The 113910-nt window shown below is 67.0% G+C and carries 105 protein-coding genes, 1 tRNA gene and 2 pseudogenes (2 of these 108 running past the window's edge); 53 read left to right on the top strand and 55 right to left on the bottom strand.

What is annotated here, in order from left to right:
- Window positions 1-22 (top strand) — tRNA-Val (locus ACQP2D_RS14455) (it extends 53 nt beyond the left edge of the window).
- A gap of 304 nt (window positions 23-326) precedes the next feature.
- Here ACQP2D_RS14455 and ACQP2D_RS14450 read toward each other — a convergent pair.
- Both ACQP2D_RS14450 and ACQP2D_RS14445 read right to left on the bottom strand, forming a co-directional pair.
- Window positions 327-2135 (bottom strand): serine/threonine-protein kinase PknD, encoded by a 1809-nt coding sequence (locus ACQP2D_RS14450; RefSeq protein ID WP_433684210.1) that lies wholly within the window; start codon window positions 2133-2135, stop codon window positions 327-329.
- 581 nt (window positions 2136-2716) lie between these two features.
- Complete coding sequence (locus ACQP2D_RS14445; protein WP_433684209.1) at window positions 2717-3718, bottom strand: MASE1 domain-containing protein; 1002 nt, start codon at window positions 3716-3718, stop codon at window positions 2717-2719.
- Between the two features lie 294 nt (window positions 3719-4012).
- On the opposite strand from ACQP2D_RS14445, the gene ACQP2D_RS14440 reads away from it, so the two are divergent.
- On the top strand, window positions 4013-5230 hold the full coding sequence (locus ACQP2D_RS14440) for a sigma factor-like helix-turn-helix DNA-binding protein (RefSeq protein ID WP_433684208.1): 1218 nt from the start codon (window positions 4013-4015) through the stop codon (window positions 5228-5230).
- Window positions 5231-5266: 36 nt separating this feature from the next.
- On the opposite strand, the gene ACQP2D_RS14435 is transcribed toward ACQP2D_RS14440, so the two are convergent.
- A complete protein-coding gene (locus ACQP2D_RS14435; protein WP_433684207.1) occupies window positions 5267-6250 on the bottom strand; it encodes a hypothetical protein in 984 nt (327 codons plus the stop codon).
- Between the two features lie 495 nt (window positions 6251-6745).
- On the opposite strand from ACQP2D_RS14435, the gene ACQP2D_RS14430 reads away from it, so the two are divergent.
- Window positions 6746-7918 (top strand): hypothetical protein, encoded by a 1173-nt coding sequence (locus ACQP2D_RS14430; RefSeq protein WP_433684206.1) that lies wholly within the window; start codon window positions 6746-6748, stop codon window positions 7916-7918.
- A 196-nt stretch (window positions 7919-8114) separates the two neighbouring features.
- On the opposite strand, the gene ACQP2D_RS14425 is transcribed toward ACQP2D_RS14430, so the two are convergent.
- The 4 genes from ACQP2D_RS14425 to ACQP2D_RS14410 form a co-directional block, all read right to left on the bottom strand.
- Window positions 8115-9023 carry a LysR family transcriptional regulator gene (locus tag ACQP2D_RS14425; protein ID WP_433684205.1) on the bottom strand — a complete coding sequence of 303 codons (909 nt, stop codon included), beginning with the start codon at window positions 9021-9023 and terminating at the stop codon, window positions 8115-8117.
- Window positions 9024-9652: 629 nt separating this feature from the next.
- Window positions 9653-11185 carry a flavin-containing monooxygenase gene (locus tag ACQP2D_RS14420; protein ID WP_433684203.1) on the bottom strand — a complete coding sequence of 511 codons (1533 nt, stop codon included), beginning with the start codon at window positions 11183-11185 and terminating at the stop codon, window positions 9653-9655.
- Window positions 11186-11245: 60 nt separating this feature from the next.
- On the bottom strand, window positions 11246-12583 hold the full coding sequence (locus ACQP2D_RS14415; RefSeq protein ID WP_433685654.1) for a cytochrome P450: 1338 nt from the start codon (window positions 12581-12583) through the stop codon (window positions 11246-11248).
- 72 nt (window positions 12584-12655) lie between these two features.
- Complete coding sequence (locus ACQP2D_RS14410) at window positions 12656-13876, bottom strand: cytochrome P450 family protein (RefSeq protein ID WP_433684202.1); 1221 nt, start codon at window positions 13874-13876, stop codon at window positions 12656-12658.
- A 211-nt stretch (window positions 13877-14087) separates the two neighbouring features.
- Between ACQP2D_RS14410 and ACQP2D_RS14405 the strand changes: the two genes are divergently transcribed.
- Together ACQP2D_RS14405 and ACQP2D_RS14400 are read left to right on the top strand one after the other, a co-directional pair.
- Complete coding sequence (locus ACQP2D_RS14405) at window positions 14088-15314, top strand: MFS transporter (protein WP_433684201.1); 1227 nt, start codon at window positions 14088-14090, stop codon at window positions 15312-15314.
- Window positions 15311-15850, top strand: coding sequence for a GNAT family N-acetyltransferase (locus ACQP2D_RS14400; RefSeq protein WP_433684200.1), 540 nt, complete (start codon window positions 15311-15313; stop codon window positions 15848-15850). Before ACQP2D_RS14405 ends, ACQP2D_RS14400 begins: the two co-directional genes overlap by 4 nt.
- A 6-nt stretch (window positions 15851-15856) precedes the next feature.
- Here the strand turns inward: ACQP2D_RS14400 and ACQP2D_RS14395 are convergent, their stop codons facing one another.
- Window positions 15857-16609, bottom strand: a complete 753-nt coding sequence (locus tag ACQP2D_RS14395) for an alpha/beta fold hydrolase (RefSeq protein WP_433684198.1) — start codon at window positions 16607-16609, stop codon at window positions 15857-15859.
- A gap of 116 nt (window positions 16610-16725) precedes the next feature.
- On the opposite strand from ACQP2D_RS14395, the gene ACQP2D_RS14390 reads away from it, so the two are divergent.
- The 3 genes from ACQP2D_RS14390 (at window position 16726) to ACQP2D_RS14380 (ending at window position 18982) form a co-directional block, all read left to right on the top strand.
- Window positions 16726-17613 carry an ABC transporter ATP-binding protein gene (locus tag ACQP2D_RS14390; protein WP_433684197.1) on the top strand — a complete coding sequence of 296 codons (888 nt, stop codon included), beginning with the start codon at window positions 16726-16728 and terminating at the stop codon, window positions 17611-17613.
- Between the two features lie 38 nt (window positions 17614-17651).
- On the top strand, window positions 17652-18416 hold the full coding sequence (locus ACQP2D_RS14385; RefSeq protein ID WP_433684195.1) for an ABC transporter permease subunit: 765 nt from the start codon (window positions 17652-17654) through the stop codon (window positions 18414-18416).
- A gap of 74 nt (window positions 18417-18490) precedes the next feature.
- Window positions 18491-18982 (top strand): GbsR/MarR family transcriptional regulator, encoded by a 492-nt coding sequence (locus tag ACQP2D_RS14380; protein ID WP_433684194.1) that lies wholly within the window; start codon window positions 18491-18493, stop codon window positions 18980-18982.
- 51 nt (window positions 18983-19033) lie between these two features.
- Here ACQP2D_RS14380 and ACQP2D_RS14375 read toward each other — a convergent pair whose 3' ends face one another.
- Window positions 19034-19828: a tyrosine-protein phosphatase gene (locus ACQP2D_RS14375; RefSeq protein WP_433684193.1), complete on the bottom strand. Its 795-nt coding sequence runs from the start codon at window positions 19826-19828 to the stop codon at window positions 19034-19036.
- A gap of 57 nt (window positions 19829-19885) precedes the next feature.
- Entirely contained in the window at window positions 19886-20902 is a 1017-nt protein-coding gene (gene zapE / locus ACQP2D_RS14370) for a cell division protein ZapE (protein WP_433684192.1), read from the bottom strand.
- A 35-nt stretch (window positions 20903-20937) separates the two neighbouring features.
- Between zapE and ACQP2D_RS14365 the strand changes: the two genes are divergently transcribed.
- From ACQP2D_RS14365 to msrB, 4 genes are all read left to right on the top strand, one after another.
- A complete protein-coding gene (locus ACQP2D_RS14365) occupies window positions 20938-21699 on the top strand; it encodes a pyrimidine reductase family protein (RefSeq protein WP_433684191.1) in 762 nt (253 codons plus the stop codon).
- A 124-nt stretch (window positions 21700-21823) separates the two neighbouring features.
- A complete protein-coding gene (locus ACQP2D_RS14360) occupies window positions 21824-23380 on the top strand; it encodes an alpha/beta hydrolase (RefSeq protein ID WP_433684190.1) in 1557 nt (518 codons plus the stop codon).
- Window positions 23381-23517: 137 nt separating this feature from the next.
- Complete coding sequence (locus tag ACQP2D_RS14355; RefSeq protein WP_433684189.1) at window positions 23518-24885, top strand: glycosyltransferase family 87 protein; 1368 nt, start codon at window positions 23518-23520, stop codon at window positions 24883-24885.
- 67 nt (window positions 24886-24952) lie between these two features.
- The gene (gene msrB / locus ACQP2D_RS14350; protein WP_433684188.1) at window positions 24953-25396 is read left to right on the top strand and encodes a peptide-methionine (R)-S-oxide reductase MsrB; all 444 of its coding nucleotides are present in this window, start codon (window positions 24953-24955) and stop codon (window positions 25394-25396) included.
- 113 nt (window positions 25397-25509) lie between these two features.
- Here msrB and hemQ read toward each other — a convergent pair whose 3' ends face one another.
- The 7 genes from hemQ to ACQP2D_RS14315 form a co-directional block, all read right to left on the bottom strand.
- Window positions 25510-26205: a hydrogen peroxide-dependent heme synthase gene (hemQ, locus tag ACQP2D_RS14345; RefSeq protein ID WP_433684187.1), complete on the bottom strand. Its 696-nt coding sequence runs from the start codon at window positions 26203-26205 to the stop codon at window positions 25510-25512.
- Window positions 26206-26358: 153 nt separating this feature from the next.
- Window positions 26359-27594 carry a globin domain-containing protein gene (locus ACQP2D_RS14340; protein ID WP_433684186.1) on the bottom strand — a complete coding sequence of 412 codons (1236 nt, stop codon included), beginning with the start codon at window positions 27592-27594 and terminating at the stop codon, window positions 26359-26361.
- Window positions 27591-28061, bottom strand: coding sequence for an RrF2 family transcriptional regulator (locus tag ACQP2D_RS14335; protein WP_433684185.1), 471 nt, complete (start codon window positions 28059-28061; stop codon window positions 27591-27593). Before ACQP2D_RS14335 ends, ACQP2D_RS14340 begins: the two co-directional genes overlap by 4 nt.
- Before the next feature lie 348 nt (window positions 28062-28409).
- On the bottom strand, window positions 28410-29771 hold the full coding sequence (locus ACQP2D_RS14330; RefSeq protein ID WP_433684184.1) for a protoporphyrinogen oxidase: 1362 nt from the start codon (window positions 29769-29771) through the stop codon (window positions 28410-28412).
- Window positions 29772-29867: 96 nt separating this feature from the next.
- Window positions 29868-31403 carry an acyl-CoA synthetase gene (locus ACQP2D_RS14325; RefSeq protein WP_433684183.1) on the bottom strand — a complete coding sequence of 512 codons (1536 nt, stop codon included), beginning with the start codon at window positions 31401-31403 and terminating at the stop codon, window positions 29868-29870.
- Window positions 31404-31484: 81 nt separating this feature from the next.
- Window positions 31485-32612: a DUF5938 domain-containing protein gene (locus tag ACQP2D_RS14320; protein WP_433684182.1), complete on the bottom strand. Its 1128-nt coding sequence runs from the start codon at window positions 32610-32612 to the stop codon at window positions 31485-31487.
- A 31-nt stretch (window positions 32613-32643) separates the two neighbouring features.
- A complete protein-coding gene (locus ACQP2D_RS14315) occupies window positions 32644-33447 on the bottom strand; it encodes an SDR family NAD(P)-dependent oxidoreductase (RefSeq protein WP_433684181.1) in 804 nt (267 codons plus the stop codon).
- 232 nt (window positions 33448-33679) lie between these two features.
- Here ACQP2D_RS14315 and ACQP2D_RS14310 point away from each other — a divergent pair, with 232 nt between their 5' ends.
- Complete coding sequence (locus ACQP2D_RS14310; protein ID WP_433684180.1) at window positions 33680-34321, top strand: TetR/AcrR family transcriptional regulator; 642 nt, start codon at window positions 33680-33682, stop codon at window positions 34319-34321.
- 30 nt (window positions 34322-34351) lie between these two features.
- Here the strand turns inward: ACQP2D_RS14310 and ACQP2D_RS14305 are convergent, their stop codons facing one another.
- Both ACQP2D_RS14305 and hemE read right to left on the bottom strand, forming a co-directional pair.
- Window positions 34352-34957 (bottom strand): uridine kinase family protein, encoded by a 606-nt coding sequence (locus ACQP2D_RS14305; RefSeq protein WP_433684179.1) that lies wholly within the window; start codon window positions 34955-34957, stop codon window positions 34352-34354.
- 11 nt (window positions 34958-34968) lie between these two features.
- The gene (hemE, locus tag ACQP2D_RS14300) at window positions 34969-36024 is read right to left on the bottom strand and encodes a uroporphyrinogen decarboxylase (RefSeq protein WP_433684178.1); all 1056 of its coding nucleotides are present in this window, start codon (window positions 36022-36024) and stop codon (window positions 34969-34971) included.
- A gap of 227 nt (window positions 36025-36251) precedes the next feature.
- On the opposite strand from hemE, the gene ACQP2D_RS14295 reads away from it, so the two are divergent.
- Window positions 36252-36803 carry a DUF3000 domain-containing protein gene (locus tag ACQP2D_RS14295; RefSeq protein WP_433685653.1) on the top strand — a complete coding sequence of 184 codons (552 nt, stop codon included), beginning with the start codon at window positions 36252-36254 and terminating at the stop codon, window positions 36801-36803.
- A gap of 22 nt (window positions 36804-36825) precedes the next feature.
- The gene (locus ACQP2D_RS14290; RefSeq protein ID WP_433684177.1) at window positions 36826-38097 is read left to right on the top strand and encodes an HRDC domain-containing protein; all 1272 of its coding nucleotides are present in this window, start codon (window positions 36826-36828) and stop codon (window positions 38095-38097) included.
- A 363-nt stretch (window positions 38098-38460) separates the two neighbouring features.
- On the opposite strand, the gene ACQP2D_RS14285 is transcribed toward ACQP2D_RS14290, so the two are convergent.
- The gene (locus ACQP2D_RS14285) at window positions 38461-38877 is read right to left on the bottom strand and encodes an SRPBCC family protein (RefSeq protein WP_433684176.1); all 417 of its coding nucleotides are present in this window, start codon (window positions 38875-38877) and stop codon (window positions 38461-38463) included.
- A 111-nt stretch (window positions 38878-38988) separates the two neighbouring features.
- Here ACQP2D_RS14285 and ACQP2D_RS14280 point away from each other — a divergent pair, with 111 nt between their 5' ends.
- Complete coding sequence (locus tag ACQP2D_RS14280; protein ID WP_433684175.1) at window positions 38989-39558, top strand: CGNR zinc finger domain-containing protein; 570 nt, start codon at window positions 38989-38991, stop codon at window positions 39556-39558.
- Window positions 39559-39579: 21 nt separating this feature from the next.
- On the opposite strand, the gene dxs is transcribed toward ACQP2D_RS14280, so the two are convergent.
- A complete protein-coding gene (gene dxs, locus ACQP2D_RS14275) occupies window positions 39580-41478 on the bottom strand; it encodes a 1-deoxy-D-xylulose-5-phosphate synthase (protein WP_433684174.1) in 1899 nt (632 codons plus the stop codon).
- Window positions 41479-41699: 221 nt separating this feature from the next.
- On the opposite strand from dxs, the gene glsA reads away from it, so the two are divergent.
- From glsA to ACQP2D_RS14260, 3 genes are all read left to right on the top strand, one after another.
- On the top strand, window positions 41700-43547 hold the full coding sequence (gene glsA / locus ACQP2D_RS14270) for a glutaminase A (protein ID WP_433685652.1): 1848 nt from the start codon (window positions 41700-41702) through the stop codon (window positions 43545-43547).
- Between the two features lie 140 nt (window positions 43548-43687).
- On the top strand, window positions 43688-44380 hold the full coding sequence (locus ACQP2D_RS14265; protein WP_433684173.1) for an SIMPL domain-containing protein: 693 nt from the start codon (window positions 43688-43690) through the stop codon (window positions 44378-44380).
- A gap of 63 nt (window positions 44381-44443) precedes the next feature.
- Window positions 44444-45247 (top strand): enoyl-CoA hydratase, encoded by an 804-nt coding sequence (locus tag ACQP2D_RS14260; protein ID WP_433684172.1) that lies wholly within the window; start codon window positions 44444-44446, stop codon window positions 45245-45247.
- On the opposite strand, the gene ACQP2D_RS14255 is transcribed toward ACQP2D_RS14260, so the two are convergent.
- From ACQP2D_RS14255 to ACQP2D_RS14245, 3 genes are read right to left on the bottom strand one after another with little or no spacing between them, the layout of a single operon-like run.
- The gene (locus ACQP2D_RS14255; protein WP_433684171.1) at window positions 45235-45546 is read right to left on the bottom strand and encodes a DUF1330 domain-containing protein; all 312 of its coding nucleotides are present in this window, start codon (window positions 45544-45546) and stop codon (window positions 45235-45237) included. The two genes, ACQP2D_RS14260 and ACQP2D_RS14255, sit on opposite strands and share 13 nt — an antisense overlap.
- A gap of 55 nt (window positions 45547-45601) precedes the next feature.
- Complete coding sequence (locus ACQP2D_RS14250) at window positions 45602-47215, bottom strand: class I SAM-dependent RNA methyltransferase (RefSeq protein ID WP_433684170.1); 1614 nt, start codon at window positions 47213-47215, stop codon at window positions 45602-45604.
- A complete protein-coding gene (locus ACQP2D_RS14245; protein WP_433684169.1) occupies window positions 47212-49200 on the bottom strand; it encodes an APC family permease in 1989 nt (662 codons plus the stop codon). The genes ACQP2D_RS14250 and ACQP2D_RS14245 overlap by 4 nt, the downstream gene beginning before the upstream one ends.
- Window positions 49201-49443: 243 nt before the next feature.
- Here ACQP2D_RS14245 and ACQP2D_RS14240 point away from each other — a divergent pair, with 243 nt between their 5' ends.
- Together ACQP2D_RS14240 and ACQP2D_RS14235 are read left to right on the top strand one after the other, a co-directional pair.
- Window positions 49444-50109, top strand: a complete 666-nt coding sequence (locus ACQP2D_RS14240; RefSeq protein ID WP_433684168.1) for a potassium channel family protein — start codon at window positions 49444-49446, stop codon at window positions 50107-50109.
- A 2-nt stretch (window positions 50110-50111) separates the two neighbouring features.
- Window positions 50112-50783, top strand: coding sequence for a potassium channel family protein (locus ACQP2D_RS14235; RefSeq protein ID WP_433684167.1), 672 nt, complete (start codon window positions 50112-50114; stop codon window positions 50781-50783).
- 41 nt (window positions 50784-50824) lie between these two features.
- Here ACQP2D_RS14235 and shbA read toward each other — a convergent pair whose 3' ends face one another.
- The 3 genes from shbA to ACQP2D_RS14220 all read right to left on the bottom strand — a co-directional run bounded on the left by shbA (window position 50825) and on the right by ACQP2D_RS14220 (window position 52737).
- A complete protein-coding gene (shbA, locus tag ACQP2D_RS14230; RefSeq protein ID WP_433684166.1) occupies window positions 50825-51460 on the bottom strand; it encodes an RNA polymerase sigma factor ShbA in 636 nt (211 codons plus the stop codon).
- A 146-nt stretch (window positions 51461-51606) separates the two neighbouring features.
- Entirely contained in the window at window positions 51607-52356 is a 750-nt protein-coding gene (locus ACQP2D_RS14225; RefSeq protein WP_433684165.1) for a DUF3159 domain-containing protein, read from the bottom strand.
- 3 nt (window positions 52357-52359) lie between these two features.
- Window positions 52360-52737 (bottom strand): OB-fold nucleic acid binding domain-containing protein, encoded by a 378-nt coding sequence (locus ACQP2D_RS14220; RefSeq protein WP_354950534.1) that lies wholly within the window; start codon window positions 52735-52737, stop codon window positions 52360-52362.
- Between the two features lie 130 nt (window positions 52738-52867).
- Between ACQP2D_RS14220 and ACQP2D_RS14215 the strand changes: the two genes are divergently transcribed.
- Entirely contained in the window at window positions 52868-53587 is a 720-nt protein-coding gene (locus ACQP2D_RS14215) for an alpha/beta hydrolase (protein WP_433684164.1), read from the top strand.
- A gap of 80 nt (window positions 53588-53667) precedes the next feature.
- Here the strand turns inward: ACQP2D_RS14215 and ACQP2D_RS14210 are convergent, their stop codons facing one another.
- The gene (locus ACQP2D_RS14210) at window positions 53668-54657 is read right to left on the bottom strand and encodes a DUF3710 domain-containing protein (RefSeq protein WP_433685651.1); all 990 of its coding nucleotides are present in this window, start codon (window positions 54655-54657) and stop codon (window positions 53668-53670) included.
- A gap of 5 nt (window positions 54658-54662) precedes the next feature.
- A complete protein-coding gene (gene dut / locus ACQP2D_RS14205; protein WP_433684163.1) occupies window positions 54663-55160 on the bottom strand; it encodes a dUTP diphosphatase in 498 nt (165 codons plus the stop codon).
- Between the two features lie 79 nt (window positions 55161-55239).
- Here dut and ACQP2D_RS14200 point away from each other — a divergent pair, with 79 nt between their 5' ends.
- Complete coding sequence (locus tag ACQP2D_RS14200) at window positions 55240-55719, top strand: DUF3093 domain-containing protein (protein WP_433684162.1); 480 nt, start codon at window positions 55240-55242, stop codon at window positions 55717-55719.
- A gap of 68 nt (window positions 55720-55787) precedes the next feature.
- Here ACQP2D_RS14200 and ACQP2D_RS14195 read toward each other — a convergent pair whose 3' ends face one another.
- Window positions 55788-56090, bottom strand: a complete 303-nt coding sequence (locus ACQP2D_RS14195; RefSeq protein WP_354950527.1) for a DUF4193 domain-containing protein — start codon at window positions 56088-56090, stop codon at window positions 55788-55790.
- Between the two features lie 419 nt (window positions 56091-56509).
- Here ACQP2D_RS14195 and cei point away from each other — a divergent pair, with 419 nt between their 5' ends.
- Window positions 56510-57190, top strand: a complete 681-nt coding sequence (cei, locus tag ACQP2D_RS14190; protein WP_433684160.1) for an envelope integrity protein Cei — start codon at window positions 56510-56512, stop codon at window positions 57188-57190.
- A gap of 75 nt (window positions 57191-57265) precedes the next feature.
- Here the strand turns inward: cei and ACQP2D_RS14185 are convergent, their stop codons facing one another.
- Window positions 57266-58171 (bottom strand): inositol monophosphatase family protein, encoded by a 906-nt coding sequence (locus ACQP2D_RS14185; RefSeq protein ID WP_433684159.1) that lies wholly within the window; start codon window positions 58169-58171, stop codon window positions 57266-57268.
- Window positions 58172-58348: 177 nt separating this feature from the next.
- Here ACQP2D_RS14185 and ppgK point away from each other — a divergent pair, with 177 nt between their 5' ends.
- The 3 genes from ppgK to ACQP2D_RS14170 all read left to right on the top strand — a co-directional run bounded on the left by ppgK (window position 58349) and on the right by ACQP2D_RS14170 (window position 62475).
- The gene (gene ppgK, locus ACQP2D_RS14180) at window positions 58349-59107 is read left to right on the top strand and encodes a polyphosphate--glucose phosphotransferase (protein ID WP_433684158.1); all 759 of its coding nucleotides are present in this window, start codon (window positions 58349-58351) and stop codon (window positions 59105-59107) included.
- Window positions 59108-59336: 229 nt separating this feature from the next.
- On the top strand, window positions 59337-60707 hold the full coding sequence (locus ACQP2D_RS14175; protein ID WP_433684157.1) for an RNA polymerase sigma factor: 1371 nt from the start codon (window positions 59337-59339) through the stop codon (window positions 60705-60707).
- 907 nt (window positions 60708-61614) lie between these two features.
- The gene (locus ACQP2D_RS14170; RefSeq protein WP_433684156.1) at window positions 61615-62475 is read left to right on the top strand and encodes an MHYT domain-containing protein; all 861 of its coding nucleotides are present in this window, start codon (window positions 61615-61617) and stop codon (window positions 62473-62475) included.
- A gap of 21 nt (window positions 62476-62496) precedes the next feature.
- On the opposite strand, the gene ACQP2D_RS14165 is transcribed toward ACQP2D_RS14170, so the two are convergent.
- Window positions 62497-62844 (bottom strand): MHYT domain-containing protein, encoded by a 348-nt coding sequence (locus ACQP2D_RS14165; protein WP_433684155.1) that lies wholly within the window; start codon window positions 62842-62844, stop codon window positions 62497-62499.
- A gap of 224 nt (window positions 62845-63068) precedes the next feature.
- Between ACQP2D_RS14165 and ACQP2D_RS14160 the strand changes: the two genes are divergently transcribed.
- Window positions 63069-64013 (top strand): rhomboid-like protein, encoded by a 945-nt coding sequence (locus ACQP2D_RS14160; RefSeq protein ID WP_433684154.1) that lies wholly within the window; start codon window positions 63069-63071, stop codon window positions 64011-64013.
- Here ACQP2D_RS14160 and ACQP2D_RS14155 read toward each other — a convergent pair.
- Together ACQP2D_RS14155 and ACQP2D_RS14150 are read right to left on the bottom strand one after the other, a co-directional pair.
- Entirely contained in the window at window positions 63915-65099 is a 1185-nt protein-coding gene (locus tag ACQP2D_RS14155) for a cation:proton antiporter (RefSeq protein ID WP_433684153.1), read from the bottom strand. The genes ACQP2D_RS14160 and ACQP2D_RS14155 overlap by 99 nt on opposite strands.
- Window positions 65100-65103: 4 nt before the next feature.
- On the bottom strand, window positions 65104-65586 hold the full coding sequence (locus tag ACQP2D_RS14150) for a cation:proton antiporter regulatory subunit (RefSeq protein WP_433684152.1): 483 nt from the start codon (window positions 65584-65586) through the stop codon (window positions 65104-65106).
- A gap of 199 nt (window positions 65587-65785) precedes the next feature.
- On the opposite strand from ACQP2D_RS14150, the gene ACQP2D_RS14145 reads away from it, so the two are divergent.
- Both ACQP2D_RS14145 and ACQP2D_RS14140 read left to right on the top strand, forming a co-directional pair.
- Window positions 65786-67003 (top strand): sensor histidine kinase, encoded by a 1218-nt coding sequence (locus tag ACQP2D_RS14145; protein WP_433684151.1) that lies wholly within the window; start codon window positions 65786-65788, stop codon window positions 67001-67003.
- The gene (locus ACQP2D_RS14140; RefSeq protein WP_433684150.1) at window positions 67000-67701 is read left to right on the top strand and encodes a response regulator; all 702 of its coding nucleotides are present in this window, start codon (window positions 67000-67002) and stop codon (window positions 67699-67701) included. The genes ACQP2D_RS14145 and ACQP2D_RS14140 overlap by 4 nt, the downstream gene beginning before the upstream one ends.
- A gap of 1 nt (window position 67702) precedes the next feature.
- Here the strand turns inward: ACQP2D_RS14140 and ACQP2D_RS14135 are convergent, their stop codons facing one another.
- Window positions 67703-68077 (bottom strand): DUF952 domain-containing protein, encoded by a 375-nt coding sequence (locus tag ACQP2D_RS14135; RefSeq protein ID WP_433684148.1) that lies wholly within the window; start codon window positions 68075-68077, stop codon window positions 67703-67705.
- Window positions 68078-68349: 272 nt separating this feature from the next.
- Between ACQP2D_RS14135 and ACQP2D_RS14130 the strand changes: the two genes are divergently transcribed.
- Window positions 68350-68544, top strand: a complete 195-nt coding sequence (locus tag ACQP2D_RS14130) for a DUF7455 domain-containing protein (protein ID WP_029903635.1) — start codon at window positions 68350-68352, stop codon at window positions 68542-68544.
- A 111-nt stretch (window positions 68545-68655) separates the two neighbouring features.
- Here ACQP2D_RS14130 and ACQP2D_RS14125 read toward each other — a convergent pair whose 3' ends face one another.
- Window positions 68656-69372: a TetR/AcrR family transcriptional regulator C-terminal domain-containing protein gene (locus ACQP2D_RS14125; RefSeq protein ID WP_433685650.1), complete on the bottom strand. Its 717-nt coding sequence runs from the start codon at window positions 69370-69372 to the stop codon at window positions 68656-68658.
- 149 nt (window positions 69373-69521) lie between these two features.
- Here ACQP2D_RS14125 and ACQP2D_RS14120 point away from each other — a divergent pair, with 149 nt between their 5' ends.
- Together ACQP2D_RS14120 and ACQP2D_RS14115 are read left to right on the top strand one after the other, a co-directional pair.
- Entirely contained in the window at window positions 69522-71402 is a 1881-nt protein-coding gene (locus ACQP2D_RS14120) for a DEAD/DEAH box helicase (RefSeq protein WP_433684147.1), read from the top strand.
- Window positions 71402-71971 (top strand): SWIM zinc finger family protein, encoded by a 570-nt coding sequence (locus tag ACQP2D_RS14115; RefSeq protein WP_433684146.1) that lies wholly within the window; start codon window positions 71402-71404, stop codon window positions 71969-71971. Before ACQP2D_RS14120 ends, ACQP2D_RS14115 begins: the two co-directional genes overlap by 1 nt.
- A 61-nt stretch (window positions 71972-72032) precedes the next feature.
- Here ACQP2D_RS14115 and ACQP2D_RS14110 read toward each other — a convergent pair whose 3' ends face one another.
- Window positions 72033-72602, bottom strand: a complete 570-nt coding sequence (locus ACQP2D_RS14110) for a class I SAM-dependent methyltransferase (RefSeq protein WP_433684145.1) — start codon at window positions 72600-72602, stop codon at window positions 72033-72035.
- A gap of 55 nt (window positions 72603-72657) precedes the next feature.
- On the opposite strand from ACQP2D_RS14110, the gene ACQP2D_RS14105 reads away from it, so the two are divergent.
- Complete coding sequence (locus tag ACQP2D_RS14105; protein WP_433684144.1) at window positions 72658-73473, top strand: AraC family transcriptional regulator; 816 nt, start codon at window positions 72658-72660, stop codon at window positions 73471-73473.
- 42 nt (window positions 73474-73515) lie between these two features.
- Here the strand turns inward: ACQP2D_RS14105 and ACQP2D_RS14100 are convergent, their stop codons facing one another.
- Complete coding sequence (locus tag ACQP2D_RS14100) at window positions 73516-74256, bottom strand: SDR family NAD(P)-dependent oxidoreductase (protein WP_433684143.1); 741 nt, start codon at window positions 74254-74256, stop codon at window positions 73516-73518.
- Window positions 74257-74362: 106 nt separating this feature from the next.
- Between ACQP2D_RS14100 and ACQP2D_RS14095 the strand changes: the two genes are divergently transcribed.
- Window positions 74363-74971 carry a TetR/AcrR family transcriptional regulator gene (locus ACQP2D_RS14095; protein ID WP_433684142.1) on the top strand — a complete coding sequence of 203 codons (609 nt, stop codon included), beginning with the start codon at window positions 74363-74365 and terminating at the stop codon, window positions 74969-74971.
- Between the two features lie 6 nt (window positions 74972-74977).
- Here the strand turns inward: ACQP2D_RS14095 and ACQP2D_RS14090 are convergent, their stop codons facing one another.
- Entirely contained in the window at window positions 74978-76636 is a 1659-nt protein-coding gene (locus ACQP2D_RS14090) for a DEAD/DEAH box helicase (protein ID WP_433685649.1), read from the bottom strand.
- A 379-nt stretch (window positions 76637-77015) separates the two neighbouring features.
- On the opposite strand from ACQP2D_RS14090, the gene ACQP2D_RS14085 reads away from it, so the two are divergent.
- Window positions 77016-78155: a YihY/virulence factor BrkB family protein gene (locus ACQP2D_RS14085; RefSeq protein ID WP_433685648.1), complete on the top strand. Its 1140-nt coding sequence runs from the start codon at window positions 77016-77018 to the stop codon at window positions 78153-78155.
- On the opposite strand, the gene ACQP2D_RS14080 is transcribed toward ACQP2D_RS14085, so the two are convergent.
- Window positions 78131-78373 carry a DUF3039 domain-containing protein gene (locus ACQP2D_RS14080; RefSeq protein WP_433684141.1) on the bottom strand — a complete coding sequence of 81 codons (243 nt, stop codon included), beginning with the start codon at window positions 78371-78373 and terminating at the stop codon, window positions 78131-78133. The two genes, ACQP2D_RS14085 and ACQP2D_RS14080, sit on opposite strands and share 25 nt — an antisense overlap.
- Window positions 78374-78545: 172 nt before the next feature.
- Here ACQP2D_RS14080 and ACQP2D_RS14075 point away from each other — a divergent pair, with 172 nt between their 5' ends.
- A complete protein-coding gene (locus ACQP2D_RS14075; RefSeq protein WP_433685647.1) occupies window positions 78546-78899 on the top strand; it encodes a DUF3099 domain-containing protein in 354 nt (117 codons plus the stop codon).
- Between the two features lie 95 nt (window positions 78900-78994).
- Here ACQP2D_RS14075 and ACQP2D_RS14070 read toward each other — a convergent pair whose 3' ends face one another.
- A complete protein-coding gene (locus tag ACQP2D_RS14070) occupies window positions 78995-80329 on the bottom strand; it encodes an MFS transporter (protein ID WP_433684140.1) in 1335 nt (444 codons plus the stop codon).
- Window positions 80330-80558: 229 nt separating this feature from the next.
- On the opposite strand from ACQP2D_RS14070, the gene ACQP2D_RS14065 reads away from it, so the two are divergent.
- From ACQP2D_RS14065 to ACQP2D_RS14050, 4 genes are all read left to right on the top strand, one after another.
- Entirely contained in the window at window positions 80559-81299 is a 741-nt protein-coding gene (locus ACQP2D_RS14065) for a VOC family protein (protein WP_433684138.1), read from the top strand.
- A 1122-nt stretch (window positions 81300-82421) separates the two neighbouring features.
- The gene (locus ACQP2D_RS14060; RefSeq protein WP_433684137.1) at window positions 82422-83939 is read left to right on the top strand and encodes a DUF7059 domain-containing protein; all 1518 of its coding nucleotides are present in this window, start codon (window positions 82422-82424) and stop codon (window positions 83937-83939) included.
- Between the two features lie 194 nt (window positions 83940-84133).
- Window positions 84134-85102, top strand: a complete 969-nt coding sequence (locus ACQP2D_RS14055; RefSeq protein WP_397028468.1) for a sigma-70 family RNA polymerase sigma factor — start codon at window positions 84134-84136, stop codon at window positions 85100-85102.
- Window positions 85103-85354: 252 nt separating this feature from the next.
- Window positions 85355-86371: a LacI family DNA-binding transcriptional regulator gene (locus ACQP2D_RS14050; protein ID WP_433684135.1), complete on the top strand. Its 1017-nt coding sequence runs from the start codon at window positions 85355-85357 to the stop codon at window positions 86369-86371.
- Window positions 86372-86857: 486 nt separating this feature from the next.
- Here ACQP2D_RS14050 and ACQP2D_RS14045 read toward each other — a convergent pair whose 3' ends face one another.
- Window positions 86858-89641, bottom strand: a complete 2784-nt coding sequence (locus tag ACQP2D_RS14045; protein ID WP_433684134.1) for a GNAT family N-acetyltransferase — start codon at window positions 89639-89641, stop codon at window positions 86858-86860.
- Window positions 89634-90788, bottom strand: a complete 1155-nt coding sequence (locus ACQP2D_RS14040) for an acetoin utilization protein AcuC (protein ID WP_433685646.1) — start codon at window positions 90786-90788, stop codon at window positions 89634-89636. Before ACQP2D_RS14040 ends, ACQP2D_RS14045 begins: the two co-directional genes overlap by 8 nt.
- 321 nt (window positions 90789-91109) lie before the next feature.
- On the opposite strand from ACQP2D_RS14040, the gene ACQP2D_RS14035 reads away from it, so the two are divergent.
- Complete coding sequence (locus ACQP2D_RS14035; RefSeq protein ID WP_354952268.1) at window positions 91110-91796, top strand: metal-dependent transcriptional regulator; 687 nt, start codon at window positions 91110-91112, stop codon at window positions 91794-91796.
- 3 nt (window positions 91797-91799) lie between these two features.
- A complete protein-coding gene (gene galE / locus ACQP2D_RS14030) occupies window positions 91800-92780 on the top strand; it encodes a UDP-glucose 4-epimerase GalE (protein ID WP_433684133.1) in 981 nt (326 codons plus the stop codon).
- Window positions 92781-92846: 66 nt separating this feature from the next.
- Here galE and ACQP2D_RS14025 read toward each other — a convergent pair whose 3' ends face one another.
- Both ACQP2D_RS14025 and ACQP2D_RS14020 read right to left on the bottom strand, forming a co-directional pair.
- On the bottom strand, window positions 92847-94193 hold the full coding sequence (locus tag ACQP2D_RS14025) for a DUF4192 domain-containing protein (RefSeq protein ID WP_433684132.1): 1347 nt from the start codon (window positions 94191-94193) through the stop codon (window positions 92847-92849).
- Window positions 94194-94387: 194 nt separating this feature from the next.
- Window positions 94388-95053, bottom strand: coding sequence for a sensor domain-containing protein (locus tag ACQP2D_RS14020; protein ID WP_433685645.1), 666 nt, complete (start codon window positions 95051-95053; stop codon window positions 94388-94390).
- Window positions 95054-95394: 341 nt separating this feature from the next.
- Here ACQP2D_RS14020 and ACQP2D_RS14015 point away from each other — a divergent pair, with 341 nt between their 5' ends.
- From ACQP2D_RS14015 to speD, 4 genes are all read left to right on the top strand, one after another.
- On the top strand, window positions 95395-96339 hold the full coding sequence (locus ACQP2D_RS14015) for a PAC2 family protein (protein ID WP_354952261.1): 945 nt from the start codon (window positions 95395-95397) through the stop codon (window positions 96337-96339).
- A gap of 49 nt (window positions 96340-96388) precedes the next feature.
- Window positions 96389-98887 carry a DEAD/DEAH box helicase gene (locus tag ACQP2D_RS14010; RefSeq protein ID WP_433684131.1) on the top strand — a complete coding sequence of 833 codons (2499 nt, stop codon included), beginning with the start codon at window positions 96389-96391 and terminating at the stop codon, window positions 98885-98887.
- A gap of 126 nt (window positions 98888-99013) precedes the next feature.
- Window positions 99014-100114 carry a type III PLP-dependent enzyme gene (locus ACQP2D_RS14005; RefSeq protein WP_433685644.1) on the top strand — a complete coding sequence of 367 codons (1101 nt, stop codon included), beginning with the start codon at window positions 99014-99016 and terminating at the stop codon, window positions 100112-100114.
- Window positions 100115-100122: 8 nt separating this feature from the next.
- Entirely contained in the window at window positions 100123-101325 is a 1203-nt protein-coding gene (gene speD, locus ACQP2D_RS14000) for an adenosylmethionine decarboxylase (RefSeq protein ID WP_433684130.1), read from the top strand.
- A 205-nt stretch (window positions 101326-101530) separates the two neighbouring features.
- Here speD and ACQP2D_RS13995 read toward each other — a convergent pair whose 3' ends face one another.
- The gene (locus ACQP2D_RS13995) at window positions 101531-102718 is read right to left on the bottom strand and encodes a cytochrome P450 (RefSeq protein WP_433684129.1); all 1188 of its coding nucleotides are present in this window, start codon (window positions 102716-102718) and stop codon (window positions 101531-101533) included.
- A 166-nt stretch (window positions 102719-102884) separates the two neighbouring features.
- Between ACQP2D_RS13995 and ACQP2D_RS13990 the strand changes: the two genes are divergently transcribed.
- Window positions 102885-103955 carry an ADP-ribosylglycohydrolase family protein gene (locus tag ACQP2D_RS13990; protein ID WP_433684128.1) on the top strand — a complete coding sequence of 357 codons (1071 nt, stop codon included), beginning with the start codon at window positions 102885-102887 and terminating at the stop codon, window positions 103953-103955.
- 89 nt (window positions 103956-104044) lie between these two features.
- Here ACQP2D_RS13990 and ACQP2D_RS13985 read toward each other — a convergent pair whose 3' ends face one another.
- The 4 genes from ACQP2D_RS13985 to ACQP2D_RS13970 form a co-directional block, all read right to left on the bottom strand.
- A complete protein-coding gene (locus ACQP2D_RS13985) occupies window positions 104045-104245 on the bottom strand; it encodes a tautomerase family protein (protein ID WP_433684127.1) in 201 nt (66 codons plus the stop codon).
- Window positions 104245-104982, bottom strand: coding sequence for an SDR family NAD(P)-dependent oxidoreductase (locus ACQP2D_RS13980; protein ID WP_433684126.1), 738 nt, complete (start codon window positions 104980-104982; stop codon window positions 104245-104247). The genes ACQP2D_RS13985 and ACQP2D_RS13980 overlap by 1 nt, the downstream gene beginning before the upstream one ends.
- An 87-nt stretch (window positions 104983-105069) precedes the next feature.
- Window positions 105070-105660, bottom strand: a complete 591-nt coding sequence (locus ACQP2D_RS13975; protein WP_433684125.1) for a TetR family transcriptional regulator C-terminal domain-containing protein — start codon at window positions 105658-105660, stop codon at window positions 105070-105072.
- A 45-nt stretch (window positions 105661-105705) separates the two neighbouring features.
- A complete protein-coding gene (locus ACQP2D_RS13970) occupies window positions 105706-106185 on the bottom strand; it encodes a gamma-glutamylcyclotransferase family protein (RefSeq protein ID WP_433684124.1) in 480 nt (159 codons plus the stop codon).
- 103 nt (window positions 106186-106288) lie between these two features.
- On the opposite strand from ACQP2D_RS13970, the gene ACQP2D_RS13965 reads away from it, so the two are divergent.
- Window positions 106289-107206 (top strand): hypothetical protein, encoded by a 918-nt coding sequence (locus ACQP2D_RS13965; protein ID WP_433684123.1) that lies wholly within the window; start codon window positions 106289-106291, stop codon window positions 107204-107206.
- A 4-nt stretch (window positions 107207-107210) separates the two neighbouring features.
- On the opposite strand, the pseudogene ACQP2D_RS13960 reads toward ACQP2D_RS13965, so the two are convergent.
- The 4 genes and pseudogenes from ACQP2D_RS13960 to ACQP2D_RS13945 form a co-directional block, all read right to left on the bottom strand.
- Window positions 107211-108770, bottom strand: a pseudogene (locus ACQP2D_RS13960) (acyl-CoA synthetase).
- A 230-nt stretch (window positions 108771-109000) separates the two neighbouring features.
- A complete protein-coding gene (locus ACQP2D_RS13955; protein ID WP_433684122.1) occupies window positions 109001-109645 on the bottom strand; it encodes an SMI1/KNR4 family protein in 645 nt (214 codons plus the stop codon).
- Between the two features lie 88 nt (window positions 109646-109733).
- Window positions 109734-109866: pseudogene (locus ACQP2D_RS13950) on the bottom strand (IS256 family transposase); the annotation flags it as partial.
- Between the two features lie 135 nt (window positions 109867-110001).
- On the bottom strand, window positions 110002-110853 hold the full coding sequence (locus ACQP2D_RS13945; protein ID WP_433684121.1) for an NAD(P)H-binding protein: 852 nt from the start codon (window positions 110851-110853) through the stop codon (window positions 110002-110004).
- A gap of 95 nt (window positions 110854-110948) precedes the next feature.
- Here ACQP2D_RS13945 and ACQP2D_RS13940 point away from each other — a divergent pair, with 95 nt between their 5' ends.
- The gene (locus ACQP2D_RS13940; RefSeq protein ID WP_433684120.1) at window positions 110949-111383 is read left to right on the top strand and encodes a MarR family winged helix-turn-helix transcriptional regulator; all 435 of its coding nucleotides are present in this window, start codon (window positions 110949-110951) and stop codon (window positions 111381-111383) included.
- A 145-nt stretch (window positions 111384-111528) separates the two neighbouring features.
- On the opposite strand, the gene ACQP2D_RS13935 is transcribed toward ACQP2D_RS13940, so the two are convergent.
- Window positions 111529-112443 (bottom strand): hydrogen peroxide-inducible genes activator, encoded by a 915-nt coding sequence (locus ACQP2D_RS13935; protein ID WP_433684119.1) that lies wholly within the window; start codon window positions 112441-112443, stop codon window positions 111529-111531.
- A 114-nt stretch (window positions 112444-112557) separates the two neighbouring features.
- Between ACQP2D_RS13935 and ACQP2D_RS13930 the strand changes: the two genes are divergently transcribed.
- The 3 genes from ACQP2D_RS13930 to ACQP2D_RS13920 form a co-directional block, all read left to right on the top strand.
- On the top strand, window positions 112558-113145 hold the full coding sequence (locus ACQP2D_RS13930) for a peroxiredoxin (RefSeq protein WP_354952218.1): 588 nt from the start codon (window positions 112558-112560) through the stop codon (window positions 113143-113145).
- A 50-nt stretch (window positions 113146-113195) separates the two neighbouring features.
- Window positions 113196-113735: a carboxymuconolactone decarboxylase family protein gene (locus ACQP2D_RS13925; protein ID WP_433684118.1), complete on the top strand. Its 540-nt coding sequence runs from the start codon at window positions 113196-113198 to the stop codon at window positions 113733-113735.
- 132 nt (window positions 113736-113867) lie between these two features.
- A protein-coding gene (locus ACQP2D_RS13920) for a hypothetical protein (protein WP_433684117.1) crosses the window boundary here: on the top strand, window positions 113868-113910 show its beginning. It continues 1157 nt past the right edge of the window; only the first 43 of its 1200 coding nucleotides appear in the window; the start codon lies at window positions 113868-113870; its stop codon lies off the right edge, out of view.

Raw genomic sequence — 113910 nt, 5'->3', positions numbered from 1 at the left:
TCAATCCCAGTATCGCGCACCACCGTCTCCGCAGGTCAGCCCCGGTTTTCACCGGGGCTGATTTTGTTGTGCCCACCGCGTGCCCAACCACCTATTCACGCGGTCTCACAACATCCGGCATTACACATCAGTGGGTTCGAACCCCTCTGCGCCCACCGAAGAAGTACGAGCTGGACACGAAGTCCTTGGATCTCCCGGCCCCGATCTACTGAGACATCTTCTGCCACAACGACGAATCGGATGACCGATGACTTGTCGAGTACCCGGTCGGTAGGGCGCCTGCATACAGGACCTCCGGAACCCCCGAATTACGAGGAACCGGGGGTTCAGCCGATCGGGAGTTTCACCACCGGATTGGCGCCCAGGTCGGTGACGTATACGTTGTTCGCCGTGTCGACCGCCACACCCTGGGGATTCTTCAGGCCGGTGAACGGCAGCGGGGTCGGCGTCGACGCGCCGGCCGCCAACATCACCACCCATTTGTTACCCCAGTCGACGACGTATACGTCTCCCGCCGGGTCGACCGCCAAACCCTGGGGATCTTTGAGCCCGGTGAACGGGAGCGGGGTCGGCGCCGACGCGCCCGCCGCCAACCTCGTCACATGCTCGGTACCCAATTCGGTGACGTATACATTGCCCGCCATGTCGACCGCCACACCATCGGGACCTTGGAGCCCCGGCAACGGCAGCGTCGTCGGCGCCGACGCGCCCGCCGCCAATTTCAGCACCCGATCATTACCTCGGTCGGCGACGTATATGTCTCCCGCCCTGTCGACCGCCACACCATGGGGATCCTTCAGGCCGGTGAACGGCAGCGGGGTCGGCGCCGACGCGCCCGCCGCCAATTTCAGCACCCGATCGTTACTCGTGTCGCTGACATATACGTTGCCCGCAGTGTCGACCGCCACATCCTGGGGATTCTTCAGGCCGGTGAACGGCAGCGGGGTCGGCGCCGACGCGCCCGCCGCCAATTTCAGCACCCGATCGCTAGCCATGTCGGTGACATATACGTTGCCCGCAGTGTCGATCGCCACACCGGTGGGCAGGCTGACGCCGGTGAACGGCAGCGGAGTCTGTGACGAGTGGGCCCCGGCGATAGGCGTGGGCGAGTTGCCACCGCCGCCTGATTCCCGTTGGACACCAATGACGACAGCTACGGCGGCCACCACCGTCACCGCGACCGCGGCGGCGAGCAGCCCGGCGGTCTTGGGCGACAATCTGATTCGCCGCCCGAGGCGCGCGGCCACGCCCCCGGTGGTGCTGACCGCGGAATCGCCCATCGCGGCGCAGGCCGCCGCGGCCAGCTCGCGCACGGTCTGGTAACGATCGCCGGGATCTTTGGCCATTCCCTTGGCGATGACCGCATCGAACGCGGTCGGTACATCGGGTGTGGTCGTGCTGGGACGCGGCGGCGGGGTGTGCAGGTGATGGGCCATCACACCCTGCATCCCCAGGGTGCTCGCAAACGGTGGCCGGCCGGTCAGGCACTCGTGCAGCACGCACGTCAACGCGTACACGTCCACTCGGGCATCGGCCTTGACCTCCGAGCCGATCTCCTCCGGCGCCATGTAGGCGACGGTGCCGATGGTCTCGCCGGTCGTCGTCAGCGTACGGTCGTCGGCGGCGTGGGCGATCCCGAAGTCGATCAGGTAGGCGAACTCATCGGCCCCGAGCAGAATGTTGGTGGGTTTGACATCGCGATGAACCAGCCCGACGTCGTGGGCCGCCTGCAGCGCGCCGGCCACCTGCGCGATGATCGTCACTGCCCGCTGCGGCGACAAGGCTCCTTCTCGCGTGATCACCTTGCGCAGGTCGGTGCCCTCGATCAAGCGCATATTCAGATAGAGCCGACCGTCGATGTCGCCGAAGTCGTGGATGGGGATCACATGCGGCTCGGTCAACTGCGCCACCGCCCGGCACTCCCGGCGGAACCGCTCGCGCAGCTGCTCGTCATCGGCGAAGCGCTCGGGCAACACCTTGAGCGCCACCACCCGGTTGGTCAGCGAATCATGTGCCCGCCACACCTGGCCCATGCCGCCCTGGCCCAGCAGCGTCAACAACCGATAGCGTCCGAACGCCTCGGCTGGCCCTGACCCCTGGGCGGTGTCCCCGCCGCGCACTGGTATGTCATCCATTGTGCCGTCCGTGACCACTTGGCTGGCTAACGGCCGTACTCGCTTACATTCCAAACCGCGCCCGCGAGCAGATAGCCCCACACTAGTCGATTCAGCCGGGCCGGACAGTTGAGAGCCGGTGCTATCGTCGGCGCGCGAACTTCCAGCCATGCTCGTGCCGGCAAGCACGCCGCACTGCCCCGCCACCGGTGCGAGTGCGCGGATCGTGCCCAGAAATCCGCGAACAAACCTGTCGCAAGTTCGGCGTACCTCTGAGCCATACGACCAACTTCGTGAAGCCGGCCGTCCAGCACCACTCGGAAGCCGGGGCATGTTGCATAAAAGCTCGGTCCGACAGCGAACCGATTGCGATGCCCGGGTGCTCGAACCACTGCATTTCCATGCCCACGTCGAGGTCTACGATCGCGCCAGACCCGACAGATCTTCCAATCTCTCGACCTGAAAGGGTCACGGACAGAACAAGTGTTGCTCGACCCGAACCGTCGGATCTTGGAGATAAAGGAAGCGGGCGCTGATGCCAGAGAGCGAGGTCCGGGACCAGGCGATCGCCGAGGCGATGGGTACCGGGATCGCCACCGTTGTCATCCCGGCGTGGTGTCCGATGGCGGATGTTCGGACTCGACGCGGCGGACCATATCGACGACGCCGGACCAGGGGCCGCCCTGGCTGATGGTGAGCACTGTTTCGGCGAGTTCGACGCAGGTGTCGTCGACGGCTTTGCGGGCGCGGTCGCGTTCGGCGGTGATGGTCGCGAACAGCAGGGCGGTGAGGGCGACCGAGCCGTTGAATGCCTGCAAGGTGATCATTTGCGCGGTGAGGTCGAGTCCGGCGAATGCGGGCCGGTCGCGCGCGACGGCGAAGATGGCGACGATCGATGCGATGAGCGCGCACGGCAGGGCTCCGGCCAGGTGGAAGCGCATGGCGGCCCAGATCAGGAACGGAAAGACCAAGAAGAGCAGATTCGCCGACACCGCCGTGGCCGCTACCGCGACGAGGAATGTCCCGACCGCAAGGACGGCCGCCTCTAGCACTCGCAACGGCGCGAGCGTCTTCGGTATGCGTGTGCGAGCGGCGACGAGGATGAGCGGCGCGATCAGCAGGACGCCCATCGCATCACCGGTCCACCACACCGACCAGGTCCCCCAGAAATTGGGCGCCGCACCGGCCACGACCAGCGTTACGCTGCCGACCGTAGCGCTGATCAGCATTGCGGCGAGGGCGCCGAGGAACACCAGTTCCAGTGCGTCGCGAACGGTGTCGAGATCGCTGCGGAACCGCACCCGTTTGAGCAATAGGTAGGCGACCACCGGGGCGACGGTGTTCCCAGCGGCGATCATCACGACGGCGGGCAGATTCGGCCCGATCAGGGCATTGACCGCCAATGCACCGATCGTGATTCCCAGCCAGGCACGCAGTCCCAGCAGGAACAGACACGCCAGCGCGACCCCGGTCGGCGGCCACAGCGGCGTGACCTGGTCGCCGACCAGCGCCATCCGCAAACCCACTTCGGCAGCCACGAAGTAGGCGACCGCCGCGACAATGATCCACAGCGCTCCGACAGCGTTACTGCGGAAACGGCCCACCGCGTCAGCTTAGAACCGATTTCCCGCGGACGATCCGCGAATATCGGCCACGGCGCGTTATGGCGACAGGCGGACGCGGACCAGCCCGGGCAACCCTGGGACTTGCTGTCGCGAACGGTCAGGACTTGCGGACTGCGCACCTGGACGGCGCTGCGGATTCCATCCGTGACGATCTCGATTCGCGGGTGTCGACATCTCGACGCCAATTCGGCACTCGACCAGCGGATGAGCCGGGTTGTCGGTGGGCGGCACTAGGCTTTGGCGCACATGTCGAGTCGGGGTCAGGGGTGCAGGGTGACGGCTAGCGAGAGCACTGGGCCGGATCGGGCCGGTGACGAGGCGGATCTCGAACTGCTCGACGATATCGCGGGGGATGTCTCGTTCGGGCTCGAGGAGATCAATGAACTGCTCGGAGAATTGATCGAGATGCGGGGAGATCGGAAGCGGCGGGATGCGGAGATCGTGGGGTTCCGGCTGGGGGTGAGTGGGGAGCCGCCGGAGACATTGGCGCGGATCGGGGCGCGCTACGACCTGTCACGGGATCGGATCCGGCAGTTGCACACCCGGGCGGTGGCGCAGATCCTGCGGGAAGCGCAGTTGAGTGGGCATCGGGCGGCAGGGGTGTTCGCGGACCGGTATCCGGTCGGGACGCGCGATCAGCAGTTGGTGCGGGCATTGCTGGTGGAGACGTATGCGACCGATACCGATCTGGCGGCCAATGAGTTGTCCTATCTGAAGCTGCGGTTGGCGGGGCATGCGGGTGCGGATGCGAAGCGGATCGCCGGATTCGTCATGCAGCGGATCATGGCGTGGCAGAAGAAGACGAATCGGCGATTGGCGAAGCTGCACAATGCGGAGCCATTGGCGACCGGCGAGCTGAATTCCTGGCTGACCCAGGTCGATTGGCCGGGCTCCGCAAACGGCCCCGCTCCCCTGCCGATCGAATCGGCGCGCACCGTCGACGGGGATGACGAGGGACGCGGGCGGTTCTACCTGAGCAAGGTCGGGCGCGATATCGGGTTCGACTCCGCGCTGGAGGCTCGGCTGCTGCGGACGGTGAACGCGAGCGATCTGGTCGAGACATTCCAGGAGCAGCCGAGTGCGGTCAGCTATGAAATCGACGGCGCGCAACGGATCTTTCACCCCAGCATCGCGGCTCGGCTGGCCGATGGCCGGGTGATCCTGATCGATGTCGAGCCGCTGGGACACATCGGCTTCCATATCAATCGGATCAAGTCCGCGGCGGGCCGCGCGCACGCGCATGCCAACGGGTGGGGTTGGCTCGGCTGGACCGGCAGCCGGACCGGAATCCCAGATCTCCTGCGGCGCAAGGTGGATGCACAGTCCGAAAGCCGACTGTGGGAGCTCGTCGAGCGCGGACCGGTCCATTGGCCCGCATTGCAGCAACTGCGCGGAGAGGTCGAATTCGAACTGCTCGACCTCATCGCACTGGTATTGCGCAACGAATGGCGTTGGGACCGTGCGCCGTTCCGTTTGACCGGTCGTCACTGACACTCCGCCACGGGCGGCGCGTCGACCTGCCCCGCCTCAGCGCACGAACATCGCCCCGGCCACGAACGTGACGATCAGCATCATCGCGCAGTAGGTGATCAGCTGCCAGTGACCGATCGTCTTCTCCAAGCTGGAGATATTGGCGCGCAGCGAGGTATCGATGCGGTGATGGTCGTCGAGCTTGCGCTTGACCTCGGCCAGCGAATCCGCGTGTTCCTGTGCGGACTCCTCGGCGCGTTCCAGGCGGGTGGCGAGCTTCATGATCTGCTTCTGCTTGTCCCGCACGGATTTTCGGGACAACGCCAGGGTGGTGCGTTGGTTGACCAGCTCCTGGCGCTGCCGGGCGATGACGCTGGCCTGCGTCCTGGTGTGGCGTTCCCAGTCGGTCACGGTGGCCCATCCTCCTGTCATCACATCGCGGTAGCCCCACGCGATCTCGCCGCGCACCCAGCCGTACAGGAAGTCGCGCAGCTCATAAGGTTCGCGGCGCGGCACGACGACCGCGCTGTTCGAGGCATCCAACATCCCCGATTCGGTCCGGTAGTCGCAGGCGGGTGGCGCGAAATCCGCGATGCCGAGCGCGGGCAGATGCGTGACCCAGTAACCGGACGGGCACAGCCACAGCACGCCCTCGCAGCCGGAGGAGCGCAGCCGGGCCGTGTGGTGCTGGGCCGATTCCCGATCCAGCGGCCCGGTGCGGACCTCGATGGCGAACTGCCGTTCACCGCTGCGCCACAGCACGTCCACCGGGATATCGCCAACCCGGCGGTCCACCTCGGCGGCATCCGCGCCGTACGCGGAGAGTCTGCCGCAGAGCCAATATTTCAGCCGCTGGATATCCCATTGCGCGGCGGCACATTCCGGACATGTGCAGCCGTATCCCGCACTCCCCGCCGATCTGCCGATCGCGGGTGTGCCATCGTCGGTCCGGGTGTCCGTGACGCGACTGTCCGCCAATCCCAATTCGGCGAGCATCGCCCGACGCCCGCACGCCCGCTCGACGCGCTGCTTCGTTCTCACGCGACCACACCCCTGCCCAAAACCACCGCAGATCAGGCGACCTACGCCATAGATCAAGAGTGCGCCAGCTTTGGCGCGCCCGCTAGCCCCTATACCCCGCGCTCGGGTGCGCCACAACCCAGGAACCGCCCGCGACCAGCCGATGTGCGCTGTCTCACAAGCGATTTCGGTGCGACACATGAGAGCATTGCCACAGTTATTTCGATTGATTGATAGTTGCGGCCATTCCTGGGCGCGGTGGGACACTCCGCGAAAACGGACCGACGCCCGCCGAACGGAGAGACGAAAGCCGCTGCGCAATCGGACGAATGCCGCACCGGGCGGGCACCGCCGGTACTCGAACCACGTACCTACCGATCGACGGATAGAATCGGCCCGCCACGAGCTGAGTTCGGGGCGATACCTGCGGCGTGAGCGATGGGGCCGGGAGGCGGTAGCTTGCGTTGACCACGGAGGACCCGGGAGCGCCGCAATAGACGGGGAAGAAGGTATGGGATGGACCACGACGAGCAGAGCGGCGAATCGATCGGCGCTATGTTGTCGAGTCTCGCGATGACACTACGTGAGGTGAGCAATAAGCTCGACGCGGTCGCCGCCCACGTGGACGACGACCGCAACCTGGCCGGACGCCTGGCCAAGTTGGAGGCATGGGCGTTCCGTACGGGGGAGGATGTTTCCAAGATCGGGTCGCGATTGGAGCAGGTCGAGACCGGTGCCGACGAATCGGGCGAACCCGCACCGGGCAGCCGCCCCGAGCCGGTGCCCGCGAACCGTGAACGGCGCGAACCGATTCCGTCGCGCCGGGACCGCCTCGGACATGTCAATGGGCGCGCCGACCACCACGAAACCGTCACCGCTCGAAACCAGACCACAACCGGATCCGACGCGGTGACCGGGCGCAACGAACGCCTGGACGCCGCGACCACACATATCGAACGCCTCGACACCACAACCGGAGGCAGTCCGCGCCTGAGCGCCACGACCACGAACAACGACGCCGCGACCGGAAGCAACGAGCGCCTGGACGCCGTGACCGGCCGCAACGAACGCCTCGCCGCGCCGCACGAAACCGCGTCCCGCCCCGCACGGACCGAATTCACCGCGCCGATAGCCCGCAACGAACGCCTCGAACCCTTCGGTCCCGCAACACCGAGCGAGCCGCTCTCCCTCCCCGCGCGGACCCCACAGCCCGTGCCGCCCGCCGTCCCTCCGACCTACCGCAGCGAACCCCTTTCCACACCCGCCAACCGCACCGAATGGCTCGATTCGGCCACACCGGCCGATCTCACCGAACCGGCCGCACCCAGCTACACCAACCGCCTCGAGCCTTCGACCGCCAGCGACCGGCTGGACTACGGCTCGATCGGCTCGAGTAACGGCCGCCTCGAACCGCTAACCTCCCCACCCCGCAATGGCTACGAATCCCCCACTCCCCGCCTCGATTCCGGCATGACCGCCCCCCGCGCCGAGGACAGCGGCGCACTCACCCCGGGCGCCCACCACGCCAGCACCGGCGAGGACACCTCGCACGTCGACAAACTGCAAGCGATGCTCGACGAACTCAAGCGCAACCCGAACGGCCCGTTCGGCCGCCCCGAACCGAGCACCACCTCCGGCAACGAACTCCCCGGCGTGGATCCGAATTTCGCCGTCCGCACCGAGGGCTGAGCGCCGCCGCATCTGTCCCGCACATCGGCGCGCAGCCGACCGCACCGCTCGCCGCGACAGCATGCCCTCGAGAGCGCATACCGGTCTGTGCGGTTCCGGCCCACTTCCTCGCCGTCACTGCCACACCTCACGGCACGTGCTCTACGCCGGTATGACGGGCTATGCGGCGGGAAAGGCGCAGTGGGTGTGCCCCGCCCTAGATAGACGGCTGTAGCGCGGTGAGAGTGGTCCGGATCAACTCGCGCAGCCAACGATGACCGTTGTCGGCGGTATTGCGCGGATGCCATGCCATTGCGATCGCGACTTCGGGCAGTGGGAGGGGAATTTCGAAGGCGGATAGGCCCAATGCGGTACGGGTCGTCGCGGTGAGGGCCGCGGGGACGGGGCAGATGAGGTCGCCGGAGCGGACCGCCAGTAGTGCGGCGGTCAGGCTGGGGACGGTGGCCACTACGCGGCGGGTGCGGCCGTGCAGGGCCAGGCGGTCATCGATCGGGCCGCGGGCGCGGCCGCGGCGCGAGATGCCGAGGTGGGGGGCCGCGGCGAAACGCGCCACCGTGACGCGGTCGGTGATCAAGGGATGGTCCGGTGCGGCTACGCCGATCACACGGTCGCGCAGTACGCGTTGGACGGTGATCTCCGGATCGGTGTGCTCGATGACGCCGACCTCGATATCGACACGGCCGTCGCGGAGTGCGGCGGTGCCTTCCGAACTGTCCGAGAGCAAGTGCAGCGTCACACCGGGCGCCTGTGCGCGGACGGCGGCGAGCAGCGGCGCTGTCAACTCATCGAGCACCATGTCGTCGGCCTGCACGGCGAAACCGCGCTTCAGCGTAATCGGGTCGAGCGCACCGCGCGGGGTGAGCAGCGTCCGGCTCTGTTCGACCAGAACACTCACCTCATAACGCAATTCGAGCGCGCGCGGCGTGGGCACCAGGGTGCGGCCCGAGCGCACCAGCAGCGGATCGCCGAGCACGCGACGCAGCCGGCCCAGTGTCCGGCTCATCGCGGGCGCCGACGTGCGCAGCCGCTCGGCAGCCTGCGTGACGCTATTGGTCTCCAGCAGCGCATCCAGAGCAACCAGCAGATTCATATCGACCGCGTCCACTCCTGGATTATCCAGAATGAAATGACCGATAGCCAACATTGCGTTGGCGATAATCCGTCGCGGCTCCCGCCATTGACCAAGACTGCCCGATCCTCGAACTCTCCCTCGGTAGGACGACACGTCCAGGTCCACACTCGCGGTACTCAATGAGAGCGGTCACACTCTGAACCGGGTCAGCCTCGAAACGCACACTCGCACTGAGCAAATCGACGGACGGTCACGAACTGAGGTTCGGCCCCACGCCCCAGCCGCTGTCCGTCGGCCATACCGTCACCGGTTCGCGCACGAGACCATGAGCCACGAGACCACCATCGTCGCCCATGCGGTCATAGGCGTCAGCGGTATCGCACCTGAACACGCACCGCCCCACTGCGATCCGACACCGCGACCGGACTGCCGCACATCACCGTCGGGGAAGATCCAGACGGTTCCGGCGCATTCCTGGCAATCGACCTTGGCAGCCGGGCGGAAGAATCTCGGCCGCCACCGCACTACACAGCGGGCGGCCGCCGCTCACAACGGAAAGGGTCGTCCATGACGGAACCCTCACGATTCGTGAGCACCCCCCGCCGTCAGGATGATCGATGCCGAAATGCATGCAGCGCGACCGGTCCTACACCTTCACAACCTCACGGTGTGTGCTGCTCCGCGGAAACCTGTGGTGCCGGATTCGGCGCCGAAATCACCACCGGCCCCTTCGATCGATCCGCGAGCCCGCGATATGAGGACGGCCGGATCGTGCGGAACCATTGCGCCGCGCGGGTTCTGCGCGGCAGGCGGAACTTCAAGTCGGCGAGCATCTCGTCGAGGTTGTGAATGGAGAACGGGGTAATGGCGGTGCCGTGCGCATGGTGGCCGCCGGTGCGTTCGGCCATCCAGCGCAGCCGCTCATCGACCTGCCCGGCCATCTCCTCCTGGGTCGGCAGCGCCAGACGCTCTTGCAGCAGAGCGGCGGTCCAATGCGCGCCGACCTCGGCGCTCAGCGCGCTGACAACCGAGGAGTTGTAGCCGACGAAGCTCAGATTGGGGACACCGATGGGCAGGATCTGCCGGTACAGCCGGAAATTGCCGTCGTCGTCGGTGAGCTGACGCTGCACATACGGGGTCAGGAACGGCACCCGCTGATGGAATCCGGTGGCGCAGATGACGATGTCGGCCTGCAGAGTCGTGCCATTGGACAGTCGCACGGCCGGGCCCTGCTGGTCGGCGAACATCTCGGTGATGGTGCTGTCACGGTGCACCGTGATCAGCCCCATCCCGACCCTCTCGAAGAAATCCTCGGTGACCAGGCTGATCGTGCTCTGGGCAATTTCCTCGAAGCGCCCATCGGGTACCAGACCGAGTTCGCGCAGATGCGACTTCTTGGTCGCGAGTTCCTGGACCACATCGAAGTTGCTGTCGCGGAAGGTGTACCCGGGGCCGTGCAGGAACCGCTCGATCCTGTTGAGCTGCTGATAGCGGAAGTGCGCCTCCCCGAACCGAGTCAGCATCATGCGCTCGAAGGTCAGCCCACGGGCCAGCTTGCGCGGCATCTTCCACATCAGCCTGCGGGCGACCACATTCGTCGAGGCTGCGACATGGCTGATGGCCTCGGCGATATCGCAGGCCGACTTGCCATAGCCGACCACCACCACCGATTTGCCGCGCGCCCACTCGACATCGAGGAACTCCGAGGCGTGGCCGATCTGCCCGCCCGCCTGCCGGAACCGGTCGACTCCGGCGAAGTCGGGCACCGCGGGCTCATTGAACACACCGTTGGCGATGACCAGATGATCGCAGGAAGTGCGGTGGACGCCGACGTGGTCGCGGATCTCGAGCAGCCAGCCGCTGTCCACCGGATCGGCGGCGACCACTTCGGTGCCCAGGCGCAGGCTCTCACCGAAGCCGTGATGACGCACATACCCGTCGAGGTATTCCTGCATCTGCTGCCCGTCGGGCACGCGCGGATAGTCCTCGGGCATCGGGAAGTCCGAGAAGTGATAGGTGTGTTTGCTGTTCTGTGCGCGCAGGCCGGGATACCGGCGCGTCGCACTCCACACTCCACCGACGTCCGGCGTCCGGTCGAATACCTCGACCGGAAAACCCTCCTGGCGCAACACCTTCGCGCAGGCGAGGCCTGCGATGCCCGCACCTACGATCGCGATGCGGTTCCCGCTCGTCATGGGACGGAGATTACGTCGCTCGCGCGAATGCGGCAAAGCCTCGGTGCGATTTCACGAACCTTAACGGGGGGTGACTAGAATCCTGGCCTTGCCTCGCGGGACGGTGGTGATATTGCGCACCCGCCCACGTTCGGGTTTCGCCCCCGCTGGCGCGTCCAGGCGGTACCGGGACAGGATCTCGCGCAGCACGGTGGTGCCCTCCATCAGCGAGAATCCCGCGCCCAGGCAGCGGCGCACCCCGCCGCCGAAGGGCAGCCAGGTATTCGGTTCGACCTCGCCGTCGAGGAAGCGTGACGGACGGAAGGTCCAGGTGTCGGGATAGTTCTGCGGGCTGCGGTGCGCCAAGAGGATCGAGCAGCTGACCACGGTGCCCGCGGGCAGGTCCCAGCCGCCGATGGTCATATCCCTGGTGAGTTTGCGGACCGCGCCCGGTATGACCGTGCGCATCCGCATCGCCTCCTTCACGACCGCCTCGAGCGCCTTGTCGTCCTCGGCGCGGACCGCTTGGTGGGCCTCGCGCTGTACCTCCGGGTTGACGGAGAGCTCGTACAGTGCCCAGGACAGCGCCGCCGCGGTGGTCTCGTGACCGGCGAGCAGCAGGGTGATGAGTTGGTCGCGCAGTTCGGCGTCGGTCAGCGGTGGTTCGTCGTCGGAATCTCCGCCCGCCTGCAGCAGCCTCGATAGGACATCGGTGCGTTCGGCGAGGTCGGACGCGGTGCGCCGGGCCGCGATCTCGGCGTAGAGCAGGTCATCGATGGCGGCCATATTGTCGTGGAAGGACTTCCACGGCGGGTACTTCTGCAGCGTGGGCTTCATCAGCCCGATGTACTGCAGCGGGCCGATGGTGACGATGCGGCCCAGACGCGGTGCGAGCGAGGCGCGCGTGCGCTCGTCGGTGACTCCGAAGACCACGCGCATGATCACCTCGAGGGTGAGCGCGTTCATCCGGTCCAGGGTGATCACCGTCGAACCGGGCCGCCAGCGGTCGACCTCCGCGGCCGCGATTTCCGCGACCAGATCTCGATAGCCGCGCAGTGCCGCGCCATTGAATGCGGGCATGAGCAACCGGCGCGCCCTGGCGTGTTCGGCCTCATCGGTCATCAGCACCGAATGTTGACCCATGATCGGGCCGAGGATCTGGTTGCCTTCGCCCGCATGGAGATCGCGCGGGTCGCCCGCGAAGATCTCCTTGATGTGCTCCGGACGGGTGAATACGACGAGATTGTCCGCGAACGGCGGTACGTGCACCGAGAACACGTCACCGTAGCGCCGCCGCAGCGGCGGCAGCATCTGCGCGCGGTTGCGGATGTAGAGCAAACCCTGCAGCAGCGCCGGGATCGGTGGGCCGGGTGGATAGGCCACAGTCTTCGTCTCCTCCGCATCCGGCGCCGGACGCATCATTGCGCCCGGTTCTATGCAATGTTCCATAGTTTCCGGGCGCGACGGAAGACCCTGGGGCACAGCGCCTGATCAACGCAGGGCGGGCGCACCCGCCAATTCGACGGGAAGATCGTACAGACCGCGGATGAGCATGCTCTCCCGCCAGCGCAATTCCCCGCCGTCGGCGGCCAGTCGCAGGTCCGGACACCGCTCGACCAACCGCGTGATGGCGATGCGTGCCTCCAGCCGGGCCAGACCAGCGCCGAGGCAGTAGTGGATGCCGTGACCGAAGGCCAGATGGCCGGAGGCGGGGCGCCGCGGATCGAAGTCGGCGGCGGCGTCGAAGTGCCGTTCGTCGTGGTTGGCCGACCCCAGTGCGACGAGTACCAGTTCGTCGGCGGGAATTTCGGTATCGCCCAGGGTGATCGGGGCGGTGGTGTAGCGCAGGGTCGCGACGTTCACCGGGCCGTCGTAGCGCAACATCTCCTCGATCAACGCGGGCACGTCCTCCGGATTGCCGTGCAGCGCTCGGTAGCGCGCCGGATCCGATAGGAGGGTGAGCACGGTATTGCCGATCAGATTCACCGTGGTCTCATGGCCTGCGACCAGGATGAGGAACACCATCGAGGTCAGTTCGTCGTCGGTGAGGCGATCACCATCGGCTTTGGCGGCGATCAGGTCCGAGACGAGGTCCTCGCCCAAACCCTCGGCGCGGCGGCGTGCGATCAACCGCTCGAAGTAATCGGCGATGGCCGCGGTCGCGTGCCGCATCTCCTCGTGTGTGGCGGTCGATGGTTCGACGATGATGCGCGACCATTCCCGGAACTCCGCGCGATCGGCCACCGGAACGCCGAGCAGTTCACAGATGACGGTGATGGGCAGCGGAAACGCATACTCCGACAACAGATCCACGCGACCGCCGTCCGCCGCCATCCGGTCGAGCAGTTCGTCGGCGATCGCGAGTACGCGCGGTGCGAGCGCTTCGATCCGAGCCGGTGCGAATGCGGGCGTGACCAGTCGGCGCAGCCGCGCGTGTCCGGGCGGATCGGTATTCAGCAGGTGGTAGCTGAGGCGGGTATTCACCGCACCGGCGTCACCGGCGGGTAGGCCCCTGGCCCTGCGACTGGCCTCGGTGTGCGGGTCCTTGCGGATGGCCGGATGGCGCAATACCTCGCGCGCGGCATCCAGGTCCACCACCAGCCAGGCGCGAACGCCGGTGTTCAACTGGATGGCGTGTACGGGGCCTTCGGCGCGAAGCTCCGCATAGAAGGCATACGGTGTACGAAAGAAGTCCTGCGGCAGCTGTCTCATTCGATCGACCTTTTCCGGTTCGCGAGTTGTCTTGCGCCCCTTCGATAGTGGCACGCGATACCGACCTCGACCACCCGCGCGCCATCGGCAGCGGCCGTATCCGGCCAAAGGGATGACCGTCGTCGGTCCGTCGCGCGCGCCGCGTCCGACCAAAGGATGACCGTGGCCACTTCGCTCGGCACGACGGCGGCCGGGCCGATACTCTCCGCGAATGGGACCGATTTCTCCTGTTCTGCGCGGTGCCCGGATCGCGAATTCGTTCGCATTCGGGTTGCAGGGCTTCTTCTTCGCCGTCGTACTCACCGAACTGCCCCAGCAGAAGGATCGCTTCGGACTCTCCGACGGTCTGATCGCCGGTTCGGTGGTCCTGGTGTCGATCCTGGCCGGCGTGGGCAGCGTGGCGGCCGAGCAGGTGGCCACGCGCTGGTCGAGCCGGGTCACAGTGCGGATCGGACTGCTCGGGATCACGGTCACCGGATGCGCGATCGCGATGGCGCCGAATACGCCTGTCCTGCTGAGCACGCTCGGGCTCTACGGGATCGCGGTCGGCATTGTCGACGCGAGCACGAATATGCAGGGCGTATTCATCCAGCACGGGTACGGGACATTCATTCTGTCCTCGTTCTACGCGGTGTGGAGCGCCGGATCGATCATCGGCGCGCTGTTCGTCTCCACCTGCGAGGCCCTGGATGTCACGCTCCGCGAATCGCTGCTGACGGCGGCGGGGCTGGTTCTCGTGGTCGGATCGGTGATCGGTCCGCGCCTGCTCGGCACGCAGGAGGCCGAGGCCGGTCCCGCCGAGATGGCCGAGAGCGAATCCGGAGCATCCGGAATGGTTCCGCTGCGCAAGTACCTCGCCTTCGGCATCGCGGCCTCACTCGTGTTCGCGATCGACCTCGCCGTCAGCAACTGGTCGGCGTTGTATCTGAAGGAAGATCTGCTGGCCAGTTCGTCCACCGCGGCGCTGGCGCTGGCCGTCTATCAGTGCGCGTCACTGACCGCGCGACTCTCCGGGGATCTCTGGGTGCGGCGGCTCGGCGGACGCCGCGTGGTGCGCGTCGCTGGCACGATCGGCGTGCTCGGGCTGGCCGTCGCGGTCGCCGCGCCAGGACCTGCGGTCGCGATCGCGGGGTTCCTGGTCGGCGGCTTCGGTACCGGCGTTGTCGCGCCACTGTGCTTCAGCGAGGCCGGACAGCTGACCAGCGGACGCCAGCTCGACGCCCTCATCGCGCGCCTGAACCTGTTCAACTATGCGGGCACACTCGTCGGGGGCGGGCTGGTCGGCGCCATTGCCGCCGGGTTCGGACACCGGATCGGATTCGTGATCCCTGTCCTGTTCATGGCAATCGTTATCGGACTCGCACGGGTATTCCATTCCCGTTCCGAACCGGATGAACTTTCCGCGTCGAGCGAAGGCCATGCTGTACTGGACACATGAGCAACATCCCAGTCACCGTCGACCGGGCCGGATTATGGGACGCCGAGGCGCTCAGCGACGTTGCGGCCGCGACCTTTCCGCTCGCCTGCCCGCCACACGCCACCCCGGACGATATCGAGATCTTCATCAGCGAGGTGCTCTCCGGTGAACGCTTCGGCGAGTATCTGACCGACCCCACCCGCGTCGTGCTGAAGGCGGTCACGAACGGCGATATCGTCGGCTACGCGATGTTGCACTACGGCGATCCGGCCGATCCCGAGGTCGCCGAGGCGGTCGACCTGCGGCCGGTCGTGGAGATCAGCAAAATGTACGTGCTGCCGGGCCATCACGGGGCGGGGGTGTCGAAGGCACTGATGAATGCCGCGCTCGAGCGAGGGCGCGAAGACGGTGTGGCCGGGGTGTGGCTCGGCGTGAACCAGGAAAACGTGCGCGCCCAGCGGTTCTACCGCAAGCACGGGTTCGAGCCGGTCGGCACCAAGACCTTCCCGGTCGGCAGCCAGTTGCATCACGACTTCGTCATGCGGCTGGTTTTCTGAGCCGCATCAGTGCACGAATTCGACCAGGGCCGCATGGAAGGCCGGATCGACCACGGCCATCAGATGATCACCGGGGACCACCCGCAACGTGCCGTCGGGTAGCGCCGCCGCGAGCCGCTCCGGCTCGGCCGCGAACGGGTCCTTATCCCCCGCCAGCACCAAGCTCGGCATCGTGATGTCGGCCAGTGATTCGATCGGCTCCTCGTCCAGGCCGGTCGTGACCGCCTCGATGGCTTCACGATCGGCGCGCACCGCGTCGGCGAGAATCCGGAACATCATCGCGATCGGCGGCGCGCCAGCGCCATCACCACGCATGGCGGTGCGCAGGTCGTCGATATTTATGACGCGCCGGTCGACGCCGCCGCAGTCCAGCACCCCGGAGCCGATGCCGCCGACCGCGAGTTTCGCCACCCGCGGATCCGTGCCCGCCACCAGCAGCGAGATGATCGCGCCCATCGAATAGCCGACCTGCACAACGCGATCGAAGCCGAGTTCGTCGTAGAGCGCGCTGACATCGCGCGCCATCCCGGCCCACGTGTATCGGGCCGCGTCGTGTGGCTTGTCGGAACGGCCGTGCCCACGTGCGTCCAGCGAGACCACGGTGCGCCCGGAGGCCTGCAGCGCGCCGACCACCCCGGTGCCCATCCAGTTGGCATTCGTATCGGCGACCACCCCGTGCTGCAAAACCACCGGAGTGCCTTCGCCCTCCCACACGCGGTAGTTGAGCTCCAGTCCGTCCCAGGTCTTGAACTTCGTCATGTCCGGATCGTAGTGGTGCCGATCCGTGGGTTGACAGTTCTACTTGTTCAGCATTTACTGAACTTATCAGTCTTTACGAAACATGCAGGACTTGCGAACCTCTCGAAGGGAGCACCATGACCACCGCCGCGATCCGCACCGAGGGCCTGACCAAGCACTACGGCAAGCATGTCGCACTCACCGGCCTGAACCTGGAGGTCGGCCAGGGCGAGGTGTTCGGGTTTCTCGGCCCCAACGGTGCAGGCAAGTCCACCACCATCCGCATCCTGCTGGATCTGATCCGGCCCACCGCGGGCCGCGTGGCGGTGTTCGGTATCGAGCCACGGGTCGGCGGTGCGCAACTGCGCAAGCGCATCGGCTACCTGCCGGGCGAACTCGAGATCGAGGGCCGCAATACCGCGCGCGAATTGCTCGGATTCCTGGCCGATCTGCGCGGCACCGTCACCCCGAAGCGGATCACCGAACTCGCCGAACTGCTCGATCTCGACCTGTCCAAGAAGGTCGGTGCGATGTCCAAGGGCAATAAGCAAAAGGTCGGCATCATCGCCGCCTTCATGCACCATCCGGACCTGCTGATCCTCGACGAACCCACCTCCGGCCTGGATCCGCTACTGCAGCAACGCTTTCTGGATCTGGTCGCCGAGGCCAAGCGGAACGGGCAGACGGTGTTCATGTCCTCGCACATTCTCAGCGAGGTACAGCAGAGCGCGGATCGCGCGGTCATCATGCGCGCGGGCCAGCTGCTCGGCACCGAGAATGTCGAGGATCTGCGTCGGCGTTCGCCGCGCTCGGTCGAATTGGTATTCGGCGAGAACGTTTTCGCCGACGACTTCGCCAAGCTGCCCGGCGTGCGCGACCTGACCGTCGAGGGAACTACCGTGCGCTGCACCACCGAGGGCGAGGTAGACGGTCTGTTCAAGATGGCCGCGAAGTACCCGCTGGTCAGCGTGCTGTCCACCGAACCGGATCTCGAGCAGATCTTCTTCAGCCGCTACGGCCGCTGATCGGCACCTGAATCGTTTATCGCACAGGAGAATTCGTCATGACTCGTTCGGTCTTCACTCAGACGTTGCGGGAGCAGCGGCGCGGCCTGATCGGCTGGTCGATCGGCTTCGCCATCGTCCCGATGATGTATCTGCCCTCCTACCGATCGCTGAAGGAGCAGGGCTCGCTCGATATCGAGCAGAACAGGATGTACGAAGCCATGGGCATCAGCGATTTCGCCAGCGCCAGTGGGTATCTGAACGCGACGGTGTACTCGTTGATGGGGCTGCTGCTGATGCTCATCTTCGCGGTCACCTTCGCCAGCCGTTCGGTGGCGCAGGAGGAGAACGGGATGCTGGATCTCCTTCTCGCACAGCCGATCAACCGCGTGAACCTGCTACTGCAGCGGTTCGCCGCGCTGGCCGTGCAGACCGCGATCGCCACCACCGTGCTCACCGTGAGCGTCGTCGCGGGAGCCGATAGGGGCGGGCTGGACGTACCCACCGGCAATATCCTGGCCGCCAGTGCGGGGCTCGGCTTGCTGGCACTGGTCATCGGCACGATCACGCTGCTGGCCGGCGCGGCGACCGGAAAGCGTTCGGTGACACTGGGTTCGGCGTCGCTGGTCGCGGTGGCGGGCTACCTGGCCAATAATCTCGGCGGTGACTTCGTTCGCAAGCTGTCGCCCTTCTACTGGGCCAATGGCGGCATGCCGCTGGTGACCGGCTGGAACGGCCTCCACTTGGCGGTGCTGGTCATTGCGGCCGTCGTCGCCCTGGCGCTGGCGCTGAGCGCCTTCGATCGCCGCGATCTGGCGGTCTGACCGACCCGAACGGGGCGGACCGACACGGTCCGCCCGTTTACCGCTATCCACGTTGTGGAAGGGATACTTCTCCGATGGGCACCACCGACAACGAGCAGACCACCGCGCCGACCGCGCAACAGCTGGCATTCGTGGAGGATTTCGCGCTCGTACTCGAGCGGATGGGCCTGGTCCGGATGACGGGTCGGGCCGCGGGGTGGTTGCTGGTCAGCGATCCGCCGGAACAGACCTTCGGCCAGATCGCCGAGGCACTGCAGGCGTCCAAGGGTTCCATCTCCTCCGCATTGAAGACGCTGGTCACCATGCGCTGGGTGGACAAGATCTCCAAACCGGGCGACCGCAAGGACTACTACTCGATCCGGCCGGGGATTCTGCCGGAGCTGACCCGCCAGCAGAGCGGGATGTACACCGATCTCACCAATATGACCGCACGCGGGCTCGCACTCTTCGACGACCCGAATGGTGAAGACGCCGCACGGGTTCGGGATATGCACGAGTTCTTCGTGTGGATGGGCAAGGAGCTGCCCGCATTGATCGATCGGTGGTACGCGGACCATCCGTCCTGAGCCGTCGCAGCCGACCGGCCGCGCCCGAAATCGGCTGTGCGACAGCCCGAATCAGGCGAGCAGCTTCGCCTGCAATGCGGCGACCTCAGCGGCCGAGAGTTCCAGTCCGTCGCGGACGTAGTTGTCGAAGCTCCCGTAGGTCCGGTTCGCCTGGTCGAAGGCGGCATCCAGCCACGCGGCCGAGACACCGTTGAGCGGATCGTTCGGGCTGGCGTTGCGGTACTGGTTGGACAACAGGTAGTCCTGCGTCACGGTGTCGCGGTCGACGCCGAGGATCGTCAGCAGGACCGCGGCGGTCCAGCCGGTGCGGTCCTTGCCGGCGGTGCAGTGGAACAGGACGGCACCGTCGGTGTCGATGATGTCGCGCAGCACTGCGGCGAAGGCCTGATTCGCCCCGGGCGCGGTGATGAATGCCCGATACAGGTCGTCGCCGCCGGTGAGCGTGGTGATCAGGGTCTGCGGCGGGGCCTGGCCGATGACATCGGCCCAGTTGGCCACCGCACCCGTGGGGAGGCGGTCCGCCCCGATGGTGCGCTCGTAGACGGTGCGCAGGTCGTCGACGACCCGTACCTGACGCTCGCTCAATACGGCTAGATCGGCCGGAGTCGCGTTATTGAGCTGGCCGGTGCGGTAGACCAGCCCCGTACGCACCCAGCGGCCGTCGGTGGTGCGGTAGCCGCCCGCGTCGCGGCCGTTCTGTACGCCCTGCAGATTCAGCGAACGGTCGAAGGTGACCGCGTCGGCGGCACCTACCGGATCGGCCGGTGCGACGCCTGCCACCGGCCCGAAGGCCACGGTGAGACCGGCGGCCAGTGCCACCGGGACGCGAAGGGTACGACGGACCATGACGGTGCTCCGATCATCGGATGTAGGACTACTCCCCCGAACCCCCGAGGCCAGCGACTACGCCGCGACCTCGAAACGCGACAGCGCCAGCAGACGGGAAATCGCACGCAGGTACTTCTTGCGATACCCACCGTCGAGCATCTCCTTGGAGAAGATCTCGTCCAGCTTCGCACCGGAAACGGTCACCGGAACGCTCGCGTCGTAGAGCCGGTCGGCCAGCACGACGATCCGCAGCGCGACGGCCTGATCGGTCACCGGATGCACATTCGAGATGTACACCGACGACACCCCGGAGATCAGCGCACCGTACTTGGACGGGTGCAGCGTACTCAGGTGCTTCAGCAGCGCGTCGAACTCGTCGAGCGTGGCCCCCGCTGTGGCAGCGGCCCGCTCGGTGAGCAGTTCGGGCGAGGTGGGTTCGGGCGCGGGCGGCAGATCGCGGTGCCGGTAGTCCGGACCATCGACGCGCACGGCCTCGAAGATCGAGCCGAGCTTCTTGATCTCGCGCAGGAAGTCCTGGGCGGCGAAGCGGCCCTCGCCCAGTTGGCCGGGCAGGGTGTTGGAGGTGGCGGCGATCGAGACGCCGCGCGCGGACAGCTCGGTCAGCAGCCGCGAGACCAGCATGGTGTCGCCCGGATCGTCGAGTTCGAATTCGTCGATGCACAGCACGCTGTTCGCCGCGAGCCGGTCGAGGGCATTGTTGAAGCCAAGTGCGCCAACGAGATTGGTGAGTTCACCGAACGTGCCGAAGGACTTCGGCGCGGGGGCGCTGTGGAAGATGGAGGCGAGCAGGTGGGTCTTGCCGACGCCGAAACCGCCGTCTAGGTAGAGCCCGGCACCGCTGATCTGTTTCTTCTTGCCGAACAGACTCTTCTTATTGGCCGCCTGGTGGATCTTGGCGACCTGCCCGGCGAACTCCTCGGCCTTGCGGACCGCGGCCGCCTGGCTCGGCTCCTTCGGGTCCGGAATGTAGGAGGCGAAACTGACCTCGTCGAACATGGGCGGTGGCACCATCTGGGCGACCAACTGGTCCGCCGGAACCTCCGGATGGCGATCGACAAGGCGTTCTTGCATGGACGAAGCCTAATGACGTGGTGTGATCTTCTTTCATGCAGCGTATCCACAATGCGATCCAGCTCACAGGACTGAGCCGCGACGACCTAGCGGACCTGTATGCCTACCCCACCGATCCCCAGGTTCCTTGGGTCCGGGTCAATTTCGTTGCCAGCATCGACGGATCCGCCACCAGCGGCGATCTCTCCGAGGGACTCGGCACCCCCGCCGACAAGACCGTCTTCACGATCCTGCGCGAACTGGCCGATGTGATCGTGGTCGGCGCCGGTACCGCGCGTGCGGAGAACTACGGTGGCGCGCGGATCGATCCGCAACTGCGGCGCGCCCACTACGACCGCGGTATCGGCGGCCATCGGGACGGCGCACCGCCACCGATCGCGGTGGTCACCGCGAGCGCCGCGCTGGAGCCGAGCGCGCGGCTGTTCACCGATACCGCCGTACCACCATTGATCATCACGACCCGCGCCGCGCCAGCGGATCGCAAACAACAACTCGCCGATGCCGGCGCGCGGGTCATCGAGGTCGGCGGCGTCGCGATCACCCCGCAGGGACTGCTCGGCGCACTGGCCGACCTCGGACTGCGGCGTGTGCTGTGCGAGGGCGGACCGCATCTGTTCGGTGAGCTGCTGGAGGCGGACGCGGTCGACGAACTGTGCCTCACCACCGCGCCGGTGCTCGTGGGCGGTACGGCCCGACGAATATCGCTGTCCGCGCACGAGTTCCGCATGCCCATGGTGCGCAGGCACATCCTCCTCGACGACGACGGCACGATGCTGACTCGTTGGACCCGCCGATGATTTCGGTGGCAGCCGAACGCACCGCCCACGCGACACCTGCTCATGGGCAGTCGTGCCGGCCGCGCTGCACCGCATCTACGCCTGCTTTGTGAAACAACCGCACGAACCTGGCAGGCTGTAGCGCATGCACTGGACTCGGGCCGTCGTGCTGGCCGCGACACTCTCGATCATGATCGCCGGATGCGGTGCGGGCCCTTCCGATCGCCCCGGCGTTGCCGTCGAGCGTGCGCCCCAGGGTGGTGCTGGCCCGCACCCGACCACGGCTATCGCGCCGCCACCGGAGGCCGGGGTCCCCAAGACCGATCTGACCTGGCGCGATTGCACCACGCCGACGCTCGATCTACTCGGTCTCGGCCCCGCGCCGTCCGGTCTGGTGCTGGACTGCGCCGAATACACCACACCGATCGACTCGACCGGCGGTGTGCTCGGCAACTTCCGCACCGGCGCCATGCGGGCCCGGCTGCCGCAGACCCCGACCGATGTCGCGCCGCTGGTCATCACCTCCGGTGCGGACCGGTCCTCCACTGCAACGCTGGCCGGGCTCGTGGTCGGCGCGGGTAACGGGCTGCTGGCCAGTCGCCCGATCGTCGCGGTGGACCGGCGTGGTCTCGGCACCTCGCAGCCGATCGACTGCATGCCGATCGATGCGCGACGCGGCCTGGCCGATAACGGGCAATTCGGGCCCGGTGCAAGCGATCTTGTGGACGCGGTGACCGGATTCAGCCAGGACGCCACCATCGCCTGTCGCGACTTCCTGCAGCCCTATGAGGGCACCTTCGACGCACCGCACGCCGCCGACGACATCGAACAGCTGCGCAGGCAGTGGCAGGTGGACCGGATCGACCTGCTCGGCTCCGGCAACGGCGCGAAGGTCGCGCTCAGCTACGCGCGCAAGTTCGGCGACCATCTGGCGCGCCTGGTCCTCGATTCGCCGGAGGCCGTCGGGACCGACGCGGTCACCCGCACCGAACAGCACGTCCAGGGCGCGGAGGCGGCGGTAACGGCATTCGCCCAGCGCTGCACCGGAATCGGCTGCTCACTCGGCCCCGATCCGCGCGCCGCGATCATCGATCTCGTGCGCAAGGCGGGCAGCGGCGGACTCGGTGATATCTCGGCGAACGCGCTGCTGACCGGGCTGTCCGGATTCCTCGCCGGTCCGCGCGACCAATCCGCGCGGATCGCCGAACTGGCCGATGCGCTCTCGGCGGCCGGGCGCGGCGATCGCGGACCGCTCGGGACGCTGATCCAGCGCGAATCCGCCGCCACCGCGGCCGACGGCCAGTTCGTCAACCGCTGCACCGATAACCAGCTGCCGCCGAGCCCGACCAAGGCCAAGGAGCTCGCGGACACCTGGGGCGCGAAATATCCGGTGTTCGGCAGATCGGCCGCGATCGGCATGATGGCCTGTGTCGCCTGGCCGGTCAGTGCCGCGCCGCCGCTGCCGGAGAAGCTGGACCTGCCCGTCCTCATCCTCGGCGGGGTCGCGGATCCGCTGGTCGGCGACGGCGGCCAGGCCTCGGTCACCGGTGCGCTCGGCGCCGCTGGCGCACGGAAGGCCGCGATCACCTGGCAGGGTTGGGGACATCCGGTTTTCGCCCATTCCGGTTGTGCGCAACGGGCTCTCGTCGATTACCTGAAGGAGGCCAAGCTCCCCGCCGACGGCACCGCGTGCCCGGCATGAGCGAGCCGGGCATCGGCACAGCCCACTAGGGAAAATGACGAAGCCGAGGGATAGGGGCATGGTCATGATCCCCTAACGTCGGCGCGCCAGGTAGGTCCAGGCAACCGTCGCGAGCGGATCCGGTGTACCGTGCCCCAGTGTTACTTCGACAGCTCGAGCCTCGCACCGCTCGCACCACCGCCGAGGTGATCAAGTTCGCACTCTGGCCGCTCGCGGTCATGACTGTGCTCAACCGGGTCTTCATCAAGGCCGTCAACGGGTTCATCACCGATGACTTCAAACCGGTCTACAACGCCTCGCTGGCGTTCCTCAATCACCGGCCGGTCTACACCGCGAACTACGATCTGGTGGATCCGCACTATCTGTATCCACCGAGCGGCACCCTGCTGATCGCGCCGCTGGCGCTGATCGACCCGGAGAAATCGCGCTGGTGCTTCATCCTGTTGAACGCCGCCGCCATCATCCTGGCCTGGTATCTGCTGCTCAAGCTGTTCAAGTTCACCCTCTCCTCGATGGCGGCGCCGATCCTGCTGCTGGCCATGTTCAGCTCCGAAACCGTCATCAACACACTGGTTTTCACCAATGTGAACGGATGCGTGCTGCTGGCCGAGGTGGTCTTCATCATGCTGCTGCTCACGCGGCGGGATCTGTGGGCCGGTGCGATATTGGGCTTGAGCATCGCGGTGAAACCGACGCTGGCGCCGCTGGTGTTGATCGCGGCGGCCCGTGGGCAGTGGAAGGTCTTCTACACCGCCATCGGTGTGCCGCTGGCGCTGACCGCGATCGCTTGGCCGCTGTCGGCCGATCCGGACAAATTCTTCACCAGGACCGCGCGCTACCTGTCCGATCCGCGCGACTACTTCAACAGCGCGATCGTCGGCAATGCCGCGTACTACGGGTTGCCGCTGTGGCTGACCTGGGGCATCCGCATTCTGATGGGCGTACTGGTGCTCATCTCGCTGTGGCTGCTGTACCGCTACTACCGCGACGATGAGCTGTTCTTCGTGGCCACCGCCTCCGGCGTGCTGATGACCGCGGAGTTCCTGCTCAACTCGCTCGGGCAGATGTACTACTCGATGATGCTGTTCCCGCTGCTGATGTCGGTGGTGCTGCGCAATTCGGTCATGCGGAACTGGCCCGCGTGGCTGGCGGTATTCGGATTCATGTCCTACGACAAGTGGCTCTCCGACCGCTGGCAGGGGCTGGGGCGCAACGTGGAATACCTGCGGATCACCTTCGGCTGGGGCCTGCTGCTGATCGTCATCGCCTGCGTGCTGGGCGACCGGTACCTGGCGGCGCGGCGCGAAGGTCGGCTGCAGTTCGGGATCGATCCGGAGTGGATGCGATCGCCGGAGTCACCGGATGCGGTCGTAGCGGCGCCGCACCGGGTGGCGGCGGATTCGGCTGCGCACGTGGATACCGCGGACGACGACCCGATCGTGAACGGCCGGGAGACCGAGGAGTCCGAATTGCGAGGCGAACCGCAGGCGAGCGCGGTGAAGTAGCGAACAGCGTGCCAGCACCCAGGGTCGAGGGACGGCATCGCCGTCGGAAACCTATTAGCGTGGAGCAATGAGTTCTGACGCCGACACGTCCCTACCCGCGCCGCGCATCCAGCTGACCCCACAGGAGTGGAAAGCCAAGCTGAATCCGGAGGAGTACGCGGTGCTGCGACAGGCCGCGACCGAACGCCCGTTCACCGGCGAGTACACCGACACCAAGACCGAAGGAGTCTATGTGTGTCGGGCGTGCGGCGCCGAATTGTTCCGCAGCACCGAGAAATTCGATTCGCACTGCGGGTGGCCGTCATTCTTCGATCCGGCGAAATCCGAGGCGGTCATCCTGCGCTCGGATGACACGCTCGGCATGCATCGGGTCGAAGTGCTGTGTGCGAACTGCCACAGCCACCTCGGCCACGTCTTCGAGGGCGAGGGATACAACACGCCCACCGATAAGCGCTATTGCATCAACTCCATCGCCCTGCAGCTGCACCCCTCGGGCAGTGCAGCGGAGTAGAACGGCTGCCGCGCTCAGCGAAAGATACAGACCGACCGGCTTGTTGCGCATGCCCCGAAATACTGGGGCAGGCGCGACTGCCGCGCCCGGTCCGACTCGCCGAGGGGGATAGATCAGGGCAGGGCGGCGATGAGCTTGTCGATTTCGACGCGGGGACCGGTGAAGAACGGGACCTCTTCGCGGACGTGCAGTCGGGCCTCGGTGGCGCGCAGATCGCGCATCAGGTCGACGATGCGGTGCAGTTCCGGAGCCTCGAAGGCGAGGATCCACTCGTAGTCGCCGAGCGCGAAGGAGCTCACGGTGTTGGCGCGCACATCCGGATAGCCACGGGCGGCCTTGCCGTGGTCGGCGAGCATCTTGCGGCGCTCATCGTCGGGCAGCAGGTACCACTCGTAGGAGCGCACGAACGGGTACACGCAGATGTAGTTGCCCGGATCCTCACCGGCCAGGAATGCCGGGATGTGGCTCTTATTGAATTCGGCGGGCCGGTGCAGCGCCACATTGCTCCACACCGGAGCGCTGGCCCGGCCGAGTTCGGTGGTGCGCCGGAAGTCCGCGTACGCCGCCTGCAGATCCTCGACCCGCTCGGCATGCGACCAGATCATGAAGTCGGCGTCGGCGCGCATCCCCGCGACATCGTAGATGCCACGCACCACGACCTCGCGCTCGGCGAGCCCGTCAAAGAATGCCCGCGCCTCCTTGATGGCACCCTCACGGTCGTCCCCCAGCACCCCCGGCTGCACCTGGAACACCGAGAACATCAGGTAGCGAATGGTGGAGTTGAGTGCTTGATAGTCGAGTCGCGCCATGATTCCTATCGTGCCACTGCGGGCGGTCAGGGTGTCCGCGCGGGCTGTCGACGCCCGCGGGTGGTTGCCGATTACGCGCTGTCTGCGGCGCATGAGCATGGTTGGCGCGCGGTCACATCGAGCCCCGGCGCGCCGCCATGATCACCGCCGCTGCTACACCGGGCAGGCGTCCAGTCGCCAGTCGGTCGGGGTGAACTGCTCGATATGGACACGCTCCTCGGGCACGCCCGCGGCGTGCAGTTGGGTGCGTACCGAGTGCAGGAATTCGGTCCCGCCACAGACGTGGATATCGGCGTCGGCGGGCAGATCGACCTGCGACAGGTCGATCAGGCCCAGGTGCGCGCCCTCGGTTGTCTCCTGGTACCACAATTCGAGCGTGGCGGAGCGGAGCCGAGTGCCGAGTTCGAGCAGGCGTTCCCGCAACGGATGGGTTTGCGGAGAACGGTCCGCGTGCAGCACGACGGTATGCCGGTCCGGCGTGTTCGCGGCGAGGTGTTCGAGAATTCCGATCATCGGGGTCGCGCCGACGCCCGCGGAGATCAGCACCAGTGGTGTGGCCACGTCGGTATCGATCACGAGATCGCCGAACGGGAGGGTGACCTGCAGCGCGTCGCCGGGGCGGACATCGTGGTGCAACCACGACGACACCTCGCCCGCCGGGCAGCCGCCAATCGCGTCGATCCGCTTGACCGCGAACGACAGCGTGCCGTCCCCTGGGGCGTTGACCAGGCTGTACTGACGCAGCTGGCGGGCGCCGTCGGGTAGGTGCACGCCGACCGAAATATATTGGCCCGGTATGAAACTCGGCAGTGGCGCGCACGGGTCGGCGGATTCGACGGTGAAAACCGCGACGCCGGACGGGTCGTCGGCGCGGGCAACGACGGTCACGTCCCGGAACACATCGCCGGGTTCGACCCCGGCGGCCACGTAGAGCTGCTTCTCCAGGTCGATCAGCGCGTCGGCCATCAGCCAGTAGACCCGGTCCCAGGCCGCGGCCACCGGTTCGGTGACGACATCCGCGCCGAGTACTTCCACGATCGCGGTGAACAGATTGTCGTGCACGACCTGGTACTGCTCGGCGGTGACACCGAGCGAGGCGTGCTTATGGCCGATCCGCGCGAGCATCGCTGCCGGGTGCGGAAGGTCCGGATCGACGAGATAGGTGGCGAAGGTCGCGATCGAGGCGGCCAGCGCCCGCTGCTGGGAGCCCTGCGCCTGGTTGCCGCGGTTGAACAGGTCGCGGATCAGTTCGGGATGATCGCCGAAGAGAGTGCGATAGAACACCTTCGTGATTTCGTCCACCTGCGCGCCCACCAAAGGCAGTGTGGCGCGGATGATTTCGGCGTGGTGCGCTTCGAGCTCCGGTTCGCTTCGGACCGCGGTGTTCATGACATCTCCTTCTTCGCATATTCGCCCGCCGCTGATGTGGCGAGCAGACGCAGCAATCCGGACGTCGGCCCGCTGACGAGTTCGTCGAGGGTGTACCGATCCAATTCCCGGTAGAACGCCTCCTTGGCATCGGCCAACGCTCGGCGCAACCGGCACCCGCCCACCAGCGGACACGGATGTTCGCCCTCGCAGACGACCACTTCGCGATCGTCTTCGAGTTCCCGAATCAACCACCCGATCGATACCGCTCGACCCGCCTCGGTGATGAACAAGCCACCTGTGCGACCGCGCTGCGCCTGCACCAGACCGAGTTCGATCAGCCGCGACACCGCCTTCGCCACATGATGTTCGGAGGCATCGACCTGCCGAGCGATCAGCCGAGTCGTCACGCGGTCGTCCGCCTCGTCGCTCACCGCCAACCGCATGATGGCCCGCAAGCCGATATCGGTGAACCGTGAGAGCTGCATGACTCCGACGCTACCGACGAGCAACCCCTACCACATCCCCCGGCCACGGTGTCCTTAATTACGCGATACCGTGCGGTTTTTGGTGCAGCGACGATGCCCGGTCACCCCGCGTTTCAACGCCCTGAGCGATAGGCATCACACGCCTGGCACCCGCCGCGACCGAACCGCCCTCAGCCCGGCTCGCCAACACTGCCCTGGGCTCACGATTTCACCGGCCGCTCGGCCGACTCCAACTGGCCACGTACGCCACCGCTGGCCTGCGACCTGGCACACACCTGTCGGCCGCGTCGCAGCAACTCGGCCCAGGGGCGACCGGACGCTGGACGACTGCGCGCGGTACCGCGCGAATCAGGGTGCGGAGGATCGGGTCAGGGTGGCGGCTATGCGGTGGGCGGCGGCGGTGCCGGAGGCGACGCAGGCGGGGACGCCGACGCCACGAAGGTAGGCACCCGCGATTGCCAGGCCGTCGAAATCGGCGGCGGCCGATTCGATTTCGACTACCCGGTCGAGGTGGCCGGGGGCGTATTGGGCGAGACCGCCGGGCCAGCGCTGTACCAGAGCGGCCGTCGGTTCGATGGTGGCACCGGTGACCGTGGCGAGGTCTTCGGTGGCGGCGGCGATCAGGTCCGCATCGGACCAGGTTTGGGTGGAGTCATCGCCGAATTTGCCGAATGAGGCCCGGACCGTGGCGGTTTCACGCTCCGCCAGATGCGTCCATTTGCGGCTCGACAAGGTGAATGCCTTGGCGCGCAGGGGTTCTCCGGTGGCGACCAGGATGCCGGAGTTCTGCGGCAGCGGGGTGTCGCGCGGAAGACCGAGGGCCACCACGACCGACGAGGACAGCTCGATGCCAGCAGCCGCCGATGCGGCGGCGGGGGCGAACGGGCGCAGCAGGTTGGCGGTTACCGGGGCGGGGGTGGCGAGTACCACCGCGTCCACCGCCCCGACCGGCTCGAGCACCCAGCCATGGGACGCGCGGGCCAGATGGGTGGCCGAGGTCGCGGTGATGAATTCCGCCGCGGACTTCGCGGCCAACGTGTCCAACAGCACCCGATAGCCGTCGCGCAGACCGCCGAAGACGGGCGCGTTCGAGGGCGGCGGCATGGCGGCGGCGACCGCGTGGGTCAGGCTCGGCGCGCCGTCGTCGAGCGCGGCGGCCAGGGTCGGCAGGGACGCGCGCACGCCGATGGAACGCGAACTGCCCGCGTAGACACCACCGAGCAGCGGATCGACGCTGCGTTCGGCGACCTGCGTGCCGAACCGGTCGGCGACCAGGCGGTAGACGTCCATATCGGCATCCGGATACCAGGCCAGCGGCCGCCGCGACTCCGTCTCGATCCGCTCGAGCGTTTCGGCATCGACCAGTCCGCGCATCGATTCGGCATCCGACGGAATCCCCATCAGGGTGCGTTCCGGCAGCGGATGGGCACGGCCCTGCGACCAGACCAGCGGCCGCAATCCCGCCGGAACCACCAACTGCATTTCGAGCCCGAGTTCCCTCAGCAGTTCCGGCACCTCCGGCCGCCGCCCGACGAACGCCTCCGCCCCGAGATCCAAAGGCTCCCCGGCCAATTCGCCGGTATAGAGAATCCCGCCGAGCCGCGCGGCCCGATCGATGACCACGATGTCGGCGTCCGCGCCGAGCAGCACCCGCGACCGGTACGCCGCGACAAGCCCGCTGATCCCGCCCCCGACTACCGCGATTCTCATGTCGCGACCGTAGCCCTCCCGTGGATCCGCGCCGATCACGCCCCTCGCCTTCGTGACCGAGCACACGATCGCCGCGGGCCGATACCGTGAATGCGCTCAGCGCTCGCCACGCAACTGTGCCCGAATCTCCGGTTTGAGCACCTTGCCGATTTTCGAGCGCGGCAGGTCAGGCCAGATCTCCACCTGCTTGGGAGTTTTCACCCCGCCGAGGCGTGCCTTCGTGTGCTCGCGCAGTTCGTCGGGGGTCGCGGTGCGCCCGATGTGCAGTTGGACGACGGCGGTGACCCGCTCGCCCCATTTATCGTCGGGAAGTCCGATGACCGCGCAGTCCTGGACCGCCGGGTGGGTCAGTAGCGCCTGTTCGACCTCGGCGGAGTACACATTGAATCCGCCGCTGATGATCATGTCCTTGGCCCGGTCGACGATGTAGAGGTAATTGTCGGCATCCAGGTAGCCGATGTCTCCGGTGTGATGCCAGCCGTAGCGTGACACCTCGGCAGTCGCGTCCGGATTCTTGTGATAACCCGCCATGACCAGCGGGCCCCGGACCACGATTTCGCCGCGCGCACCGGCGGGGAGCAGGCGGCCCTCGGCGTCCATGATCGCCACGCGGGTGAGCGGGGTGGGTCGTCCAGCCGATGACAGACGTTCGGTGGCGATCGAGCCATCGGGGCGGAAGTGATCCTTCGGCGCCAGCGTGGCGACCATCATGGGTGCCTCCGACTGTCCGAACAGTTGACCCATGACCGGCCCGATTTTCTCCAGCGCCGCGGCTAGCCGGGTCGTCGACATCGGGGCGGCGCCATACCAAAGACACTGCAGGGAGCCGAGATTCGCCGCCGGTAGCGCCGGATGATCCAGCAGCATGTAGATGAGCGTCGGCGGCAGGAAGGTGTGGGTGATCCGGTGCCGCTCGATCAGGGCGAGGAATTCACCGAGATCCGGGGCGGGCATCACGACGATCTCACCGCCGAGGGTCAGAATCGGAAAGCACAGCACGCCCGCGGCGTGGGTGAGCGGTGCCAGCGCCAGATAGCGGGGCCGATGTTCGAACGGATAACTCATCAGAGTCAGTGCGGTCATCGTCTCGATATTGTGGCCGGTGAGCCGCACACCCTTCGGCCGTCCGGTTGTACCGCCGGTGCCGACCAGCATGGCGAGTTCGTCGATCGGCTCGACCTCCCACGGATCGGCCGGACAGTCCCGCACCCAGTCATCGAAATATGCTGCCCCTGCGGCATTTCCGTCCGTACAGACCAGCGTCCGCAGCATGGGTAGCCGCGGCGCGATGGCGGAAACCAATGGTGCGAAGGCCGCTTGGAATATCAGGCAGGTGCAGTCGAAAAGCTCGAGTAGCTCTTGATTCTCCGCGGCCTCGTTGCGGGGATTGATCGGGCACCACACCGCACCCGCACGGGCGATGCCGAAAACACAGGCAAAGGCCAGCGTGTCGTTCGCTGACAGGATCGCGACCCGCTCGCCGGGCCGGACCCCGGATCGCTGCAGCGCGCGAGCGATCTGCCAGGACAACTGCTGTACCTGCGCATAGGTCAGCGTCTGCCCGTTCATGGTCAGGCAGGGTGCGGTGGGGCCGAGCGAGGCACCCTTGTCGAGATAGTCGGTCAAACGCACGGTAATCCTCTACAGAAGCTGTTGCGGGAACGGCCGATTCGGACCACGGGCAGCTCCGGCCACCCATGGTCCGAGGCGCGATCAACGATGCACGGTCAGTACCGGTTCACCGACCAGCCCGAAACCGCGCAGCACGCCGAGCAGTTCTCGATGGCCGAATGCCTGGCACGCCGAAGCGAACCCGGTTCGTTTCGGCGGTGCCTGCAGCAGCGCGTTCGCGGCAAACGCCTGCATCAGACCGGTCTGCTTGTAGTTGCAATTCCCGTAGATCACGCAGTGGGCACGAGCCAGCGGTCCGGACGCGTGCACGGAATCGAGGGAGGTATTGATGCGCGGATTCTCCCGCGGCGGCATCTCGTCCCGGACCAGGGCGGCCTGCTCGGCGAGGACGCGGTATTTCTCCTGCGCCGGAAGGTCTTTCACCTGTTCGACGACCGCCTGCACAATCTGCGGCACACCCTGCATCAACGGCCGGTTGAACACACCACCGAGGACCTTCACATTCGCCACCCGCGGATCGCGCTTGAACCACACCGGATGCGAGGTGCCGCCCCAGGGCAGTGCGAGCCCGATCTCATGCTGTCCGGGCACCACCACGTCGTAGAGTCCAGCGTCGGCGGGCCACTCCACGTACTGGTTCTGCTCGAGGTAGTAGGCCTTGGACAGCGCGGCATTGACCAAAATCGTCTTCGTGGACGCGACCGTCGGGAAGCCCTTCCAGAAGACCTGGATATCGAGTGTGTCCAGGCCCGGGGTTTCCAGGCAGATATTCGCGGCGATCTCCCCCGTGGTGTACATCTGCGCGACTCCGGGGGCCAGCAGAAGGCCCTGCGCGGCCATCTCGGCGCCGTATTGCTCATCGCAGTCGATCAGCCAATCCTGTTCACCGGTGGTGTCGAGATAATGGGTCCCCGCGGCCACACAGGCCCGCACCACCTCATGCCCGTATTGCGAGAACGGGCCGACGGTATTGCAGACAACGGCGGCACCGCGAAACAGGTCGGTCAGTGGCCCGACCTCGTGTGCGACTTCGACGACCTCGTGCTCCACGGTGTCGATGCCGGGAATCTTGTCGATTGCCTCTTGCAGCCGAGACTTGTCCCGGCCCGCGGCGACGAACGGAATATTGAACTCACGCAGGTATTCACACACCAGTCGGCCGGTGTACCCGGATGCGCCGTAGACGACGACGGGCTTATCAGTACTCATCAGATCTCGAACCTTTCGCTGTCTCGGAAACTCACATGCCCATGCCGCCGTCGACCGGCAGGCCCGCGCCGGTAATGAACCGAGCGGCGTCGGAGGCGAGGAAGACCACCGCGTCGGCCATATCGGCGACCTCACCGAGCCGCCCCTGCGGGGTCTGCTCGACCACCGCGCCGACGGCAGCTTCCGCGCTGGGGAACAATCCGATCCGAGCGACATCGTCGGCGAGTTGGGCACCCATCTCGGTCGGGACGAGTCCGGGGTAGACACAGTTCACGCGCACGCCGTAGCCGAGCTTGCCGGACTCCATCGCCGCGACCCGGGTCAGCCGATCCACCGCGGACTTGGTCGCCGAGTAGACCGAGATGCCCGGAAAAGCGATCGTCGCGGCGACCGAAGCAATGTTCACGATCGCGCCGCCGCGACCCGCCGCACCGCCTGGTCGCATCGCGCGCAACGCGTGTTTGATCCCCAGTGCCGTGCCGAGCACATTCACCTCGAGCATCCGGCGCATCTGTTCCGGATCGAGATCGACAACGAGGCTGGTGATTTCGACTCCGGCGTTGTTCACCACGATGTCCAGGCCACCCAGTGCGGCGACAGTGTCGGTGACCGCCTGCGCCCAACGCGCGTCATCGGTGACGTCGAGCGGCACGAACTCGGCCGTCGCACCGGTAGCCCGCAACGCTTCCACGGTGTCCTTGCCGAGATCCTCGCGTACGTCGCCGATCGCGACCGCCGCCCCGGCACGAGCCAGTGCCTCGGCCATTCCGGCACCGAGTCCGCGCGCGCCGCCAGTTACCAGGGCCGTGCGCCCGGTCAGGTTGTACCCACTCATCGGGCATCTCCTCCTCGAGATGGTCCAGTCGACTTTCGGTCTCATCCGGCACTCCAACCCGATGCGACGTGGATCACAGTGTGCTCGCGTTCTTGACAACCGTCAAGAATTTTCGTGACAGTCGTCAAGATTTTCTTACACAATCGTCAAATCAGCTGGTCGCCTGATTCCAGTACCGCGATACACTGAGCGAATTCACAAGATGCGGATGCGGTGACGGAGAGAAGCCACGATGACCGAAATCGTCGAGACCAGGCGGAATCGCATCGCGCGCCGGCAGGTCGATAAGTTCGGCGAGCGGCGCGCCCAGCTGGCCGCCGCGGCACTGCACACCCTCGCCGAACTCGGCTACGCACGCACCAGCTTGCGGGAGATCGCGCAGAAATCCGAGTTCACCCACGGGGTACTGCACTACTACTTCAACGACAAGGTCGAGCTGATCACCCATGCGGTGCGGCAGTACGAGCGGGTGTGCGTCACCCGTTATGACGACATCGTCGCCGCCGCGACAACGGCCGAACAGCTACGAAAGGACTTCGGCGCGGCGATGGCGACCACCCTGGACGCCGACGCACCGCTGCACCGGCTCTGGTACGACCTGCGCAACCAGAGTCTGTTCGAGGAGTCCTTCCGCGATGACGTGCTCGAGATCGACAGTCACCGCGAGCAGATGATCCGCAATGTCGTGGACCGCTTTGCCGACCTGTCCGGTCGACCGCTCCTGATCCCCTCGACCACGGCCTACGCCATATTCGACGGCCTGTTCCAACAGGCACTGCTGCACAAACTCGCCGGGCAGGCCGATGCCGCCGACACCCTCCGCACCGAGGCCGCAGATCTGCTGGACGTAGTGGTCGGACAGGGCAGGCCCTAGCCGATCCCGCTCCGGCGCGTCGGCTCTCGTCTACGGAATCGGCAAAGCCTCGCCGGAGACGATCAGGTCCACATGGTCGCGGGTGCGATCAGCGGCGAAATGGGCGTCTTCGGCGGCCATCCACCGCTCCCACAGCGGCAGCGTATGCGCACCATCGCGATCGAGTCCGCGTGCCAGGCACACCGCGCGCGGGGTGTCGATCCACATCGCCAGGGTCAATCGATCCCGTACCGCGGCCCGGGCCGCGGAGACGCCTTCGAGGACGAGCACGCCACCGGGCGCGACATCGTGCCATTCGGCCAGGGCTCGCTTGTTCCAGTCGTAGCGCTGGTATCGACCGGCGCGGCCATTGGCGATCGGCACGAGCACCTGTCGCTCGAGCCGGGGCCACCACGGGAGCTCGTTGTTGCCGTCGGCGAAGTCGTCGGTGTGTACGACACGCGCATCACACCGCGCCGCCAAAGCCGCTGCGAACGTTGACTTTCCGGCCCCACCCGGCCCGTCCACCGCCACCAGCCTCGTCGACCCGAGTCGCGCTGCACCGGCCGCGATCCGTCCTGCGATCTCCTCGATCGCCGGACTCGGCTCGCCCGGCGCGGACAGGGGTAGGCCACTCGATCGCGGATCCGGGCCCATGACCGGTCAGGTCACAGTTCGTGAACGAGTTGCACCAGCGCGGTGAGCACACCCGGATCGGTTTCGGGCAGCACACCGTGCCCGAGGTTGAAGATATGACCGGCCGCGCCCATGGTGATCGCCTCATCGGCCTCGTGCGCAATGCGCCGCGCGTCGGCCTCGATCGCGGCGGATCCGGCGAACAGCACGGCGGGATCCAGGTTGCCCTGCAAGGCTTTTCCGGGTCCGACTCGCCGCACCGCCTCGGTCAGCGGCACCCGCCAGTCGACGCCGACGACATCGGCGCCCGCCTCCCCCATCGCACCGAGCAGTTCCCCGGTCCCCACCCCGAAGTGGATCCGCGGCACACCGGCCGCTGCGACCTCGGCGAACACCCGCTCCGAATGCGGCAGCACGAATTCGCGATAGTCGGCAAGCGACAGCGCCCCGGCCCAGGAATCGAACAATTGCACCGCGTCGACACCGGCGCCCAGTTGCGCCTGCAGAAACGCGATGGTGATATCGGTCAGGACGCCGAGCAGTTCGTGCCAGGTCGTCGGATCGGCGTGCATCATCGCCTTGGTGCGCTCGTGGTTCTTACTCGGACCACCCTCGACCAGATACGACGCGAGCGTGAACGGCGCACCGGCGAACCCGATCAGCGGCGTCTCGCCGAGCGCGTCGGTCAGCAGCCGCACGCCATCGGACACCGCGCCCACCTCTTCGGGCCGCAGCCTGGGCAGCGCGCGCACATCCGCGATGGTCCGCACCGGCGATGCGATCACCGGCCCGACACCGGCCACGATATCGAGGTCGATGCCCGCGGCCTTCAAGGGAACGACGATGTCGGAGAACAAGATCGCCGCATCGACACCGTGTCGCCGGATCGGCTGCAGGGTGATCTCGCACACCAGCTCCGGATCGAAGCACGACTCGAGCATCCCGATGCCCTTGCGCAGTTCGCGGTACTCGGGCAGCGACCGTCCGGCCTGACGCATGAACCACACCGGCCGACGGGTGGGTTCGGCGCCGGTAGCGGCGGCCAGGAACGGGGCATCGGTCAACCGGCGGCGGGTGTGAGTGCTCATCACCGCTATCGTATGCGGGCTCGCGACCCGCCCCCGCGCGGCCGGGCACCGGGTCGCGGAACGGCGATGTTCGCCCGCTCGGAGCGGGAATCCGGCGCGCCTCCGCCCGCCCCGGGCGCACAAGGTCTACCGTCGCTTGCGTGACACCGCTCGACTTTCGCGACGGAGCCGCACCGACCGAAGGACCCAACGGCGAGCCAGCTCAATTTCGCGCCGCGGTCGATGCGATGGGTACCGCAACTGTGCACCCTCGAATCGAGCTGGCACCGATCCGACCCCCACAACGCCTGGCACCGTATTCCTATGCACTAGGCGCGGAAGTCACACATCCCGAAACCACTGTGGTACCGGTCGATTCCGAGGGCGATGCCTTCGGCAGGCTGATCCTGCTGCACGATCCCGACGGTGACGATGCCTGGCACGGTGTATTCCGTCTGGTCGCCTATATCCAGGCCGATATCGATGCCGCGCTGGCCACCGACCCGCTGCTGCCCGAGGTCGCCTGGAGCTGGCTGGTCGACGCGCTCGAGTCCCGTGGCGTACCGTTCACCGCGCTCGGCGGCACCGTCACCTCGACCAGTTCGGTGCGCTACGGCGATATCGCCGGACCTCCCCGCGCGCACCAGTTGGAACTGCGCGCCTCCTGGACCGCGATGACCACCGAGATGCGCCCGCATGTGGAAGGCTTCTGCGAAGTACTCGCCTATGCGGCCGGTTTGCCGCCCGCCGGAATCACCCATCTGCGTCCGGAGTCCTATACCAGCAACGACCACACCTGATCGCCACGTAAAGTTCAGGTTTATGTCGGTAGCAGACGAGTCCGAACCGGGCAACACAGCCAGAGACAGCACAGCCGAACCTCTGCTCGTGCCTGGCGAAGGTGTGCCTCCCGTGCTCGTCACCGCCGCCGAGGTCGCCGATGCGGCCGCCCGCCTCGCCGCGGGCACCGGACCGCTGGCCGTGGACGCTGAGCGCGCCTCCGGATTCCGGTACTCGGCCCGCGCCTATCTGATCCAGTTGCGGCGGGCGGGCTCGGGCACCTTCCTGATCGATCCGATCCCGGTCACCGACGCACTCGCACCGCTGGCCGCAGCGATCAACGAATTGGAGTGGGTGCTGCATTCGGCGGACCAGGATCTGCCCGGACTCGCCGAACTCGGACTGCGGCCCGCGCGCCTGTTCGACACCGAGTTGGGCGGCAGGCTGGCCGGTTTCGAACGCGTCGGACTGGCGGCGATGGTGGAGCGACTGCTCGGCCGCGCCCTGCGCAAGGGTCACGGCGCGGCCGACTGGTCCACCCGGCCGTTGCCCGAGGATTGGCTGAACTACGCGGCCCTCGATGTGGAACTACTGCTCGAGCTGCGCGACGAGGTGGCCACCTCACTGGAGGCCCAGCACAAGACCGACTGGGCGGCACAGGAATTCGAGCACGTCCGGATCACCGAACCCGGTACGCCGAAGGCCGACCGGTGGCGGCGCACCTCCGGCATCCACACCCTGCGCCGCACCCGTCAACTGGCGATCGTGCGCGAACTGTGGAACACCAGGGATACCCTGGCCCGCACCCGCGACGTCGCACCCGCCCGCATCCTCCCGGACGCCGCGATCATCGCCGCCGCGAATGCCGAACCGCGCACCATCGCCCAGTTGCGCACACTCCCGGTCTTCGGCGGACCCCGCCAGCGCCGCTACTCCCGCGACTGGCTCGCGGCCGTCGACCGCGGTCGCACCCTGCCCGATACCGAACTGCCGCCCCTGACCCAACCCTTTGACGGACCGCCGCCGGTGAATCGGTGGGAGCGTCGCGACCCCGCGGCCGCGGCCCGGCTGGTCCGGGCGCGCGCGGCAATGGGTGAGCTGTCCACCGAATACGCGATCCCGGTGGAGAATCTGCTCTCCCCCGACCTGGTGCGCAGACTGTGCTGGGACGGGCTGCCGGATTACGACCGAGTCGGCGATCCGGCGGATCTCTCGGCCGCGATCGATGGGTTCCTGAAATCGGGAGGCGCCCGGCCCTGGCAGCGTGAGCTCGCGGTTCCCGGGCTTACGGCCGCTCTGACACCCGACGCATAGCCACGACCCGCTTCAGCCAGTGGGCACGACATCGGCACCGCGCGCTGGGCGAATCCGAGGTAGCCGTTGGGCCGGATAACGAACACCGAGCGGTGCCGCGCCCAATAATTGCGCGCGAAGTTTCCCGCTGATGTTCCCCGGGCGGCCCTCGCAGCCACAATCTCTCTAGGCGCGATCTGATTCGCTGTCGCCGAATGGGCGGGGCTTTACGAATACCGCTAGGGGCCGCTCCGCACCCCAGACCACGCCCACGCAGGCGAGCGCGTCACGCGAGCGGAGTCGGATAGCGCTGTCCTGATCGCGGTGCGCCACCAGCCGACCGCCCTAGGCGGTTCGGCCGCACTGGCCCCAGCGGCAGCACCGTCACGGCTTGGCCGCGACCGAACTCTCCACTGTCTTCTTGAGCAGCGACAGCCCGTGCTCCATGCTCACGCCGAAGGCGTCGGCGAGCTCATGCGGCAATGTGTCGTGGATCCAGACGAAGCGGCTGCCGTCGGCGTGCGGGAAGACCTGCATGGACGAATTGTCGTGTGCCGGGGTGACGCTACCGCCGACGATCGAGAAGACGATCCGGCGTTGGGACTCGTCGAGCGCGATGAACCGCTCGTGCAGCACCGTGCCGTTGTCGAAGGTGACGATGCGCACGTCCGGACCGTCGAGCGTGGAATCGGTGACGAAGCCGGGCGCCATCCGAATCGGACCAGCGGCGAAGTCGCCGATGATCGCCCACACATCCTCCGCGGGCGCCTCGATGATGATCTCCTTCTCGACCGAGCCCATTGCTGATCCTCCTGTGCCGGAGCGGAGTCCTCGTCCGCCCGTAGATAACTTGCGTAGGAGAAACGGTAGTTACGTAACCAGTAATCGTCAATGGCCAGTTACTATTGATTCATGCCCCACGCAGTGGAAGCCACACCCCCGGCGCTGGCCCGCCTAGTCGAATTCGTCAATACTCGCCGTGCGGACGGCGACGTCATCGGCACACCTGAGCAATTGACGAGTTGGCTGCGCGCCCATGAATTGCTGTCCGGGGGCACCGCGGACACGACCGCGCGACATCGGGCCGAAGGGGTGCGCGAAGGCCTGCGCGCCCTGCTCGCCGCGAACAATGCCGAACCCGTCGCCAGTCCCCGCCCCGACGGCCTGAACCCGGCGGCCCGCACCGAACTCGCCGCCCTCACCGCGGCGCTGCCGCTGACATTGGATGTGACGAGCACCCCGCCCCGGCTGGTCCCGCTCACTGCCGAGCCGGTCGACCACGCGCTGGCCGCCCTGCTCGCCGATGTGGCCACCGCCGTCGCGGCGGGCACCTGGTCACGCCTGAAGACCTGCCGAGAACCCAGCTGCCGCTGGGCCTTCTACGACCACTCCCGCAACCGCGGCCGCACCTGGTGCTCTATGGATGTCTGCGGGAACCGTGTGAAAGTCCGTGCGTCGCATCGCCGTAGCGCCGCACGCTAGTTATCGGAACCGCGCAGAGACTCAGCGCGCGTCGAGCCAGCCCGAGATCCGGCGCGCGATATCGGGAGCGGTCAGACCGAGTTCCTCGTGCACCTGATTGCGCGAAGCGTGATCCAGGAAATGCTGGGGCACACCGAGATCGCGGGTGGGCACATCCAGACCTGCGGCGCGCAGCCGAGCCGAAACGGTGGAGCCGATGCCACCGTGCAGACCGCCGTCTTCCAGAGTCACTACGAGACGGTAGTTCTCCGCGAGTTTGACCACGGTGTCCGACACCGGCAGCACCCACCGGGGGTCGATGACGGTGACCGAAATACCTTCCGGCTCCAGCAGCTCCGCAACCTCGACCGCGGTCGAGGCGAAGGGCCCGACCGCGACCAGCAGCACATCACCGCGCTGCGCTCGAGCAGAGCCACCCTCACGCTCGGGCAGCCGCAGCACATCGACCCCATCGAGCCGCTCGACGGCCGAAATATCCTCGGCCACACTGCCCTTCGGGAACCGGATGGCGGTGGGGCCATCGCTCACCGCCAGCGCCTCGGCCAATTCCTCACGCAGCGTCGCCGCATCGCGCGGGGCCGCGACGCGCATACCCGGAATGATCCCGAGCACGGACAGATCCCACATCCCGTTGTGCGAGGCGCCATCCGGGCCGGTGATTCCGGCACGGTCCAGCACCACCGTCACCGGTTGCTTCAACAGCGCGACGTCCATCAGCAACTGGTCGAACGCGCGGTTCAGGAACGTCGAATAGATGGCCACCACCGGATGCATACCGCCGAGGGCGAGTCCGGCCGCCGAGGCCATCGCATGCTGTTCGGCAATGCCGACATCGAACATCCGCTCCGGGAACCGTTCCCCGAAGGCCGCGAGACCGGTCGGTCCGGGCATGGCCGCGGTGATCGCGACAATGTCATCGCGCTTCTCCGCATGCGCGATCAGTTCCTCGGAGAACACCGAGGTCCAGCCGAGTGCCTTCGGCCCGCCGAGCGGGCGGCCGGTGAGCGGGTCGATCGGATCGCAGGCGTGCATCTGATCGGCGACGTGGTTCTCGGCGTGTGAGTATCCGCGCCCCTTCTGCGTCACGACATGCACAACGACCGGCCCGCCGAAGTCCTTCGCGCGACGCAGCGCCGCCTCCAGCGCGACGGTGTCGTGTCCGTCCACGGGGCCGACATACTTCAGTCCGAGGTCGCTGAACAGTTCCTGCGGGCTCACCGCGTCCTTTATCCCGGCCTTCACCGCATGCACCATCGAGTACGCGGATTCGCCGACGCGCGGGATGCTCTTGAGAATCCGCTTGCCCGCGTCCAGCGCGTGCTCGTAGGCGGGCTGGGTGCGCAGCGCGGTCAATCGGTCGGCGAGACCGCCGATGGTCGGCGCATAGGAGCGGCCGTTGTCATTGACCACCACGACAACCGGACGGTCCGGTGCGGCGGCGATATTGTTGAGCGCCTCCCAGCACATGCCGCCGGTGAGCGCGCCGTCGCCGACCACAGCGACCACATGCCGGTCCTGACCGGTCAGCGCGAACGCCTTCGCCAGACCGTCGGCATAGGACAGCGACGCCGAGGCGTGTGAGGATTCGACCCAGTCGTGGGCGCTCTCGGATCGGCTCGGGTAGCCGGACAGCCCACCCTGCTTGCGCAGCGTATCGAACTGATCCTTGCGGCCGGTGAGGATCTTGTGCACGTAGGCCTGGTGCCCGGTGTCGAAGATCAACGGGTCGGCTGGCGAGTCGAAGATCCGGTGCACTGCGATGGTCAGCTCGACCACACCGAGATTGGGGCCGAGGTGCCCGCCGGTGACGGCGACCTTCTGCACCAGGAACTCGCGGATTTCCTCCGCCAGTTCACCCAATTCGGCAACGGTGAGCCGTCGCAGGTCTTCGGGTGTATCGACCCGGGAAAGCACTCCCACGTGAACTCGCTCCCTCCGGATAGCGCATCTGATCCGATCAGTCTACGGAGCCGCTGCAGTGCCACTGCACGACAACGGTCCGCCACCAGCCGACTTCGTGCGGAAGTGTGAGCCTCCACACGAATCGCCGGCCCGTTCCACGACACGCTCGGGCGGACAAGTCCGGCGACCGCAGTTAACGTTACCCAGCTTAGAGTGGACCTGTGGCCCTGCCCGAGCAGATGGTTCCGCAAACGGTCGACCCCGGGGTCGTGGCGCGTATCGTCGCCGATGTCCACCAGCTCTGTCGCGCCGACGACTCCGGGGATCTCGCCGACTACATTCCGGAATTGGCTGCGGTGCAACCGGATTCGTTCGGACTGTGCCTGGCCACCGCGGACGGGCGAGTCTACGGTACCGGTGACGTCAACACCGAGTTCACCATTCAGTCGATCTCCAAACCCTTCACCTACGCGCTCGCGCTGGCCGATCGGGGCATCGAGACCGTGGCCGAGCACATCGATGTCGAACCCTCCGGCGATGCGTTCAACGAGATCAGCCTGGACCCGGTGACCGAGCGCCCGCGCAATCCGATGATCAATGCGGGCGCCATCACCGCGGCCGCGCTGATCACCGGCCGCGATCCGGCCGACCGATTCGAGCGCATCCGGCACTGCTACTCCCGCTTCGCCGGGCGTGAGCTCACCATGAACGAGGCGGTGTACGCCTCGGAGGCGCGCACCGGTTTCCGCAACCGCGCCATCGGCTACATGCTGCGCTCATTCGGCATCATCGAATCCGATCCGGACGAGGCGGTCGACCGGTACTTCCGGCAGTGCTCGATCGATATCACCTGCCGCGACCTCGCGCTGATGGCGGCCACGCTGGCCAATAACGGACTCAACCCGGTGACCAGGGAACGCGCCCTGACCGCCGCGCTGACCGAACGCGTGCTCAGCGTGATGACCACCTGCGGCATGTACAACGCCGCAGGCGACTGGGTGACCACCGTCGGCCTGCCCGCCAAGAGCGGTGTCGGCGGCGGCATCCTGGCGGTACTGCCGGGCCAGATCGGCATCGCCGTCTATTCCCCCCGGCTGGATCGGCAGGGCAACAGCGTGCGCGGCGTCGCCGCCTGCCGCGCCCTGTCGCAGCGCCTCGAACTGCACTTCCTGCACGTGACACGGGCGGCGCGCACCGCGATCCGCGCCGCCTACTCGGTGGCCGAGGTGCCGTCGAGATTGCGCCGCACCACCGCGGAAACGGACCTGCTCGCCGCACACGGGCACCGGGCACGGGTCTACGAACTGCACGGCGACCTGCTGTTCGCCGGTGCGGAGCGAGCAGTGCGCGAGATCGAGGGACAGGCGCGGGATCTCGAGGCACTGGTCGTCGACCTGCGCCAGGTCGGCGATGTGAGCACGATCGCGGTACAGCTGCTCGACGCGCTCCAGACCGAACTCGCCGCAGCTGGCTGCCGCGTCGCCATCGTCGACCCGGACAGCAAACTGGGCCACTTGGTCTCCAGTCTGGATCCGACGGACCCGCGCGGGTTGGTGTTCGTCGATCGCGACACCGCCACCGAATGGTGCGAGAACGTCGTGCTCGAGCACCACCGGCCCGCGGACGAACCGGCGTGTACATCCTTGCCGATCGAGGATCATCCCGTGCTCGCCGCACTGACCCCCGACGACCGTGCCCGGCTGGCCAAGGAATTCGAGGTGCGCACCATCACCCGCGGCGAGGTGATCGCCGAGCGCGGCAGTAAACGCTCAGGGCTGTATCTGATCCTCGAGGGCCGAGCCCGTATCACTGTCGAAGGCACCGAGGGCCGCACCCATCGCCTGGTATCGGTGTCGGCCGGTATGTCGTTCGGTGAGGTCCCGATGCTCCTCGGAACCCCCTTCGTGAACGAGGCCAGGGCCGAAAGTGCCGTGCGCGTAGCGGTCCTGCGCCCGGAACGCTTCGACGCGCTCACTCAGCAAGCGCCCGGACTGAAGCTGGCTCTGATCGAACGACTGGCCGGGGGTGCATACGCGCAAGTGGATGCCGCGGTGCGCGCGATCGCGGTGCGTGGCGGCGACTATTGAGCGGCGCGAACCTCCGGCGAAGTGAGCCACGCGAGCGCGGCACGCCCCAGCGGCGATCGGCTCACCGCTCCGCGGGGACATTCGCCCGCTACTGACCGTTCAGCAGGTGAGACGAGATCCGACGAACTCAGGAGAGCACCGTGAGCAAGAAGCAGTCCGACGACACCGGCACCGTCGCGGGCACGGTCACCACTTTCGGGTACGGCACCGCCCGCGCCACCCCGGATCTGATGCGGGTCACCATCTCCGTCGAGACCCGGGCCAGCAAGGTCGCGCTCGCCTACGGCCAGGCCGGTGAGCGCGTCGCCACTGTCACCGATTCACTGCGGTCGGACGGCGTTCCCGGCACCGATATCGCCACCAGCGGTTTGTCGGTGCGCACCGAAACCGTCTGGGTGGAGGGCGGGGGCTCCAAGATCACCGGATACGTCGCGACCACCGACCTCACCGTCGTCCTGCGCGATATCGGCGAAACGGCCGATCCCGGCCCCGCCACGATCATCGCCAACTGCGTCGACGCGGGTGGGGACGATGTTCGCCTCGGCGGGCTCAACCTCGGCTTCGCCGATCAGGAGAGCCTGCTCGCCCGGGCCCGCGATGCCGCATGGGACAACGCCCTCACCAAGGCCGAGCAGTACGCGGGCCGTGCGCAGCGCACCCTCGGATCGGTCGTCGAGATCACCGAGAACACCGCCTCCACGACGCCCGCCGCACCCCGGCTGATGGCGGTGGCGGCCCCCATGAACGAGGGCTACGGCGGGGCTCCGGTTCCGGTCGAACTCGGCGAATCCGAAATCTCGGCGACCATTCGGGCGACCTGGCAGCTCAGCTGATTCCCTCTAACCTAACGCTTGCTTGGGTATAGTGAGGGCCTCACCGTGTCCGAAGGGGTCCGCATGCCATTCGTGCTCATCGACAAACCGCGCCCGCAGGTCGCGCTGGTCACGCTGAATCGGCCGGAACGAATGAATGCGATGGCCTTCGATGTGATGATCCCGCTGCGGCAGGCCCTCGAAGAGGTCAGTGCCGATAACGAAGTGCGGGTCGTGGTGCTCACCGGCGCGGGCGACGGCTTCTGTTCCGGCGCCGACCTACAGAGCGCGGGCAAGGTGCCCAATACCGAGGGGCTCACCAAGACCAGCGTCGCCCGGCGCTCGATGGACCTGCTCAACGATGTGATGATCACGCTGCGGCGGATGAACCAGCCGGTCATCGGCGCGATCAACGGCGCGGCCATCGGCGGCGGATTCTGCCTCAGCGTCGCCACCGATATCCGAATCGCGGGCGAGGACGCCTACTTTCGCGCCGCCGGGATCAATAACGGCCTCACCTCAGCGGAACTGGGCATCAGCTATCTGCTGCCGCGCGCCATCGGCGCCTCGCGCGCCTTCGAAATCATGTTGTCCGGCCGGGATATCGATGCGGTCGAGGCCGAACGCATCGGCTTGGTCTCACGCACCGTCCCCACCGCCAAACTCCTCGACACCTGCTATGACCTGGCCGAACGAATAATCAGCTTCAGCCGGGTCGGCACCGAGCTCACCAAACGCATGCTGTGGAGCGGTATGGAGGCCAGCGGCTTCGAATCCCATATGCAGCACGAGGGCATGTCCCAGCTCTATGTTCGCCTCACCACCGAGAATTTCGACGAGGCCATTCGTGCCCGCCGCGAGCGCCGCCCACCCGTCTACGAGGACTGAGCCGAGCGCTGGCCGATGCCTTTGACCAGCAGGGTCACCGTATCAGCGCCCGCGTGGCGGTCCTTCGAGATCTCCAGGTACTCAGGCGATTGCGCCCACGCGCGGAAGGACGATTCGTCCGGAAACGACATCAGGACCACCTTCTCGCGATCGGAATCACCCTCGATCACCTGCGGGGATTCATCGGAGGCCAGCAGGGTGCCGGAATAGCGGGCGAATACCTCGAGGAAGCGCGCCTTATAGCGATCGTAAGCGGCGCGATCGGTGAACTTCAGCTGCGCGATGACATACACGGTCATGGTGAGACTGTAAACGGCGTCGCGGCTATCCTCGGGCATGAGCCCGAGGCGATGCTCAGCGTTCCAGCAGAGCGAGGCATTCGACGTGGTGGGTGGCGGGGAAGGCATCGAAGGCGCGCAGGTCGGCGAGCTGGTAGCCGGCTGCCTGGTAGAGGCCGAGATCGCGGGCGAAAGACGCCGGGTCGCATCCGACATGGATGATGCGGACCGGGCCGCTGGTGGTCACCGCGGTGACGATTTCCTTGCCCGCGCCCGCGCGCGGCGGATCCAGGACGACCACATCCGGAGCGGCACTGCTGACGTGTTCGGCCAGCCAGTGCTCGACGCGCTGGGCGCGCAGGTCCAGCCACGGCAGATCCCGCAGGACCGCGGCGCCATCGGTCACCGCGGACCGCGCCGATTCCACCGCGAGTACCGAGCCGGTCGGACCGACCTGGTCGGCGAGCCGGGCCGCGAACACCCCTACGCCGCTGTACAGATCCCACGCCCGCTCCCCGTGACCGAGCCCGGCCCACCCCGCGACCAGATCCGAATAGCATTGCGCCGCACCGCGATGCGCCTGCCAGAACCCGGTCGCCGACAGCTCCCACCGTCGCCCGGCCACGTACTCGACCGTCCGCCCACTACCCCCGAGCACCCACTCGTCCCGCGCCGCGTGCGCCGCCGAGCGCCGCGCCGAAGCCCGCCGCCGATCCCCCTCGTGCCCTGCCGATCCGAGCTGACCAGCCCCGTGATCGCCGATCCCGGGCGCCCGACCGTGACCACCGCGCCAATCCTCACCGCGATCCCACTCGCCGCCGTGCGGTCGCCTTTCCCCACGATGATCCCGACCTGCCCCGCCGCGATCATCACCCCGATCACGACCTACGTCTCGATCATCGATGCGGCGCCACTGCGGGTCGCCGCCGCGCTCGCCGCGACCACGACGGCCGTCCCGGCCACGGCCCGCACCACCGCGCCCGCCACGGTGGTCCCGATCGGAGCCACCACGCCGGTTCCCGCCACGCCCACCGCGCACCGCGGGTCGTTCACCCCCGCGCTCAGCACGACCGGCCACCGTCGACGGAGCCAGCTCGACGATATGTCGCATCCCATCGCCGTCCACCGCGATCACCAGATCCGCACCGGGCGTCCACAATCGATCGCCGATACCGTCCATCGCGCCCGAAACAGGTTGTGGGCAGCGCAGATCGGTGATCACCTCGGTGCTGCGATAGCCGTGCACCCCGGCTCGGCCGTCGGCGTCGACCGCCAACCGGACGCGGGTGCGCCAGCCGCCGGTGGTGTCGGCGGGATATCCGGCGATCGGCTGTACGGTGATACCGCGGTCGATTCCGGCGATGCGGCGCAATTGTTCGGCGACCACCGCCGCCTTCAGCGCACGCTGGGCCGCCGGGGCGGCGAAGGAGAAATCGCAACAGCCCGCGCCGCCGGGGCCGGAGACCGGGCAGGTGGCCGGAATGCGGTCCGGGGATGCCTCCAGGATCTCGATCGCATCGGCCCGGCAGAACGAACCACCGCGGTCCTCGGTGACCCGCACCCGAACCAGTTCATCGGGCAGACCGTGTCGCACGAAGACGACCCGGCCCTCATGCCGGGCGACGCAGAATCCGCCGTGCCCGGGCGGCCCGAGCCGTACCTCGAAAGTCGTTCCGCGCCAGTCGGTCACCCTCGGTCCTCGTACCCACGTCGCACCGCACCCGGCGCGTTGACCACACCCGCCTGCCTGGCCTTCGCGGAGGAGGTCAGCTGCCAGGGCACGCTCGTCACCATTACACCGGGCTCGAAAAGCAGTCTGCCCTTGAGCCGCAGGGCGCTCTGGTTGTGCAGAATCTGCTCCCACCAGTGCCCGACCACGTACTCCGGAATGAATACGGTCACCACATCGCGCGGCGAATCCCGGCGCACCCGCTTGACGTAATCCAGTACCGGCTTGGTGATTTCGCGATAGGGCGATTCGATCACCTTGAGCGGCACGGTGATATCGCTGCGCTCCCACTCCCGAACCAGCGCCCTGGTGTCGGGCTCGTCGACGTTCACCGTCACCGCCTCCAAGGTGTCCGGACGGGTGGCGCGGGCGTAGGCCAGCGCCCGACGCGTCGGCAGATGCAGTTTGGACACCAGCACGATCGAATGCGAGCGGCTCGGCAGCACCCCGTCCCACTCGTGCTCGTCGAGCTCACGGGACACCGAATCGTAGTGCCGACGAATGAGTTTCATCACCACGAAGATGGCCACCATGGTGCAGATCGCGATCCAGGCACCGGCGAAGAACTTCGTAATCAGCACGATGACCAGCACCGTCCCGGTGGCGCTGAGCCCGATCGCGTTGATCACCCGCGAACGCATCATTCTGGCCCGCTGCGCCGGATCGGTTTCGGTGCGCAGCAACCGGGTCCAGTGTCGCAGCATGCCGGTCTGGCTGAGCACGAACGAGACGAAGACGCCGACGATGTAGAGCTGGATGAGTTTGGTCACCTCGGCGCCGAATACCACCACGAACGCGACGGCCGCACCGGACAGGAACAGGATGCCGTTGCTGAACGCCAGCCGGTCGCCACGGGTGTGCAACTGCCGGGGCAGGTACCGGTCCTGCGCCAGAATCGAACCCAGCACCGGGAATCCGTTGAACGCGGTATTCGCCGCGAGCACCAGAATCAGCGCGGTCACGGTGGTGATGAAGTAGAACCCGATCGGGAATCCGTGGAATACGGTCTCGGCCAACTGCGCGATCAGCGTCTTCTGATGGTAGTCCGCGGGCGCGCCGACAAGGTCGGATTCGTTGTGCGCGTAAACGATCCCGATCTTCTGGGCCAGGATGATGATGCCCATCAACAGTGCGATCGCGATACTGCCGAGCATCAGCAGCGTCGTCGCCGCATTGCGCGACTTGGGCTTCCGGAATGCGGGCACACCATTGCTGATCGCCTCGACACCGGTCAGCGCGGCACAGCCGGAGGAGAACGCCCGCGCGATCAGGAAGGTGAAGGCCAGCCCGTAGAGGTGCTCCTCCTCCGCGTTGAGCTGGAAGCCCGCCGATTCGGCGCGCAGATCGTCCCCGAAGACGAAGATGCGCAACAACCCCCATCCGAGCATCGCGAACATGCCGAAGATGAAGGCGTAGGTCGGAATCGCGAAGGCGACACCGGATTCCCGGATGCCGCGCAGATTGATCGATGTCAGCACGACAATGGCGACCACCGCGAACAACACCTTGTGCGTGGCGACGAACGGAATCGCGGACCCGATATTCGACGCCGCCGAGGAGATCGACACCGCCACCGTGAGCACATAGTCCACCAGCAGCGCACTGCCGACGGTGAGCCCGGCATTGGGCCCGAGATTCGTGGTGGCCACCTCGTAGTCACCGCCACCGGAGGGATAGGCGTGCACGTTCTGCCGGTAGCTGGCGACCACCACCGCCATCACGAATGCGACCGCAAGACCGACCCAGGGCGCGTAGACGTAGGCCGAGATACCGGCCACCGAAAGGACGAGGAAGATTTCTTCCGGCGCGTACGCCACAGAGGACATCGCGTCGGAGGCGAACACGGGGAGCGCGATCCGCTTCGGCAGCAGGGTATGGCCCAGCGCATCGCTACGGAAAGGCCTGCCCAGCAGCACACGTTTGGCTGCCGTCGTCAACTTGGACACTGGAGCGAGCATAGATCCCCGCAGGGTGGAGCGCTGCCCCGGCCGGTAGGCGTCGTATGTTTGGTCGGCGCACGTAAGGGAAATTGGGGCTTGGGAACATATGGCGGGTACGGTTCCATGCCGGAGATAGCAAACCGAACGCCCCGCAGTGCGAGCTCATGGCCCGGAGGAGGAAGCTTGCATAAGCATGGAGGGCCTCCGAGTGCCGCCAATTGAACACGGTTCCAGGAACGAGGTTGCACGGTGTACGTAGTGATCATGGGTTGCGGACGAGTCGGCTCATCGCTGGCACGCGCCCTGGTCCGGGTCGGCCATGAGGTCACCGTGATCGACCGGGACCAAAGTGCCTTCCTACGCCTCGGCGAGGACTTCCCCGGTGAGCGGGTGATCGGCGTCGGCTTCGACCGGGATGTGCTGACCCGCGCCGGAATCGAGCGGGCCGACGCCTTCGCCGCGGTCTCCTCCGGCGACAACTCCAACATCATCTCCGCGCGGGTGGCCCGCGAAATGTTCGGCGTGCAACGCGTGGTCGCGCGCATCTACGACGCCAAGCGCGCCGCCGTCTACGAGCGTCTCGGCATCCCGACCATTGCCACCGTGCCCTGGACCACCGACCGCTTCCTGACCACCCTGATCGGCGACGGCGGCACCACCACCTGGCGCGATCCGACGGGCACCGTCGCGGTGGCCCAGCTGATCCTGCACGAGGACTGGTACGGCCGTACCGTGCGCGATCTGGAGCGGAGCACCGGGGCCAGGGTCGCGTTCATCATCCGGTTCGGCCAGGGCCTGCTGCCCGAGAGCAAGACCGTGGTCCAAGCCGACGACATCGTCTATGTCGCCGCGACCTCCGGCTCCGTCGGCGAGGCGGTTGCCTTGGCCGGTAAGCCCCCAGCAAGCGAGGACTGAACATGAAAGTGGCCATCGCCGGAGCCGGTGCCGTCGGCCGCTCGATAGCCAGGGAGCTATTGCGCGGCGGCCATCGGGTGATGCTGCTCGAGCGTCAGCTCGACCATATCGACCCCGCCGCCATCCCGGATGCCATCTGGGTGCATGCCGACGCGTGTGAACTCGCACTGCTCGAGGACGCCGGGTTGGAGACCTACGAGGTCGTCATCGCCGCCACCGGTGATGACAAGGTGAATCTCGTGCACAGCCTGTTGGCCAAGACCGAATTCGGTGTGCGCCGGGTGGTGGCCAGGGTCAACGATCCGCGCAATGAGTGGCTCTTCGATGCGGCCTGGGGCGTCGATGTCGCGGTGTCGACACCGCGACTGCTCGCCTCGCTGGTCGAGGAAGCCGTTTCGGTCGGTGATCTGGTGCGACTGATGACCCTGCGACAGGGTCAGGCGAATCTGGTCGAGATCACCCTGCCCAGCGATACCGCCTTGGCGGGTAAGCCGGTCCGCACGCTCACCCTGCCGCGCGACGCCGCCCTGGTGACGATTCTGCGCGGCGGCCGGGTGATCGTGCCGCAGCCCGACGACCCCTTCGAGGGCGACGACGAACTGTTGTTCGTGACCTCCGTGGAGGCCGAGGAAGACCTGCGAGTGGCGCTGGCCACGCACGGCATCAAACCCTGACTCCCCGACAAGGCTGATACACGGGCCAATGCCCGGCCGCCTCAGGCCGCGGCCTGCAGCTCGGCCCGCAGCTTGTTCAGCGCGCGATGCTGCATCACGCGAACTACACCCGGACTGGTGCCGATGGCCTCCGCGGTCTGTGCGGCGGTCCAGCCGAGCACGATCCGCATCACCAGCACCTCACGATGCGCCGGCGCGAGGATCTTCATCAATTCCCTAGTGGCGGCGCTACGTTCGGAAGCGATCGCCCACTCCTCCGGACCGGCCGCGGTCGAGGCCATATCGGGCACCTCGTCGACCGGATACATCGGGTGCAGCTGTGAGCGCCGGAACGCGTCTGCCACCTTATTGGCCGCGATGCCGTAGACGAAGGCCAGGAACGACTTGCCCTGATCCCGGTAGCGCGGAATGGCGTTGACGGTGGCCAGCAGGATCTCCTGCACCACATCATCGGCCGTGACGTGCAGATGCGCGGTATTGCCAAGGCGCGCACCGCAATACCGGCGCACCAGCGGATGCACCAGCCGGATGATCTCGGCGACGGCCGCGCGGTCTCCCGCGGCCGCCGGGCCGATCAACTTATCGAGTTCGGCCGATATCCGACGGCTCTCCGACAGGGCCGGGTTGTGGTGGGCTTGCTTCTTCGACAGTGCCGCAATGTTGTGCTCGGTAGCCAACTTCCGAGTCCTTTCTAGCCGATCGTGCTTTTTTGCTTGCACTGATCGTCTGATGAACTCGATCGCCCAACCAGGCACCCCAGGGTGGGTACTCCCCCACCTCCGGCGGCGATTTGTTAACACCCCGACGACATCGGGGCGAGTGTCTACTGGGCCGCTTCGGCCGAGGTCCCGCGCTGCACCGGCAGGTGTCCGGCACGTCGTACCGCCCACACCGTGACGGCCAGCGCGAGCGCGGTCAGCGGCCAGCCCATCGCAATGCGCGCGAAGGCGAGCCAGCCGGTGCGATCGGTGTCGTAGAGCTGCGATTGCACCAGGTAGCGCGCGCCGAATACGACCACCCAGGTGGTGGTCGCAAGGTCGTAGAGCCGGACGATGCGCCGATCGGACCGCCATTCGGAACCGTGGCCGTTGAGCACACCCCAGATGACGCCGACCAGCGGCCAGCGCACCAGTATCGACACCAGGAACACCCCCGCGTACACCAGGCTGGTGTAGATGCCGAACAGGAAGAAGCCCTTCGCCTCACCCATCCGGTAGGCGATGAACGCGCAGATGCCGACCCCTAGGAAGCCGGAGATCGCGGGCTGGATCGGACTGCGCCGAACCAGGCGCCACACCAGAATCGCGGCGGCAACGCCGAGCGCCGACCAGATCGCCGCGGTGAGCCCGGCGAAGGTATTGACGGGCACGAAGACGAGGACCGGCAGGGTCGAATAGATCAGCCCACTGAACCCACCCAGCTGCTCCAGCAGGGTCTGTTCGGCCTCTTCGATCTCGGCGTCGGTTTCGGCGTCGACGGGGCGATCGACCGCCTCGGACGGGTCGATCGACCTACGCCCTCCGGTCTGGCTCGTAGCACGGATCTCGGCGGCGTTCTCGTTGCTCGATGGCATACGTCAGCTGTTCTCACGCAATTCGTAGTAGGGGTTGTAGATCACCTTACGGCCATCGCGGTCACCGACCCGACCGCGAACGAGGATCTTACGTCCCGGTTCGATACCCGGGATCCGCCGACGACCGATCCACACCAGACTGATGGCATCGGTGCCGTCGAAGAATTCTGCCTGAACACTGGCGCCGACGGACTTAGGACACGCTTCGACACTGCGTAGTCGTCCGAGCATCGTGGCCTCGTCACCGCGGCGGCACTCCGAGGCCCGGCACGCACCCGACGCGTCGGCCGATTCGGCGAGTTCCTCGGCGTCCAGCTGATCGATGTCCTCGGTCAGCCTGCGGCCCAGACGGCGAAAATAACCTGAGGCGGCGGATGACATGTGGTGCTCTCCTGGGTGGAGCAAGACGACGTGGTTCACACGCCATCGTGGTTGTTCCGGTAACGACCGGCTGTAGGCCGTATACCCGCCACTGTAGATGGGCAACCCTCGCCCCGCTACGCTCGGACCGGTGTTCGACTCCCCACATTTCGCGCCGGATAACCGCGGCCGCGCCCCGATCGCCGTGGCGTTGCCGGGTACCGGATCGGATGCCGACTTCGCGCACCGCGCCTTCGGACCCGCCTGTGCGGCACGCGGAATCGAATGCATCGCGGTCGAACCCGATCCGTGCGCGGTGGTTGCCAGTTACCGAGCCGCGCTCGACGCGGCCGCCCTGCGCGGTCCCGTACTGGCCGCTGGAATCTCCCTGGGCGCAGCGATCGCGCTGGAGTGGGCCGGTGAGCACCCCAGCGCAGCAATCGGCGTAGTGGCGGCGCTACCGGGCTGGACCGGACCGGATACCGCGGCCTGCCCGGCCGCGCTCAGCGCCGCGGCCACCGCCGCCCAGCTACGCGCGGACGGTCTCGACGCGGTCGTCGGACGAATGCGCGCGAGCAGCCCGCGCTGGCTCGCCGACGCGCTCACCCAATCCTGGCGCTCGCAATGGCCGCGGCTGCCCGACGCCTTGCAGGAGGCCGCCGACTACAAGTGGCCCGGCACCGAACGACTCGCCACCATCGAGGTGCCGGTCGCGATCATCACGGCGATCGACGATCCGGTGCACCCGCTGGCGGTGGCCGAGGAATGGGCCGAGCTGATCCCGCGCTCCGAATTGATCCGGATCACCCTCGACGAACTCGGCGCGAACCCCGCGATTCTCGGACACAGCGGGATCACCGCATTCGCCTGACGCCCCCGCCCCGGGCGCTCGTCGCGAAAACACGAAGCCCCAGCGTTCGGCTGGGGCGACGAATTGCGTTCGGGCGTTGGCTAATTCAGCCCGAGCTGCTGCATGGCGGAACCGTCCGCGCCGCGCCGAGGTTCATTCGGCATGCGCGGCGGGATCACCGCCTGCGGCCCGGCCTGGGCGGCGGCCTGCTGCGCGGCGATCGCCTGCTGTTGCGCCTCCACCTGCGCCTGGTGCGCGGCGGCCAACTGCTCGGCCAGCTCCGGCGGCAGCACAACGGCCAGCGGCTCGCGCACCGGCATCGGCTCGTCACCGCGTCGGATCACGGTCTCGCTCATGATGGCTCGTGCGGCCCGCACCAGCGGTGCGTCGTCATCGGCGGCGCCCTGCGGACCCGCCGCCACCAGACGCACCATCCACCGCGGCCCGTCCACCCCGATGAAGCGCAGATCCGCGCCCTCGGTGATGGCGAGCAGTTCCCGCCCCCATGGTCCGGTCTCCACCGCGACCCTGGCGCCGTCTTTGCGTAGGGATTCGGCGAGATCGGCTGCCACCGAACGCCATTGGCCCGCCGACTTGGGTGCGGCATAGGCCGCCACGGTGATCCGGCCGTGTTCGGTCGCCAGGTGTACCGCCTGCGGGGTGCCGTCCGGGGTCATCTCGACCTGCAGCTGACCGCCCGGCGGGACCGGCAGGATGACCGAACCGAGATCCAGGCGCTGATCGGCCACATTCTCCAGCAGCTCGGCGACTTCGCCGTAGTCGTACGGGCCGGATTTGGGCATCTCCGTGTCGGCGGTGTCGTACTCGTCGTCGTAGTCGGACTCGTCATAGCCGGGCCCGTCGTCGTAGTTCGCGACGGCGTATTCGGCTGGGACGACCGGATTCTCATCGGTGATCGGATCGATGATCGGGTTCTCGTCGGTGATCGGCTCATCGTCGTAGCCCGCGTGGCCGTAGCCGGTGTTGTATTCGGCGTCGTAATTCCCCCGGTAGTCGCCCGGGTATTCGTCGTCGTACTGATCGTCGGCGAACTGTTCACGTCCGCCGGACTTACGTCTCTTTCCGAACATTCCCGTCATGCCTCCTTGCCGAGGGCGCCCGCGCCGTCGGCCGCCGCGGCCAGACTCGCGTGGCCACCGCTCGACCCGTAACCGCCCGCACCCCGCGTGGTGTCGTCGAGCCCGTCGACCTCCACGAAATCGACCAGCTCGACCCGCTGAACCAGCAACTGCGCGATCCGATCACCCCGGCGCAGCTCGATCGGGGTGCGCGGATCATGGTTGATCAGGCACACCTTGATTTCGCCCCGATACCCCGCGTCCACCGTGCCCGGGGTATTCACCACGGACAGACCGGTTTTCGCGGCCAGACCGGAACGCGGATGGATCAGGCCGACCGTGCCGACCGGTAGCGCGACGGCGACACCGGTGCCGACCAGCACCCGCTCCCCCGGCTCGATGATGACGTCCTCTGTGGTGCACAGGTCCACGCCCGCGTCTCCGTGGTGGGCACGCGTGGGCATGGGAATGCCGGGATCAAGCCGCAGCAAGGGTATAGGTGAAAGTGCGCTCACGTTCAACGAGCCTACGCGTACGCCCTCGACCTCAGTGAATTAGTGTTGAGTCGTGTCGGACCAGCCCAACCCAGTGACTATGGACGAACAACAGACCGGCTTCGAGCCCTACCGAGAGCGCCTGTGGGTGCCACTGTGGTGGTGGCCGGTCGCGTTCGCGATCACCGGCTTGCTGGCGGCCGAAATCCATATGGGCGCACCGGGTCTGCGCGCATGGCTGCCCTACGCGCTGTTGTTTCCGGTGCCGGTGTGGGTGTTGGTGTGGCTGAGCCGCCATCGGGTCGAGGTGGCCCAGGATGCCTCCGGCGTCCGCGAACTTCGCGCCGATCGGGCACATCTGCCGGTGAACTTCGTGGCCAAGGCGGCCACCGTGGCCCCCACCGCCAAGAGTGCGGCGCTGGGCCGCCAGCTCGACCCCGCCGCCTATGTTCAACATCGGCCATGGGTGGGGCCGATGGTGCTGCTGGTGCTCGATGACCCGGACGATCCGACGCCGTACTGGCTGGTCAGTACGCGACGGCCCGACCGGGTCCTGGCCGCGCTTGGCATACCTGGCTGAAAGCCGGGCGTGCCGAGCGCGGGCTCTGTGTATTGATCTCGGGCTGGAGATCAGATCTCGCGCCGGGATCAGGCTGCGCAGTCCATGCAGATCATCTGGCCGCCACTCTCGCTGGCCAGCCTGCTCCGGTGATGGACCAGGAAACAGCTGGAACAGGTGAACTCGTCCGCCTGCTTCGGGATGACCCGAACCGTCAGCACTTCTTCGGACAGGTCCGCGCCGGGAAGCTCGAACGACTCCGCGGTATCGGATTCGTCGATATCCACGACGGCGGACTGTGCCTCGTTGCGACGAGCCTTCAGCTCCTCCAGCGAATCTTCCGACACTTCGTCGGATTCTGTGCGCCTCGGTGCGTCATAGTCGGTTGCCATGTCGTCTTCCCCTCGTCCTTACTCCGTATATCCCGGACCGGGCCGCTCATCCGATCCACTCGGAATCGGAATGACCAGCACCGCCCCGCCGGTGGTGCACGTCACACGTACACCGGTCCCCTATCAGGGCGGATCGCGCGAACCCACCTTTGATAGCGCTCGGTAAACGCAGGACATGCCCTGCTTGTTCCCGCGACCGACCACCGATTTCTGGCTGGATGATTCGATCTGGGCCGCCAGACAATAGCGGACGACACGGCAAAAGTCGCAATCAAAACACAGACGATTCGAAACTGAGGGGTAATCGACACCAACCCTGGAACTGGCCGAGACCTTTCGCAGTCTTTTCACCCACCCCGGCCAGGCTCCGCGCGGCCTGCCGTCCCCCAGTGGCCGAGACATTTTCGTAGAGTATGGCGGTGGTTTCACTCATCACCGAAGGCAGCGCAACGGATCGGCAGGGTCAACCCTTCCTCCGGCGACGCAACCAGCCATGGCTGATCCTGATCGGCGTCCTACTCCTGATCTGCACGGTGGTGTGGGTCAAGGCCTTGACGACCGAGGACCGCAGCGGAGCCGCGATGGCGTGCAACTCACCGAGCCCGGCCACCGACGCCAAGTCGCCGCAACCCGCTCCGCTGGGGCAGCGGGTGGGCCAGTCGCGACTGACCGACGTCGAACCGGCGGCGCTCGCCTCGTCCAAGGTCCGGGTGCTGAACGCGAACAACAAGAGCGGTCAGGCCTCCCACATCGCCTCCGCACTCGGTGATCTCGGCTTCGCGAGCGCGCCGGGACAGCAGTTCGGTAACGATTCGGTATATGTCAACGGTGACCTCAACTGCACCGGCCAGATCCGCTTCGGCGTGAACGGCCGACCGGCCGCCGCATCGGTCCAGTTGGTCGCGCCGTGCGCGGAGTTGATCGAGGATCAGCGCACCGACGACACCGTCGACCTGGTGCTGGGTTCGGTATTCGGCGAGTCGCTGCGGCCGAGTCCGGATGCCGAGGAAGTCCTGAAATCGCTGAAGAATCCGGCGCCTGGCGCATCCACGTCCATCGATCCCAAACTGCTCTCCGCGGCGCGCACGGCACGCTGCTGAGCGGCGAGACCAACCCCTCCCGTCGCCCCGGTGTCGCTTCGGCGCACCGGGGCGATCTGTCTCTCGGGCCGCGAATCAGGCGTCGGGAATGGCGACGGTCGCGCCGACCCGGTCGAACAGCTCGGTCAATTCGTCCGCGATGCCGGGCGCGGCGGCGACGACCAATTCACCCGCCGAGCCGGGGCTGGTGGCCGCGGGCAGCCGCAGCACCGCACCCGCTTCCAAGGCGATCAGCGCGCCCGCGGCCCAATCCCATGCGTTGAGTCCGTGTTCGTAGTAGGCGTCGATCCGGCCCTCGGCGACGAAGCACAGGTCGAGGGCGGCCGCGCCGAAGCGGCGGATATCGCGGATATTCGGCAGGATCTCGGCGACCAGCGCGGCCTGGCGGGTCCTGCGCTGTCTGCCGTAGGCGAATCCGGTGGCCACCAATGCCAACGCCGCCGAGCGCACCGGCGCACACCGAAGATGGTCGACCGAGCCGTCGGCGGCCACCCTGGTCGCACCGAGACCCGATGCGGCGCTGTAGGTCGCCGCGCGCGCGACATCCACCACCGCGCCCGCGACGGGTTGTCCGGCGCGCATCGCGGCCACCGAAATCGCGTAGCCCGGGATGCCGTATAGGAAGTTCACGGTGCCATCGATCGGGTCGACCACCCAGTGCACGGTGTCCGCGTCGGTATCGGCCAGACTCCCGCCGCCTTCCTCGCCGAGGACCGGGTCGCCGGGGCGCGCCTCATCCAGCAGTCGCCGGATCAGGTCCTCGGTCTCGGTGTCCACGATCGTCACCGGATCGGTGGGATGTCCCTTGGTCCGCACGGCCCCATCGCGCGCACCGTCCGGGCCGAACACCTCAGGGCGACGCGAGCGCACATGCGCCGCCCCGGTCTCGGCGAGTCGGACCGCGATCCGGCGCAACTCGGACACGTCCGCGGCACCCGCGGCGGCGGGCTGGGCGGTAATGGACACTCTGGTCTCCGACATGCCCCCATGCCATCACAGATCCTCGCTGAACGGGAACCATGTAACGCCCATTACTCTTGTCGTGCACGACACAACGCCGTCGTCGGGCACACCCACCGCATGCCTCGGACCAGTGGATGGGCCCCTGTGCGGCGGCGCGGTCAACACATCGGCCAGCACAGGGAACGAGGGAACGTCATGTCCGCTCGGGGGCACGCATTCGGTATCGATATCGGTGGCAGCGGGGTCAAGGGCGCCGCGGTGGATCTGTCCACCGGTGAGTTGGTCCACGAGCGGATCAAGATCGCGACACCGCATCCTTCGACACCGCAGGCGGTCACCGACGCGGTCGTCAAACTGGTCGCCGAGGCCGAGTGGGACGGTCCGGTCGGCATCACGCTGCCCTCGGTCGTACTCGAAGGCGTCGCGCAAACAGCCGCCAATATCGATAAGTCGTGGATCGGCACCGACGCGCGCGCCCTGTTCTCCGAAGCGCTGGACGGCCGCCCGGTCACCGTGCTCAACGACGCGGACGCGGCCGGACTCGCCGAGGACCGCTATGGCGCGGCAAAGGAGTTCGCCGGCCTGGTGCTGCTGCTGACCTTCGGCACCGGCATCGGTTCGGCGCTGCTGTTCCACGGCACGCTGGTGCCCAATACCGAACTCGGCCATCTCGAGATCGGCGGCATGGAGACCGAACACCGCGCCGCGGCCTCGGTCAAGGATCGCTACGGCCTGAGCTACGCCCAGTGGGCCGCCGAGGTCAGCATCGTGCTGAGCGGACTGGAGAACCTTTTCTGGCCGAAGGTCTTCGTGGCCGGTGGCGGCATCAGCAGGGACGCCGAGCAGTGGATCCCGTTGCTCACCAATCGAACCCAGGTGATCCCCGCCCGCTTGGAGAACACCGCGGGCATCGTGGGCGCGGCGATGGCCATCGACGCGGGTATCGCGCCGTGAGCGAACCGTAACCAAGGTCGGCTGATCCGGAAGGCGCGCGGACAGTACGGCATTAGCCGTTGCTGGGATCGTGCCGTAGGTACCCTGGTTCGATCGTTACAATGGAACGTACTCCGGCCGCGAGCCGGAAACCCCAGACCCGGCGCTCAGCCGGTGAAACCCGACAGACCGCTCCGCCGGAACACCACTCTGGCGTGACGCCGCACGAGACCGTCACGAAAGGGCGTACGTGGTAGCCACGACCCGTCAGACCGCCGAATCGGCCGATGCCGACTCCGCAGATGTAACCGAAGCACGGCCGGTCCGCAAGGCTGCCGCTAAGAAGGCTCCGGCCAAGAAGGCCGCCGCCAAGAAGGCTCCGGCCAAGAAGGCCGCCGCGAAGGCGACGAAGGGCCCCGCCAAGAAGGCCGCACCGAAGAAGGCCGGACCCGACGGTGAGCCGGGCGGCGACGAGAACCTCGAGGCCGAGGATCTGGACCTGGAGGACCTCGGCGATCTCGAGGTGTCCGAGGACGACCTCACCGACGACGCCGAGGATCTGGTCGAGGATGTCGCCGAGGAAGTCGAAGAGGGCGAGACCGACGAGCCGACCGCTGCGGACAAGGCCTCCGGCGACTTCGTCTGGGATGAGGAGGAATCCGAGGCGCTGCGCCAGGCCCGCAAGGACGCCGAGCTCACCGCATCGGCCGACTCGGTGCGTGCCTACCTCAAGCAGATCGGCAAGGTCGCGCTGCTCAACGCCGAGGAGGAGGTCGAACTCGCCAAGCGGATCGAGGCCGGGCTCTACGCCGCGGAGAAGGTGCGCGAATTCGCCGAACAGGGTGAGAAGCTGCCGGTCGCGATGCGGCGCGACTACACCTGGATCGTGCGCGACGGCAACCGCGCCAAGAACCATCTGCTGGAGGCCAACCTGCGCCTGGTGGTCTCGCTGGCCAAGCGCTACACCGGGCGCGGCATGGCGTTCCTGGATCTGATCCAGGAGGGCAACCTCGGCCTGATCCGCGCGGTCGAGAAGTTCGACTACACCAAGGGCTACAAATTCTCCACGTACGCCACCTGGTGGATCCGGCAGGCGATCACCCGCGCCATGGCCGACCAGGCCCGCACCATCCGTATCCCGGTGCATATGGTCGAGGTCATCAACAAGCTCGGCCGCATCCAGCGCGAGTTGCTCCAGGACCTCGGCCGCGAGCCGACCCCGGAGGAGTTGGCCAAGGAAATGGACATCACGCCGGAGAAGGTCCTCGAGATCCAGCAGTACGCGCGTGAGCCGATTTCGCTGGACCAGACCATCGGCGATGAGGGCGACAGCCAGCTCGGCGACTTCATCGAGGACTCCGAGGCCGTCGTCGCGGTGGACGCGGTGAGCTTCACCCTGCTGCAGGATCAGCTGCAGTCGGTGCTGGAGACGCTGTCCGAGCGCGAGGCGGGGGTGGTGCGGCTGCGCTTCGGCCTGACCGACGGCCAGCCGCGCACCCTGGACGAGATCGGCCAGGTCTACGGGGTCACCCGTGAGCGCATCCGCCAGATCGAGTCGAAGACCATGAGCAAGCTGCGCCACCCGAGCCGCTCCCAGGTGCTGCGCGACTATCTCGACTAGGTAATCGCCCGGATCGGGCCGTTGAGCTGCTGCTCAGCGGCCCGATTTCATATCCGGACCACAACACAGCGCTACTAGTCCGAAGTAATCGCGACAACTTTCAGCACTTGGCGTTCGAATAGCCCCAGCGGCGCGCTGAACGGCATGTCGTGATCATCGGCGGATCGTCTAGGTCTCGGCCTCGAATCGCGCACCGGTTGGCCCGCGTGGGCTCGAACTGACGCTTCTCGCGCGCTACCCTGCCAAACCCTGGGCTGCCCACGGCGAGATCCTGGCCCGAACACCGGGTGCGCGCGTAGCGGTCGTGCCCGTCGATGTGGCGGACCGGGCGGCGGCACTCGACGACGCCCTCGCGCAAATATTGGTCGAGTCCGGGCGGCTCGATGCGCTGGATCGCGCAGGGCATCGACGCGGGCACGCGCGGCATCGTTTCCGGTTGGGCGACGCGGCTCCTCGTGACGGCACAGCGAAGCGCCCCCGAGTATCGCGGCAGCCATCGGCCGCCGCCGCATCGCCCACGTCTATCGAGGCCTACCGGACCACTCTTCTCCAAATGGTCAGCGGCCACCCAGTGTGGGTGCGGCAACTCTGCCCGCACTCTCTTCGCCTGTGGCCCCGCTACCGTCGAATCCAACTGTGCTCGTTCATGATTGCAATGGTATTGATCTGAACTGGCTCTGCGACAGCGCTTTTCGGCATACTCCGGCGCAATCGACCAGCCACTTGTCGGCAATCGCGATAGCGTCCGGCCCGTTAACCAATTCATGTTTCAATCAAACCTGAAAGTGACCTAAATAACTTCCAGGGAAACGGATTTCGACACCAAAACGGCCGCCAGCTGTCGTATCGTCTGACCCGCCGTTATTTCAACCGCCGAATATTCCACCTTCGGCAGCGGAGGCGTTGCGTGCTCGACATCTACCATTTCAGTTACGGTCTACTGACCCCGCTTCTGGCCTACACCATGTCGGTGACCGGATGCTTGCTCGGATTGCAATGCGCGGCCCGTGCCCGCACCGGCAACGACCGCATCGGCTGGCTGCTCGGTGCGGCCATCGCGATCGGCGGTACCGGCATCTGGGTCATGCATTTCATTGCGATGCTGGGGTTTTCGATCCGGGGCACCGAGATCCGATACGACATTCCGCTCACTCTGCTCAGTGCGATCACTGCGATCGCGGTGGTCGGCATCGGCCTGTTCATCGTGATCAAGCCCGAGCCGACACTGCTCGGGCTGCTGACCGGGGGCACGGTCACCGGGATCGGTGTCGGGGCCATGCATTACGCGGGCATGTACGCGATGAAGTCGAATGCGGTGATCAGCTACGACGCGCAGCGGGTGGCGCTGTCGATGGTGATCGCCGTGGTCGCGTCGATCGTGGCATTCTGGTTCACGTTGCGCGTCAAGGGATTTCTGTCCACCGTCGGTGCCGCATTGATCATGGGCATTGCCGTCTGCGGTATGCATTACACGGGGATGTCGGCGATGCACGCGCACGCCGGGCACGGCGGGCATGACAGCACCCCCGAGGGCACGGAAGCCATGCAGCTGATCGGGCCGCTGATCGTCGCGATCAGTGTGGTGACCATGCTGCTGCTCATCAGCGTCAGCCTGACCGAGATCGAGCGCAATATCGAACTGCCGCCGCTGCGTCTCGCACCGCGTGCCAAGGCGGATCAGCTGCCGCCGCTGCCACCGGTCGAGGCGGAAATCCTGCCGCCCGCGTCCGCGTATTGGCCGACGCGAACCGAGGTGCCGCACAGCTGAGCCGCGCAGGGCGACAAACACTCAGTCCCTGGTCGGCCAGTATCGCGCCGGACGCGCTCCGCGGGCCCCGTCGTAGGCCGGATCGTCCACATCGGTGATGCCGATGGGCAACAGCAGCATCATGGTCACCATGCCGACGCCGACCGTCAGCGGAGTCAGCAGCTGGGCCGCGCCAGCACCGGCGGGTGCATGCAGGTGCTGGCCGTTCTGCACATGCATCGCGAACATGCCCGTGTAGTGCATGCCGCAGACGGCGACACCCATGACCAGTGCCGCGCCGATGGTGGCGATGGTGCCGCGCACATGCAATTTCGACACGTATCCCGAGTCCTGTTGCGCCCCAGCACCACCGAGCGCGATCAGAGGCACTCGCCAACCGGACTCGACCCACGCCGAGTTTCGAACCCGCGAGTCGTCGGATTTGCTGCGCGCCGCCGTCGACCAACCACTTGGTCAGCCGACCAATTCATTGCAGCCCCTGGCGCCCGGGTAGGCACCGACGGCGGGTCCGACCGACCAGGTCAGGTGAGCCAGAACACAGACTTGGCGGGTCGGCGGACATGATGACCCCGCGCCCGGCAGACTTGAGCATTGTGGTTGCCCCCACTTTGCACCGGATCCACTCGCCATGGACGCGAACCGTCGACCTGCGCGATGAACTCCGCGCGGTCTGGTCGTGGGTGCGTCGCCCCGGGCTGGCGCGCCGACTCCTGCCGGAACTGCGCCAGCACCTATCGGGCGCACCGGCCAGCACCGCGTATGCGTTCACCTTGTTCGTCACCTGGTGGACACTGCGCGGAGTCGGCGATTCGGTGGAGCGCAGGCTGATCTTCTCGGCCTCGACCAACCTCTACAACATGCAGCACAACCCCATCCAGGTGCTGGTGGCCTCGGCGTTCTGGACCCAGGGTCAGTTTCCCTGGATCACCATCGCGGAGATTCTGGTGGTCATGGGCTTCGCCGAACGCTGGCTCGGCACCAGTCGCTGGATTCTGCTGTTCGCCACCGGGCATATCGGCGCCACGCTGCTCACCGTCACCGCGATCGATCACGCCATCGACCGCCACATCATCCCGGTGCGCGTGCAGTACGCCGCCGATGTCGGTACCAGCTACGGGTTCACGGCAGTACTGGCCGCCATGGCCTTCCACTTCCGCGGTGCGGTCCGCGTGGTATGGGCGGCGGTCATCATCATCGTCCTCGGCTCGGCGTTATTGATCGGTCCGACCTTCACCGACTACGGACATATGTGCGCGGCCCTGATCGGTTTGGCCGTCGGGCTCGTGGCTTCGACCTTCTGGCGTCGCGTCGAACGCCGGCGCGCCGCACGCGACACGAGCTCCGCTGCAACACAGGTTCCGGCGATCGCGACGACTCCGCTGCCGACGGCGGCCGACGACGTAAGTGCCGCCGATGCGACTGCCGTTGCGGCCCAGCCCCTACCCAGTACTGGCGGCCGGGCTGAGGCGGCGCTGCACCAGGCCGATGACCGGTTCGACGACGCGGGCCGCGATCGGGCCGAGCACCGCCATCAGTAGCACATAGGCCGAGGCGAGTCCGGCGAGCTCACCGGCGACCGCGCCCATACCCACCGCCAGACCCGCGATGACGATGGAGAATTCACCGCGCGCGACCAGTGCGGCGCCCGCTCGCGCCCGACCCATCCGACGGATGCCCTGTCGACTCGCCGCCCACCAGCCGGTCGCCACCTTGGTCACCACGGTGACCACCGCGAGCAGGATGGCCCAGCCGAGCACCGGCGGGATCGCACTCGGGTCGGTACTGAGTCCGAAGGCCACGAAGAAGATGGCGGCGAACAGATCCCGGATCGGTTCCAGCAGCTTCGTCGCCTCGTGCGCGGTCGAGCCGGAGATCGCGATGCCGAGCAGGAACGCGCCGACCGCCGCCGAGACGTTCAGCGCCGAGGCCAGTCCGGCGACCAGCAGCGCGGCACCGAGCAGCTTCAACAGGAATACCTCACGGTCGGCGCTGTCCACGATCGCCGACACGTACCGGCCGTACCGCAATGCCACCACGAGCACGACGGTGACGGTGGCCAAGGCGAGTCCCAGTACGGTGAGCCCGCTCAGGAAACTCGTGCCCGCCAGGATCGCGGTGAGGATCGGCAGATACATCGCCATCGCCAGATCCTCGAAGACCAGAATCGACAGGATCACCGGTGTTTCCCGGTTGCCGAGGCGCCCGAGATCATTGAGCACCTTGGCGACGATGCCCGAGGACGAGATATAGGTGACTCCGGCCAGCGTTATCGCTCCCGTCATCCCCCAGCCGAGTATCAGCGCGACCACCGCGCCGGGCGTCGCGTTGGCGACGATATCGACCAGCCCCGCGGCCCATGAGCGGCGCAGTCCGGTCACCAATTCGGCCGCGGTGTATTCCAGTCCGAGCAGCAACAACAGCAGCACAACGCCGATTTCGCCTGCGATATGGCCGAATTCGTTCGCGGCGCCGAGTTCGATGAATCCGCCCTGGCCGAAAGCCAGGCCGCCGAGCAGGTATAGCGGAATCGGGGACATGCCGAAGCGGGCCGCCACTCTCCCGAGCATGCCGAGGGCGAATAACACCGCCCCGAGCTCGATGAGGGCGAGCGCGGTTTCGTTCACGCTCTCACCCGTGCGTCAAGATCTTCGCGGCCGCGTCCAGACCGTCGGGTGTCCCGACGACCACGAGTATGTCATCGGCGGTAAAGGTGAAATCCGGTCCCGGCGAGGGGTGTAGCTGCCCCGCACGCATCACGGCGACAATGGAAGCCTTTGTGCGCGTGCGCATTCCGGTCTCGCCCAGGGTGCGGCCCTCATACGGCGAATCCTCGCCGATGGGTAGTTGGCGGGTGGTGATCCCGGGTAGGTCGCGGTGGTCCTCGCGTAGCTTTGCGACCAACTGCGGCGCGCCGAGCAGGTTCGCGAGCACCGACGCCTCGTCGGGGGTCAGCGGTACCTGGGCGGCGCAGGAGTCCGGGTCGTCGGGTTTGGAGACGATCAGATCAATGCCGCCGTCGCGGTGATCGACAACGCCGATCCGGCGGCCCGACCGCAGCTGAAAGTCTTTGCGTACCCCGATCCCGGGTAGGGCGGTGACGTCGACGTTCACATCCTCCACCCTAACCGGCAAAAACGACCAACCGCCCACGAGTCCCGCGATCGCGCCGCGAGCCGGACCACCGAGCCGATCCGCACCGGAACCGATGGCGAACATCGGCGCAGGTGTCGATCACGTCGGTCAACGGATCGACCACGCCTCCTTCCTTCGGCTGACCCGCGGATACCGCGGTGTGTGCTGTGATGGGTCGATGCGGCGGCAGTGGGAGGCCTTGTCGGCGACCGTGCAGGACGCGCTGGTCGCCGCCTTCGCGTTCGCGCTCGGTGCCGGGCTCTATCTCACCGGCCTGTTCGAGATGGCCAGCGACCTCAGCCGCCACCCGTCGCTGCCGGTGCGATTCGGGGTGCTCGCGCTGATCTGCGTGGCGAGCTTCCTACGGCGGCGCACACCGGTGCTGGCGCTCGGTATCGGGCTGATCCCGTTCGCGATCGATTTCGCACTCGGCCCGACGGTGCCGATCTGGCTCATCTATTCGGATCTGATCTATGCGGGTGTGCTGTATGCCGCACCCACGCGCTCGCGCTTCGTGGTCATGGTCTGCGGGGCGCTCTCGGCAGCGCTGACCCTATTGGCGCTGATACTCGGCGACTGGCGGATCGCGGTGATCACCATCGCGGCCCTGTTCGCCTTCGTCGCGACGCCGCTGTGGTGGGCGTTGTCGGTGCGCGGACACAAGGAGATCGCGGAGGCCGAACGTAGACGCGCACAAGCGATGAGCTTGGTCGCCGAACTGGATCGGCGCGCGGCCATCGCCGATGAACGCAAGACGATGGCGCGGGATCTGCACGATGTGATCGCGGGGCATCTGTCCGCCATCGCGATCCAGTCCGAGGCAGCGCTGGGTGTGCTGGCGCGGCAGCCGGTGCCGGACGGCCGAATCGACGATCCCGCTATCGCCGGGATCATTTCCTCGATCCGGTCCAATAGTGTCAGCGCACTGCAGGAGATGCGCACCATGATCGGTCTATTGCGCCGCGACGACGCCGCCGAGGACGACGCTGCGGCACCGCGCAAACTGGCCCAGCTGCCCATCCTGGTCGACGCCGCCCGCGCGGCCGGAATCACCGTGCGCGTGCGGGATTCGTTGAACGGGACACCGCTGCCGAGCGCGGTCGACCAGGCCGCCTACCGCATCGTCCAGGAAGCACTCACCAATGCCATGAAACATGCCCCGGGACAGGAGGTCGACATCGACGTGCGCGTGCAGGCAACGGCTTTGGCGGTGGCGGTACACAATCCCACCGTACCGACGCGCAATCGGTCGAATGAGCACGATATGGGCCATCGCGGACTGATGAATATGCGCGAGCGGGCCGTCGCCCTCGGCGGTACCTTCACCGCGGGACCGGCCGCGGGCGGCTGGGAAGTGCTTGCGCGGCTGCCGATCTCGACGACGGATCCGTCATGACGGCGGCATCGCACAGCGATTCGATGAGCGATGATGGCCGGAGGACGGGTGAGCCCATCCGCGTGCTGCTCGCCGACGATCACGGCGCGATCCGGGCCGGCCTGCGCATCATCCTGGAAACCGCCGCGGGCATCGAGGTGGTCGGTGAGGCCGCCGACGGCGATATCGCGGTGGCCCAGGCCAAAGCGCTGCGTCCAGATGTGGTGCTGATGGATGTCCGCATGCCCGGCGTCGACGGCATCACCGCCACCGGCCGCATCACCGCCGACGGCCTGGCCAGGGTGCTCATCCTGACCACCTTCGATCTGGACGAGTATGTCTTTCGCACACTGCGCGCGGGTGCGTCGGGATTCGTGCTGAAATCCGCATCCGGACAAGCACTTGTCGATGCGGTGCGCGCGGTGGCCGCGGGCGATGGCGTACTCGCGCCGGAGGTGACCGCCGCGGTGATCAACGCGTTCGCCTCGACCGACGCTCCACCGAGCGAGCCAGCGCCGGACGGCCTGGACGAACTCACCGAGCGCGAACGCGAGGTCCTCGACTGTCTCGGCGAAGGCCTGTCCAATGCGCAGATCGCCGCGCGGCTGTTCATCGGCGAGACGACGGTCAAGACGCATGTGTCGCGGGTGCTCACCAAACTCGGTGTGCGGTCGCGGGTTCAGGCCGCCATCGTGGCGCGCGAGGCCAGGGACCGGTAGTTCACGGCCCGGGGAAGTTCGGGTCCAGTGCGGCGAAGGTGCCGTCCGGACCGGGCTGATACTCGATGACGGCGGTGACCGCGCCGACCGGCAGCGGACCGTACAGGTGCGGGAACAACATCGATTCGGGGTCGGTCGGCACGCCCGGTTCCCACTTCACCGGCGCGCCGACGCGAGCCGGATCGATGCGCAACAGCACCATGTCACGACGGCCCGCGAACAGGCGGTTGGCCGGCAGATGCACCTGCTGTGGCGTGGACAGATGGATGAAACCGATCTCCGCGAACGACTCCGGACGGTACTCGCCGGTTTGCCGCGCGGTCAACCAGTCGGCGAGAGTGCAAATGTGAACGAGAGTGTGAGTGTCGTAGATCACGGGTAATCTCCCGGTAGACAACTGGATAGGTGTTCGTGATCGTGGTCGAGTGGACCTTCGATGCGTGGCCAGTGATGTTCGCCAGTAGCGAAATCCCAGGTTGTGTTATCGAAAACACACAGAATCACTTCCGGGAACAAAGCCCCCGTCCCGAACGTCTGACAGAGTAGTCATACCACTGCTGGGAAGTAGCGGTAGCGAGCCCGCGGAGTGACCACGGGCCCCACACCAGGTGAACGGACGGTAGTGCCGGGAGCCAGGACGGAGGAGTCATGCCAGGAACCCTGACAAGCACCCCACTGACCGCGGTCGATCGTTGCGACCGCTGCGGTGCCGCCGCACGAGTTCGTGCCGTACTGCCCGCAGGTGGAGAGTTGCTCTTCTGCCAGCACCACGCGAATGAACACATGGATCGCTTGCGTGAGCTCGAAGCCGTGATCGACACGGAATCGGCTCCCGCGCTCTGACCAGTCCTCGCGTCCCGACACAACAAGATCGCACAACAGAACATCGCTGATAGAACCGACAGCGGGCGACCCACAAGTCGCCCGCTGTCGGCGTTTGTTCATCGAAAGCGCTCACGCCGCTGCGGGATCGGCGAGAATGCCATCGAGCAGCTTCGCGAGTCCGAAGGCGAAGGCGCCCTCCGGGTCCGACGGCGCTTGATAGCGTTCGCCTACCGCCGCACCGACCCGCGATGCGATCGGGAACTCCGCCACCGACATGACCTCGGTGAGCAGCGGACCATGCTGCTCCCACCACTGTGCGTCGGTCAACTCCGCGGTACTGCGGATTCCGGCGATCGCCATCCGCGCATTGCCCGTCGCGAATTCCGAGAGCACCGCGATCACGCGGTCCATAGCTAGATCCGATAACCCGATCCCCTCGATCGCGGCCAACTGCCGTTCATAGCGGCGCATCCGTCCCGGGCCGAGCACCAGCCGCCACGGCGGCACCTCGAGCAGCCATGGATGGGCGATCAGCTCCGCACGCACCTGTTCGGCGATCGCGGCCATGCGATCGCGGACCGGCAGGTCGGCCGGGATCGGCGCGTCCTCATGGGCGACCGCGTCGACCATCAAGACGATCAGCGCATCCTTGCTCGGCACATAGGTGTAGAGGCTCATCGGCCGCAGACCCAGTTCGGCGGCGACGGCGCGAATCGACACCTTGGCGTACCCGTCCCGGTCGGCGAGGGCGATGGCGGCGGCGATCACCGCATCGACGCTCACCGTCTGCTTCGGCCCGCGGCCGCCGGAACGCGGCGGCACAGCATGCCGCCACAGCAGACTCATCAGTTGTTTCGCCTGGTCGGGATCGGTCACGTGACCCTCTCGGAATTAACCCGGTACGGTGTACGTTGTTACGATACTCCGTACACGATACGACGATCTAGGGGTCCGCTCTGCCAAGCACACAGGCCACATATCTCCCTGACCGCCACATGTTCGCACTGTGGACGTGGACCGGATCGCGCCCGGGCCGCGCGCCCGAGGGTGATCGCGAAACCGTCGCGCTCGCGGTGCCGACGGGACCCCATGGCGCGATCGAAGTAACCGAGGTGGACTGCGCACTGGTCGATCCGGACGATCTGGTGCATCTGGACCTCACCGATGCGGGTCCGTCCGTACTGGCTTGGCGCGCAGTACTTCAGGATGGGAGCGATCAGGACGATGCGGCTTCGGTCGACTCGCCGCCATTGATAGCAGACCGCTCTGGGCAGACTGCTCGAACAAGGCGAGCCCGGGCACACGAGGAGGTACGGCCGCCACCAGGTGCGGCGGATGCCGACCAGACCGATCAGGGGCGGCCGGACAGGACAGTGCTTCCCACTGCCGCGCATGCCGTGCCCGATGCGGTTGGGACGTCGATCGTATCCGCCGAGCGTGCGGTACGGGTTTTGCGCGAAACGCAGTGCGTTCGGACGGAATTGCAGGAGGGGCTGAAGGCGCAATTGCGGCCGTACCAGGCGCGTGGGGTGGGGTGGCTGCACGAGACGGTGGCGGCCCACGGCGGAGCGGTGCTGGCCGACGAGATGGGGCTCGGGAAGACGGTGCAGACCATTGGGTTTCTGCTCGGGCGGGGTGGGTCCGGTCCGCAGCTCGTGGTTTGTCCGACATCGGTGGTCGGGAACTGGGCGCATGAGATCACGCGGTTCGCGTCGGGGCTGCGACCGGTGGTGTGGCGCGGTGGCGAGGTCTCGGACGAGGCTGGCACGGTTGTGGTGATCGGATATCCGATGTTGCGGCTGCACGGCACTGCGCTGGCCGATCAGCGGTGGGCGACGGCGGTTTTCGACGAGGCGCAGGCGCTCAAGAATCCGCGTACACAGATATCCAAGGCCGCGCGGGCGCTTTCGGCGCAGGCCACCGTCGCGCTGACAGGTACGCCGGTGGAGAACCATCTCGAGGAGCTGTGGGCGCTGCTGAATCTGGTGACGCCACGGCTGTTCGGGCACCGCACCCAGTTCCGGCGGCGATTCGTCCGGCCGATCCACGAGGGGTCGGCGGCCGCGGCCGTCCGGTTGCGAGACACCCTCGAGCCGGTGTTGTTGGCGCGCAAGAAGGCACAGGTCGCCGCGTCACTGCCCGCGAAGATCCACAGCGATCTGCTCTGCGACCTCACCGCTGAACAGGAAGGGCTCTACGACCAACTGCTCGACAAGGCCATCGACGACGGCTTCGGGCACGGCGCTCAGCGGCAGAGCCGGGTGCTCGCGGCACTGACCGCCCTCAAACAGGTCTGCAACCATCCGGGCCTGATCACCGGCGAGCTCAGCGAATTGGCCGGCCGGTCCGGAAAGCTGGACCTGTGCACCGATATCGTGGCCAATAACCTCGAAACCGGTGCCCCGACACTGATATTCACTCAGTACCGCGCCACCGGCGACCTGCTTGTCCGCCACCTCGACGAGCAGTTCGGCGTGCGTGCCCCGTTCTTCCACGGTGGCCTCGATCAGGCCGAGCGCGCCGAGATCGTCACCGGCTTCCAGAGCGAGGATGGTCCGCCGATCCTGATTCTGAGTCTGCGCGCGGCGGGCACCGGACTCACTCTGACCCGGGCCGCCGATGTCATCCATTACGACCGGTGGTGGAATCCGGCCGTCGAGGCCCAGGCCTCCGACCGGGTGCACCGCATCGGCCAGACTCGGACCGTCACCATCACCACCCTCACCTCGGGTACCACCGTCGAGGAGCACATCGCGGGTATGCACGAGCGCAAATCCGCCCTCGCTGACCTCGGCGATTCGGCCGGTATCGCCGCGCTGGCCCGCCTCGACGACGATCAGCTCATCGAGATCCTGCGACGCAAGAGGGAGAACTGATGGCGGACAATGAATTCGGCTACACCGCCTGGGGGATGGACTGGGTCCGCCTCGCCGAACCCCTGCGCCAGACCCGTCCCGATCCGCTGCTGCCCCGGGCCCGCAGCATCGCCCGCAACAATGGCGTGCAGACCACCATCGAAGGACACGTCATCCGCGCCACCATCCACCGCGGCGGCCAAGCCTCGGTAACCTATCTCGAAGTCGCGCCACTGCCCCGCCCGGCCATGACCGCGATCACCGAAATCATTCCGGACACAACGGTACTCACCGACGATATGCACCGCGCCCTGGTCACCGCCGGTACCAGCCCCGCCCCCGTGCTGGCCGGGACGGACTGCTCCTGCTCGGCGCGCTCCGCCCGCTGCGTACACGTCCTCGCGGTGTATTACGACCTGGCCCGCCGCGTCGACGAGGACCCGCGCCTGGCCTTGGACCTCCAAGGCTATTTCCGAGCGGCACCGCAAGATCCGGAGGCTCCGGTCGAATCACCCCGATGGACCCCGCTCCATGCCCTCGACCCCGCGGACTACTTCGAGGCCCCGTTGCGTACAGTCCCGGTGCGGTAGGCCAGCCATACCCTGTTGATCATCTCGATGACAACGCGCTGACGACAATTCACGACCCGCGTCATTCGGGGCGCCGGGCTCGGAAGCGGAAACTCGTTGTCCCGGTTTCGATCTCGACGTCGGTGAAGCCGATGCCCGCGAGGCGGTCGGCGGCACGGTCCGGCGGTATCGGCAGGCAGGTGTCACCGAGATGCATCAGGCGGAATATCGGGCCGTCGAGGCCGTCGGTGCCGGCGAATACTCCGCCGGGACGCAGGACGCGCAGAGCCTCGGCGAACAGCGCGTCCTGTTCGTCGACGGTGGGGACGTGGTGCAGCATCGTGAAGCACACGACCGAATCGAATTGCCTCGGCGGCAAGGGCATATCCGCACCGTCGCCCTCGATGACGGTCATCGTGCCGCCGTGCCGGGTGCGCAATCGTCTGGCGAGCACCGGGTCGATTTCGACTCCGGTCAGCGTCGTCGTACGCTCCCGCAAGGCACGCACGTTCGCACCGTAACCGGGGCCGATCTCGAGTGCGCAGGCACCGAGGTCGAGGCCCGATAGCGCCCACGGGACGATCTTTGTCGCACTCATCCGCTCCCAGAGCGCCGATCGGCACAGGAGCCTGTGGAAGTAGTTCATCGCCATGCGGTTCACGCTAGGAGCGAACGGCGGTGACCACGACAGGCTACGGTGACAAGCTGTGTCGCCGAACGGCCAATCCCTGGTTCCGGGTCAACCCCGGCTGCCCCGTCGGACGCCCGGCGGATCCCTGGTGCTCCCGGCCGCGATCGGCGATACCGCCATGGTGTTCGGTGCCGGCGTCGTGCCAGCGGGCTACTGGTTCGACACCCATGAACATCCGCAGCATCAAATCGCCTGGGCGGCACGGGGTGTCATCGCCGTCGAGATCGGCGACGGTTACTGGGTGCTGCCACCGACGCGGGCACTGTGGATCCCCGGCGGCACCAGGCACCGAACCGGAACCACCGAGGGCGCGACCATGCGCGGCATCTTCGTGGCACCGGATCGGTGCCCGGTCTCCTTGTCCGCCCCGACCATGCTCCGTGTATCCCCTCTGCTGCACGAATTGTTCGACTACCTCACCCAGCCCGAAACCGCCGCCGCGCGACGCCAGCGCGCGGAGGCGGTGGTCTTCGATCTACTCGAGCCGGTCGATGTGATTTCGATCGGTGCGCGCCGACCCGTGGACACCCGAGCCGCACAGATCGCCGACGCGCTGACTCGCCATCCCGCCGATGATCGCACGCTCGGCGAGTTCGCCAACGCCGTCGCCACCAGTCCGCGCACCTTGGCCCGACTGTTCGTCGCCGAGACCGGAATCAGCTTCGGCCAGTGGCGGACTCAGATCCGCCTCGCGGCATCGCTTCCCCTGCTCGCCGAGGGCTTGCCGATCGCCCGAATCGCCGGACGCGTGGGCTATGCCACCCCGAGCGCCTACGTCGCCGCCTTCCGTCGCGCCGTCGGGGTATCCCCTGGCCGTTATTTCTCCCGGTAGCCAGGTCCACGCCCTCCGGTGGAGATTCGGCGGACCCGACGATCAGGCGTTGGTGCCACCGTCAACGGTGAAGATCGAACCCGTAATGCTGCGGCCGGAGGTCCCGGCGAGGAAGGCAACGGTGGCGGCGATGTCGTCGGCGGAGCCGAAGCGGCCGAGGGCGGTCAGGCCGATTTGCTGCGGGGCGTGGTCGCTGTCGGCCGGATTCATATCGGTGTCGGTTGAACCGGGTTGCACCAGATTCACCGTGATGTTTCGCGGACCCAATTCGCGCGCAAGCGCTTTCGTGAAGCCATTGAGCGCGGACTTGCTCAGGTTGTACAGCGCGAGTCCGCCGAACGCGGCGCGCTCGGACAGGTTGCTGCCGATGCTGATGATTCGCCCGCCCTCGGTCATATGGGTGACCGCCGCCTGCGCTCCGACGAACGCCGCACGCGCATGGATATTGAGTGCGCGATCGATCTCTTCGACGGTGAATTCCTCGAATGGTTTGGCAGGGAAGATGCCCGCGTTGTTGACCAGCACATCGAGCCTGCCCAATTCGGCCGCGACCCGATGCACGGCCGCGACGACGGCACCCGCGTCGGCGCTGTCGGCCTGAATCGCGACCGCCCGCCGCCCCGACGACTCCAATTCGGCGACCACCGATTTCGCCTGTAGCTCATTGTTCTGGTAGGTCAGCGCCACATCCGCGCCCGCATCGGCCAGGTGCCGGGCGATGGCCGCGCCGATTCCCCGACTGCCACCGGTCACCAGCGCCACCTTGCCCGTCAGATCCGACATCGCGACTCCTCCAATTTTTGTGTCGATCAGTACATAAATAGCTGAGCGCACGGGCCCGGACTGCGTCAAGGGGTATATTTAACGATCGACACAGAAAGGATCGGGTATGGCCGAACGAGGACGCCCCCGCGCTTTCGACCGCGAGGTCGCCCTGCGCCGCGCCATGGAGGTGTTCTGGGAGCACGGCTACGAGGGCTCGTCGATGAGCGATCTCACCGCGGCGATGGGCATCAACTCACCGAGTCTGTACGCGGCCTTCGGAGGTAAGGAAGACCTGTTCCGTGCGGCCGTCGACCTCTACGGCCGGACCGAAGGCGGCTACACCGCCCGTGCTCTGCGGGAGGAACCCACGGCACGCGCGAGCATCGAAGCGATGTTGCGCGACAACGCGATCGCCTACACCGTCGCGGATAAGCCGCACGGCTGCATGGTCGTGCTCGCCGGCTCCACATACACCACGCGCAGCGAGAGCATTCGCGACTTCCTGATCGAAAAGCGGCGCGAGACAACCGAAGACATCCGCGAACGTCTGGATCGCGGTATCGCCGAAGGTGATCTGCCCGCAGGCGCCGATACCGCCGCCCTGGCCAGTTTCTACACCACGGTCCTGTACGGCCTGTCGATCCGCGCGCGCGACGGCGCGACCCACGCCGAACTCTCCCAGTCCATCGACTGCGCCATGGCAGCCTGGCCGGTCTCCGCGGCGGCCCGCTGACCGAAGCTACTTGCGGCGCAATGCCGCGATGCGCTCACCGAGCTGATCTGCGGTCGCCAATGCCGTTGGCGGACCGCCACATTCACGCCGCAGCTCACCATGGATGACGCCGTGCGGCTTCCCGGTGCGATGGTGGTGCATGGCGACCAGGCTATTGAGCTCACGCCGCAGCTCACCGAGCTTGTCGGCGGTCGCGACGCGCTCGGCGGCCGAGGCGACCTGCGGGCCCGGATCGGGCGCGGCGACCGCACCGCGTTCGGCCAACTGCCGCGACTGCCGCTCCCGCAGCAGGGCTCGCATCTGGTCCGCGTCGAGCAGTCCGGGGATGCCGAGGTAATCGGCCTCCTCGGCACTACCGGCGAAAGTCGCGGTGCCGAAAGAGGATCCGTCGTAGATAACCTGGTCGAGCTCGGCGTCGGCGGCCAGCGCGACGAACGGCCGCTCGTCCTCCCCCGGCTCGTCCTGCTGCTTATTGGCCTCGATCAGCAGTTCGTCTTCGAGGCCGTTCTTCTCCCGATGCGGTTTGCCGATGACGTGATCGCGCTGCAGTTCCAGCTGCGCGGCCAGATCGAGCAATACCGGCACCGACGGCAGGAAGACGCTCGCGGTCTCGCCGGGCTTGCGCGCACGCACGAACCGGCCGATGGCCTGCGCGAAGTACAGCGGTGTCGAAGCGCTGGTCGCGTAGACGCCGACCGCGAGACGCGGCACGTCAACGCCTTCGGACACCATGCGCACCGCGACCATCCACGGCTGGGACGTATTGCTGAACTCGGCGATCCGATCCGAGGAGGACGGCTCATCCGACAGCACCAAGGCCGGCTTCTCACCTGAGATATGTTCCAGCAGTTCGGCGTAATCGCGGGCCCGTTCCTGATCGGTGGCGATCACCAGACCACCGGCGTCGGGCATACCGGTCGCGCGCAGCTGGCGCAGCCGGGTGTCCGCGGCGACCAGCACCTTGGACATCCAGTCCCCCGCCGGGTCCAGTGCGGTGCGCCACGCGCGGGCGGTGTGTTCGGCGCTCAGCGGCTCGCCGAGGCGGGCGGAATACTCCTCGCCCGCGCTGTCGCGCCAGTGGGCCTCACCGGAGTACGCGAGGAAGACCACCGGGCGGACTACGCCGTCGGCCAGCGCCTCGGCATAGCCGTAGGCATGGTCGGCGCGTGAGCGCGGGAAACCCGCTTCATCGGGTTCGTAGGTGACGAATGGGATCTGACTGTCGTCGCTGCGGAACGGGGTTCCGGTCAGGGCGAGCCGCCGGGTGGCGTCACCGAAGGCCTCGGCGGTCGCATCGCCCCAGGACTTGGCATCGCCCGCATGGTGGATCTCGTCGAGAATCACCAGCGTTCTGCGTCTTTCGGTGCGCACCCGGTGCCGCGAGGGATGCGAGGCGATCTGCGCGTAGGTGACCACGACGCCGTGATAGTCGCCGGAGGTCGCGCCGGTCGCATTGGAGAAGCGCGAGTCCAGCTGAATGCCCGCGCGGGCCGCGGACTGGGCCCACTGGTGTTTGAGATGTTCGGTCGGAGCGACCACGGTGATCTGGTCGACGGTGCGGTCGGCCAGCAGTTCGGCCGCGACCCGCAGCGCGAAGGTGGTCTTACCGGCGCCCGGCGTCGCCACCGCGAGGAAGTCCCTCGGTTTGGTGGCCAGATATTTCATCAGCGCCCGGCGCTGCCAGGCACGTAGCGAACCACCCGTGGAACCCGCGGCCCGCGATGTCTGCGAATCGCCCGGTGTTTCCGCTTCTCCCGCCACAGCGGCGCCACCCGACACAGTCACGCAGACGACCCTAGCTGTCCCCCATGGCGTGTCGCCAAACCGACGCGGCGTGGGCGACGGGCGTCACATCCGAACGGCGCGCAACGCCCTGTTCATCTGCTGCCCATCGACGCGATGCGATGGCAAACCAGAACAATATGCTCGGATGCGCGATGCTGTAGGCATCATGACCGACGATGGTGCCCCAGCTCGTGAGTCCCCCGGGACCGGCGACCAGCCGATCCACAGCGGCGGTGGCGACGTGCAACCCACTGCGGCGATGTATGCCCGGCGCGCCGCCGCACGGGTAGCGCACGCCTCGCGACAGGGCGGCAAACTCGTCGTGCGGGTGGCGGTGAAGGCATGGAACGATTCGATTTTCACCAAATCCGCGGCCGCGGCGTTCTGGCAGACGATGTCGCTGGCGCCGCTGCTGTTCGGTGTGCTCGGCAGCCTCGGTTACGTCGGGGAATGGTTCGGCCCCGATACCGTGCAGATCGTCGAGCAGAAGATCATCGCGTTCAGCCGGGACCTGTTCAGCGCCAGTGTGGTCAGCGATCTGATCGAACCGACGGTCACCGATGTGCTCGGCCGCGGGCGCGCCGCCTATGTTTCGGTGGGCTTCGTACTGTCGCTGTGGGCCGGATCCTCGGCGATGTCGACCTTCGTGGATTCCATTGTCGAGGCGCATGGGCAGAAGGACGCCCGGCATCCGGTGTGGCAACGCATCTTCGCACTGCTGCTGTATGTGCTGTTCCTGGTGGTGGCGGTGTTCCTGCTGCCGCTGATCGCCCTGGGCCCGACATTGATCGGACGGGTGCTGCCGGATTCGTGGCGCGAGCCGGGGCTGCGACTGATCGACTCGTTCTACTACCCGGGTGTCGGCCTCGTGCTGATCATCGGGCTCACCACGCTCTACAAGCTGGCGCTGCACAAATCTCTGCCATGGCACCGGTTGTTCGGCGGGGCGCTGGTCGCGGGCGTGTTCTTCATGGCCGCCAGCGAAGGCCTGCGCCGCTACCTGGCCTGGGTCGCCAGGACCGGCGTCAGCTACGGCGCGCTCGCCACGCCGATCGCCTTCCTGCTGTTCACGTTCTTCCTGGGCTTCGCGGTGATCCTCGGCGCCGAATTCAATGCCGCGGTCCAGGAATTCTGGCCGGCCCGCAGCACCCGCATCGACCAGGTGAAGGAATGGTTGTCCAACCAGTTGGGCGGCGACGGATCCGATGATTCCGAGACCGACGACGCGTCCAGCGCCGACGATCTCGGCAGGGCGAAGCCCCCGAACCCTTCAGGAGCTCAGGCGCCGATCACACGGGCAGACGACAGCGACGCCGATGCCGCCCGGGCACATCTGCACGCGCCGGACGCCACGGCACCGCGGACGGAGCCGGCTCAGCCCTTGCGCAGGCCGTCGTAGACCTTCTTGCACTCCGGGCAGACCGGCGAGCCGGGCTTCGGGGAGCGGGTCACCGGGAAGACCTCACCACACAGGGCGACCACGTGGGTGCCCATGACGGCGCTCTCGGCGATCCTGTCCTTCTTCACGTAGTGGAAGAACTTCGGGGTGTCGTCGCCCGTCGTCTCATCGGTGGTCGTATCCGGGCGAACCAGAGTGTCATTACTCACGGATTCCATGATGCCGCATCGGCGCGAACTCGGCCGATCACGGTCGGTTGCGCGCGCGTTCGCGCAGCTGACCAGGCCATGTGCGGTCCGGACTCGACAGTGGAAGACTCAGGGTATGCAGCAGTACGGCGACTCCCCTCACGCCGACGACATCGGCAGCGGTGATCGCCACGACGTGGCAATGCCGAAGCCTCCTCGCAAATCCACCGGCTACTTCCCGGGCAATGACGAGAAGCATCCGTTGCTGATCACCGAGGCGGCGCCGTCACTGGATGACCAGCACCGCGCACGGGTCCGTCGCTACACCATCATCATGGCCTTCCGCATTCCCTGCCTGATCCTCGCCGCGGTCGCCTACAGCATGTTCAACAGCGCCCTGTTGTCCATCCTGATCATCACCGCGTCCATCCCCCTCCCCTGGATCGCGGTCCTCATCGCCAATGACCGCCCGCCCCGCCGCAAGGACGAACCCAGCCGTTGGGACCGCCCCCGCACCGCCATCGAATCCCACCCCCACCGCGCCATCGACACCTGACCCACCCCAGCCCCCAGCTGGACAGGCGATCACCATGCGCTCATGCAGGCGCCGCATGAGCGCATTCTCGTTGTTGGGGGTGTGGGTTCGGGTGGTTAGGGGTGGCGGCGGATGGTGGCGGACATGAGGGCTGCTGCGGCGCATAGGGCGCCGGCGATGTACCAGGCCAGGTTGTAGGAGCCCTGGAGGTCGCGGATGACGCCTGCGCCGGTTGCGGCGATGGCGGAGCCGATTTGGTGGGAGGCGAAGACCCAGCCGAAGGCGACGGGGCCGTCGGCGCCGAAGAGTTCGCGACAGAGCAGGACGGTTGGTGGGACCGTTGCGATCCAGTCGAGGCCGTAGAAGATGATGAAGACCCACATGGTCGGCTGGGTGTCCGGGGCGAATAGCGACGGCAGGATCAGTAGCGACAGGCCGCGCAGGGTGTAGTAGCCGACCAGCAGGTAGCGGGGGTCGGCCCGGTCGGTGAGCCAGCCGGAGAAGATGGTGCCCGCCACATCGAAGATGCCGACCAGGGCCAGCAGACTCGCGGCGGTGGTCGGCGGCATGCCGTGATCGTGTGCGGCACTGACGAAATGGGTCCCGACCAGGCCGTTGGTGGAGGCGCCGCAGATCGCGAATCCGCCTGCGAGCAGCCAGAATCCGGGTGTGCGCGCGATTGTGGCCAGCACGGTCAGCGCCCGGGTCGCGCCACCGGAGGCGGGGACGCGGAGCCCGGCCGTGCTGCCCGGTTCGGCACCGTAGGCGGAAACGCCGACGTCACTGGGAAAGTCGCGGATGAACAACAGGACCAGCGGCACCACCGCCAGCGCGACGCCCGAGACGATCACCGAGGGCACCCGCCAACCGTGCGCATGCGCCACCGCCGATACCAGCGGCAGGAAGATCAGCTGCCCGGTCGCGCCCGCCGCGGTGAGCACGCCGGTCACCAAGCCACGCTGGCGCACGAACCAGCGGCCGGTGATCGTGGCCACGAACGGCATCGACATCGAGCCGACGCCGATACCGACCAGCAGGCCCCAGGTCGCGACCAAATGCCAAGGCTGGGTCATGAATACGGTGAGCCCGCTGCCCGCCGCGACGAGTACCAGTGCGCACGCGACCACCCGTCGAATGCCGAACCGATCCATCAGCGCCGCGGCGAACGGCGAAATCAGACCGTACAGCAGCAGATTCAGCGAGACCGCGGCCCCGATGGTGCCGTGCGACCAACCGAACTCCTCGTGCAGCGGATCCAGCAGCACACTCGGCACCGAACGGAACGCGGCCGCGCCGAGCAGTGCGATGAATCCCACACCAGCGACGATCCAGGCGGGGTGCAGCCGCCGCGTCCCGGTATCGACAGGTCCCGGCGGCGGCGATGTTCGCAGTTCGGTCACCCGCTGAGACTGCCGGAATTTCGCGCGCCGAACGAGTGGCCGGAATGCCATAAACCGCCAAGATCGTGCCAGACACGCCGGATCGGAAACTACCTCGACAGCATCAGGCGCTGCCCCTACTGTGTGGCGGGGAAACGCGGCGGGAACCTCCCCCGGCGCAAGTGATGTGCGACACACCTGCGCCGAATAGCGTGCAGGACGCCGTCGAAGCGCGGAAGGTGCGACACCATCGCACGGCGCTCTCGACACGAGAGCTTCCGCAGGAAACAGGAGACACAGCATGATTCGGTGGGTCTGGGCCTTCCTCGATCGCCCGACACAACGTTTCGACGAATGCACGACGTTCTGGTCGACGATCACCGGCACCCAGCTCTCGCCCCGGCGCGGCGACAACGACGAATTCCTCACGCTCCTACCGGATCCCGCACTGTTCGCGGCCGCAGGCGTCAAGATGCAGGCGGTGACCGGACTCGGCGGTGTGCACCTCGATATCGATGTCGACGATGTCACCGCCGCGGTCCGCATCGCACTCGATCTCGACGCCGAACTGGTCGCCAACCACAAGAGCTATGCCGTTCTGCGCTCACCCGGCGGTCAGATCTTCTGCTTCACCCCGAGCGGCCGCGCCAAAGGCACACCCGCACCGGCCTTCCGCGCCCCGGACGGCACCCTGACCCGCCTCGACCAGGTCTGCCTCGATATCGGACCCACCGGCCACGCCGCCGAAACCCGGTTCTGGACCACCCTCACCAACTGGGACCTGACCCAAGGCCGTCTGCCCGAATTCGCCCGCCTGCGCGCGAAAGAGCCGATGCCCGTACACCTTCTGCTGCAACGCCTCGGCGAAGACCGCCCGACCAGCGCGCATATCGACCTGGCCTCCGCCGATATCGATGCCACCGCGGCCTGGCACCAGTCCCTCGGCGCGACCCTCGTCGAACGCCATGAGCACTGGATCGTCATGTCGGACCCCGCCGACGCCCTGTACTGCATCACCGGGCGCGACCCGAACGGCGTCTGATCCGCGCGGGCACTGAGGAGATTGCGCCCGCACCAACAACCCATACGCCGAGCAGGGGTCCATACCGACAACCCGAACCTGGCAAGGCTCTCGCCCGGCGCTGGCCGTCTCGTCCGGCGCAGGCCGTCTCGTCCGGCGCAGGCCATCTCATCCGGCGCTGGCCCCCACGTCCGGCGCTGGCCGCCACGTCCGGCGCAGACCGTCACCTCCGGCGCAGGCCATCACGTCCGGCGCTGGCCGCCACGCCCCGCGCAGGCCATCACGGCCGACGCAGACCGCCACGCCCCGCGCAGGCCATCACGGCCGACGCAGACCGCCACCTCCGGCCCAGGCCATCACGGCCGACGCAGACCGCCACCTCCGGCCCAGGCCATCACGGCCGACGCAGACCGCCACCTCCGGCCCAGGCCATCACGGCCGACGCAGACCGCCACCTCCGGCCCAGGCCATCACGGCCGACGCAGACCGCCACCTCCGGCCCAGGCCATCACGGCCGACGCAGACCGCCACCTCCGGCCCAGGCCATCACGGCCGACGCAGACCGCCACCTCCGGCCCAGGCCATCACGGCCGACGCAGACCGCCACCTCCGGCCCAGGCCATCACGGCCGACGCAGACCGCCACCTCCGGCCCAGGCCATCACGGCCGACGCAGACCGCCACCTCCGGCCCAGGCCATCACGGCCGACGCAGACCGCCACCTCCGGCCCAGGCCATCACGGCCGACGCAGACCGCCACCTCCGGCCCAGGCCATCACGGCCGACGCTGGCCATCACGGCCGACGCTGGCCATCACGGCCGACGCTGGCCATCTCGCCCGGCGCTGGCCGCCACGTCCGGCGCAGGCCATCTCGCCCGGCGCAGGCCCTCTCATCAGGCGCTGACCATCACGTCGGGCATCGGCCCTCTCATCAGGCACCGGCCATCTCGCCCGGCGTCGGCCATCTCATCCAGCGCTGACCATCACGTCCGGTGCTGGCCATCATGTCCGGCCTCGACCATCTCCTGGCATCAGCCGTCTCCCGCATCGGCCCTCCCGCGCGGTACAGGTCGCCGAGCGCGGACCAGGTGACACGACGGACACGTTTCGGTTGCTGGCGTGTCGCGGTGGCAGAGTACCCATGTGGCTATTAACCAGACGACCACCGGATCGCTGCTCACCGCGCTGTGCCCCGATCTGCGGGCCGCGTTGACCCGCGTCGGGTACGACGCCGACACGCTGCTCGAAGTGCTCGGGCCCGATGCACACGCGGCGCTCGGCCGCTCCGAACCGGTACCGGTGCGCCGAGCCGCGCGCTCGGCCGGTGCTCTCGGCACCCTGATCCGTCTGTTGCTGCTCGGTGACGCGCTGCCCGAACGCGAGGTCGCGGCCGCACTGGCACCGCTGGATATCGATCGCGCGGTGGTGGCGGGCCTGCTGACCCGCGATGGCGACGACGTGCGCGCGGCCCTGGATCTGCGCCCGCTCGACACCGGCGGTGGCACCCGCTGGATCCTGTCCGACCTCGACGATTCGATGCGCAGGCGCACGCTGAGCGAGGACCATGTGCTCGGCGTCGGCCATGCCTCGCTCTCGCTGCTGCGCGCCACCCCGACCCGCCGCGTCGGTTCGGTCCTCGATCTCGGCACCGGTTGTGGCGTCCAGGCCGTACACGCCGCCGCTTACGCCGATCGCGTAACCGCCACCGACGTGAATGCCCGCGCCCTGTGGCTGGCCGAGGCCACGGCTGCGCTCAATGAACTCGATATCGAACTCCTCGAAGGATCCTGGTTCGAACCGGTCGCCGGTCGCCGCTTCGACCAAGTGGTCGCCAATCCGCCGTTCGTCGTCGGCCCCGCCCGCATCGAACACACCTACCGCGACTCCGGCCTCGCCCTGGACGGCGCAAGCGAATTGGTGATCTCGCAGGCCTCCGATCTGCTCGCACCCGGCGGCACCGCCGCGATGCTGGCGGCCTGGGTGCATGTGGACGGCGAGGATTGGCGCCAACGGGTTTCGTCCTGGTTGCCCGCGCACGGCGTCGACGCCTGGGTGGTCCAGCGCGATATCGCCGATCCGGCCCTCTATGTCGGAACCTGGTTGCGCGACGCGGGTTTGGATCCGCGCGACCCGGCCGCACAGGCCCGCGCCGAACAGTGGCTCGATGCCTTCACCGCCGCCGATGTCGATGGCATCGGCTTCGGCTTCGTCTACCTGCACGCCATCGACGGCCCAACCGAATTGCTCGCCGAGGACCTGACCCACGGCTTCGACGATCCGCTCGGCGCCGAGGCCACCGCGTATTTCGCGCGCTCGGCCTGGCTGCGCCGCGCTGCCGCCTCCGAAAACCTGGCCTGGACTTCGCGTTTCGTCGTCGATTCGGCCACCGCGCTGGAGCGGGTCTACCTGCACGGCGAATTCGGCTGGGACCAGCAGGTAGCACGGCTGCATCGCGGCGACGGTCCGCGCTGGCAGCACGAGGTGGATGAGTCCACCATCGCACTCGTGGCGGGAATGCGCCCCGACGGTTTGCCGTTGCAAGAGCTGGTCGAACTGCTCGCACTCGCAGATGGCATCGACGAGGTCACAGAGGAGTTCGCGGCCGACGCATTGTCCGTGGTGGTCGGGTTGGTTCGCCACGGTTTGGTACGGCCCGTGTAACGAAGCGGCAACCGCACGCCTCGCATCCGAGACATCGCGCACGGGCTGTTCCGACAGGGTGGGGTTCTCAGGAACTTCTCAGACGCGAGTAACGGAAACCGCAGTTCAGAGCGGTTTATCGGAGCAGTAGCGGGGAACTTTCTTCCTGTCGGGTCCGTTGATCGGAGTGAGACACCACCGACAGGAGGCAAGTCATGACAAGCCCCGCCACCACTCGTGTGCGCACCAGCGATTCGGACCTCGACGCCCAGAGCCCTGCTGCCGACCTGGTACGTGTGTACCTGAACGGGATCGGTCGTACCGCACTGCTCACGGCAGCCGACGAGGTCGAGCTGGCCAAGCGCATCGAGGCGGGCCTCTATGCGCAGCATCTGCTGGAGACCGGCAAGCGGCTGTCGGCCACCCGCAAGCGCGATCTGGCCATTATCGTCCGCGAGGGTCAGTCCGCGCGCTCGCATCTGCTCGAAGCCAACCTCCGGCTGGTCGTCTCGCTCGCCAAGCGCTACACCGGCCGCGGCATGCCGTTGCTCGACCTGATCCAGGAGGGCAACCTCGGCCTGATCCGGGCGATGGAGAAGTTCGACTACAGCAAGGGCTTCAAGTTCTCCACCTATGCCACCTGGTGGATCCGTCAGGCGATCACCCGCGGCATGGCCGATCAGAGCCGCACCATCCGCCTTCCCGTGCACCTGGTCGAGCAGGTCAACAAGCTCGCCAGGATCAAGCGCGAACTGCATCAGCAGCTCGGCCGTGAGGCCACCGACGCGGAATTGGCCAACGAATCGGGCATCCCGGTCGACAAGATCTCCGATCTGCTCGACCACAGCCGCGACCCGGTAAGCCTGGATATGCCCGTCGGCAACGACGAAGAGGCGCCGCTCGGCGATTTCATCGAGGACTCCGAGGCCACCTCGGCCGAGTCGGCCGTGATCGCCGGACTGCTGCACCACGACGTGCGCAGCGTGCTCGCCACCCTGGACGAGCGGGAGCAGCAGGTCATCCGCCTGCGCTTCGGTTTGGACGACGGCCAGCCGCGCACCCTCGATCAGATCGGCAAGCTCTTCGGGCTCTCCCGTGAGCGGGTGCGCCAGATCGAGCGTGAGGTCATGTCGAAGCTGCGCAAGGGTGAGCGGGCCGATCGCCTGCGCGCCTACGCCAGCTGAGCACAATTCCGCAGTAGCGGGTGCCGGTGATCCCGGCACGCGCCCCAAACGCCGGACCATATCCGAGGCCGGTCCGGCGTCCGGCTTGGTGACCTCGGACGGGTCACCTCGAAACGCCGACCGGTGTCCGCGCGTCCCGCCCCCTCCGGGTTTCGCGCGAGCCGGTCGGCGATCTCTTGTCGAAAGGCCCTCGCGGCCAGCTGTTCCCATTGTCGGCGATGGCTCGTAGAGCACGGTGCCTAGTATTTCCGCATGCAGGGACCGACACTGCGCGATGTGGCCTCAGCGGCCGGTGTGCATACCGCCACGGCGTCGCGCGCACTCAATCCGAACGCTCGTGCCCTGGTGCATCCGGACACCGCACGTCGGGTGCTGCGTGCGGCGGAATCCTTGGGCTACCGCCCGAATCCGATTGTCAGGAACCTGAAGACCATCAAGTCCGGCACTGTCGGGCTGGTCATCCCCAACCTCACCAACCCGCTGTTTCCACCGATAGTGCGCGGCATCGAGGAGGTCCTGGCCGCCGCCGGGTACAGCACACTTATCGTCAATACCGACGATCGGCCCGACCGCGAGCAGGCCCAGATCACGTCGCTGCGGTCGCGCCAGGCCGAAGGTCTGATCATCGCCACCGCGCTGCTGGAGCATCCCCTGCTGCGCCAGTTGCAGGAGCAGCGCCTGCCGATGGTGCTCGTCAACCGCCGCACCGAAGGGCTCGACATCGGATCGGTCGTCACCAATGACGCGGCGGGCATCGCGCTCGCGGTGCGTCATCTGGTCGATCTGGGTCACCGCCGCATATTGCACCTGGCGGGCCCGCAGACCGCCTCCACCGGTGTCGAGCGCCTGCGCGCCTTCCGAACCGCCGTTCGCGAGCACGGTCTCGACGACTGCAGTCGAATCATGGTGTGCGACAGCTGGACCGAAGATGCCGGTGCTCGCGCCCTGCACGCCGCATTGGACTCCGGCGCGGAGGTCACCGCCGTGGTCGCCGGAAACGATCTCATCGCCCTCGGCTGCTACGACGCCCTCACCGAACGCGATATCACCTGCCCCACCGATATCAGCGTGATCGGCTTCAACGGGCTGCCCTTCCTGGACAAGCTCAATCCCCCACTGACCACCATCGCCATCCCCCACCACGACATCGGCCGAGAAGCCGCCCGCATGCTCCTGGAATCCATCGCCGAACCCGACCGCACCCCCCGCTCGGTCCTTCTGCCCCCATCCCTGGTCATGCGCGGCTCCACCGCCCCACCCCACCACTAGCCGACCGATCGCCCGGTCCCGCCTCGCGACCGGGACGCTGCCACCCAGCACGGCCTCAGCCGCTTCGACTCCGGCCTCCTCCAACGCCCTACCCGCCAGTACCCGCTAATAGCGAAACGCTCTGGCCGATTCTGCCGCCCCTCCGATGCGAACCCGGCACACACCAACACTCCTTGCGCGGCGACCGGTCCTGCGCTCGCAACCCGGCTGGTCCGCCCATCCGACGCGCTAGGAGCCACCATCGAAGCACGCTGACCGAGCCGATCGCCCGGTCCCGAGTCACGCCCGCCACGCTGCCAACATTCCTGGCGCGGCGGCGGGTCCGGCGCTCGCAGCTCCGGCCGATCATTCATCTGACGCGCGACCGAGCGATGTCGAAGCGGTCGACTTCCCGCGCGAGACGGGCACCGCGGATCGCCGGGGAGTTCGTTGCTCGGCCCCACGGCTTGGGCATCCCCGAGATAGCGTCACGAAGCGCGGCAGTGGTCAGCCCAGGCGGCGAGGACCGGTGTCGAAGCGGCTGGGTTCGGGGCCGATGCGGGCTCGGGCGTAGAGGATGGCGGCGGCGTTCGGGGAGGCCAGGACGGGGTCGAAGGACAGTTCGCGGATTTCCGGGAGGTCGTCGAAGAGGGCCGAGACGCGTTGGGCGAGTTCGGCAAGGGCGGGTTTGTCGACGCGCGGGCTGGCGGGGGTGCCGGATAGCAACGGGGCCGCGCGGGGGGCTTCGATGAGCGCGGTGGCCTCGTCGGCGGTGAGCGGGAGGGCCCGGTAGGCGCGATCGCCGAGGAGTTCGATGATCATGCCCGAGAGGCCGAATTCGATGACCGAGCCGAAGGACGGGTCGTCCTGCACCCGCAGCACACAGCCGACGCCCGGGTTGGCCATCTTCTGGATGTGCACCGCCGGATCACCGCACAGCTCCACCAGGTGCGAATACGCCTGGCGCACGGCCTCCGGACGCCACAGGTCCAAGCGGACACCGCTGAGATCCGGTCGCCGCCGCCACATTTCGCCGGTCGCCTTGGCCGCCACCGGATAGCCGAGTTCCTCGGCCGCCGCCACCGCCTCGTCGGGACTGCGGACCTCACGGAACTCGACGACGCGAATGCCGTAGCAGTCCAACAGGTCCACCGCTTCCAGGTCGGTCAGCCATCGACCATCGGACTCCAGCATCCATCCGGCCACCAACCGCTTGGCTCGCTCCGCGTCGATGCCCGCCGGACGCACCACCGTCGATACCGGTTTCGTGCGCCACTGCGCATACCGACGCGCCTTGGCGAGTGCCCGCGCGGCCCGCTCCGGATCCGGATACGACGGAATGGACCCGTGCACCGCTGTACCGCTCCGACCGCGCACCGCGAGGAGGTTCGGAATCCCTTGCTCGGCTACAAAAGTGGTGAGAATGGGTTTGCCCGAATCGGGCACAGCCACCGCGGCCTCGCGGATGGCATCGGCGAATCCGGCCATCGGCAGCGGCACCGGCGGCGCGAAAACCACGATCACCGCATCGATCTCATTCGAGCGCAGGGCGGCGACCACCGCGTCCAGATACGCGCCCGGCGTCGCGTTCGGACCGAGATTCACCGGATCGCCGACCGACTCCTCGTCCACCACCCGTTCGGTGGGACGGGGACGACGAACGTCCTCCGACGCCACCGCGTCGGGCCGCCGCACCTCCAGCCCCTCACCGCGCGCCGCATCGACGGCCAGCCAGTTCAATGCCGCGCTATTTCCGATCACGGCAACTCGTGGACCGGCGGGCAGCGGCTGATAGCCGAGCAGCGCGGCGCAGTCGAACAGCTCCGAAATCGAGTCGACCTGAACGATTCCCGACTGCGCGAACAGGTCACGCACGATGGAGCGGTCCATATCGCCGGTCGGCTGGGACCGCGCGGCCAACCGGCCGCTGCTCACCGCGACGATCGGTTTACTGCGCGCGACGCGACGCGCGATCCGGGAGAACTTGCGCGGATTACCGAAGCTCTCCAGATATAGCAGGATCACATCGGTGGCGGAATCGGTGTCCCAGTACTGCAGCAGGTCGTTACCGGACACGTCGGCGCGATTGCCGGCCGAGACGAAGGTGGACAACCCCAGGTTGCGTGCGGCGGCCTCACCGAGGATCGCCGCACCCAATGGCCCCGACTGACAGAAGAATCCGATCCGCCCGCGCCCGGGCAGCACCGAGGCGAGGGTGGCATTCAACGAGACCGCCGCGTCGGTGTTCGCGATGCCGAGTGCGCTCGGCCCGACCACCCGCATCCCGTGTCCGCGCGCCGCCGCGACCAGTTCGTGTTCGGCGACCACACCACCGGCGCCGGTCTCCCCGAAGCCCGCGGTCAGTACGACCAAACCCTTGACGCCCTTGGCCATACAGTCGTCGAGGACCGAGCCGATCGCCTCGGGAGGCACCGCGACCACGGCCAGATCCACCTCGTCGGGAATATCGCGCACGGTGGGATAGGCTCGTACCCCGCGCACCGATCTCCGGTTCGGATTGACCGGGAACACCGGCCCCTGGAACATCCCGGACAGCATATTGGCCAGAATCACCCCGCCGACCCGGGCCGGACCCATGGTGGCACCGATCACCGCGACCGAACGCGGCGCGAGCAGATTGCCCACACTGCGCGCCTCGGAGGCGCGTTCGCGCGAATCCCGCACCGAGAGCAGGGCTTCGGTGGGATCGATGGCGAATTCCAGATGCAGTACCGAACCGTCCCTGCTGCGCTCCACCTGATAGCCCGCGTCACGGAAGACGGTGACCATCACGGTGTTCTCGGCGAGTACCTCGGCGACGAAGGTTTCGATCTTGTTCTCGGCGGCCGCCCCGGCCAGGTGTTCGAGCAGGATCGAGCCGAGTCCGCGCCCCTGGTGTTCGTCGGCCACCACGAACGCGACCTCGGCGGCCCGTGGTCCGGAGCGGTCGGTCAGCAGTTCGTAGCGACCTACCGCGATGATCGCCTCCCCCAGCACCAGCAGCAGCCCGACCCGGTCGTGATGGTCGACATGGGTGGAGCGGTACAGATCCTTGGGCGAAATGCGCGGGTACGGACCGAAGTAGCGCAGATATCGGGTGCGGTCCGACAGTGCCGCGTGGAACTCCTGCAGCCGATCGGCGTCAGCGGGCGTGATCGGGCGCAACCGCACCACCCCACCATCGGAGGCCAGCACATCGGCGAACCAGTGCTGCGGCGGCGGTGGCGGCACCACGGGAGTGCTGGACGAATCCGGGATGGGCGAATCCGAGATGGGTGGGTTCTCAGTCACGGGGGTCCTCCGGATCCAGTCCGAGCAACCCGAAGGTGGCTCGGCGCGTAGCCAATACGGCCGTATCGATTGCGCGCTGCGCGCGGTCGATACGCGCGTCCCCAGTCTCCCCGGTGCCGCCGGGTCCATCCCACCGGCGGAACGAGATGTCACCACCGTCACCCATGGTGCGCGGCGGGTCGACGGTCGGGGCCGACGCCCGGATCAGTTCGATCCAGTCCTGCGGCACCGCGGTGTCCGGTGCGATGGTGCGATCCAGCGCGGTCGCCAGCAGATGCGTCCAGGCCCGCGGCACGACGCGCACCAGGCCGTAACCGCCGCCGCCGACGGCGAGCCAGCGGCCTTCGGCATACTCGTCGGCCAGATCGCGCATGGCGATGAAGGCAGCGCGCTGACCGTCCACGGTCAGCTCCATATCGGCGAGGGGGTCCTCCCGATGGGTGTCCACACCGCATTGGCTGACCACGATCTGCGGCCGGAACGCCGCGAGCGCGCCGGGCACGATCGCGTGGAAACCGCGCAGCCACTGGGCATCCCGGGTGCCCGGCAGCACTGCCAGATTGATCGCGGTGCCCTCGGCGGCACCGTGTCCGGTCTCCTCGGGCCACCCCGTATTCGGCCACAGGGTCGCCGGATGCTGGTGGATCGAGATCGTCAGCACCCGTGGGTCGGCGTAGAAGGCGCGCTGCACGCCATCGCCGTGGTGCACATCGACATCGATATAGGCGATGCGGTCGTAGCCGTGGTCGAGGAGCCAGGAAATGGCCACGGCCGCATCGTTGTAGATGCAGAATCCGGCGGCCGAATCCGGCATCGCGTGATGCATACCGCCGCCGATACTCACCGCGCGCCGGGTGCGGCCCTCGGCGATTTCGCGCGCGGCGGCCAGCGTGCCGCCGACGATCACCGAGGCCGCCTGATGCATCCGCGGGAATACTGGATTATCCGGCGAGCCGAGGCCATACGGTGGCGCCAGCGGCGCACCCGCTGGCTGCGTGGCATGTTCGACGGCCTCGATGTAGTCGGCGGTGTGAATGCGCAGCAGATCCGGCAGCTGTGCCTGCGCGGGCACCAACGGCTCGACACCGTCGAGTAATCCGAGACTTTCCGCCAGCGCCATGGTGAACTTCAGACGCGCGGGTTTCATGGGGTGTTCCGGCGTCCACGCGTAGTCGAGGAATCGGTCGGTCCAGACAACGGTCCCCGGTCGCGACTCGAGATCACCTTCGTCGAGCGGCGCGGAGCATTCGCCGCGCGGTGCAGTGGCCATGCTCGCAACGCTACGCGGGAAGCTATCCGCCCCGTTGGGCGTTCGTATGCAGTAGAAATACAAGCATGTGCGAACACGGCGACGAGCCGTGCGCCGACAGGATTCCCACAGCGCAGTCACCGGTGTAGCGCGAGACGACGCGGCACGCCGGCGTGTCGACGTGCGTGGGTAGAATTCGTGCCGACGAAGGGGTAACAGGTGAAGGATCTGGTCGACACCACGGAGATGTACCTCCGTACCATCTACGACCTCGAGGAAGAGGGTGTAGTGCCCCTGCGCGCGCGGATCGCCGAGCGCCTCGAGCAGAGTGGTCCGACGGTGAGCCAGACCGTCGCGCGGATGGAACGCGACGGTCTGCTGCTGGTCGCCGGTGACCGCCACCTCGAGCTGACCGAGAAGGGCCGCAGTATGGCGGTCGCGGTCATGCGCAAGCACCGCCTCGCCGAGCGGCTGCTCGTGGACATCATCGGGCTCGACTGGCAGAACGTGCACGCCGAGGCCTGCCGCTGGGAGCACGTGATGAGCGAGGACGTCGAACGACGGCTGGTCGAGGTGCTCAACCATCCGACCACCTCCCCCTACGGCAACCCGATTCCCGGCCTGGACGAGCTGGGCATCGCCCCGCCGAACGCCGCCGAGGAGACCCTGGTGCGGCTCTCGGATCTGCCGCACGGTCAGGTGCACGCGGTCGTGGTGCGCCGTCTCGCCGAGCACATCCAGACCGATCCCGAGGTCATCGGCCAGCTGCGGGAGGCGGGCGTGGTGCCCGACGCCCGGGTGACGGTCGAGACCAAGCCCGGCTCGGTGGTCATCACCGTCCCCGGCCACGAGGGTTTCGAACTCTCGGATGAAATGGCCCACGCCGTCCAGGTGAAGCTGGTCTGAGGCGTGAAACTTCTGGTTACGGGTGGCGCGGGCTATGTCGGTGGCGTCTGCGCGCAGGTTCTGCTCGAATCGGGGCACGAGGTCGTGGTGGTCGACGATCTGTCGACCGGCAATGCCGAGGGCGTGCCCACCGAGGCGCGCTTCGTCGAAGGTGATGTCGCGGTCGCCGCGCCCGCACTGCTCGAGGCCGAATCCTTCGACGGTGTCCTGCATTTCGCCGCGCAGTCGCTGGTCGGCGAGTCGGTGCAGCAGCCGGAGAAGTACTGGCACGGCAATGTGGTGAAGACCCTCGAGCTGTTGGAGGCGATGCGCCGCACCGACACCGCGAAGCTGGTGTTCTCCTCGACCGCGGCGGTCTACGGCGAACCGGAGCAGGTGCCGATCACCGAGGAGGCGCCGACCCGGCCGACCAACCCCTACGGCGCCTCGAAACTCGCCATCGACCACGCCATCACCTCCTACTCGATCGCGCACGGTCTGGCCGCGACCAGCCTGCGCTACTTCAATGTCGCGGGCGCCTACGGCGGCCTCGGCGAAAACCGTGTGGTGGAAACCCATCTCATTCCCCTGGTCCTGCAGGTCGCCCTCGGTCATCGCAAGGCGATCTCGGTCTTCGGCACCGATTGGCCGACACCGGATGGCACCGCGGTCCGCGATTACATCCATATCCGCGACCTCGCCGAGGCCCACCTGCTGGCCCTGGCCACCGCGGAAGCCGGCACACATCGCATCTTCAATCTCGGCAGCGGCACCGGATTCTCGGTGCGCGAAGTGATCTCGGCCTGCGAACGCGTCACCGGACTGCCGATCACCGCCCAGGACGCTCCCCGCCGCCCCGGCGATCCGGCCATCCTGATCGCCTCCAGCGACCGCGCCATCACCGATCTCGGCTGGCACCCCGAGCACAACGACCTCGACGAAATCGTCGCCGACGCCTGGGAGTTCCTCCGGGACCTGGGTCCTCTCGCACACAGCGCGAAGTAGGCCGCTCGGCCCCACTCACCCGGTGGTCGCGCGCCCACGCAACCACCGGGTGGCTGGCCTCGTGCGTCATCGGATAGCCGGGCCCAGGTCTATGCCGAGGTCGGCCGCGATACCGAGGCCGCAGTAGGCCAAGCGGCGCAGGGTGTCCGGGCGCATTCCAGTACGCAGGGAGATCTCGAGCAGGTTCGCCAGGGAGTGGACCGGGTCGGCGTCCAGGGCGGCTTGCAGGGCGATACCCGCGAGGGGACCGTCGCCGCGGATGTAGGCGCTGTAGCCGAGCAGGGTCGCGGCGTCGGCGCGATCGCTGCCCGACAGTGCCCGTACCAGCGCCACCCACAGATTTTCCGCGGCGGCGGCGTGGTCGCCGATCGCCAGGCCGAACAGGGCGTCACGGACGATCCGATCACGCAGCGCGGCGGCCACTTCCGCGTACTCCCGGGCGGTGAGACACGCCCCGGAGTCGGTATTGGCGATCTGCCACAGCAGGTGTTCCAGTGCCCGCCGGTGATAGCCGTTGGGATCGCCGCGCCGCACGGCCGCCGCATACCCCTCGTGCGCGATGGCGCGGGCGCTGTCGAGATGGGCCGCCACCTGCCGCACCAGCTCATCGTCGGTGGCGACCAGGTCGGTCAGTTCCGAACGAGCCGCGCGGATCGGTCGCCCCTCCAGCACATGCGCCACCGCGACCATCGAGGTAGCCGGATCCGGCAGCGTCCCATAATGATTCGCATCGGGCAGACTCCACCACCGCTGGTCCGCCTCGATGGCGCGTACCGCCCACGCACCCTCCAGATACACCTCCTGCGCCGCGAGCCGTCGCGCGAACGCGGCGATCAACGCGCCCAACGGCCCGGTACTCGCCGCGCCGTGTCGGTGGGTGCGCTGCGGTTCGCGCGCTCGGTCGTCGACGATCACCGCGAGCACCTCCGTCGCCCCCTCCGCGGCACAGATCTGCGTGACACATTCCGCACAGGCCGCCGCGAGACCCCGGCGACCGCCCTCGTGATCGAGATCGAATCGCACCACCGCATCAATGATCGGACTGCGGCCCGGATCCGACGCACCCCCCAACACGGCCACCACCAGCGACCGCTCCGGTACGAACCCGACCATCGCGGGGACCGCGACGATCAATTCGCCAGGATCATCGACATGCAGCGCCCCGGCCGGGCCACGATCGCCGAACATCGGTGGCGGTTCCGCACAGGTACCGGTCGCTCGCCCGAAACCCCTTGTGCACTCCGAGGATTCCTCATCGTCGACACCGGAGTCGAAGTCCGGCACCGAGTCGATGGACCGTGCGTGCGCGGATTTGCGCAGGTGCACGGCTGGGCTCGAGCACAATCCATCGCGGGCGGCTGGACCATCGCCAGGGTCTCCCACGGCGGGAACGGGATTCGTGAAAGTTGTCATGCACCGAGAGTGCGCTGCCACGAATCCGGGTCCGAGGCAGTGACCTGGGCTTATCCGGATATTATTTTGCCCTGTGGAAATCGGTTCCTCTGTGGACGATTCGGCCTGCGGAGGCGAAAACAGCGATACCCGTGTCGGTGCTACCTGCTAACCTCGCGCCGCGAGCTCCCGACGCCGATCGACGAAACTCGTACTCACCCTTTCTTCACCTTCCCCACCGCCGTCGTGAACAGCTCGTCCAACGCCGCTGTATCCGGTTTCGCATCGCTGAACGACATGTAGGTCACCGCGATTCGCACATCGCCGATCTGACCGGTCAGCGTCCGCATGGACTGCGTCAGCCCCGGCGTGCTGACCTGCGGCACCACCGTCCGGATCAACGCGAGGGTGTCGTCGGCGTCGATCGGCGGCGGCGCCTGCAGTTCGGTGGTCACCGTCGTCATCGCGCCCGCCCGGCTGACCCGCACCTGCTGACACCGCTGCAACTGCTCGCGCAATGCCGACAGCGGCTGCCCGGTCCTGGTCAACTCGACGGTCATCGTGGCCCGCGTCTGGTTGTCGGTGCCCACCGCGACGGCGGTCTGATTCGGGCCGAATTGCTGCGCGGGCGGGGCACATCCATCGGGTTGCACTGTCGAACCGCGCCCGACCCCGGTCAGATCCCCCGATGCCTGCGCGGCCGCCTCCGGGGGCAGCACCACCGCCTCGTACCGGACCGGGAACTGCGTGGGATCGGGCAATAGTGTCGAAAGCTGCGCCGCCACATGCTGGATCACCGAACTCGGCCCCGAGGCGACCGGATGCCCGGTCACCGTCGACGCGCATCCGGCGAGCAGCGCAACGCTCGCGGCGAGGGACATCCACCCCGATACCGCGAATCCGAGTGGCGCCCTGCGCGTCGAATTCGGCACAGTCACCGTTCCACTGTGCCAAACTCCCCGTGTCCGCCCGCGATGCCACGCCGATCCTTCCGAGCACCCCGCGAGCAGGCCCCAGCAGCCGCGGCCGGGACGGGAATGCGCGGGGCACCACCGATGTTGCCCTCTCTTATGGGTCGGTGTCGCCCGTGGTAACCGGTGTCGGTGTCATGGGGGACAATGGACAGTGGTTGACCGCCGCGAAATGCCCAACAGGCCTAGGACCTGTAAGTTCTCGGCACCAGGCGGCTCGCATCGGTGAACCGCGCAGGAAGGAGTACGCGATGGACCACGAGTCGCGAATGTACGAGTTGGAGTTCCCAGCTCCACAGCTGTCGTCCGACGATGGCTTGGGTCCGGTTCTGGTACACGGACTGGAGGGCTTCACCGATGCCGGACATGCGGTCCGGCTGGCCACCACGCACCTGCGCGAGAGTCTGGAGAGCGAGCTGGTCGCCTCGTTCGATGTCGACGAGCTGCTGGACTACCGGTCGCGTCGCCCGCTGATGACGTTCAAGACCGATCACTTCTCCGACTATGCCGAGCCCGAACTGAACCTCTGGGCGCTGCGCGATACATCGGGCACCCCGTTCCTGCTGCTTTCCGGGCTCGAACCGGATCTGCGGTGGGAGAAGTTCACCACCGCGGTGCGTCTGCTCGCCGAACAGCTCGGTGTGCGCCGCAGCATCGGCCTGAGCGCGATCCCGATGGCGATCCCGCACACCCGCCCGCTCGGCATCACCGCGCATTCCTCGGACCGCGATCTGATCGCCGACCATCAACGCTGGCCGGGCGAGCTACAGGTGCCGGGCAGCGCGTCCTCGCTGCTGGAGTACCGGATGGCCCAGCACGGCCACGAATCCGTCGGTTTTTCGGTGCATGTGCCGCATTACCTCGCGCAGACCGCCTATCCGGAGGCCGCGCAGACCCTGCTGGAGCACGTCGCCGACAACGCTGGCCTGGAAATCCCGCTGGCGGCGCTCGGTGAGGCCGCGGCACGGGTCCGCGAGCAGGTCAACGAGCACATCGCGGGAAACTCCGAGGTAGAGACGGTCGTGCACGCGCTGGAGCGCCAATACGACAGCTTCCTCAGCGCACAGGAACGCCAGTCCAGCCTGCTCGTCGGCGATGGTGAACTCCCGAGCGGCGACGAATTGGGCGCGGAGTTCGAGCGCTTCCTGGCCGAGCAGGGCGGCTACGACGGCGACGAGGGCGAACAGTCCAACTGACCCGATCACCCCGACCGGGCCGTAGACGGCTGCCCGTAGGGTGGTCGGAGTGGATCTGACCGAACTGCTCGAGATACCGGGAACCGACGCCGACGCGCTCTACGAATCCTTCGGGGCATGGGCGGCCGAGCAGGGCACCCCGCTGTATCCGGCGCAGGACGAGGCGCTGCTGGAGTTGGCGTCCGGATCCAATGTCATCCTGGCCACCCCGACCGGGTCCGGCAAATCGCTGGTCGCGGTCGGCGCGCACCTGTTCGCACTCACCCGCGGCCTGCGCACCTACTACACCGCACCGATCAAGGCCCTGGTCAGCGAGAAGTTCTTCGCCCTGTGCGATGTCTTCGGCGCGGACCGGGTCGGCATGGTGACCGGTGACGCGGCGGTGAATCCGGAGGCGCCGATCATCTGCGCCACCGCCGAGATCCTGGCGAATATGGCGCTGCGCGAGGGTGCGGCCGCCGATGTCGGGCAGGTCGTGATGGACGAATTCCACTTCTACGCCGATCCCGATCGCGGCTGGGCCTGGCAGGTGCCGCTGCTGGAACTCCCGCGCGCCCAATTTCTGCTCATGTCGGCCACTCTCGGCGAGGTCGACTTCTTCGCGGCCGATCTGCGCCGCCGCACCGGCAATCCGACCGAGATTGTCGCGGGCACCGAACGCCCTGTCCCGCTGAGCTTTTCCTACGCGCGCACCCCCATCACCGAAACGTTGGAAGATCTTGTCACCACCAACCAGTCACCGGTGTACGTCGTGCATTTCACCCAGGCCGCGGCCCTGGAACGCGCGCAGGCGCTGACCAGCGTCAATTTCGCGACCCGCGCCGAAAAGGATGCCATCGCAACGGCACTCGGCGATTTCCGGTTCTCCTCCGGCTTCGGCAAAACGCTGTCGCGGCTGATCCGCCACGGTATCGGCGTACACCACGCGGGCATGCTGCCCAAGTACCGCCGTCTGGTGGAGCGCCTGGCCCAGGACGGTCTGCTCAAGGTGGTGTGCGGCACCGACACCCTCGGCGTCGGTATCAACGTGCCCATCCGCACGGTGCTGCTCACCGGCCTGACCAAATACGACGGTGTGCGCACCCGCAGGCTCAAGGCGCGCGAATTCCATCAGATCGCGGGCCGCGCGGGCCGGGCGGGCTACGACACGATGGGCACCGTTGTCGTGCAGGCCCCCGACCACGAGGTCGAGAACACCCGGCTGCTGGCCAAGGCGGGCGACGACCCGAAGAAGCAACGCAAGGTAGTGCGCAGGAAACCGCCGGAGGGCTTCGTGTCCTGGAGCGAGGACACCTTCGACCGTCTGGTCGCCGCCGCCCCCGAACCGATGGTGTCGCGCTTCGCCGTAACCAACTCCATGCTGCTCAATGTGATCGCCCGCCCCGGCAATTGCTTCGACGCCATGCGCCACCTGCTCGAGGACAACCACGAGCCGCGTCCCGCCCAGCGCCGCCACATCCTGCGCGCCATCCGCCTGTATCGCGCCCTGCGTGACGCCGGTGTGGTGCAGCAGCTTCCGGAACCCGACGCACAGGGCCGCCGCGCCAGGCTCACCGTCGACCTGCAGCGCGATTTCGCCCTCGACCAACCCCTGTCCCCGTTCGCCCTGGCCGCACTGGAACTGCTCGACAAGGACACCCCCGGCTACACCCTCGACGTCATCTCCCTCATCGAATCGACGCTCGAGGATCCGCGCCAGCTGCTCATGGCCCAGCAGCACAAGGCCCGCGGCCAGGCGATCAGCGAGATGAAGGCCGACGGCATCGAATACGACGAACGCATGGAACTCCTGGAGGAGGTCACCTGGCCCAAACCCCTCGCCGAGCTGATCGAGCCCGCCTTCGAGACCTACCGGGCCGGGCACCCCTGGATGTCGGAGTTCGCCCCGTCCCCCAAATCGGTCGTCCGGGACATGATCGAACGCTCGATGACCTTCGCCGAGCTGATCTCGCACTACGAACTGGCCCGCTCCGAGGGCGTGGTGCTGCGCTACCTCGCCGACGCCTACCGCGCGCTGCGCCGCACCGTCCCGGAAGCCGCGCGCACCGAGGACCTCGACGATATGACCGAATGGCTCGGCGAACTTGTCCGCCAGGTGGATTCGAGTCTGCTCGACGAATGGGAGCAGCTCACCAATCCGGGCGCGGAGACCGATGCGGATCAGCTCGCCTTCGGCGCGGAGTCGGTGCGCCCGATCTCGGCCAATGAACGCGCCTTCAAGGTGATGGTCCGCAACGCCATGTTCCGCCGCGTCGAACTGGCCGCCCTGCGCCGCTGGGAGACCCTCGGCGAGCTGGGCCAAGGCCCGGACTGGGAGGCGGAGCTGAGGCCCTATTTCGACGAGTACGACAGCATCGGCACCGGGCCGGACGCCCGCGGTCCGCAACTGTTCCAGGTGGAACAACGTCCCGGTTTCTGGCATGTGCGTCAGGTGCTCGACGATCCCGCGGGCGATCGCGGCTGGGCACTGGCGGCGGTCGTCGATCTCGCCGAGTCCGATGCCGCGGGTGAGGTCGTATTCGACGAGGTCACGGTAGTCGCAGGGTGATCATGGTCAAGGTGTCGTCAACGAGTTAGTTAACCGGGGCTTCGCGCTGATACTCTCTCGCGCGGTGCCTGAACGACGGCCGCCCCCCAAACGACGGAGAGTTCCCTTAGATTGACCGGCTCAAACCTGCCCGAATCGCCCTATCTGGTCATCGACCCGGAGCGAGTGCGCGAAAACTATCGCGCACTCGCGGCAGCGGTACCCGAAGCGCGAATTCGCTTCGCGGTCAAGGCGAGCCCGGTCCCGGCGCTTATCCGCCTGCTCGATGAGGCGGGCGCGGAGTTCGACGTCGCCAGTGTCGGCGAGATCGAACTGTGCCTGCGCGCGGGCGTCGCCCCGGCCCGCATGTGCTACGGGAACCCGATCAAGAAGGCCGCCCATATCGCCACTTCCTATGCCGCGGGCGTGCGCCGCTATGCCTTCGACACCGAGGACGATCTGTTGCGCATCGTCGAGCACGCGCCCGGCTCGGAGGTCGAATGCCGGTTCCTGTCCGCGGCGCCGCAGTCGACGACGCCCTTCGGCACCAAGTTCGGCTGCTCGCCCGCCGAGGCGCTGCGCCTGCTGGTGCGCGCCCGCGATCTCGGGCTCGTCGTCGGGGGTCCGTACTTCCACGTCGGCTCCCAGCAGACCGACCCGCGGGCCTGGCGCATCGGTATCGAGCAGGCCGGACACATCGCTGCCGCGTTGACGGACAAAGACATTCCGGTTCGCTCGGTGAATATCGGTGGCGGCCTGCCCATTTCGTACGTCGAGGCGGCACCCGCACTCGACGAGATAGGGGCCGTGATCGCCGCGGCCACCGCCGAATTCCTGCCCGAGACCGCCGGACTCGTCGTCGAGCCCGGCCGCGCGCTCGTGGGATCGGCGGGCACCATTCACGCCGAGGTCATCGGCGTGCGCATCGCGCCGGACGGACGGCGCTGGGTGTATCTCGACATCGGCCGCTACAACGGTATGGCCGAGACGGAGAACGAGTACATCGCATACCGCTTCGTCACCGAACGTGACGGAGACCCCGTGGACGAGGCGGTGGTGGCCGGACCGACCTGCGATGGCGACGATGTACTGTATCAACGCACGAAGGTCCTTCTTCCGACCTCGTTGCGAGCCGGTGATCGCATCCAGATCCTCGATACCGGCGCCTATACCGCGAGCTATTCGTCGGTGTCCTTCAATGGTTTTCCGCCCTTGACCGTTCATGTCTCGGGCGCTGAGCGAGAGTGAGTTTGCCCATGACGGCGGAATTCACCGGCTGGCATGTGCTGGCCGAGTTCGGTGGTGTCGACGCAGATCTCTGCGACGATCTCGAACGACTCGAATCGGCGTTGCGCGAGTCTCTGATCGCGGCGGGCGTCACCATCTGCGATGTCGTACACAAGAAGTTCGATCCGCAGGGGGTGACCGTCCTCGCGCTGTTGTCGGAGTCCCACGCCTCGATTCACACTTATCCGGAGTCCGGCGACATCTTTGTCGACGTCTTCACCTGCGGAAGTATCGGCGCCGGCGCGTCGAAGGCCGTCGAGCTACTGCGAGATAAGTTGTCTCCCAAGGATGTTCGGATGCAGGTCATCCAGCGTGGGCACGGCTCCACGCGGATCGAGGAGCCGGTCGGCAACGGCCTGACCCGCATCTGGGATCTGCACGAGGTGCTCGTCGACACCCATACTCCGTTCCAGCACATGGTGATCGCGCGGACCGAACAGGGCATCAGCCTGTTCTCCGACGACGATCGCCAGTCCACGGAGTTCTCCCAGCTGACCTACCACGAGGCGATGATGGTCCCCGCCTTCGCGCTGGCCGCGAAGCTGGACAAGGTCCTCATCATCGGTTCCGGTGAGGGTGTGGCCAGTCAGATGTCGGTCGCCGCGGGCGCGACGCTGGTGGATCACGTCGATATCGACCAGCGCGAGGTCGAGTTGTGCGCCGAGCACCTGCCCTACGGCTACACCAGCGATGAGCTGGCCGCCGCGGTGCGCGGCGACGGCCCGATCAAGGTGCACTACGCCGACGGGTGGGACTTCCTGGCCGGTGCGGCCGAGGCGGGTACCCGCTACGACGTCATCGTGATCGATCTGCCCGATGAGCGGGTCGAGGACGCGCAGCACAACCGCCTCTACGAGTCGGAGTTCCTGTCGCGATGTCGGGCACTGCTCGCGCCCGGCGGCGTGCTGAGCGCGCAGGCCGGTTGCGCGACGATGTGGCGCAACGAGACGCTGAAGCGGTCCTGGAACCGCTTCCACGAGCAGTTCGCCACCGTGGTGCAGTACGGCAGCGATGAGCACGAGTGGACGTTCCTGTTCGGGTTGAACGAGCGGATCGATGATCCGGTACCCGCCATGACCGATCGACTGGCCACGCTGCCCTACCGCGCCGAGACCGTCGACGCGCGGGCGTTGGTGCGCGGCGCGATCGAACCGCACGCGCTGCGCGTGTAGCAATACCCTCGAATCGCACCGGTTCCCAACGGATTTCACCTTGGCCGGTGCGATTCGGCATTGATCAGATCCTTGCCCGCTCGATCGGCTCAGGTGTCATGCTCAGCGCGACTCGCGGAATCCTCAACGACTACGGTCGAAGCTTTCGATCGTGCCGAGCGGTCGGGGCTGCGTAGCGCGAGGCGAGCGATGTGGGTTGCCGCGGCTATGGCGTGAAGCGGATCTCGCTGTGTCGAGGGGGAGCTGTCGTCGCGTAGCGGACCTGCTGGTTGCCCGGTCGCATGCGCTGCCATCGGCTGAAGCGCTGTACGAGTACGGCGATGGACAGCGCACCGGTGAGTAGTGCCATCGGTTCGCCGAGGCATTTTCGTTTGCCGGTGCCGAAGGGGAGGCGGGTGGGGCCGAGAGCGATGAACAGTTGGTCGCCCCGACGCAGCGGGCGACCGGCCAGTTCGGTATCGGCCGCGACATTGCGGAAGATGAGCGGGAATGCCGGCCGCTGTGCCACGACATCCTCGAAAAACGTTGTGAGCAGCGGCAACCGAGCCAGATCGGCTGCGGCCGGTGCCCGGCTCCCCAGCGTCTGTTCGACTTCGGTCCGCAATTCGGCCAGTTCGATCGGATTGTCGGCGAGCCGCACACATGCCCACGCCTGGGCGCACGCCGTGCTGTCGAAACCCGCCATCAGATGGCTCATCACCTGATCGCGTATCCGCCGCACCGGCAGTTCCGGACGCACCTGCAATAGGTGGCCGAGCAGGTCACCGTCGCAGTCGGCCAATGCGCGCCGCCGGTCGATAATCGCATAGACCTCGGCGTCCATGGCCGCGATGGCCCGCCGATAGCCGGCGCCGCCGATCCGGAACCACCGCTTGCGCTGGCTGTCGAAGATCGGCTGGGCCAGTCGCACCAGGGTCGCGCAGTCGACGGCCTGGCCGAAAAGATGCTGTGCCAGCAGTTCCACATTGAGCAGTTCGAATTCTGTGAACACCTCGACGGCTCGGTCCGGGTGCCAACTGCCGATGCGGTCATCGAGTCGGCGGACACTCTCGTGCGCGAGCGGTGCCAGATCGGCCGCGGCGAACGCGGGGTTCGTGTGTTCGCGCAAGGTCCGCCATGTTTGCGGATCGTTGACCGCGAACAACCCCTCGTCGCCCGTCGCGTCGCGGATGATCCGGTAGATCGGGCCGCCCTTGTCGAATTGGCCCGCACCGGTACGCAGCACTCGGTCGATGAGGTCGCTATCGGTGATAAGCCAGCACCGTCCCGGCAACGGCACCCTGACCCGCATGATCCCGCCGTTGCGCCGCGCTCGCGCGATCAGTGCGGACGGGATGTCACGGTCGGCAATCGCCCGTCGCCATCTGCTGTCGGGTCGAACGTTTCCGGGCATAGCCATGCTCCTCGACCGGATGCATCGGATCTCAGGTTAACAGCGCGGCTCCAAAACTGGGGTTCATCGACGCCTCCCGATGGCACGACGAGCCAGAACCGACGCTCGACGGCATCCTGTCGCCCCATGAACAGCGGGCCGACCGGATGCGTAATGATGTTGTGTCGTGGTGGATTACACGATGGTCTTCGATCGGGTGCGGGGTTCGCTATTGGGTGGGGCGGTCGGTGACGCGCTGGGGTGGCCCATCGAATTCCTGCGGCTGAATCAGATTCGCCAACGGTATGGCATGGCGGGGGTGCGGGGGTATCTGCCACAGCATGACGCTGGTGCGCCGCAGCAGGTTACCGACGACACCCAGATGACGCTGTTCACTGCGGAGGGGCTGTTGCGGTGCACGCCGGGCGCCGACCCGGTGCCAGCGTTGCGAAAGGCGTATCTGCGCTGGTTGCGGACCCAGCGACAGGACGGGCCCGCAGTCGAGGTCGACGGTTGGCTGGCGGGTCTGCCGTTTTTGTATGCCGCGCGTGCGCCGGGCAATGCCTGCATGTCCGGGCTGAGCCAGCAGACGCGGGGATATCTCGCGCCACACCCGCTCGGCGAGGCCGGTCCGGTGAATGCTGGGTCGAAGGGATGCGGGACCGTCATGCGGTCGGCACCGTTCGGCCTCGCCGGTATGGGACCCGACCTCGCGTTCACCGCGGCGGCGCGGGGTGCGCAGCTGACTCACGGACATCCCACGGGATATCTGGCCGCGGGCGCGTTCGCGGCACTGGTCGATCGCGTGGTTAGCGGTGTCGAGCTGCCGGTTGCGGTGCGGCAGACCATTACTCAGCTCACGACGTTTCCGGCGAGCGCGGAGACGGCGGCGGCGTTGAACCTGGCGGTCGCGCTGGCCGAGCAGCCGGCCAGCGCCGAACAGGTCGAGCAGGTCGGTGCGGGGTGGGTCGCGGAGGAATGCCTGGCCATCGCCGTGTACTGCGCCCTGTACGCGGCTCGAACCGGCGATGTGCGCACGGCATTGCTGCTGTCGGTGAACCATTCCGGTGACTCCGATTCCACCGGTGCCGTCACCGGCAACCTGATCGGCGCCACCCACGGTTTCTCCGCGATGCCGAGGGATTGGATGTCCGAGGTCGAGGGTTGCGATGTGCTGATCCAAGTCGCCGATGACCTCGTCCTGAACTATTTCATCGGTGACCGGTCGATGCTGGGTGACCGATACCCCTTCGATTAGGGGACCGATGCGAAGCCGAAGCGCCCATTCTCGCCCCGATCCGGTGCGATCCTCGGGCAAGAATGGGCGCACAGGCCGAACTCTCGAACCTATGACTGCTTGCGCCAGTCCTCGACATTCATACCGCCGACGCCCCAATCCGTCAGCGCGACCTCATCGATCACCACGAACGTAGTCGCCGGATCCTTTCCGAGCACATCACGCAGCAGATCGGTGACTCCCTTGATCAGCTGGGACTTCTGCTCCCGCGTGACACCCTCGTCGGTGACTTTGATATTGACGTAAGGCATTACGCGGCCCTTCCCGAGATGAACCCGCCGTCGACGGGGAAGATGTGACCGGTGGTGAACGCGGCGTCCGCGAGATACACCACCGCCGCGGTGGTTTCGCTCACCTCACCGATGCGGTTGAGCAAAGCCAGTCTGCCCGAGGAGGTTTCATCGCCACCACCGAACAGCGGTGTGCGAATGATGCCCGGGGCAACGGCATTCACACGGATCCCGTCCACGGCCAGTTCCGCCGCCAGACTCGTTGTCAGCGCGTGTACGCCGCCCTTGCTGACCAGCGCAGCGGACGCGGGCAGCCCCGCCAGCGCGTGATCGATCAGCACCGTCCCGATATTCACAATGCTGCCACCGGATTTCTGCGCTCGGAGCTGGCGGACGACGGCCTGCGTGGTGAAGTAGGTGCCCTTCAGGTTGCCGTTGAGATAGCTGTCGAGGTCCGCCTCGGTGACATCGACGAAGGGCTTGGCGCCGAAGATCCCCGCATTGTTCACCAGCACGTCCACCCGGCCGAAGCGCTCGACCGCGAGGCGGACCAGCTCGGTTCCCGTTGCGGGAGAACCGATATCGCCGACGAAGACGGCAGTCCGTTCCGGCGCGCCCAATGTGTCCGCCACCGCGGCGAGTTTGTCCGCATCTCGCCCATTGAGCACGACGTTGTCGCCGCGCTCCACGAAGGCCCTGGCGATATCGCGTCCGATCCCGCTGGAGGATCCGGTCACGATGACCGTCTGTGCGCTCACCATATTCTTCTCTCTTCCTAGTGATACTTCTCGATACGACCGGTCGTCTTGGAATAGGTGAGCGGGCGCCGGAAAGGGCCGACCCGCTCAGGCCAGGAAGTAGTCGTCCAGCAGTCGACGCAGACACTTGTGCAGCGGCTCGAGTGAACGCTCGATCTTCATTCTGATCACCGCGCCCTCCCACGACTCCAGCAGCAGGTCGGCCAGATCGGTCGCGTCGATATCGTCACGAATGGTGCCGAGTTCCTGTGCCCGACGCAGCGCCACCGCCACCCCGTCGCGCCAGGAATGCCAGGCACCGGCTAGAGATTCGCGCAGCACCTCACTGCCCTCCAACTCGCCGCCGAGATTCGCGATCAGGCACCCACCGGTGAACTCCGCCCGCACGAAGTCGTCCATGAGCCGCGCGAAGAATGCTCGCAACCCGACGATCGGATCCGCCGACGACCCGAGCGCCTCGGCCAGATTGCGCTGCACGCACAGCGAATGATGGTCGATGATCGCGCGACCGAAACTCTCCTTGCTGTCGAAGTAGTTGTAGAAGGACCCCTTCGGTACCCCGACCGCATCCAGCACCTGTTTGATGCCGGTCCCGTGATAGCCGTGCGTCAGGAATCCGGCGGCCCCCTCCTCCACCAGAAGCTGCCGGGTGTCGTCACTGCGTCGCGGTCGCGCCATGGGGTTAATATATGACCGGTCGTCTTGGAATGGCAAATCGGGAAATCAGAGCGTCCGCCGCCATTCAGCGCAGTGCAGCACGAACGAGCCGAGGTGCTCGGCCGCGAAGCGATCGGCATACCAATCATCCTGCGCGACAACCGAGGTCCACACATAGGTCCACACGACATCCGCGCCGAGCGCGACCCGTCGCAACTCGTATTCATCGTCCTCGAAGGCGTCGAGCACCGCCCACTCCCCCACATCGAGTCCGGACAGCACCACACCCCGCGCCAACCCACCCGCGGCGGGCACCAACCCCGGATACACCCGCCCCGGCAACGCCGCCACCCGCCATCCGGTCAGTTCCCCGGCGACCAACTCCGGGCACCGCCCGATCAACTCGACCAATACCTCGGGAAACCGCAGCGTTCCGTACACGAACAACCGATCGGCGTCCGTCATCGCGATCCGTCGCCCGGGCGCCGACCGCTCGCCCAGCACAAACGCGCCCGATTCGTCCACCGGATCCCTGGAACTGCCCACCAGCGGAGGGTACGCCGCAGGGCACGCGGACGGCGGCTACCGCGAATTCGCCACCCGCACGCGTACCGTGCCACCAGGACGCACTGCGAGAGGAAAGGCCCGCATGATCCGGCGCACGCTCGCGGCGGGGATCGCCGTCGCAACCATGATCGTCCTGGCAGGGTGCACGAACGCGGCCGACCGCCGCCCACAGGCGGATCGGCTACGCGCCGAACTCAGCACCATGCCGGGCGTCGAGAGCGTCACGGTCGACTATGCCGACGACCTCACCCAGGGCCCCCACCTGGACCTGACCATATCGATGCGCAAGGCTTCCGAGGCGCAGATCGCGGATGTGGTCGACTGCATCAATGCGATCAAGCGGCACGATTTCGACAACTTCCAGCAATCGGCCGACTTCACCGTCGGCGATCAACTGGAGCTGAAACTCGACACCGCATTGGATCCGGCGCGGATCGGTACTCGCACCCGCATGTTGCGGGAACTGGGCGCGAGTCTGCCCCGCGCCGCTATCACCTGGTCGACCTCCGCGATCGAGATCGAAAAGTCGCCGCCTACAACGGATTCCCTCGCAGCGGTGCGCACTGTCCTGGGCGGCGACGGTGCACGAGTCACCATCAGACCCGCGAACCGGGCCCCGGTGTGGACCGTCGATCTTCCGTTCAGCACCCAGCAGGAACACGACATCCAAGCCCTGCTCACCGGTCTCCCGGCCCCGGTTGCCTTCGTTCACGTCACCGACGGATATATCGCGAATCTTTCCGTCGGAGTGCACAGTCCGGACACTGCCTACCAGGACCTGACCGCCGTCATCGCCAGCACCCGGACCTCCGAACACCCGATGGACCTGCGTTGGAACTGGGGCAGCTACACGCCGGACAAGCTGTTCACCGGCAGCGTCAAGATCGCTGGATGCACTGAGCGCGACAGTGCCGCCGACACGCACCCGGAGAACTACCTCACCCCCGATGCCATCGCCCTCCAGCGCCGACTCCGCAGTGAATTCGAGACCTGCAACTAGCGCCCTACTCCACGAGATGCGCGTATTCGGAACGCAATTCGCGCTCGAGGATCTTGCCGCTCGGATTCTTGGGCAGCTCTTCGGCGAAGGCGATGTACTTGGGCACCTTGTAGCCGGCCAACCGGGTGGCGCAATGGCTGACCAGTTCCCCGGAGCTCAGGGTTGTTCCGTTGCGCGGCACGACGATCGCGGTCACGGCCTCGATCCAGTACGGGTGGGCCAGGCCGATAACGGCGGCTTCGGAGACGCCCGAGTGTGCGTAGAGCACCTCCTCGACCTCACGGCTGGCGACGTTCTCACCACCGGTTTTGATCATGTCCTTCTTGCGGTCCACCACCGAGAGGTATCCGTCGGTATCCATGACGCCGAGGTCCCCGCTGTGAAACCAGCCGTCGCGGAAGGCTTGCGCGGTCTTGTCCGGGTCGTTCCAGTAACCGAGCATGGCTTGCGGTGAGCGGTGCACGATCTCGCCCACCACACCCGGTGGGACCGCAACGCCTTCGTCGTCGACGATTCTGGTCTCGACATTGAGCGCCGCGCGACCGGCCGACCCCGGCCTGCTCAGCTGGTCTTGCGGACCGAGAACGGTTGCCAGCGGTGCCATTTCGGTCTGGCCGTAGAAGTTGGTCAGTCCGACCCCGGGCAGCCGTTGCGCGAGTTCGGTCAGCACCTCCACCGGCATAATGCTGGCCCCGTAGTAGCCCTTGCGCAGCGAGGACAGGTCGTAGGTATCGAATTCGGGGCTGCGCAGCAGCGAAACCCACACGGTCGGTGGACAGAACAGCTTGGTGACCCGCTCCTGCTCGATGGTGCGCAGGATGGTCACCGGATCCGGCGCACCGAGGATGATGCTGGTCGCGCCGAGATAGATATCCGGGGTCAGGAAGCAGTGCAGCTGCGCGCAGTGATACAGCGGCAGCGCGTGGATCTCGATGTCATCGGCGCTCATACCGCCGTCCACGATCGCGCTCACGTATTGCGCGATCAGGCTCCGGCTCGACAGCATCGCCCCCTTCGGCCGCGATTCGGTGCCCGAGGTGTACATCAGCTGCACGGGATCGTCATCGCCGATGGTGATATCGGGTTCGGAGGAGTCCGTATGGTCCTCCCACCCCGCGATGTCCTCTCAGCCATCGGGAGGTGGCGCACCGATCCACCCGCGCACCCGAATCACGCTCTCGCCCAACTGCTTCACGGCGACCAGCGCCTCGGCGGCCAACCCATCCTCCACGATCAGCCCGATGGCTCCGGAGTGCCGCAGGATATAGGCGATCTCATCGCCCTTGAGCATGAAGTTGATCGGCACCGACACCGCGCCCAATCGGGCCAGTGCGAAGTACACCAGTACGAACTCCCGCGAGTTACGCGCGTAGATCGCGATCCGATCCCCTTGCTCCACACCCCGTTCGGCCAACGCCTGCGCCACGCGATTCACCGCCGCGTCCAGCTCGGCATATGACTCACGCCGATCCCGCCAGACCAGCGCCGTCTTCTCCGGCACCCGAGCAGCACTGCGCCGCAACAACTCCCCCAGCCCCTGCCCCCGGGCACCCGCCATATCCATACGCCCAACCTCCTACCCAATCGCCGCCACCCGACCGCCCAGTCCCACTCACCAGGAACCACGCCACACCAACGATCAGCCGTCGTTCTCCGACACACCGCACCCGCCCAGAGAATCCACCGCAGACCCGACCGTACTGCTTCCCGGCGGGCGCGCTCCCCGAAAGGGCAAGGGGCAGAGCTGACCGGTCCGACCTCGGGGTCGGTATCGGCCCGGCCAGCCGCACCCGATCAGTACCGGCCGCCGGCCTGGAAGATCCCGTCACGGGCGAGCCATACCAGGGCCGGGGTGCCCATCTCGTCGAACCAGGCCGGGGGCTGCGTGGAGGTGAAGGCCGCAGCCATCGCCTCGAGCCAGGCCGCGAACGACGGGAAGTCGGGCACGGCGTCGGCCTGCTCTTCCCATGCACCGTCCGCGAGGTAGCGTGTCCGCGGCTCATCTTGATGGTGGTAGTAGACCGGGTACTCGCCGTCTCCGCCCGGCTGCGCGATATCGAAACACCACACCGCCTCGTAACCGGCTTCGGCGAACCCGACCAGGTGATTGGTCGACAGGTACCGCCCCGGCTCGCGACTGACCCCCTCGGGCATGTGCACCAGTTCGGCGTTCAACTCGACGAGCTCCCCCTCGTCCACGAGAACGAACTCGCGCTCGCGATCATCCTCCTCCCGATGGCAGCGCAGCCGATTGTGCTCCGCCAGCAGCGCCCGGTAGCTCGGCGGGACCGACCAGGCAACGGTACCGAAGTGCGGCACCAGGAGGGTTTCCCGCACCCGCACCGCGTCGGGCGAGGCGGGGCTGGACCCGTCGAGATCGAGCAGCCCCGCCGAGGCGGCCCGGCGCAGGTCCAGGAGGGCGTCGCGAGGTGTAGCCATTGTCTGACTCATGATGTCCTTGGGTGCTCTTTGCCGCGCGGTCACCGTGTGGACACGCCACCACTAACGGTGTTTCCGGCGGTTTCTCTCAGTAGGTTTGGGCGTTTGGCCAGCGGTCGGCGAAGGTGATCGCGAAGGCGTTGACCGCGGGCTTCCAGCATATGGTCCATCGTGCCCGCCCCCTGCCCGGTCGGGTCGAGTGATCGGGTGACGAGGTACACGAACACCACCCATGCGCCCCACCCTAAAAGCCCCCGAACCCCCGGGGCACATCCGGCGAGAATGCGCTGGTGCAGGTGTGCTCTCGTACCTGCGTGAGCGCATGGTGATCGCTTGTCCAAGGGGGCAGGTCAGTTTTATGGGGCACGGAAAGCGTCGATGTTGCGGGTGCACCAGTGTTCGAATGTGCGCGGGGGCCTGCCGAGGAGGTGATGGACGGTGTCGGTGCGGAAACCGACTGTGTCGGCGCGCATCAATTCGAATCCCTCGATGATCGCGGCGGCCAGTGCGGGTGGTGCACCGTCGGGGTAGCGGGAGTGCAAGGCTTCCCGCGGTGTGGCCGCCTCGTGGATTTCGATGGCGCGGCCGATCGTTCGGGCGATGGTCGCGACTTGCTCTGCGACAGTGTAGGTTTGCGCGCCGGTGATGGTATAGGTCATGCCTCGGTGGCCATCGTTGGTGAGTAGTTCGGCCGCAACGGCGGCGATATCGGCGGGATCGATCGGCGCATAGCGGCCCGGTCCGGTGGGATCGAGCACCGCACCGCCGGAGCGAATCGTCGGTGCCCATGCCAGCGCGTTCGTCATGAAGCCACCGGGGCGCAGCACGGTCACCGGAATGCCGGACTCGGCGACGATGCGCTCGCGGTCGCGATGCCAACGCCCCATGGCCGGGACGGGATCGCCCATCGCGTTGAAGGACGACAGTTGCACGATATGCCGGATCCCGGCGGCTCGCGCCGCGTTCACCGCACTCACGGTGTGCTCCGAGCCGATGCCCGGTACCAGTAGGAACAGTTTGTCGGCACCGTCGAAGGCCGCCGCCAGGGTGGCTGGATCGTCCAGGTCACCGACGATCAGCTCGCCCCGACCGATACAGGCGACACGAGCCGGATCACGAACGAGCACACGAAATTCCGCGCTCCTGGCATCGAGTTCGCCGACGAGTTCACGGCCGATATTTCCGGTGCCGCCGGTAACAACTATCATCAGATCTCCACATCGTTAGCCGTCTAACGAACAAAAACGTTAGACGGCTAACGATCAGGCGTCAATGTCCGGCGACCACGACAAGGAGGCCGACCGTGCCCGAATTCCTCGATCTGCACGGCCGCAGTTCGAAGGTGCTGCGTGCCCTCGCTGATCGCGAGATGCGCACGTACGGACTACATCTGGGCCAGAATCACGTATTGGCCCTGCTGTGGGAGCGCGACGGCCGCACCCCGGGCGAGGTCGCGGCGGCGCTGAACGTCACCACCCCCACCGTCGTCAAGATGGCCACCCGGATGAGCGCGGCAGACCTGCTCGAGCGCCGCCGCGACGACCACGACAACCGCCTCGTCCGCCTCTGGCTCACCGATAAGGGCCGCGCTCTGCAGCAGCCGGTCGAGGCGCAGCGACAATCCTTGGAGGACAAGGTAACCGCAGATCTCACCCCCACCGAACGACGCCATTTGATGAACGCCCTACGCAAAATCCACCACACGGCGACCGAACTGCTCGGCGACTCCACACCCTGATCCCAGTGTGCAGCGCGGGTCCAGTCGCGCGCCGGGCGACCCGCCCCTTCGGCCCGCGGCGACCATCGGCCGCCCAATGGGAGTAACCGACCTTCGAACGGCCGAGGCTCGTGCTGCGCGATTTCCCACACGGACAGGTGCCGATTCAGTTCGCCCCGGGCCGCTGCGATCGGATGATCTCCGCGAGCCGCGCGTAATCATCGGCGCGCGCCGTCGACGCGCGAAACGCCAGACCCAATGTGCGCCCCGGTGCGGGCGCGGCGAAGTGCGCGGTTTCCAATGTGCCGCGCGCGGTTTCGGCCTCGACCGCCATCTCCGGGATCAGCGTTACGCCGAGACCACCCGCGACGCACTGGACTACGGTCGCCAGCGAGGCGGCGCGGGTATCGCCGACCGCGGCCGGATGCGCGTCGGCGGAGCGGCAGAATTCCAGGGTCTGATCGCGCAGGCAGTGCCCCTCGTCGAGGAGCAGCAGCGGCAGCGCATCGAGGGTCGCCGCGGCGACATCGGTGCGACCGGCCAGCTCGTGGCCGCGCGGGGTGACCAGCACGAATTCCTCGGTGTACAACGGGATCTCGACCAGACCGGGCGCCTCGGTCGGCAGCGCGAGCAGTGCCACATCCAGCACCCCGGTACGCAGCCCCTCCAGCAGGCGGGCGGTTTGGTCCTCGATCACCTGAGGAAGCAAGGCGGGCAATACCTTGCGCAACTCGGGCAGCAGACTCGGCAGCACATAGGGAGCAACCGTCGGGATGATGCCCATCCGCAGGGTGCCGCCCAGACTGTCACCGGTCGCCGAGGCGACGAATCGATCGGCTGCCTCGAGGGTGGCCGTCGCCTGCGGCAGCAGCCGCATACCCGCGGCGGTGACGAGCACGCGACGGGTACTGCGCTCGATCAGCTGCAGGCCGAGCCCGTGTTCCAATGCGGCCAGTGCCTGCGATAACGTGGGCTGGCTCACACTGAGCCTGGCTGCCGCGGTGCCGAAATGGCGATATTCCGCAATCGCTACGAACGCACGCAGCTGCGACAGGGTCGGCTGATAAGTCTGATCAGTCACGCCTATCAGTGTAGTGCGACTGATCACGTTTACCTTTCATCAGCCTTTGGGCAAGATCACCCGTGAGCTTTTCGATCCACTCGCTCTAGCAACCCGACTGACGAGGAGACAAGCATGGCTTTGCTGACCATCGGCGACCAATTCCCGGCATACAACCTCACCGCGGTGATCGGCGGTGACCTGTCGAAGGTCGACGCTCAGCAGCCTGACGACTACTTCACCCAGATCACCTCCGACGACCACGCCGGCAAGTGGCGCATCGTCTTCTTCTGGCCCAAGGACTTCACCTTCGTGTGCCCGACCGAGATCGCCGCCTTCGGGAAGCTCAACGAGGAGTTCGAGGACCGCGACGCGCAGGTGCTCGGCGCCTCGGTCGACAACGAGTTCGTACACTTCCAGTGGCGCGCCCAGCACGAAGATCTCAAGACCCTCCCGTTCCCGATGCTGAGCGACCTCAAGCGTGAATTGGCCTCCGCCACCGGCGTTCTCAACGCCGACGGCGTCGCCGACCGCGCCACCTTCATCATCGACCCGAACAACGAGATCCAGTTCGTCTCGGTGACCGCGGGTTCGGTCGGCCGCAATGTCGACGAGGTGCTGCGCGTGCTCGACGCACTACAGTCCGACGAGCTGTGCGCCTGCAACTGGAAGAAGGGCGATCCGACCATCAACGCGGGCGAACTGCTCGCCGCGAGCGTCTGAGCACTATCCGAAACACCTGAAAACCACCGAATGAGAAGAGGATTCGCCGAATGAGCATTGAGACCCTGAAGAACTCCCTACCCGAGTACGCAAAGGACCTCAAGCTCAATCTATCGTCCATCGCACGCACCACCGTGCTGAACGACCAGCAACTGTGGGGCACCCTCCTGGCGTCGGCGGCCGCGACCCGGTCGGCGACGACGCTGCGTGAGATCGCCGAGGAGGCCGCGGACAATCTGTCGGCGGAGGCCTACAACGCCGCACTCGGCGCCGCCTCGATCATGGGCATGAACAATGTGTTCTACCGGGGCAAGGCGTTTCTCGAAGGCCGCTACGACGACCTGCGTGCCGGTCTGCGGATGAACATCATCGGCAACCCGGGCGTGGACAAGGCCGATTTCGAGCTGTGGTCGTTCGCGGTCTCCTCGATCAACGGCTGCGCCCACTGCCTGGAAGCACATGAGAAGACGCTGCGCGAGGCGGGCATCGCACGCGAGGTGATCTTCGAATCGCTGCGCGCGGCCGCGATCGTGGCCGGTGTCGGCCAGGCCGTGCAGTCCACGGAGACGCTGGCCGCCGCCGCGGTCTGATATCTCGTCACGCGAGCAGCGGCTCCGCCCGAAAGGGCGGAGCCGCTGCCGTTTCCGCGTCGACCGGTAGATGTCGGAGCGGCTCGTTAACCTGTCCGCGATACGCACCTCGTGAACAAGGGAGACGGGCCGATGGCTGTCCGCACGCCACCGACCGATGAGGACGTCTGGGTGG

This window comes from Nocardia sp. CA-119907, assembly GCF_050955995.1.
Taxonomy (GTDB): Bacteria; Actinomycetota; Actinomycetes; order Mycobacteriales; family Mycobacteriaceae; genus Nocardia.
This window is presented reverse-complemented; position numbering and strand designations above follow the sequence as displayed.

Bases quoted from the DNA above. Each gene is read 5' to 3' on its own strand.
- ACQP2D_RS14450 (WP_433684210.1), bottom strand. From the start codon at position 2,135: ATGGATGACATACCAGTGCGCGGCGGGGACACCGCCCAGGGGTCAGGG.
- ACQP2D_RS14430 (WP_433684206.1), top strand. From the start codon at position 6,746: ATGGACCACGACGAGCAGAGCGGCGAATCGATCGGCGCTATGTTGTCG.
- ACQP2D_RS14420 (WP_433684203.1), bottom strand. From the start codon at position 11,185: ATGACGAGCGGGAACCGCATCGCGATCGTAGGTGCGGGCATCGCAGGC.
- ACQP2D_RS14415 (WP_433685654.1), bottom strand. From the start codon at position 12,583: ATGCGTCCGGCGCCGGATGCGGAGGAGACGAAGACTGTGGCCTATCCA.
- ACQP2D_RS14410 (WP_433684202.1), bottom strand. From the start codon at position 13,876: ATGAGACAGCTGCCGCAGGACTTCTTTCGTACACCGTATGCCTTCTAT.
- ACQP2D_RS14405 (WP_433684201.1), top strand. From the start codon at position 14,088: ATGGGACCGATTTCTCCTGTTCTGCGCGGTGCCCGGATCGCGAATTCG.
- ACQP2D_RS14400 (WP_433684200.1), top strand. From the start codon at position 15,311: ATGAGCAACATCCCAGTCACCGTCGACCGGGCCGGATTATGGGACGCC.
- ACQP2D_RS14395 (WP_433684198.1), bottom strand. From the start codon at position 16,609: ATGACGAAGTTCAAGACCTGGGACGGACTGGAGCTCAACTACCGCGTG.
- ACQP2D_RS14390 (WP_433684197.1), top strand. From the start codon at position 16,726: ATGACCACCGCCGCGATCCGCACCGAGGGCCTGACCAAGCACTACGGC.
- ACQP2D_RS14385 (WP_433684195.1), top strand. From the start codon at position 17,652: ATGACTCGTTCGGTCTTCACTCAGACGTTGCGGGAGCAGCGGCGCGGC.
- ACQP2D_RS14380 (WP_433684194.1), top strand. From the start codon at position 18,491: ATGGGCACCACCGACAACGAGCAGACCACCGCGCCGACCGCGCAACAG.
- ACQP2D_RS14375 (WP_433684193.1), bottom strand. From the start codon at position 19,828: ATGGTCCGTCGTACCCTTCGCGTCCCGGTGGCACTGGCCGCCGGTCTC.
- zapE (WP_433684192.1), bottom strand. From the start codon at position 20,902: ATGCAAGAACGCCTTGTCGATCGCCATCCGGAGGTTCCGGCGGACCAG.
- ACQP2D_RS14365 (WP_433684191.1), top strand. From the start codon at position 20,938: ATGCAGCGTATCCACAATGCGATCCAGCTCACAGGACTGAGCCGCGAC.
- ACQP2D_RS14360 (WP_433684190.1), top strand. From the start codon at position 21,824: ATGCACTGGACTCGGGCCGTCGTGCTGGCCGCGACACTCTCGATCATG.
- msrB (WP_433684188.1), top strand. From the start codon at position 24,953: ATGAGTTCTGACGCCGACACGTCCCTACCCGCGCCGCGCATCCAGCTG.
- hemQ (WP_433684187.1), bottom strand. From the start codon at position 26,205: ATGGCGCGACTCGACTATCAAGCACTCAACTCCACCATTCGCTACCTG.
- ACQP2D_RS14340 (WP_433684186.1), bottom strand. From the start codon at position 27,594: ATGAACACCGCGGTCCGAAGCGAACCGGAGCTCGAAGCGCACCACGCC.
- ACQP2D_RS14335 (WP_433684185.1), bottom strand. From the start codon at position 28,061: ATGCAGCTCTCACGGTTCACCGATATCGGCTTGCGGGCCATCATGCGG.
- ACQP2D_RS14330 (WP_433684184.1), bottom strand. From the start codon at position 29,771: ATGAGAATCGCGGTAGTCGGGGGCGGGATCAGCGGGCTTGTCGCGGCG.
- ACQP2D_RS14320 (WP_433684182.1), bottom strand. From the start codon at position 32,612: ATGAGTACTGATAAGCCCGTCGTCGTCTACGGCGCATCCGGGTACACC.
- ACQP2D_RS14315 (WP_433684181.1), bottom strand. From the start codon at position 33,447: ATGAGTGGGTACAACCTGACCGGGCGCACGGCCCTGGTAACTGGCGGC.
- ACQP2D_RS14310 (WP_433684180.1), top strand. From the start codon at position 33,680: ATGACCGAAATCGTCGAGACCAGGCGGAATCGCATCGCGCGCCGGCAG.
- ACQP2D_RS14305 (WP_433684179.1), bottom strand. From the start codon at position 34,957: ATGGGCCCGGATCCGCGATCGAGTGGCCTACCCCTGTCCGCGCCGGGC.
- hemE (WP_433684178.1), bottom strand. From the start codon at position 36,024: ATGAGCACTCACACCCGCCGCCGGTTGACCGATGCCCCGTTCCTGGCC.
- ACQP2D_RS14295 (WP_433685653.1), top strand. From the start codon at position 36,252: ATGGGTACCGCAACTGTGCACCCTCGAATCGAGCTGGCACCGATCCGA.
- ACQP2D_RS14290 (WP_433684177.1), top strand. From the start codon at position 36,826: ATGTCGGTAGCAGACGAGTCCGAACCGGGCAACACAGCCAGAGACAGC.
- ACQP2D_RS14285 (WP_433684176.1), bottom strand. From the start codon at position 38,877: ATGGGCTCGGTCGAGAAGGAGATCATCATCGAGGCGCCCGCGGAGGAT.
- ACQP2D_RS14280 (WP_433684175.1), top strand. From the start codon at position 38,989: ATGCCCCACGCAGTGGAAGCCACACCCCCGGCGCTGGCCCGCCTAGTC.
- glsA (WP_433685652.1), top strand. From the start codon at position 41,700: ATGGTTCCGCAAACGGTCGACCCCGGGGTCGTGGCGCGTATCGTCGCC.
- ACQP2D_RS14260 (WP_433684172.1), top strand. From the start codon at position 44,444: ATGCCATTCGTGCTCATCGACAAACCGCGCCCGCAGGTCGCGCTGGTC.
- ACQP2D_RS14255 (WP_433684171.1), bottom strand. From the start codon at position 45,546: ATGACCGTGTATGTCATCGCGCAGCTGAAGTTCACCGATCGCGCCGCT.
- ACQP2D_RS14235 (WP_433684167.1), top strand. From the start codon at position 50,112: ATGAAAGTGGCCATCGCCGGAGCCGGTGCCGTCGGCCGCTCGATAGCC.
- ACQP2D_RS14225 (WP_433684165.1), bottom strand. From the start codon at position 52,356: ATGCCATCGAGCAACGAGAACGCCGCCGAGATCCGTGCTACGAGCCAG.
- ACQP2D_RS14220 (WP_354950534.1), bottom strand. From the start codon at position 52,737: ATGTCATCCGCCGCCTCAGGTTATTTTCGCCGTCTGGGCCGCAGGCTG.
- ACQP2D_RS14210 (WP_433685651.1), bottom strand. From the start codon at position 54,657: ATGTTCGGAAAGAGACGTAAGTCCGGCGGACGTGAACAGTTCGCCGAC.
- ACQP2D_RS14200 (WP_433684162.1), top strand. From the start codon at position 55,240: ATGGACGAACAACAGACCGGCTTCGAGCCCTACCGAGAGCGCCTGTGG.
- ACQP2D_RS14195 (WP_354950527.1), bottom strand. From the start codon at position 56,090: ATGGCAACCGACTATGACGCACCGAGGCGCACAGAATCCGACGAAGTG.
- ACQP2D_RS14185 (WP_433684159.1), bottom strand. From the start codon at position 58,171: ATGTCGGAGACCAGAGTGTCCATTACCGCCCAGCCCGCCGCCGCGGGT.
- ppgK (WP_433684158.1), top strand. From the start codon at position 58,349: ATGTCCGCTCGGGGGCACGCATTCGGTATCGATATCGGTGGCAGCGGG.
- ACQP2D_RS14145 (WP_433684151.1), top strand. From the start codon at position 65,786: ATGCGGCGGCAGTGGGAGGCCTTGTCGGCGACCGTGCAGGACGCGCTG.
- ACQP2D_RS14140 (WP_433684150.1), top strand. From the start codon at position 67,000: ATGACGGCGGCATCGCACAGCGATTCGATGAGCGATGATGGCCGGAGG.
- ACQP2D_RS14130 (WP_029903635.1), top strand. From the start codon at position 68,350: ATGCCAGGAACCCTGACAAGCACCCCACTGACCGCGGTCGATCGTTGC.
- ACQP2D_RS14125 (WP_433685650.1), bottom strand. From the start codon at position 69,372: ATGAGTCTGCTGTGGCGGCATGCTGTGCCGCCGCGTTCCGGCGGCCGC.
- ACQP2D_RS14120 (WP_433684147.1), top strand. From the start codon at position 69,522: ATGTTCGCACTGTGGACGTGGACCGGATCGCGCCCGGGCCGCGCGCCC.
- ACQP2D_RS14115 (WP_433684146.1), top strand. From the start codon at position 71,402: ATGGCGGACAATGAATTCGGCTACACCGCCTGGGGGATGGACTGGGTC.
- ACQP2D_RS14110 (WP_433684145.1), bottom strand. From the start codon at position 72,602: ATGGCGATGAACTACTTCCACAGGCTCCTGTGCCGATCGGCGCTCTGG.
- ACQP2D_RS14100 (WP_433684143.1), bottom strand. From the start codon at position 74,256: ATGTCGGATCTGACGGGCAAGGTGGCGCTGGTGACCGGTGGCAGTCGG.
- ACQP2D_RS14095 (WP_433684142.1), top strand. From the start codon at position 74,363: ATGGCCGAACGAGGACGCCCCCGCGCTTTCGACCGCGAGGTCGCCCTG.
- ACQP2D_RS14090 (WP_433685649.1), bottom strand. From the start codon at position 76,636: ATGAAATATCTGGCCACCAAACCGAGGGACTTCCTCGCGGTGGCGACG.
- ACQP2D_RS14085 (WP_433685648.1), top strand. From the start codon at position 77,016: ATGTATGCCCGGCGCGCCGCCGCACGGGTAGCGCACGCCTCGCGACAG.
- ACQP2D_RS14080 (WP_433684141.1), bottom strand. From the start codon at position 78,373: ATGGAATCCGTGAGTAATGACACTCTGGTTCGCCCGGATACGACCACC.
- ACQP2D_RS14075 (WP_433685647.1), top strand. From the start codon at position 78,546: ATGCCGAAGCCTCCTCGCAAATCCACCGGCTACTTCCCGGGCAATGAC.
- ACQP2D_RS14070 (WP_433684140.1), bottom strand. From the start codon at position 80,329: ATGGCATTCCGGCCACTCGTTCGGCGCGCGAAATTCCGGCAGTCTCAG.
- ACQP2D_RS14065 (WP_433684138.1), top strand. From the start codon at position 80,559: ATGATTCGGTGGGTCTGGGCCTTCCTCGATCGCCCGACACAACGTTTC.
- ACQP2D_RS14055 (WP_397028468.1), top strand. From the start codon at position 84,134: ATGACAAGCCCCGCCACCACTCGTGTGCGCACCAGCGATTCGGACCTC.
- ACQP2D_RS14050 (WP_433684135.1), top strand. From the start codon at position 85,355: ATGCAGGGACCGACACTGCGCGATGTGGCCTCAGCGGCCGGTGTGCAT.
- ACQP2D_RS14040 (WP_433685646.1), bottom strand. From the start codon at position 90,788: ATGAAACCCGCGCGTCTGAAGTTCACCATGGCGCTGGCGGAAAGTCTC.
- ACQP2D_RS14025 (WP_433684132.1), bottom strand. From the start codon at position 94,193: ATGACAACTTTCACGAATCCCGTTCCCGCCGTGGGAGACCCTGGCGAT.
- ACQP2D_RS14020 (WP_433685645.1), bottom strand. From the start codon at position 95,053: ATGTCCCTCGCCGCGAGCGTTGCGCTGCTCGCCGGATGCGCGTCGACG.
- ACQP2D_RS14015 (WP_354952261.1), top strand. From the start codon at position 95,395: ATGGACCACGAGTCGCGAATGTACGAGTTGGAGTTCCCAGCTCCACAG.
- speD (WP_433684130.1), top strand. From the start codon at position 100,123: ATGACGGCGGAATTCACCGGCTGGCATGTGCTGGCCGAGTTCGGTGGT.
- ACQP2D_RS13995 (WP_433684129.1), bottom strand. From the start codon at position 102,718: ATGCCCGGAAACGTTCGACCCGACAGCAGATGGCGACGGGCGATTGCC.
- ACQP2D_RS13985 (WP_433684127.1), bottom strand. From the start codon at position 104,245: ATGCCTTACGTCAATATCAAAGTCACCGACGAGGGTGTCACGCGGGAG.
- ACQP2D_RS13975 (WP_433684125.1), bottom strand. From the start codon at position 105,660: ATGGCGCGACCGCGACGCAGTGACGACACCCGGCAGCTTCTGGTGGAG.
- ACQP2D_RS13965 (WP_433684123.1), top strand. From the start codon at position 106,289: ATGATCCGGCGCACGCTCGCGGCGGGGATCGCCGTCGCAACCATGATC.
- ACQP2D_RS13955 (WP_433684122.1), bottom strand. From the start codon at position 109,645: ATGGCTACACCTCGCGACGCCCTCCTGGACCTGCGCCGGGCCGCCTCG.
- ACQP2D_RS13945 (WP_433684121.1), bottom strand. From the start codon at position 110,853: ATGATAGTTGTTACCGGCGGCACCGGAAATATCGGCCGTGAACTCGTC.
- ACQP2D_RS13930 (WP_354952218.1), top strand. From the start codon at position 112,558: ATGGCTTTGCTGACCATCGGCGACCAATTCCCGGCATACAACCTCACC.
- ACQP2D_RS13925 (WP_433684118.1), top strand. From the start codon at position 113,196: ATGAGCATTGAGACCCTGAAGAACTCCCTACCCGAGTACGCAAAGGAC.